This window comes from Williamsia muralis (assembly GCF_051487485.1).
GTDB lineage: Bacteria > Actinomycetota > Actinomycetes > Mycobacteriales > Mycobacteriaceae > Williamsia > Williamsia muralis_B.
Window position 1 is genome coordinate 1 of record NZ_JAHVCV010000002.1, and the last position, 115,343, is coordinate 115,343.

At 65.5% G+C, this 115,343-nt stretch carries 102 protein-coding genes and 1 tRNA gene (1 of these 103 running past the window's edge); 34 read left to right on the plus strand and 69 right to left on the minus strand.

The window, feature by feature from the left end:
• The first annotated feature begins 876 nt into the window (after nt 1-876).
• The gene (gene mftM, locus KXR83_RS03360) at nt 877-1,722 is read left to right on the plus strand and encodes a mycofactocin oligosaccharide methyltransferase MftM (RefSeq protein ID WP_437423606.1); all 846 of its coding nucleotides are present in this window, start codon (nt 877-879) and stop codon (nt 1,720-1,722) included.
• On the opposite strand, the gene KXR83_RS03365 is transcribed toward mftM, so the two are convergent.
• From KXR83_RS03365 to KXR83_RS03400, 8 genes are all read right to left on the minus strand, one after another.
• Nucleotides 1,719-2,387: a MadR family response regulator transcription factor gene (locus tag KXR83_RS03365; RefSeq protein WP_437424422.1), complete on the minus strand. Its 669-nt coding sequence runs from the start codon at nt 2,385-2,387 to the stop codon at nt 1,719-1,721. The two genes, mftM and KXR83_RS03365, sit on opposite strands and share 4 nt — an antisense overlap.
• The gene (locus KXR83_RS03370; protein ID WP_437423607.1) at nt 2,387-3,757 is read right to left on the minus strand and encodes a MadS family sensor histidine kinase; all 1,371 of its coding nucleotides are present in this window, start codon (nt 3,755-3,757) and stop codon (nt 2,387-2,389) included. Before KXR83_RS03370 ends, KXR83_RS03365 begins: the two co-directional genes overlap by 1 nt.
• A complete protein-coding gene (locus tag KXR83_RS03375) occupies nt 3,754-4,920 on the minus strand; it encodes an iron-containing alcohol dehydrogenase (protein ID WP_437423608.1) in 1,167 nt (388 codons plus the stop codon). The genes KXR83_RS03370 and KXR83_RS03375 overlap by 4 nt, the downstream gene beginning before the upstream one ends.
• A 151-nt stretch (nt 4,921-5,071) precedes the next feature.
• Nucleotides 5,072-6,583 carry a MadC family VWA domain-containing protein gene (gene madC / locus KXR83_RS03380; RefSeq protein ID WP_437423609.1) on the minus strand — a complete coding sequence of 504 codons (1,512 nt, stop codon included), beginning with the start codon at nt 6,581-6,583 and terminating at the stop codon, nt 5,072-5,074.
• Nucleotides 6,580-7,635 carry a MadB family AAA-type ATPase gene (locus KXR83_RS03385; RefSeq protein WP_437423610.1) on the minus strand — a complete coding sequence of 352 codons (1,056 nt, stop codon included), beginning with the start codon at nt 7,633-7,635 and terminating at the stop codon, nt 6,580-6,582. Before KXR83_RS03385 ends, madC begins: the two co-directional genes overlap by 4 nt.
• Nucleotides 7,636-7,661: 26 nt before the next feature.
• The gene (mdo, locus tag KXR83_RS03390; protein ID WP_437423611.1) at nt 7,662-8,933 is read right to left on the minus strand and encodes an NDMA-dependent methanol dehydrogenase; all 1,272 of its coding nucleotides are present in this window, start codon (nt 8,931-8,933) and stop codon (nt 7,662-7,664) included.
• Nucleotides 8,934-9,091: 158 nt separating this feature from the next.
• Nucleotides 9,092-10,357, minus strand: coding sequence for a UDP-N-acetylglucosamine 1-carboxyvinyltransferase (gene murA / locus KXR83_RS03395; RefSeq protein ID WP_023957911.1), 1,266 nt, complete (start codon nt 10,355-10,357; stop codon nt 9,092-9,094).
• A 10-nt stretch (nt 10,358-10,367) separates the two neighbouring features.
• Nucleotides 10,368-10,610: a hypothetical protein gene (locus KXR83_RS03400; RefSeq protein ID WP_437423612.1), complete on the minus strand. Its 243-nt coding sequence runs from the start codon at nt 10,608-10,610 to the stop codon at nt 10,368-10,370.
• Here KXR83_RS03400 and KXR83_RS03405 point away from each other — a divergent pair.
• A complete protein-coding gene (locus tag KXR83_RS03405; RefSeq protein ID WP_437423613.1) occupies nt 10,609-11,214 on the plus strand; it encodes a cob(I)yrinic acid a,c-diamide adenosyltransferase in 606 nt (201 codons plus the stop codon). The genes KXR83_RS03400 and KXR83_RS03405 overlap by 2 nt on opposite strands.
• Before the next feature lie 8 nt (nt 11,215-11,222).
• Here the strand turns inward: KXR83_RS03405 and KXR83_RS03410 are convergent, their stop codons facing one another.
• From KXR83_RS03410 to rpmE, 15 genes are all read right to left on the minus strand, one after another.
• Entirely contained in the window at nt 11,223-11,663 is a 441-nt protein-coding gene (locus KXR83_RS03410; protein ID WP_051406508.1) for a DUF2550 domain-containing protein, read from the minus strand.
• Between the two features lie 134 nt (nt 11,664-11,797).
• Nucleotides 11,798-12,184: a F0F1 ATP synthase subunit epsilon gene (locus KXR83_RS03415; protein WP_023957903.1), complete on the minus strand. Its 387-nt coding sequence runs from the start codon at nt 12,182-12,184 to the stop codon at nt 11,798-11,800.
• Nucleotides 12,185-12,193: 9 nt separating this feature from the next.
• Nucleotides 12,194-13,645 (minus strand): F0F1 ATP synthase subunit beta, encoded by a 1,452-nt coding sequence (gene atpD, locus KXR83_RS03420; RefSeq protein WP_099383246.1) that lies wholly within the window; start codon nt 13,643-13,645, stop codon nt 12,194-12,196.
• 63 nt (nt 13,646-13,708) lie between these two features.
• Nucleotides 13,709-14,629 (minus strand): F0F1 ATP synthase subunit gamma, encoded by a 921-nt coding sequence (locus KXR83_RS03425; protein ID WP_062800245.1) that lies wholly within the window; start codon nt 14,627-14,629, stop codon nt 13,709-13,711.
• A 53-nt stretch (nt 14,630-14,682) separates the two neighbouring features.
• Nucleotides 14,683-16,314 (minus strand): F0F1 ATP synthase subunit alpha, encoded by a 1,632-nt coding sequence (atpA, locus tag KXR83_RS03430; RefSeq protein WP_023957897.1) that lies wholly within the window; start codon nt 16,312-16,314, stop codon nt 14,683-14,685.
• A gap of 87 nt (nt 16,315-16,401) precedes the next feature.
• On the minus strand, nt 16,402-17,757 hold the full coding sequence (locus tag KXR83_RS03435; RefSeq protein ID WP_023957894.1) for a F0F1 ATP synthase subunit B/delta: 1,356 nt from the start codon (nt 17,755-17,757) through the stop codon (nt 16,402-16,404).
• A 3-nt stretch (nt 17,758-17,760) separates the two neighbouring features.
• On the minus strand, nt 17,761-18,282 hold the full coding sequence (locus tag KXR83_RS03440; protein ID WP_023957892.1) for a F0F1 ATP synthase subunit B: 522 nt from the start codon (nt 18,280-18,282) through the stop codon (nt 17,761-17,763).
• A 26-nt stretch (nt 18,283-18,308) separates the two neighbouring features.
• Nucleotides 18,309-18,560 (minus strand): F0F1 ATP synthase subunit C, encoded by a 252-nt coding sequence (locus KXR83_RS03445; protein WP_023957890.1) that lies wholly within the window; start codon nt 18,558-18,560, stop codon nt 18,309-18,311.
• A gap of 82 nt (nt 18,561-18,642) precedes the next feature.
• The gene (gene atpB, locus KXR83_RS03450) at nt 18,643-19,398 is read right to left on the minus strand and encodes a F0F1 ATP synthase subunit A (protein WP_023957889.1); all 756 of its coding nucleotides are present in this window, start codon (nt 19,396-19,398) and stop codon (nt 18,643-18,645) included.
• The gene (locus KXR83_RS03455) at nt 19,395-19,808 is read right to left on the minus strand and encodes an ATP synthase subunit I (RefSeq protein ID WP_030174327.1); all 414 of its coding nucleotides are present in this window, start codon (nt 19,806-19,808) and stop codon (nt 19,395-19,397) included. The genes atpB and KXR83_RS03455 overlap by 4 nt, the downstream gene beginning before the upstream one ends.
• 289 nt (nt 19,809-20,097) lie before the next feature.
• Entirely contained in the window at nt 20,098-21,270 is a 1,173-nt protein-coding gene (locus KXR83_RS03460; protein WP_437424423.1) for a glycosyltransferase family 4 protein, read from the minus strand.
• 113 nt (nt 21,271-21,383) lie between these two features.
• Nucleotides 21,384-22,037: an L-threonylcarbamoyladenylate synthase gene (locus KXR83_RS03465; protein ID WP_062800338.1), complete on the minus strand. Its 654-nt coding sequence runs from the start codon at nt 22,035-22,037 to the stop codon at nt 21,384-21,386.
• Between the two features lie 53 nt (nt 22,038-22,090).
• Nucleotides 22,091-22,957 (minus strand): peptide chain release factor N(5)-glutamine methyltransferase, encoded by an 867-nt coding sequence (prmC, locus tag KXR83_RS03470; RefSeq protein ID WP_437423614.1) that lies wholly within the window; start codon nt 22,955-22,957, stop codon nt 22,091-22,093.
• Nucleotides 22,954-24,030 (minus strand): peptide chain release factor 1, encoded by a 1,077-nt coding sequence (gene prfA, locus KXR83_RS03475; protein ID WP_437423615.1) that lies wholly within the window; start codon nt 24,028-24,030, stop codon nt 22,954-22,956. The genes prmC and prfA overlap by 4 nt, the downstream gene beginning before the upstream one ends.
• A gap of 115 nt (nt 24,031-24,145) precedes the next feature.
• Entirely contained in the window at nt 24,146-24,382 is a 237-nt protein-coding gene (gene rpmE, locus KXR83_RS03480) for a 50S ribosomal protein L31 (protein ID WP_062800230.1), read from the minus strand.
• Between the two features lie 323 nt (nt 24,383-24,705).
• Here rpmE and KXR83_RS03485 point away from each other — a divergent pair, with 323 nt between their 5' ends.
• Nucleotides 24,706-25,401: a DUF3105 domain-containing protein gene (locus tag KXR83_RS03485; protein WP_437423616.1), complete on the plus strand. Its 696-nt coding sequence runs from the start codon at nt 24,706-24,708 to the stop codon at nt 25,399-25,401.
• A 97-nt stretch (nt 25,402-25,498) separates the two neighbouring features.
• Here the strand turns inward: KXR83_RS03485 and rho are convergent, their stop codons facing one another.
• The 6 genes from rho to argS form a co-directional block, all read right to left on the minus strand.
• Complete coding sequence (gene rho / locus KXR83_RS03490; RefSeq protein WP_437423617.1) at nt 25,499-27,541, minus strand: transcription termination factor Rho; 2,043 nt, start codon at nt 27,539-27,541, stop codon at nt 25,499-25,501.
• A 309-nt stretch (nt 27,542-27,850) separates the two neighbouring features.
• Entirely contained in the window at nt 27,851-28,807 is a 957-nt protein-coding gene (gene thrB, locus KXR83_RS03495) for a homoserine kinase (RefSeq protein ID WP_437423618.1), read from the minus strand.
• A 93-nt stretch (nt 28,808-28,900) separates the two neighbouring features.
• Nucleotides 28,901-29,980, minus strand: coding sequence for a threonine synthase (gene thrC / locus KXR83_RS03500; protein ID WP_023957868.1), 1,080 nt, complete (start codon nt 29,978-29,980; stop codon nt 28,901-28,903).
• Nucleotides 29,973-31,301, minus strand: coding sequence for a homoserine dehydrogenase (locus KXR83_RS03505; RefSeq protein ID WP_437423619.1), 1,329 nt, complete (start codon nt 31,299-31,301; stop codon nt 29,973-29,975). Before KXR83_RS03505 ends, thrC begins: the two co-directional genes overlap by 8 nt.
• Complete coding sequence (gene lysA / locus KXR83_RS03510; RefSeq protein ID WP_437423620.1) at nt 31,298-32,722, minus strand: diaminopimelate decarboxylase; 1,425 nt, start codon at nt 32,720-32,722, stop codon at nt 31,298-31,300. Before lysA ends, KXR83_RS03505 begins: the two co-directional genes overlap by 4 nt.
• Nucleotides 32,719-34,371 carry an arginine--tRNA ligase gene (gene argS, locus KXR83_RS03515; protein ID WP_437423621.1) on the minus strand — a complete coding sequence of 551 codons (1,653 nt, stop codon included), beginning with the start codon at nt 34,369-34,371 and terminating at the stop codon, nt 32,719-32,721. Before argS ends, lysA begins: the two co-directional genes overlap by 4 nt.
• A gap of 156 nt (nt 34,372-34,527) precedes the next feature.
• Here argS and KXR83_RS03520 point away from each other — a divergent pair, with 156 nt between their 5' ends.
• Together KXR83_RS03520 and KXR83_RS03525 are read left to right on the plus strand one after the other, a co-directional pair.
• Complete coding sequence (locus tag KXR83_RS03520; RefSeq protein WP_437423622.1) at nt 34,528-35,442, plus strand: DUF3105 domain-containing protein; 915 nt, start codon at nt 34,528-34,530, stop codon at nt 35,440-35,442.
• Nucleotides 35,442-36,242, plus strand: coding sequence for a DUF305 domain-containing protein (locus KXR83_RS03525; protein ID WP_437423623.1), 801 nt, complete (start codon nt 35,442-35,444; stop codon nt 36,240-36,242). Before KXR83_RS03520 ends, KXR83_RS03525 begins: the two co-directional genes overlap by 1 nt.
• A 7-nt stretch (nt 36,243-36,249) precedes the next feature.
• On the opposite strand, the gene KXR83_RS03530 is transcribed toward KXR83_RS03525, so the two are convergent.
• Nucleotides 36,250-36,570 carry a hypothetical protein gene (locus KXR83_RS03530; RefSeq protein ID WP_437423624.1) on the minus strand — a complete coding sequence of 107 codons (321 nt, stop codon included), beginning with the start codon at nt 36,568-36,570 and terminating at the stop codon, nt 36,250-36,252.
• Between the two features lie 158 nt (nt 36,571-36,728).
• Here KXR83_RS03530 and KXR83_RS03535 point away from each other — a divergent pair, with 158 nt between their 5' ends.
• The 5 genes from KXR83_RS03535 (at nt 36,729) to KXR83_RS03555 (ending at nt 42,528) form a co-directional block, all read left to right on the plus strand.
• Nucleotides 36,729-37,565 (plus strand): esterase/lipase family protein, encoded by an 837-nt coding sequence (locus KXR83_RS03535; RefSeq protein ID WP_437423625.1) that lies wholly within the window; start codon nt 36,729-36,731, stop codon nt 37,563-37,565.
• Nucleotides 37,562-38,407 carry a lysophospholipid acyltransferase family protein gene (locus KXR83_RS03540; protein ID WP_437423626.1) on the plus strand — a complete coding sequence of 282 codons (846 nt, stop codon included), beginning with the start codon at nt 37,562-37,564 and terminating at the stop codon, nt 38,405-38,407. Before KXR83_RS03535 ends, KXR83_RS03540 begins: the two co-directional genes overlap by 4 nt.
• 52 nt (nt 38,408-38,459) lie before the next feature.
• Complete coding sequence (locus KXR83_RS03545) at nt 38,460-40,055, plus strand: AMP-binding protein (protein WP_437424424.1); 1,596 nt, start codon at nt 38,460-38,462, stop codon at nt 40,053-40,055.
• A 66-nt stretch (nt 40,056-40,121) separates the two neighbouring features.
• Nucleotides 40,122-41,528: a WS/DGAT/MGAT family O-acyltransferase gene (locus KXR83_RS03550; protein WP_437423627.1), complete on the plus strand. Its 1,407-nt coding sequence runs from the start codon at nt 40,122-40,124 to the stop codon at nt 41,526-41,528.
• A 25-nt stretch (nt 41,529-41,553) separates the two neighbouring features.
• Nucleotides 41,554-42,528: an alpha/beta fold hydrolase gene (locus KXR83_RS03555; RefSeq protein ID WP_437423628.1), complete on the plus strand. Its 975-nt coding sequence runs from the start codon at nt 41,554-41,556 to the stop codon at nt 42,526-42,528.
• Between the two features lie 23 nt (nt 42,529-42,551).
• Here the strand turns inward: KXR83_RS03555 and KXR83_RS03560 are convergent.
• The 5 genes from KXR83_RS03560 to KXR83_RS03580 form a co-directional block, all read right to left on the minus strand.
• A tRNA-Arg gene (locus KXR83_RS03560) sits at nt 42,552-42,624 on the minus strand.
• Nucleotides 42,625-42,690: 66 nt separating this feature from the next.
• Nucleotides 42,691-45,285: an AAA family ATPase gene (locus KXR83_RS03565; protein WP_437423629.1), complete on the minus strand. Its 2,595-nt coding sequence runs from the start codon at nt 45,283-45,285 to the stop codon at nt 42,691-42,693.
• Entirely contained in the window at nt 45,282-46,454 is a 1,173-nt protein-coding gene (locus KXR83_RS03570; protein ID WP_437424425.1) for a metallophosphoesterase family protein, read from the minus strand. Before KXR83_RS03570 ends, KXR83_RS03565 begins: the two co-directional genes overlap by 4 nt.
• Before the next feature lie 169 nt (nt 46,455-46,623).
• The gene (locus KXR83_RS03575; protein WP_437423630.1) at nt 46,624-48,255 is read right to left on the minus strand and encodes a hypothetical protein; all 1,632 of its coding nucleotides are present in this window, start codon (nt 48,253-48,255) and stop codon (nt 46,624-46,626) included.
• A gap of 142 nt (nt 48,256-48,397) precedes the next feature.
• On the minus strand, nt 48,398-49,546 hold the full coding sequence (locus KXR83_RS03580; RefSeq protein ID WP_437423631.1) for a hypothetical protein: 1,149 nt from the start codon (nt 49,544-49,546) through the stop codon (nt 48,398-48,400).
• A 95-nt stretch (nt 49,547-49,641) separates the two neighbouring features.
• Here KXR83_RS03580 and KXR83_RS03585 point away from each other — a divergent pair, with 95 nt between their 5' ends.
• Nucleotides 49,642-51,201 (plus strand): molybdopterin-dependent oxidoreductase, encoded by a 1,560-nt coding sequence (locus KXR83_RS03585; protein ID WP_437423632.1) that lies wholly within the window; start codon nt 49,642-49,644, stop codon nt 51,199-51,201.
• 1 nt (nt 51,202) lies between these two features.
• Here the strand turns inward: KXR83_RS03585 and KXR83_RS03590 are convergent, their stop codons facing one another.
• Genes KXR83_RS03590 through KXR83_RS03600 form a run of 3 tightly spaced genes read right to left on the minus strand, consistent with a single transcriptional unit; the run spans nt 51,203 to nt 54,120 of the window.
• The gene (locus tag KXR83_RS03590) at nt 51,203-51,847 is read right to left on the minus strand and encodes a TetR/AcrR family transcriptional regulator (RefSeq protein WP_437423633.1); all 645 of its coding nucleotides are present in this window, start codon (nt 51,845-51,847) and stop codon (nt 51,203-51,205) included.
• Nucleotides 51,848-51,905: 58 nt separating this feature from the next.
• The gene (locus tag KXR83_RS03595; RefSeq protein WP_437423634.1) at nt 51,906-53,492 is read right to left on the minus strand and encodes a DHA2 family efflux MFS transporter permease subunit; all 1,587 of its coding nucleotides are present in this window, start codon (nt 53,490-53,492) and stop codon (nt 51,906-51,908) included.
• Nucleotides 53,485-54,120, minus strand: coding sequence for a PadR family transcriptional regulator (locus KXR83_RS03600; RefSeq protein WP_437423635.1), 636 nt, complete (start codon nt 54,118-54,120; stop codon nt 53,485-53,487). The genes KXR83_RS03595 and KXR83_RS03600 overlap by 8 nt, the downstream gene beginning before the upstream one ends.
• 103 nt (nt 54,121-54,223) lie before the next feature.
• Here KXR83_RS03600 and KXR83_RS03605 point away from each other — a divergent pair, with 103 nt between their 5' ends.
• The 4 genes from KXR83_RS03605 (at nt 54,224) to KXR83_RS03620 (ending at nt 63,909) form a co-directional block, all read left to right on the plus strand.
• A complete protein-coding gene (locus KXR83_RS03605; protein WP_023957829.1) occupies nt 54,224-55,276 on the plus strand; it encodes a glutathione S-transferase family protein in 1,053 nt (350 codons plus the stop codon).
• A 2-nt stretch (nt 55,277-55,278) separates the two neighbouring features.
• Nucleotides 55,279-56,031, plus strand: a complete 753-nt coding sequence (locus KXR83_RS03610; RefSeq protein ID WP_062800204.1) for a hypothetical protein — start codon at nt 55,279-55,281, stop codon at nt 56,029-56,031.
• The gene (locus tag KXR83_RS03615; protein WP_437424426.1) at nt 56,031-59,849 is read left to right on the plus strand and encodes an ABC transporter ATP-binding protein; all 3,819 of its coding nucleotides are present in this window, start codon (nt 56,031-56,033) and stop codon (nt 59,847-59,849) included. The genes KXR83_RS03610 and KXR83_RS03615 overlap by 1 nt, the downstream gene beginning before the upstream one ends.
• Nucleotides 59,850-59,985: 136 nt before the next feature.
• Nucleotides 59,986-63,909 carry a multifunctional oxoglutarate decarboxylase/oxoglutarate dehydrogenase thiamine pyrophosphate-binding subunit/dihydrolipoyllysine-residue succinyltransferase subunit gene (locus tag KXR83_RS03620; RefSeq protein ID WP_437423636.1) on the plus strand — a complete coding sequence of 1,308 codons (3,924 nt, stop codon included), beginning with the start codon at nt 59,986-59,988 and terminating at the stop codon, nt 63,907-63,909.
• Between the two features lie 58 nt (nt 63,910-63,967).
• Here the strand turns inward: KXR83_RS03620 and KXR83_RS03625 are convergent, their stop codons facing one another.
• Nucleotides 63,968-64,579 carry a TetR/AcrR family transcriptional regulator gene (locus KXR83_RS03625; protein ID WP_245969055.1) on the minus strand — a complete coding sequence of 204 codons (612 nt, stop codon included), beginning with the start codon at nt 64,577-64,579 and terminating at the stop codon, nt 63,968-63,970.
• A 92-nt stretch (nt 64,580-64,671) separates the two neighbouring features.
• Between KXR83_RS03625 and KXR83_RS03630 the strand changes: the two genes are divergently transcribed.
• The 3 genes from KXR83_RS03630 to KXR83_RS03640 are packed head-to-tail and all read left to right on the plus strand — an operon-like array spanning nt 64,672 to nt 68,015.
• On the plus strand, nt 64,672-66,201 hold the full coding sequence (locus KXR83_RS03630; protein WP_437423637.1) for a flavin-containing monooxygenase: 1,530 nt from the start codon (nt 64,672-64,674) through the stop codon (nt 66,199-66,201).
• A complete protein-coding gene (locus KXR83_RS03635) occupies nt 66,198-67,061 on the plus strand; it encodes an SDR family NAD(P)-dependent oxidoreductase (RefSeq protein ID WP_437423638.1) in 864 nt (287 codons plus the stop codon). Before KXR83_RS03630 ends, KXR83_RS03635 begins: the two co-directional genes overlap by 4 nt.
• A 12-nt stretch (nt 67,062-67,073) precedes the next feature.
• Nucleotides 67,074-68,015: an alpha/beta hydrolase gene (locus tag KXR83_RS03640; RefSeq protein WP_437423639.1), complete on the plus strand. Its 942-nt coding sequence runs from the start codon at nt 67,074-67,076 to the stop codon at nt 68,013-68,015.
• Here the strand turns inward: KXR83_RS03640 and KXR83_RS03645 are convergent.
• Both KXR83_RS03645 and KXR83_RS03650 read right to left on the minus strand, forming a co-directional pair.
• A complete protein-coding gene (locus KXR83_RS03645) occupies nt 67,971-68,849 on the minus strand; it encodes a glycine betaine ABC transporter substrate-binding protein (protein ID WP_437423640.1) in 879 nt (292 codons plus the stop codon). The genes KXR83_RS03640 and KXR83_RS03645 overlap by 45 nt on opposite strands.
• Nucleotides 68,846-70,027, minus strand: coding sequence for an NAD(P)-dependent malic enzyme (locus KXR83_RS03650; protein ID WP_062800196.1), 1,182 nt, complete (start codon nt 70,025-70,027; stop codon nt 68,846-68,848). Before KXR83_RS03650 ends, KXR83_RS03645 begins: the two co-directional genes overlap by 4 nt.
• A 253-nt stretch (nt 70,028-70,280) precedes the next feature.
• On the opposite strand from KXR83_RS03650, the gene KXR83_RS03655 reads away from it, so the two are divergent.
• On the plus strand, nt 70,281-71,348 hold the full coding sequence (locus KXR83_RS03655; protein ID WP_062800194.1) for a magnesium and cobalt transport protein CorA: 1,068 nt from the start codon (nt 70,281-70,283) through the stop codon (nt 71,346-71,348).
• 20 nt (nt 71,349-71,368) lie between these two features.
• Here KXR83_RS03655 and KXR83_RS03660 read toward each other — a convergent pair whose 3' ends face one another.
• On the minus strand, nt 71,369-72,004 hold the full coding sequence (locus KXR83_RS03660) for a suppressor of fused domain protein (protein WP_437423641.1): 636 nt from the start codon (nt 72,002-72,004) through the stop codon (nt 71,369-71,371).
• A 59-nt stretch (nt 72,005-72,063) separates the two neighbouring features.
• Between KXR83_RS03660 and KXR83_RS03665 the strand changes: the two genes are divergently transcribed.
• Both KXR83_RS03665 and KXR83_RS03670 read left to right on the plus strand, forming a co-directional pair.
• Complete coding sequence (locus KXR83_RS03665) at nt 72,064-72,795, plus strand: metallophosphoesterase family protein (RefSeq protein WP_437423642.1); 732 nt, start codon at nt 72,064-72,066, stop codon at nt 72,793-72,795.
• Nucleotides 72,785-73,648 (plus strand): chromosome partitioning protein ParB, encoded by an 864-nt coding sequence (locus KXR83_RS03670; protein WP_437423643.1) that lies wholly within the window; start codon nt 72,785-72,787, stop codon nt 73,646-73,648. Before KXR83_RS03665 ends, KXR83_RS03670 begins: the two co-directional genes overlap by 11 nt.
• An 84-nt stretch (nt 73,649-73,732) precedes the next feature.
• On the opposite strand, the gene KXR83_RS03675 is transcribed toward KXR83_RS03670, so the two are convergent.
• The 6 genes from KXR83_RS03675 to KXR83_RS03700 all read right to left on the minus strand — a co-directional run bounded on the left by KXR83_RS03675 (nt 73,733) and on the right by KXR83_RS03700 (nt 79,848).
• Nucleotides 73,733-74,905, minus strand: a complete 1,173-nt coding sequence (locus tag KXR83_RS03675) for an ABC transporter ATP-binding protein (protein WP_437423644.1) — start codon at nt 74,903-74,905, stop codon at nt 73,733-73,735.
• A gap of 3 nt (nt 74,906-74,908) precedes the next feature.
• Nucleotides 74,909-75,739, minus strand: a complete 831-nt coding sequence (locus KXR83_RS03680; RefSeq protein ID WP_437423645.1) for a carbohydrate ABC transporter permease — start codon at nt 75,737-75,739, stop codon at nt 74,909-74,911.
• Nucleotides 75,740-75,746: 7 nt separating this feature from the next.
• Complete coding sequence (locus KXR83_RS03685) at nt 75,747-76,688, minus strand: carbohydrate ABC transporter permease (RefSeq protein ID WP_023957798.1); 942 nt, start codon at nt 76,686-76,688, stop codon at nt 75,747-75,749.
• Nucleotides 76,685-78,130 (minus strand): extracellular solute-binding protein, encoded by a 1,446-nt coding sequence (locus KXR83_RS03690; protein WP_437424427.1) that lies wholly within the window; start codon nt 78,128-78,130, stop codon nt 76,685-76,687. The genes KXR83_RS03685 and KXR83_RS03690 overlap by 4 nt, the downstream gene beginning before the upstream one ends.
• Nucleotides 78,131-78,363: 233 nt before the next feature.
• On the minus strand, nt 78,364-78,849 hold the full coding sequence (locus tag KXR83_RS03695; RefSeq protein ID WP_023957794.1) for a general stress protein: 486 nt from the start codon (nt 78,847-78,849) through the stop codon (nt 78,364-78,366).
• 42 nt (nt 78,850-78,891) lie between these two features.
• Nucleotides 78,892-79,848 (minus strand): HpcH/HpaI aldolase/citrate lyase family protein, encoded by a 957-nt coding sequence (locus tag KXR83_RS03700; RefSeq protein WP_437423646.1) that lies wholly within the window; start codon nt 79,846-79,848, stop codon nt 78,892-78,894.
• A 49-nt stretch (nt 79,849-79,897) separates the two neighbouring features.
• Here KXR83_RS03700 and KXR83_RS03705 point away from each other — a divergent pair, with 49 nt between their 5' ends.
• From KXR83_RS03705 to KXR83_RS03720, 4 genes are all read left to right on the plus strand, one after another.
• Complete coding sequence (locus KXR83_RS03705; protein WP_437423647.1) at nt 79,898-81,193, plus strand: magnesium transporter MgtE N-terminal domain-containing protein; 1,296 nt, start codon at nt 79,898-79,900, stop codon at nt 81,191-81,193.
• An 8-nt stretch (nt 81,194-81,201) separates the two neighbouring features.
• Nucleotides 81,202-81,798 carry a DUF1003 domain-containing protein gene (locus tag KXR83_RS03710; protein WP_437424428.1) on the plus strand — a complete coding sequence of 199 codons (597 nt, stop codon included), beginning with the start codon at nt 81,202-81,204 and terminating at the stop codon, nt 81,796-81,798.
• Between the two features lie 139 nt (nt 81,799-81,937).
• On the plus strand, nt 81,938-83,074 hold the full coding sequence (locus KXR83_RS03715; RefSeq protein WP_437423648.1) for a lytic murein transglycosylase: 1,137 nt from the start codon (nt 81,938-81,940) through the stop codon (nt 83,072-83,074).
• Between the two features lie 66 nt (nt 83,075-83,140).
• Entirely contained in the window at nt 83,141-84,286 is a 1,146-nt protein-coding gene (locus tag KXR83_RS03720; RefSeq protein WP_437423649.1) for an Mrp/NBP35 family ATP-binding protein, read from the plus strand.
• A gap of 19 nt (nt 84,287-84,305) precedes the next feature.
• On the opposite strand, the gene KXR83_RS03725 is transcribed toward KXR83_RS03720, so the two are convergent.
• Nucleotides 84,306-85,067: a TetR/AcrR family transcriptional regulator gene (locus KXR83_RS03725; protein ID WP_437423650.1), complete on the minus strand. Its 762-nt coding sequence runs from the start codon at nt 85,065-85,067 to the stop codon at nt 84,306-84,308.
• Between the two features lie 76 nt (nt 85,068-85,143).
• Between KXR83_RS03725 and KXR83_RS03730 the strand changes: the two genes are divergently transcribed.
• The gene (locus tag KXR83_RS03730; protein WP_437423651.1) at nt 85,144-86,166 is read left to right on the plus strand and encodes an ATP-binding cassette domain-containing protein; all 1,023 of its coding nucleotides are present in this window, start codon (nt 85,144-85,146) and stop codon (nt 86,164-86,166) included.
• Nucleotides 86,163-86,987 (plus strand): ABC transporter permease, encoded by an 825-nt coding sequence (locus KXR83_RS03735; protein WP_437423652.1) that lies wholly within the window; start codon nt 86,163-86,165, stop codon nt 86,985-86,987. The genes KXR83_RS03730 and KXR83_RS03735 overlap by 4 nt, the downstream gene beginning before the upstream one ends.
• 15 nt (nt 86,988-87,002) lie before the next feature.
• Here the strand turns inward: KXR83_RS03735 and tatB are convergent, their stop codons facing one another.
• The 4 genes from tatB to sigE form a co-directional block, all read right to left on the minus strand.
• On the minus strand, nt 87,003-87,503 hold the full coding sequence (gene tatB, locus KXR83_RS03740; RefSeq protein WP_437423653.1) for a Sec-independent protein translocase protein TatB: 501 nt from the start codon (nt 87,501-87,503) through the stop codon (nt 87,003-87,005).
• An 86-nt stretch (nt 87,504-87,589) separates the two neighbouring features.
• Nucleotides 87,590-89,113 (minus strand): trypsin-like peptidase domain-containing protein, encoded by a 1,524-nt coding sequence (locus tag KXR83_RS03745; RefSeq protein ID WP_437423654.1) that lies wholly within the window; start codon nt 89,111-89,113, stop codon nt 87,590-87,592.
• A gap of 118 nt (nt 89,114-89,231) precedes the next feature.
• The gene (locus KXR83_RS03750) at nt 89,232-89,729 is read right to left on the minus strand and encodes a zf-HC2 domain-containing protein (protein ID WP_437423655.1); all 498 of its coding nucleotides are present in this window, start codon (nt 89,727-89,729) and stop codon (nt 89,232-89,234) included.
• 169 nt (nt 89,730-89,898) lie between these two features.
• The gene (sigE, locus tag KXR83_RS03755; RefSeq protein ID WP_437423656.1) at nt 89,899-90,615 is read right to left on the minus strand and encodes an RNA polymerase sigma factor SigE; all 717 of its coding nucleotides are present in this window, start codon (nt 90,613-90,615) and stop codon (nt 89,899-89,901) included.
• Between the two features lie 221 nt (nt 90,616-90,836).
• Between sigE and KXR83_RS03760 the strand changes: the two genes are divergently transcribed.
• Nucleotides 90,837-91,544 (plus strand): O-methyltransferase, encoded by a 708-nt coding sequence (locus KXR83_RS03760; RefSeq protein WP_437423657.1) that lies wholly within the window; start codon nt 90,837-90,839, stop codon nt 91,542-91,544.
• Nucleotides 91,545-91,583: 39 nt separating this feature from the next.
• Here the strand turns inward: KXR83_RS03760 and KXR83_RS03765 are convergent, their stop codons facing one another.
• The 4 genes from KXR83_RS03765 to rfbD all read right to left on the minus strand — a co-directional run bounded on the left by KXR83_RS03765 (nt 91,584) and on the right by rfbD (nt 95,341).
• A complete protein-coding gene (locus KXR83_RS03765) occupies nt 91,584-92,372 on the minus strand; it encodes an SGNH/GDSL hydrolase family protein (protein WP_023957767.1) in 789 nt (262 codons plus the stop codon).
• A complete protein-coding gene (locus KXR83_RS03770) occupies nt 92,365-93,474 on the minus strand; it encodes a sugar phosphate nucleotidyltransferase (protein ID WP_437424429.1) in 1,110 nt (369 codons plus the stop codon). The genes KXR83_RS03765 and KXR83_RS03770 overlap by 8 nt, the downstream gene beginning before the upstream one ends.
• 5 nt (nt 93,475-93,479) lie before the next feature.
• Complete coding sequence (locus tag KXR83_RS03775; RefSeq protein ID WP_437423658.1) at nt 93,480-94,397, minus strand: glycosyltransferase family 2 protein; 918 nt, start codon at nt 94,395-94,397, stop codon at nt 93,480-93,482.
• A gap of 65 nt (nt 94,398-94,462) precedes the next feature.
• Nucleotides 94,463-95,341 (minus strand): dTDP-4-dehydrorhamnose reductase, encoded by an 879-nt coding sequence (gene rfbD / locus KXR83_RS03780; RefSeq protein ID WP_437423659.1) that lies wholly within the window; start codon nt 95,339-95,341, stop codon nt 94,463-94,465.
• A gap of 619 nt (nt 95,342-95,960) precedes the next feature.
• Between rfbD and KXR83_RS03785 the strand changes: the two genes are divergently transcribed.
• Both KXR83_RS03785 and KXR83_RS03790 read left to right on the plus strand, forming a co-directional pair.
• Entirely contained in the window at nt 95,961-97,355 is a 1,395-nt protein-coding gene (locus KXR83_RS03785; protein ID WP_437423660.1) for an LCP family protein, read from the plus strand.
• Nucleotides 97,352-98,059: a TIGR03089 family protein gene (locus KXR83_RS03790; protein ID WP_437423661.1), complete on the plus strand. Its 708-nt coding sequence runs from the start codon at nt 97,352-97,354 to the stop codon at nt 98,057-98,059. The genes KXR83_RS03785 and KXR83_RS03790 overlap by 4 nt, the downstream gene beginning before the upstream one ends.
• Nucleotides 98,060-98,117: 58 nt before the next feature.
• Here KXR83_RS03790 and KXR83_RS03795 read toward each other — a convergent pair whose 3' ends face one another.
• The 6 genes from KXR83_RS03795 to KXR83_RS03820 all read right to left on the minus strand — a co-directional run bounded on the left by KXR83_RS03795 (nt 98,118) and on the right by KXR83_RS03820 (nt 105,771).
• Nucleotides 98,118-99,158: an Rv2578c family radical SAM protein gene (locus KXR83_RS03795; RefSeq protein WP_062800171.1), complete on the minus strand. Its 1,041-nt coding sequence runs from the start codon at nt 99,156-99,158 to the stop codon at nt 98,118-98,120.
• Between the two features lie 62 nt (nt 99,159-99,220).
• Nucleotides 99,221-101,674, minus strand: a complete 2,454-nt coding sequence (locus tag KXR83_RS03800) for an FtsX-like permease family protein (protein ID WP_437423662.1) — start codon at nt 101,672-101,674, stop codon at nt 99,221-99,223.
• On the minus strand, nt 101,671-102,429 hold the full coding sequence (locus KXR83_RS03805; RefSeq protein ID WP_317712979.1) for an ABC transporter ATP-binding protein: 759 nt from the start codon (nt 102,427-102,429) through the stop codon (nt 101,671-101,673). The genes KXR83_RS03800 and KXR83_RS03805 overlap by 4 nt, the downstream gene beginning before the upstream one ends.
• 167 nt (nt 102,430-102,596) lie before the next feature.
• A complete protein-coding gene (locus tag KXR83_RS03810; RefSeq protein WP_437423663.1) occupies nt 102,597-103,331 on the minus strand; it encodes a response regulator transcription factor in 735 nt (244 codons plus the stop codon).
• Complete coding sequence (locus tag KXR83_RS03815; protein WP_437423664.1) at nt 103,328-104,545, minus strand: sensor histidine kinase; 1,218 nt, start codon at nt 104,543-104,545, stop codon at nt 103,328-103,330. The genes KXR83_RS03810 and KXR83_RS03815 overlap by 4 nt, the downstream gene beginning before the upstream one ends.
• Nucleotides 104,546-104,610: 65 nt before the next feature.
• Entirely contained in the window at nt 104,611-105,771 is a 1,161-nt protein-coding gene (locus KXR83_RS03820) for an acyl-CoA dehydrogenase (protein WP_437423665.1), read from the minus strand.
• Nucleotides 105,772-105,935: 164 nt separating this feature from the next.
• Between KXR83_RS03820 and KXR83_RS03825 the strand changes: the two genes are divergently transcribed.
• Nucleotides 105,936-106,769 carry a dienelactone hydrolase family protein gene (locus tag KXR83_RS03825; protein ID WP_437423666.1) on the plus strand — a complete coding sequence of 278 codons (834 nt, stop codon included), beginning with the start codon at nt 105,936-105,938 and terminating at the stop codon, nt 106,767-106,769.
• Here the strand turns inward: KXR83_RS03825 and purE are convergent.
• Entirely contained in the window at nt 106,766-107,302 is a 537-nt protein-coding gene (purE, locus tag KXR83_RS03830; RefSeq protein WP_308280546.1) for a 5-(carboxyamino)imidazole ribonucleotide mutase, read from the minus strand. The genes KXR83_RS03825 and purE overlap by 4 nt on opposite strands.
• Nucleotides 107,295-108,503: a 5-(carboxyamino)imidazole ribonucleotide synthase gene (locus KXR83_RS03835; protein WP_437424430.1), complete on the minus strand. Its 1,209-nt coding sequence runs from the start codon at nt 108,501-108,503 to the stop codon at nt 107,295-107,297. Before KXR83_RS03835 ends, purE begins: the two co-directional genes overlap by 8 nt.
• 257 nt (nt 108,504-108,760) lie before the next feature.
• Here KXR83_RS03835 and KXR83_RS03840 point away from each other — a divergent pair, with 257 nt between their 5' ends.
• The gene (locus tag KXR83_RS03840) at nt 108,761-109,345 is read left to right on the plus strand and encodes a GtrA family protein (RefSeq protein ID WP_437424431.1); all 585 of its coding nucleotides are present in this window, start codon (nt 108,761-108,763) and stop codon (nt 109,343-109,345) included.
• Between the two features lie 16 nt (nt 109,346-109,361).
• Here the strand turns inward: KXR83_RS03840 and KXR83_RS03845 are convergent, their stop codons facing one another.
• The 3 genes from KXR83_RS03845 to KXR83_RS03855 all read right to left on the minus strand — a co-directional run bounded on the left by KXR83_RS03845 (nt 109,362) and on the right by KXR83_RS03855 (nt 111,976).
• Nucleotides 109,362-110,654 (minus strand): sensor histidine kinase, encoded by a 1,293-nt coding sequence (locus KXR83_RS03845; protein ID WP_437423667.1) that lies wholly within the window; start codon nt 110,652-110,654, stop codon nt 109,362-109,364.
• Between the two features lie 24 nt (nt 110,655-110,678).
• Nucleotides 110,679-111,356 (minus strand): response regulator transcription factor, encoded by a 678-nt coding sequence (locus KXR83_RS03850; RefSeq protein ID WP_030174102.1) that lies wholly within the window; start codon nt 111,354-111,356, stop codon nt 110,679-110,681.
• 101 nt (nt 111,357-111,457) lie between these two features.
• On the minus strand, nt 111,458-111,976 hold the full coding sequence (locus KXR83_RS03855) for a PH domain-containing protein (protein ID WP_437423668.1): 519 nt from the start codon (nt 111,974-111,976) through the stop codon (nt 111,458-111,460).
• Nucleotides 111,977-112,189: 213 nt separating this feature from the next.
• Here KXR83_RS03855 and KXR83_RS03860 point away from each other — a divergent pair, with 213 nt between their 5' ends.
• Nucleotides 112,190-112,792, plus strand: a complete 603-nt coding sequence (locus tag KXR83_RS03860; protein WP_437423669.1) for a hypothetical protein — start codon at nt 112,190-112,192, stop codon at nt 112,790-112,792.
• Nucleotides 112,793-112,882: 90 nt separating this feature from the next.
• On the opposite strand, the gene KXR83_RS03865 is transcribed toward KXR83_RS03860, so the two are convergent.
• A complete protein-coding gene (locus KXR83_RS03865) occupies nt 112,883-113,716 on the minus strand; it encodes a biotin--[acetyl-CoA-carboxylase] ligase (RefSeq protein ID WP_437423670.1) in 834 nt (277 codons plus the stop codon).
• Nucleotides 113,717-113,862: 146 nt separating this feature from the next.
• Between KXR83_RS03865 and KXR83_RS03870 the strand changes: the two genes are divergently transcribed.
• Nucleotides 113,863-115,343, plus strand: the 5' portion of a protein-coding gene (locus KXR83_RS03870; RefSeq protein WP_023961579.1) for an acyl-CoA carboxylase subunit beta. The gene runs 148 nt beyond the window's last position; 1,481 of the gene's 1,629 nt are visible here — the first part of the coding sequence; the start codon lies at nt 113,863-113,865; its stop codon lies off the right edge, out of view.

Below are 115,343 nucleotides of genomic sequence, written 5' to 3' on the forward strand. Positions count from 1 at the left end.
TGAGCCAGGATCAAACTCTCCATGAAAACCTTCCAAAAGAACACCAAAAGGTGCCTTTCAAAAAAATATGTCCTGAAGAGATTTCATAATCCCAACCAAACAAAAACTGACACCACCACAGGACTCAAAACCTGCGATGGGATCAAAAATATCTAACTAATGCCGGCACCACACCCCACCACCAACCAAACCCCGAACAGGGCTTCGTCACGTGACAGAATGCAGCACCTAAATTGGCACTAACAATCCATCGACACACTATCGAGTTCTCAAAGAACACACCCCATACCGACTTCGACACCGTTATATGTGGCGCCATCCCGGTAAGGATATTGTTGTCTAACTGTTGTTGTCCCCGTCTCCGAGGCAACTCTACCAGCCTACCAGCTCTGTTATCTCGGTGCAACTCCCGGTTTGAGGCCGTTCGTGGCTTCCGAAGGTCACAGGACCTTGGGCCACCCGCGTCGATACGCTCCACTTTTCAGTGGACTCGTTTCGAACCTGGGCGGTCAGCGTTGTTCCTTCAGGAAAACATCCTGTCGGTGTTCTTGGCCGCTCCGGACTCTCGCTCTCCGGCGCCTCACTCGCTGACTTGAAGAAAGTTACGCGGGTCGGCCCTGCAACGTCAAATCGCCTGGACAACAGCTGCTTACGCGTGCATCACTGCAGGTCAGCGCTGCGTCCTCGGCTCCGCATTCCCGGCCTGGGGACCACTTTCGCCAATTCGAGCTGCTGTGATCACCAACACGGGAGGTCGTTGAGCGTGTCGTATTGACACCGAGCCGTCCCGGACGGTTCGTAAGACTGCCCGTTTGTCGAGCTGTCCCCACCATTTGGGCAGTTACCCTCCGTTCCGCTCCCCCATAGCGTCGGAGAATGACCACCGCACTACTGCCACAGACTCGCTTCGTCACCGATTGTGTTGTGGTGCAACAAGGCTCACCGGGCTCGGATGCGCGACGGGTAGGGGGCCTGCAATGGCGGCACGGCCATATGGGTCGCCTGGAGATCGGTCATGACCTCGACCTCGCCACCGTCTCCGACGCCCGCATGGTCGCTGAGCTCGAAGGGCTGGTGCAGTGCGGTGTCCTCGAGGGCCGGCAGCAGTTCGAAGACGCGGCGACCGGCGTGATTCTCACCTGCGCCGATGACGCAGGCGACTGTTGGCGCGCTTTCTACGCCAATTCTCTGCGTGAGTTGTCGACTGGCCGATCACCATTTGCACCCATCCACAGACGAGCGCTCTCGCTGCTCAGAGGATCCAGCGTCTTGGAGGTCGGTTGCTGTTTCGGATTCTTCGCGTTGCAAGCCGCCGCGGGCCACTGCGCCGACGTGTACGCGTGCGACATCTCAGCCGGGGCGGTGCGACTGCTCGACGAGGCCGCGCGTCAGCGCACATCGAATGTGCAGGTCGAGTGCGGTGACGCCCTTGCGCTCCCCTACCCGGATGACTTCGTCGACACGGTCACCCTGATCCACCTGCTCGAACATCTGCCCGGCGGTGCGGACCTCGCCATCGCCGAGGCACTGCGCGTGGCTCGACAGCGGGTCCTGATCGCCGTTCCCTACGAGCAGGTCGCGAGCGCGCACTTCGGCCATCACCACACACTCACCCCGCAGACGCTGGCCCGGTGGGCCGAAACCGCCGGACAGCCGGACGCCCTGACGTTCTCCGACCACGGTGGCTGGCTCGTCCTGGCGGCTGATCACAGCGGTCGCTAGATCAGCCCACGCTTACTGGCCGCGTACACCGCCTCGGTGCGCTTGGAGACTCCTAGTTTCCGAATGATGTTGCGAATGTGGAACTTAACGGTCGACGCAGAGATGAACAGCGTCTCGCCGATGCTCTTGTTGGAGCTGCCGTCGGCGAGCAACCGCAAGACCTGGCGCTCCCGTTCGGTCAAAGTCTCGGAGTTTCCTTGCCCGGTGACCGCGCGAAGCACCACAGCTGCGCTGCGCGAGTCGAAGGCGCTTTCTCCCCTCGACACGGACTTGATAGCCCGCACCAACTCGGTGGTGTCGATGTCTTTCACCACGTAGCCCTTCGCGCCGCTGCGAACGGCGCGGACCACCAGGTCGTCGTCGAGGAACGTGGTCAGCACCAGTGCCGCGACCGCTGGATGCCGCCGGGTCAGCTCGCTGATCAGCCGCAGGCCCTCGTAGTCGGTGCCGGCTGTCAGCTTGAGGTCGACAACCATCACGTCGGGCGCGTATCTGGCTGCGCCTTCGAGCGCCTCGCCGACGGTATCAGCTTCTCCCACAACCGAAATCGAGCTCTCACGTTCCAGGAGAGAGCGCATTCCCTCACGCAGCAGCGCGTGGTCGTCCACCAGCATGGTCCGGATCGGTCGTCTGCCCCCGGCAGGTGCGCGGTCGGTCACGTCCATCATCTGCCCACCCTGTCAGTTGTCGGGATCTCCACCACGATGCGTATGCCGCCGAGCCGGGAGCGGCGGATCCTCAGATCGCCACTCAGCTCCGCGGCTCGGGATCGCATGTTCGCGAGCCCGTGATGTCGTCCGGCCAGGTCACCCACGGTCGCGGCACGCATCACCCGGCGCATGTACTCGGGGTCACCGGAGCCGTCGTCGTCGACGGTCAGACGGACGTCGCTCTCGGAGTAGAGGAGGACAACTCGTGCGTTGGTTGCCTGGGCGTGCACCGCGGTGTTGAACAACGCCTCCCCCGCTATCCGCAGGATCGCGTGCTGGACATCGTGGGCCAGGTCGCGCTGACGGCCGATCACCTTGACGTCGGTCCGGAGATCATCCGGCATGTGCATCGAACAGAGTTCATCCAGGATGGAGGCCAGGCCACCAGCACGATCGGAGGGAGCGTGATTGAGCGTGTAGATGACCGATCGGACCTGGTCCACGGCGTCTCTGGTCAACTTTCCCGCCACGGCGAGACGATCCGCGATCGCCGGGTCGGCATCGATGCGGCACACCTCGATCTGGACGCCGGCCGACAACACCGACTGTGCAACCGAGTCGTGGAGTTCTCGAGCGATACGTGCGCGCTCGGTGTTGAGGACCTCTTGGCGCATGGCCGCCGAGAGTTCGCGCTGAGTGCGTTCGAGTTCGGCGTTGCGCTCTGCCAGGTGCGCGGCGTGACGACGGCTGTCCTCGTACGCCTGCTCGGCGCGCACCAACAGGTGCCGACTCTCCTCGAACAGGGCCGCGTTCAACAGCGCGACGGTGGCCTGACCTGCGAGAATCCGAAGAACCACCACGTCGGTCGGGTCGATGGTGTGCGTCTGCGAGATCCACGCGGACAGTCCTCCGACGACCTCTCCGTTCAACTCGACCGGTACGTGGATGTGGTGGGCTTCGATGACCGGCCGGCCCAATCTTGTCATCTGGCCACGTAGGACGTCGTTGAGCCGGTTGAGCACTTCGTCGGGCAAGCCCACCGGTTTGCCTGCCGACCCTGCGCCTTCGAAGGCGTACACATCACCGTCGGCATCCATCATCAGGTGGCGCGGACCGGTGCGTTCGAGTCGACCATCGCTCAGCGCGAAAAGGACCCATTGGGCCCCGAGATGCTCGCGCGCCGCGTCGAGTACAGACAACACCAGGGTCTCGGGTCCCTCCGCGGTGCGCACGAGCGCCCGCGAGATTCGTTCCAGCGCACCCACCACGCGCGTCAGGCGTTGCTCGACACCCCTGAACTGCGCATAGTGGCTACCCTTGACCGAACGGAGGCCGACCAGTGACTCCAGGTCACTCGGCCCCGGACCCGATGGCCGGCCCGTCACAGCGCCTCCCGATACAGATCGGCGACGGTGGCCGCGTCCGGCTGGCGCGGATTGGTGGTCATGCACGAGTCGGCCAGCGCATGCGCCGAGAGCATCTCGATATCCGTGCTGTTCACCCCGAGTGGCGACAGACTGGCCGGCATTCCGATCCGAAGCGCGAACCTCGAGACCTGATCGGCGAGCCGATCGGCCACACTCATCGGTGTTCCATGCGTGGACAGCCCCACTGCCTCCGCCAGATCGACAAAACCGTCGGCACACACGTGGGCGTTGTAGCGAATGACGTGCGGCAGCAGCACCGAGTTGATGGCTCCATGTGCTGCATCGCAATGCCCGCCGACAGGGTGGCTCATGGCGTGCGCCGCCCCGAGGATCGCATTGGTGAACGCCATGCCCGCTTCGAGTGAAGCGTGGGCCATGGCCACCGACGCCTCCGGATCGGCAGGGTTGTCGACAAGTCGTTCGAGATGACGCCAGGTGGTCGAAAGAGCTTGCAGCGCAAATGTATCCGTCATCCGACTATGGGCGATGGAAACGTAGGCCTCGATGCAATGGGTCAGCACGTCCATTCCGCACTGGGCAGTGACCTCGGGGGGAACCGTGGCCAGCACCCGTGGGTCCACGACGGTGACGTCGGGGACCAGGCCCCGACCGATGATCGTGATCTTCGTATGCCGCGCAGGGTCGTTGACGATGCAGAACTGGGAGACATCCGAGCCACTGCCGGCGGTGGTCGGAATGGCCACCACCGGAGGCAACGGACGCGTCGCCCGGTCGATGCCTTCGTATTCAAGGATGTGGCCGCCGTTCGACGCCAAGATCGCCACGCCCTTGGCCGCGTCGATCACCGACCCGCCCCCGAGCGCGATGATCCCGTCGCCCCCGTGTCGTTTGTACTTCTCGAACGCCGCTGCGACCTCCTGCGCACGAGGATTGGGCGAGATACCGGTGAAACAATCCGAGTGCAATCCGACCGACACGATCCTGCCGGACAACTCGTCGAACCACGGCGTGGCACGGATCTTCTGATCGGAGACCACCAGCGGCCGTCGCATCCCGAGTCGGGAAGCAGCAAGAGCGGCCTCGGCCAGCGCGCCGTCGCCGATGATCATCTCGGGAGCATGGAACTTCACGATCCGTGGGGACGGCATGCTGCGCATCATGACCCGATTCCTGTCCGTGAGTGGCAGCCGGTGACTCGGTCGCGCGCGCCGCACCCACTCTCGACCCTAGTGATCACGTGGCCCGCTCAACACGATTTCTGTCAACTCCTGCCTGTCACCTCATGGTCGCTTCCATGGTCCCGCTTTTCCGTCACGACAATGCCGTACCGATCTCGTCGGCGCGTTCGAGAAGTTCCGCTGCATCGCGCGCCACGACCACGGCATCGCAGTACTCGGCGTACTCGCCCATGCCGCAACCGGTCTGGCTCCAGTATCTGCGTGGCTCAGGAGTGATCCAGGCGAGTCGGTGCGTGCGGCGGCGCACTTCGCCGAGTAGGTCGGCCCGCGCAGCGAACCCGTTGCCGCGGGCATCGCCGACAAACAAAACACTCGTACGAGCGTCGAGCACACCACCGTGTGTTGTCAGCAACCCGTCCAGGAGGCTGCCGTAGTCACTCGTCGCCGCAAGATCGAGGCCAGGCGTGGACAGGATCCGCGCCAGCGCGTCATCTCCGGTGCCGACGAGCAGCGGAGTCGTGACATCGATCGGCTTGTCCACGAAAGCCAGGACCGTACACCGGTCGGCGATGTGATGCAGGGACTGTGCCAGCCGCAGGATGAAGCCGGTGACCGGGCGCACGGACAAGGACACGTCCACGACGATGACCAACCGCACGCGTCCCGCCACCAGCGTGCGCCGATAGAGGTCGACTGGGTCTCCATCGGTACGCAGCGCCGCCCGGAGGGTGTGCCGGATCGCCAGCCGGCCACGGCCCTGAGTCCGTGCGCGAGTACGCGGGGCACCTCGCATGCGTCGGAGGATCCGGTGGCACGCCTGATCGATGTCTGCTCGGGTGATCGTCGGGGTTGTTGCGCCCCCGGGACGGGGTTCGTCGTCGGCGGCGGGTGCGTCCCGGGTGAGCGCCTCGACGAAGGACTCGATCGCGGCCATCAGGTGTTCGAGCTGAGCGGGATCGAGGTCGTCGGCGCCGGCGGTCCCGTAGACGCGCCGTGCGTCATAGTCGTCGAGACGATCCAACACCGCTCGGGCGTCCACGAGCGAGAGGATGCCCGACTGCACTCGCATCGGCGCCGACGCGAGGTCACCGGCTGTGGCCGAGCCGGCGTTGTCCACCTCGATCGTGTACGTGATACCACCCTGCGTCGAACCCGAATCCGGGTCTACCGCAAGAGCTTCCGCGCCGGCCGAAACGGTGAAATCGTTCTCCTCGCGGTGCGCCGACTCGCCATGGCGTTCAGCTCGTTCGGGATCCGAGTCGAAGAGGTCGCCGATCTCTTCGGTGTGCTCGTCGGCCCCGACCATGCGGGCGGCGCCCTGCAGGTCGTCGTCCCATTCGAACTCGTCCGGCAATCCGCCGGCGGTCCCCCGCACGGTCGGCAGGCCGCCAGGGTCGTCGACCGATGGGGGTCCGGTCACGAACAATGCGTCGAACACCGCGTCGAAGGCCGGTCGCTCGTAGTCGTACTTGACGGTGACCGCCTGCAGCGCAGGGCGCAACACCGACAGCTCGGATCCATAGAGGGCCAGGACACGGCGGGCCTCGATCGTCTCGGCCGGCGACACCCGCACCCCGCGGCGCCGCAACATCCGTCCGAGCACGCCGGCAAGCACGTCGAGTACGGCATCGCGACCGACGGTCATCGTCGTCCCGACGCCCGTGCCCGGCCGGCTCCGAAGGCCGCTGCCGTGACCGACCCCCGCGTTCCGCCGCCCTCGACGGCGGGAGTCCCAGCAGTACGGGCGCCGTCTCGGCCATCGTCACCCGACAACTGCGCCTGGACGGTCTCGACGTCTGCGCCGAACTTGACGAGCAAGGACAGCAGCGCCCGGGTGTTCTCACCCGACACCCCGCCGAGCACCGAGGCCGCGCGCGCCGCATCCACCACCTCGGCGATCGATGGACTCTTGCGTAACGGCATCGCCCGGAGCCGCCCGGCGAGCGCCACGACGTCCGCGACCGCAGACTCCTCGACCTCGGGCGCACGCGACGCCACGATCTCGCGCTCCCGTGCAGCATCCGGATAGTCGACCGAGAAGTGAATACACCGGCGCTTGAGTGCCGCCGACAGCTCGCGGGTGTCATTCGAGGTCAGAACGATCCACGGCTGCGAGCGGGCGGCGAAGCTCCCCAGTTCGGGCACGGTCACCTGCTGTTCGGCCAGGACCTCCAGCATCACCGCCTCCATGGCCTCGTCCGTGCGGTCGACCTCGTCGATCAGCAACACAACGGGCTCAGGCGACAGGATCGCCTCCAGCAAGGGCCGGGCCACCAAGAAGTCCTCGGTGAACACCCCGACGTCTTCGCGGGCAAGCGCCGCCGACGCGGCGGCCAGGTCGGCATACCCTGCCAACTCGGTTGTGATGCGGTCCCGGAGCATCTGCACATGCAGGAGTTGGCGTGCGTAGTCCCATTCGTACAGCGCCCGGGAATCGTCGAGACCCTCGTAACACTGCAGGCGGACCAGCCGGCGCCCCGACGCTGCGGCCAGCGACTTGGCGAGTTCGGTCTTGCCGACGCCGGCCGGACCTTCCAGCAACAGCGGCCTGCCGAGCACGGTCGCCAGATGAACCACCACCGAGAGGTCGTGGTCGATGACATAGCCGTTGCCGCGCAACGCATCCGCCAGAGCTGCCGGGCTGTCGAATGATGCTGCGTGCGAGTTGATCTGGGATTCGTACGCCAACTCCGTCATGCTGTCCTCTCGTGCTCGAATCCAGGTCAGTACGAACCGCTGAAAGCGTGTGACACCATCGGGATCAGGGATTCGACCGTCGACTCGCGCGGGTTGCCCGGCGTGCACCAGTCCCCCATCATGTGTTCGGCGATCGCCTGGACCTGCTTGTCCGAGGTGTCCATCTTGTCGCCACGACCTTCGTACTTGCCCGTGTTCATCCGGTTCTTGTCGTAGCTGTCGATACGCAGCTGACCGAAGTTGTCAGGGATGCCCAGATCCTTCGACAATCGGATGGCCTCCTCCACCGCTGCATCCGCTGCCTGAACCGTGGTCATCTTCGACGTGTCGACACCCATCAACTCGGCGATCTCGGCATAACGCTCGAAACGGGAGGGCAGGTTGTATTCCCACACCCGAGGCAATGCGATGGCGTTGTTCAAGCCGTGATGACTGTCGTAGAAGGCGCTGACCGCGTGCGACAGCGAATGCACCAGGCCGAGCCCGCCGGAGTTGAAGGCCTGTGCCGCAATGTACTGCGCGTGCATCATGCCGGTCCGCGCTTCGAGATTCTTCGGATCGTAGACCGCGGTCCGTAGATGGTCGCGAATGAGCTCGATCGAGTACTTGGCATTGCCCAGCGACGGGGCGAAGTCGAGCCGCGACACGTAGGGCTCGCTGGCGTGGGCCAAGACATCGAAGCCGCAGAATGCGGTGAAGTGCTGGGGGCAGGTGTAGTACAGCAGCGGATCATCCATCGCGAGGTCGACGAGGCAGGTGTCGTCGAAGGCCACCCATTTGTGTGGATTCGCCATGTCGGAGGTGTCGGTGATGACGTAAGCCCACGAGGTCTCCGAGCCGGTACCCGCCGTGGTGGACACCGCGATGTGTTTGGGGTTCTCTTTGTTGGTCGCCTTGGAGAATCCCTCGAACTCGTTGATGTTGCGCCCGTCATGGGCGATGACCATCCGGGCACCCTTGGCGGCATCGTGGCTCGAACCGCCACCTACAGAGATGATCCCGTCGCACTTCTCCGACTGATAGAGGGCGGCGGCATCCATGCAGTTGTAGTCCTTGGGATTGGACTCCACCTGATCGAACAGCACCACGTCCACGCCCTGGTACTCGATCTTGCCGGTGAGTTCTTCGATGATGCCCGAGCCGCGGAGTCCGGTTGTCATCAGCAGGACCCGTGACATACCCAGTTCCTTGGCCTCGACACCGATCATGTCGTGAGCACCGACCCCCAGTTTCGCCTTGGGGAACGGGTGAAACTCCTTGATCGGGAATTCCCAGATCTGGTTGAGCTCGATGGCCATGGCGTGTATCTCCTTGTGCTGGGCGGAAACTGTTGCCTCACAAGGATGTTGCCCAGCTCACACCGGAAACAAGGTCACCTGACCCGTGCAGTGGGCCTTCATGTCCATCACGTCAGCGTGGCCACCTGGCCATCAGGACAGGTCCACCGCCTCGGTCACTACTGCGGAAGCGGCTCGACCCGTTCGATCTGTGCGCCGAGGCTCCGCATGATCTCGACAAAATCCGGATAGCCCCGGTCGATGTGGGAGACATCGTGGACCTCCGTGACGCCATCGGCCACCAGGCCGGCCAGGACCAGGCCGGCTCCGGCCCGGATGTCCGAACTCCAGACCGGCGCGCTCGACAGGCGTTCGATACCGCGGATCACTGCGTGATGGCCATCGGTGCGGGCGTCTGCCCCCAGCCGGACCATTTCCTCGACGAAACGAAAGCGTGCTTCGAAAACGTTCTCGGTGATCACCGACATCCCGTCGCTGATCGACGCGAGGGCGATGGCCATCGGCTGCAGGTCGGTCGGAAATCCTGGGAACGGCAGAGTCGAGTAGTTCACGGCAACGGGCCGGCCGGACTGGGCGACCCTGAAGCCATTCTCGTACTGGGTGACCGTCGCGCCTGCCCCAGACAGCTTTGTGAGAACGAGTTGGAGATGTTGAGGGTCGACACCTCTGACCGCGATGTCGCCGCGGGTCATCACCGCCGCGATCGCCCACGTGGCGGCCACGATGCGGTCCCCGATGACCCGGTGGGTGACCGGTTGGAGACGGTCCACCCCCTCCACGGTCAGGGTTGACGTCCCCGCCCCGGAGATCTTGGCGCCCATCTGCTGCAGCATGACGCACAGATCGACGATCTCGGGTTCACGCGCGGCGTTGTCGATCGTCGTCACGCCCTCGGCAAGCACCGCTGCCATGAGGATGTTCTCCGTGGCGCCGACGGAGGGGAACTCGAGTGCGATCGGCGCACCGATCAACGTGTCCGCCTCGGCAACCACACAACCGTGCTCGATGACACTGCGCGCACCGAGAAGGCGTAGCCCGTTCTGGTGCATGTCGAGCGGCCGGGAACCGATCGCGTCGCCGCCCGGCAGCGCAACCACAGCTCGACGGCATCTGGCGATCAGCGGCCCGAGAACACACACCGAGGCGCGAAACTGCTTCACCGCGTCGAAGTCCGCGTGGAACTTGGGCTCGGCCGGGGTGTCGATGACCACGGTGTCGCCCGAATGGCTCACCGACGCCCCGAGACCGCGCAGGACCTCGGCCATCAAAGGGACATCGAGGATCTGGGGGCAGTTGGTGATGGTGGTGGTGCCTTCCGCCAACAGGGCAGCTGCCATCAGCTTCAGCACGCTGTTCTTGGCGCCCACGACCTCGACCTCACCGGTCAGCCGCGCGCCCCCCGTCACCAGAAAACGATCATCCACGACACGTAGCCTAAGCGACCGGTCGCAGCGAGACCCCGACGGCCCGCCACTTGTCCAAGCCCTCCACGAAATAGACACCCGGAAGTATCTCCGTCGAGGCCGAAATCGCGAATTTCGTTGCGCGGTCGTTGTTTTCCCCACTCAGAACACCGAACGATCGTTCCCTCCGCACCAGCAGATACATTCGGACAAAGGTCACCTTGTCCGTTGCCCATGCCGTCATCGCCCGCGCCGACGGGTAGATTTCATCCATGGCTGTACACCTGACCCGCATCTACACCCGAACCGGAGACAGCGGCGAAACCGGGCTGAGCGACTTCTCCCGTGTGTCGAAGAACGACCCGAGGGTGATCGCCTACGCAGACTGTGACGAGGCAAATGCCGCGATCGGCGCAGCGCTGGCTCTCGGCAACCCTGACCCGGAGATCGCGGAGATCCTCACGCGCGTGCAGAACGATCTGTTCGATGCCGGCGCCGACCTCTCGACACCGGTCGTTCCGGATCCGAAGTATCCCCCACTGCGGCTACTACAGAGCTACATCGATGATCTCGAGGTGTGGTGCGACCACTACACCGACAAGCTGGAACCGCTCAATTCGTTCATCCTGCCGGGCGGCAGTCCGCTGAGCGCGTTGTTGCATGTGGCCCGGACCGTCACACGACGGGCGGAAAGGTCTGCATGGGCTGCCGTCGACGCTCACCCCGACGACACGAGCGCGTTGCCGGCCAAATACCTGAACAGGTTGTCCGACTTGCTCTTCATCTTGTCGAGAGTCGCCAACCCGGGCGGAGACGTGCTCTGGCAGCCGGGCGAGCAGCGAACCCGCGCCAAATCTGGAACGGGAAACGACCAGTAGGTCGCCGATCAGCGGCGGCGCTCGCGGCCCGTGCGTTCGGCACGCTGAGACGGGCGGGATTCGAGCCAGGATTGAAAGGCTGTGACGGCGCCGCCGTCGAGCGCAAGCTCAAACGCACCGTCCCGGTCGGCCAGTTCGAGGATCACCATGTCGTCGTCCATCACATCGGCCTCGGACGGCGTCGGCCCGCGGCGTCCTTTGGACACGACAACCTGACGGAGAACCAGACGGTTGGGGCCGGGACGCATGCTGCGGAGGCGAAAGTACTCCATCGCGTTGTCGTCATAACGCACCACGCCATGCCGCCACGCTCGACCGTCATCAGCGGGTAGTTCGCGCAGTAAAGCAGAAGTACCCGCGCCGCGGAGCTGATTGATGCGATAGAACACGTAGAACATCGCCAAGGTGACCAGTACCAACACCGCAAGGGCAATCAGATTCCAGTGCACAACCGACACCTCCTTCTGCCCCCGCTGAAAAAACACCCCGGTCCCCGCAAACTCCTCGAAGTTCGCGGGGACCGGGGAAACGGCTAGCCGTCCAGATGGTCCCCTGCTCACCAGGATGCCATCCGATCGACGATCTACTTCACGTGGCCCAGCTCTTCGACCGCACGCAGCCGAGACTGCGCACGGATGTAACGCTCGCTGCCCTCTTCTTCCGACTCCAGAACGGAACGTTCTGCGTCGGCGTCGACCTCGTCTGCCCACTCGGCAGACTCGGCGAGGACGGTGACGGTCTCACCGGTGACCGACAGGAAACCTCCCTGCACGGCCGCGACTTTGCGTTGACCGCCTTCTTCCTCGATCAACACGAAACCGCCTTCGACCAACTGTCCCAGCAACGGCTCGTGATTGGCGAGGACACCCAGCTCACCTTCGGTGGTCTGAGCGATCACGAAGGTCGCCTCACCCGAGTACAGCCGCGTGTCCGCCGAGACGACCTCGATGTGAAATGCGGTGTCAGCCATGGATTTCGGTCACTTCCCGGAGATTCGTGCGGCAGCAGCCTCGACGTCATCGAGACCACCACAGCTGTTGAACGCCTGCTCGGGCAGGTGATCGAACTCACCCTTGGCAACCCGGTCGAATGCCTCGATCGTGTCGGCAAGCGAGACAACCGAACCCTTCTGACCGGTGAACTTCTCGGCGACCAAGAAGTTCTGACCGAGGAACTTCTGGATACGACGCGCGCGCTGGACGGTGACCTTGTCCTCTTCGGACAGCTCATCCATACCGAGGATCGCGATGATGTCCTGCAGTTCCTTGTACTTTTGGAGGATCCGCTTGACCTCGTTGGCGACGCGGAAGTGCTCGTCTCCGACGATCGAGGCCTCCAGGATCCGCGAGGTCGACGTCAGCGGATCCACCGCCGGGTAGATACCCAGCTGCGAGATCGGACGGGACAACTCGGTGGTGGCGTCGAGGTGCGCGAACGTGGTGGCCGGCGCCGGGTCGGTGTAGTCGTCGGCGGGCACGTAGATCGCCTGCAGCGAGGTGATCGAGTTACCACGCGTCGAGGTGATGCGCTCCTGGAGCTCACCCATCTCGTCGGCCAGGGTCGGCTGGTAACCAACGGCAGACGGCATGCGGCCGAGCAGCGTGGAGACCTCGGAACCGGCCTGCGTGAACCGGAAGATGTTGTCGATGAAGAGCAACACGTCCTGGTTCTTGACGTCGCGGAAGTACTCCGCCATCGTCAGCGCGGACAGGGCCACGCGCATACGCGTGCCCGGCGGCTCGTCCATCTGGCCGAACACCAAGGCGGTGTCCTGGAGAACGCCCATCTCCTCCATCTCGAGGTGGAGGTCGGTGCCCTCACGGGTGCGCTCACCGACGCCGGCGAACACCGAGGTGCCTGAGAACTCGCGAGCGATACGGGTGATCATCTCCTGGATGAGGACGGTCTTGCCGACACCGGCACCACCGAACAGGCCGATCTTTCCACCCTTGACGTACGGGGTGAGAAGGTCGATGACCTTGATGCCCGTTTCCAGGATCTCGGTCTTGCCCTCGAGCTGATCGAAGGCCGGTGGCTTACGGTGAATGCCCCACTGCTCGCCGTCGCGACCGAGCCCCGGCGTGTCGAGGCAGTCGCCGAGAGCGTTGAAGACGTGTCCCTTGACCACGTCACCAACAGGCACCGAGATCGGCTTGGTGGTGTCGGAGACCTCGGTACCGCGGGTCAAGCCGTCGGTCGGCTGCATCGAGATGGTGCGGACAAGGTTGTCACCGAGGTGCTGTGCGACCTCGAGCGTCAACTTCTTGGCCACCGAGGCCAGCGTGATCTCGGCATGAAGGGCATTGAAAAGCTCGGGCACTGCGCCGCGCGGGAACTCCACGTCGACGACAGGTCCGATGACTCGTACGACCCGGCCGGTCACCGAGTCTGCGGTCGAACCCGAGACGGATTCGGTTACAGCTGTGGTCATGTTGTCTCTTCCTCTTTGTCGGTGCGCGGGTGGTGATCCGCGACCGCCTTTGGCTTGTTGCTGCTAGTTCGCGAGCGCGTTTGCGCCGCCGACGATCTCGCTGATTTCCTGGGTGATCTGTGCCTGCCGCAGCTGGTTTGCCTCGCGCGACAGGTTGGTCACCAACTCTTCGGCGTTGTCGGTGGCGGCCTTCATCGCGGTACGACGGGCGGCCGACTCCGATGCCGACGAATCGAGCAGGGCCGCGTACACGCGCGTTGCCACATACTTCGGCAGCAGCGCCGAGAGCAACGTCTCCGCACCGGGTTCGAACGTGTAGTTGCGCGCCGGCGTGGACGACTCGTCGTCGTCGCTCTCCGACACCACAAGCGGTGCGATCCTGCGAACCTCGGGCGACTGGTTGAGCATGCTCACGAACTTGGTGAACACCAGGTGCAGTTCGTCGACGCCTTCGATCTTGCCGCCGTCGAGCCCGTCGATCTCCGTGCCCGAGCCGGCAGCGAACAGGTCCACCAAGTGGTCGGTGGCTTCCGCAGCGTTGTGATACTCAGGCTGCTGCGAGAACCCCGTCCACGATCCGGCGACGTTGACCCCGCGGAAGGAGAAGTAACCGAGGCCCTTCTGTCCGGTGATGAACAACACCGTCTCTTTGCCCTCGTCCTCGAGCAACTCCAGCAGCTGCCGGGTTTCACGCAAGACGTTGGAGTTGTACGCACCGCACATACCGCGGTCACTGGTCACCACCAACACCGCTGCGCGCTTCGGGTTCTCCCGGGCGACGAGCAACGGATGGTCGAGCGTGCCGGCTCCGGAAGCGAGCTCCGAGAGCACCGCGGTCATCTCCTGCGAGTACGGCTTGGCGGCCGCCACCCGCGACTGCGCCTTGACGATGCGCGACGTCGCGATGAGTTCCTGGGCTTTGGTGATCTTCTTTGTCGACTGGACTGACCGGATGCGTGAGCGCAGATCACGAATACTTGCCATGGGCGTGTCTCACACTCCTTTCGGTTTGGTCATGGATTGTCGAATCATCTGCCCTAGGACTTCCGGACCTTGATTTCTTCGTTGTTGACTTCGTCGGCCGCAAGAGCGCCCGGATCTTCTTCGTTGACCGATCCGGGGCCGTCGCTGGCGAGGAACGACTTCTTGTACTTGTCGGCGGCGGCCTTGAGTGCCTCGGCCTGATCGTCGGACAGAGCCTTACCGCCCGCGATCGAGTCGTAGACGCCCTTGGCACCGTGGTGCAGGTGATTGAGGAGCTCGCCCTCGTACCGACGCACATCGTCGACGGCAACCGAGTCGTAGTGGCCCTCACCCGCGAGGTAGATCGAGACGATCTGGTCCTCGACGGACACCGGCGAGTACTGGTCCTGCTTGAGCAGCTCCACCCAGCGAGCACCGCGGGCCAGCTGGGCCTTGGATGCGTCGTCGAGGTCCGAGGCGAAGGCCGAGAAGGCCTCCAGCTCACGGAACTGTGCAAGCTCCAGACGGAGCGAACCCGAGACCTTCTTCAGGCCCTTGGTCTGCGCTGCACCACCGACACGGGACACCGAGGTTCCCACGTTGATGGCCGGGCGGACGCCCTTGTTGAAGAGGTCCGACTCGAGGAAGACCTGACCGTCGGTGATCGAGATGACGTTGGTCGGGATGAACGCCGAGACGTCGTTGGCCTTGGTCTCGATGATCGGCAGACCGGTCATCGATCCGCCACCGAGCTCGTCGGACAGCTTTGCGCAACGCTCGAGCAGACGGGAGTGCAAGTAGAAGACGTCACCCGGGTATGCCTCGCGGCCCGGCGGGCGACGCAGCAGCAGCGAGATGGCGCGGTAGGCCTCGGCCTGCTTGGAGAGGTCATCGAACACGATGAGGACGTGCTTGCCCTGGTACATCCAGTGCTGGCCGATGGCCGAACCGGTGTACGGGGCCAGCCACTTGAATCCGGCCGAGTCAGATGCGGGAGCCGCGACGATGGTGGTGTACTCCATCGCGCCGGCCTCGTCGAGCGCGGACTTGACGCCCGCGATGGTCGAACCCTTCTGCCCGATCGCCACGTAGATGCAACGCACCTGCTTGGTGGGGTCACCGGTTTCCCAGTTCGCCTTCTGGTTCAGGATCGCGTCGATGCAGACCGCGGTCTTGCCGGTCTTGCGGTCGCCGATGATCAGCTGACGCTGGCCGCGGCCGATAGCGGTCATCGCGTCGATGGCCTTGATGCCGGTCGCGAGCGACTCCTCGACGGGCTGACGCTCGAGGACCGATGCCGCCTGGAGCTCCAGCACGCGCTTCTCGTCCGATTCGATCTCGCCCTGGCCGTCGATGGGCTGACCCAGCGGGTTCACCACACGGCCGAGGAAGTTGTCGCCGACCGGGACAGACAGCACGTCGCCGGTGCGGCTGACCTGCTGGCCTTCTTCGATCTCGTCGTATGCACCGAGGATGACAGCACCGACCTCGTCCTCGTCGAGGTTGAGGGCCACGCCCAGAACCCCGCCCGAGAACTCGAGCAGTTCGTTCGCCATCGCGCCCGGCAGGCCGCTCACGTGGGCGATACCGTCCGAGGTGTCGGCGACTACGCCGACTTCTTCGCGCGATGCCTCGGCCTGGAATGACGAGACGTACTGCTCGATCGCTCCTTTGATCTCGTCGGATGAGATCGTCAACTCCGCCATGAGTACTCGTTCCTTGCTTTCGTTTTCGCTTGTGGTCTAAGTGTGCCCGCGCCGGAGTGTGTCCGGTCGGGCGTCGCGCCCGTCGGGCTAACTCGGCAAGGTCTCGCTCGCCTTGGCCAGTCGGCTGGCCACGTCACCCTCGATGACTTCGTCGGCAACGATGACCTTGAAACCGCCGAGCAACTGCTCGTCGATCTCGATCTGCACCGACATGTCGCGTCCGTAGATCCGCCCCAGCACTGTGCTGAGCCGCTCGATCTGCGCATCGGTCGGCAGTGCCGCCGCGATGACGTGTGCAACCGACTCTCCGCGTCGAGCGGCAGCCAATTCGGCGATGCCTGACACGGTGACGTCGATCGGCTGATGTCCGCGCTGCAACTGCACAGCCTGTCGGACCAGCGCTCCGGTCTCGTCCGTGACCTTCCCGCCGATGACCCTGTCGAGCAACTGCAACCGGCCCTCGGCAGGTGCATTCGAGTCGGACAGCAGTCGCGACAGATCAGGTTCTGCCAGCAGCAACCGGCCCAGCCGGAACAGTTCGTCCTCGACCTCGCCGATCTTGCCGCTGCGGTCGGCGACCGTCAGCAGCGCGAGCCGGGCGAGCCGCTCGAGTGCGGTGAGGAAGTCAGCGGTGGCCGACCATTTCGCGTCGACAGCGGACTTGACGATGTCGAGGGTGGTGTCGGACACCTTTCCCGACAGGATCGAATCGACCAGCGAAGCCTTGTGCTGCGCCTCGTCGGTGGACTCGGCCAGGTGCTTGCGAAGAACCGGGTTTGCCGCGAGAAGGATTGCGACCGAACCGAGTTCGTCACCGATCGTTCGTAGCTGCTCGACATCCGCCGAGCCGGTCTTCTCGTCGAACGTGCGTGCCAGGGTGCGTACCGAGTCACGGCTCGCTGCCCGCATCGAGTGGGTGCCGATAGCCTCACCGGTGGATGTGGACTCCGGTGCGACACCGCCTTCGGCGGCCATCTGCTCCAACTCGGCCAGAACCCTGTCGAAGGAATCCTGCTTGGCCTTCGGGTCCTCGAGGTGCTCGCGCACCAGGTTGCCGGCGACGTCGAGTGAGGCCAGCCCCAGTTCGCCACGCAGCTGACGGATCAGCGCCTGGCGGTTGAGGGCGACCTGCGCCTTGCCGTGCTCGGTGATGCGCTTGACCTCGGAGTCGGCCTGATTGCGCATCTGTTCTGCGATCGCCTGAGCGTCACCGCGTGCCTCTTCACGGATCTGGCTCGCCTCTGCCCTGGCCTGCTCGAGTGCTGTGGCGTGAGCGTCTTTCGCCTCGGCGAGCCGGGCCTTGGCCTGCTCGCTCTCGGCGACCTGCGTGGCGATCGTTTCCTTCTGCGCCGCAACGGATTTACGCAGCGGCGGAAGAACGTATCGGATGAAAACGAAGACAACGACGGCAAAGCCGACGAGTTGCCCGATGAAAATATCCACTGGTCAGTTCACCGTCCCGGTCTTTTCGCCCTCGGTCGCGGAGACACGATCGAGGGATGCCGACAACTTCGGGTCCGACGAGACGTCGAATCCGAGTACTCGGCTGGCCAGCCCGGAGGACAGCCTGCCCAGTTCCGCGCGGGCCTCCGCCGCAGCCCGCTGCCCTTCGGCGGCCAGCTGTTCGGAGGTGTCGCGCTGAACCGCGTCCGACTCCTCGGTTGCCCGCCGCCTCATCTCCTCGAGGTTCTCGTTGCCCTTGGCACGAGCCTCGTCGCGGATGCCGGTCGCCTCGACACGGGCGCCCTTCATGGCGGATCGGTATTCCGATTCGGCATCCTCGAAACTCTTGGCCGCGGCCTTGTTGTCCTCGTTGGTCTTCGAGACCAATGCCTCACGTTCTTCGAGGACCTGGCGGATCGGCGGAACGATGAACTTGCCGAGCACCACCAGCACGATGATGAAGATCAAGAGGACAACGAAGAACGTGCCGTTGGGTATGAGGAAATTCTCTGCGGCGAGATCCATGGTGTCGTTTTACCTGTTTCCCGAAATTATTCGGCGCTGATCGGGGTGGCGAAGACGAACAACGCCATGAAGGCCAGGTTGATGAAGTACGCAGCCTCGACCAGACCGACGGTGATGAAGAACGGAGTGAACAGGCGGCTCTGCGCTTCTGGCTGACGCGCGATGCCTGCGATCAGCTGCGCACCGGCCAGACCGTCACCGATACCGGCGCCAATAGCGCCGCCGGCCATGATCAGACCGCCGCCGATCAGTGCGCCCATGCCAATCATTGGATCCATTTACTTTTCCCTTTCGGTGGTACTGACAATCGGATTGCCAGGTCTTATGGCCCCGCCGGCATCGCACCGGCAAGGGGTCGTGCTAGTGGTGCTCGTCCTCCAGCTCCATTGACTGGCTGAAGTACAAGATGGTCAGCAAGGTGAAGATGAACGCCTGGATGAGGCCGACGAAGAGGTCGAACATCTTCCAGATCGAGTTGGGTGCCCACATGATGTAGGCGGGGAAGATCGCGATCAGCGAGACCATCACGCCGCCGGCGAACATGTTGCCGAAAAGACGGAGTGAGAGCGAGACGGGCTTCGCGATCTCTTCGATGATGTTGATCGGGGCCAGGCCGATGGCGTGACCCTTGATCAGGGCCTTGGGATGGCCGAGGAAGCCACGGCGCTTGACGCCTGCGGCGTGGTACGCGACGAAGACGAACAGCGCGAGGGCGTAGACGAAGTTGGCGTCCGAGGCCGGCGGCTTGAGCCACTCCCCGGTGCCTCCCCCCTCCTTGCCGTACTGGACCGGCAGCACCGAGATCCAGTTGGCGACCAGGATGAAGATGAACAGCGTCACGGCCAGTGGCAGCAGGAACGGCGCGACGCGCATGCCGATCGAGCTCTCGACCTGGCCGCGCATCTGAGAGGTGAGGGTTTCGAAGAACAGCTGTACCGGGTTGGGAACACCCGACGTCATTTTGGCCCGCACGTAGAAGGCCAAGCCGAGCACGACCAGGGCCGCAAAAGCGGTCCCGATGATGGTGTCCAGGTTGAAGGTCATCCCGAACAGATCGACGTGGGTGTGGTGCCCGACCTCGATCTCTGCCTCGGCGAGATACGACGTATCTGTCATGACTGGGTACGAAGTCCTTTCATCACTGGAATAACCGTGTTGAGAACCAGGATCACCTGACACAGCGCGAGTCCGAACATCACGCCGAGACCGTCCGGCCTGGCGAGGAACGCCACCACGAGGGCGACGATCGTCAGGAGCGCCAGACGCAGGGCGGAGTTGATCGCGATCGGCCGCTTGCGCGGATTCTCTTCAGCGGTGATTCCTTGCACATACAACTGCACGAGCTTGGCGTTGGCCAGACTCAGGGCCAATCCGACGAACATCCAGATACCGAACATGATGTGGCCGAGGTAAGCGCTGGCGGCCACTGCGACGACGACCAGCAATCCGCTGAGGATCGCAGGACGCACCAAACTCAACGGAACATCCGGGAATACCGGCGCCGAGTCGGAGCTTGACGTCGTCATGCACCTCTCCTCAAGGGTCCAGCGGGTTCGCTAGCTCTGGGGGCAGCCTGGTAGAGCCGTGCCCGTCGATCTGGAACATGATCGGGGCGACAGCTCATCGATCCCTGTGACCATATCAACACCTTCGCGGCCTGCCACCAGGGGGTGCGTTGACCGCGATTGCGGCTCTCACCTTGGTGATTCGGCTACTACAGACGATAGTACTACGTTGCATCGCATACCCGAAATGTCCGGGTTAGGCTGCACTTCGTCTCAGATTACTGGACACGGTTCTATCTGCCGCACCCGGTCAGGCAGATGCACTCTGGCGGTGTCGTCGACGAAGGCGCGGGACGATCGTGGCGACCATCGCCAGGACCAGTCCGGCTGCCAGGACCGGTACCACCACGGACACCGAGAAGAACGTGCTCGCAGCCGCCCCGAAGGCCAGTAGTCCGACCCAGAGGTAGATGAGCAACACCACGCGCCTGTGCGAGTGACCGATCTCCAGCAGCCGGTGGTGCAGGTGCATCTTGTCCGGTGTGTAGAAGCCGACACCCGCCCTGGTCCTGCGCACGACCGCCATCAGCATGTCGAGCATCGGGATGAACATGACGGCCGCCACCAGGATGATCGGTGACAGCAACGTGAACACATCGGCGGGACCGTAGGCATTGGTGGCCACCCTGCCCGATGCGCTGGTCGAGGCCGTGGCGAGCATCAGCCCGATGAGCATCGAGCCGGAATCGCCCATGAAGATGCGGGCGGGCTGGAAGTTGTGCGGCAGGAAACCGAGGCATGCACCCGCGAGAATCGCCGCGATGAGGGCCGGTGGGTAGTAACTGACGTCGCCACCCTGGTCTCGGAGCAGACCCAGCGAGAAGACGCAGATCGCCAACGACGCGATGAGCGCCAGGCCGGCGGCGAGCCCGTCGAGGCCGTCGACGAAGTTCATGGCGTTGACCGTTGCAACGGTGACCGCGATCGTGAGCAATCCCGCCTGGAGTGGGTCCAGCACCACCGTGCCGATGTCGCCGAACGGGACGTACAGCAGGTACCAGCTCACACCCATGATCACGAGGACACCGGCAGCGGTCAGCTGGCCGACGAACTTGGTCAGGGCGTCGATCCCCCAGCGGTCGTCGATGATCCCGACGAGCACGATGACCCCACCGGCGACGACAACGGCGTTCATGTCGTCGGTGTATGCGAAACCCCTTGTCAGAGCCGGCAACTCGCCGGCCAGAGCCATCCCGGCGAGCACGCCGATGTACATGCCGACACCGCCGAGACGCGGCGTGGGGATCGCGTGCACATCCCGGGTCCGCGGAACGGCCACCGCACCAGTGCGCGTGGCGATGACCCGCACGACACCGGTGGCGAGATAGGTGATCACCGCGGCGGCGAGCCCGACGAGCATCAGCTCGCGCAGCGGGACACCTGCACCGCTGCTCGTGAGGCCGGACTGCGCTGCGATCAGCACACCACTGCTCTCAAGGGAACTCGAATAGGCCGCGAACACGGGTCAACGCTACTAGCGCGCGCTCAAAAAGCACGCAAGCGGTCGACCGGACCCGCCATTGGGATCGAGCCGGATCAGCTGCGCAGGCTCTCGACTCCGGTACCCAGCACCTCGGCGATCTGCTCCGCACTGATCGCACCTTCGCGCAGAATCTTGGGACTGACGTCCGTGAGATCGACGATGGTCGACGGCATCGCCTTCTCGGCCGGTCCACCATCGAGGTAGACGGCCACCGACTCCCCCAGTTGCTCCCGGGCCTCGGCAGCTGTGGTCGCCGGCGGTCGACCGGAGATGTTCGCGCTGGAGACGGCCATGGGGCCGACCTCACGAAGGATCTCGATGGCCACCGGGTGCAGCGGCATCCGCAGCATCACCGTGCCCCGCGTGTCACCCAGATCCCAGGCCAGCGAGGGAGCCTGGTGGACCACCAGGCTCAAGCCGCCGGGCCAGAACGCCCGGGTCAGTTCTCTCGCCATCGACGACACGGACAACACCAGGCCGTCGATGGTGCTCCACGAGCCGACCAGTACGGGCACGGGCATGTCCCGGCCCCGCCCTTTGGCGGCCAGCAGGTTGTTGACCGATTCGGAATCGAAAGCGTCGCAACCCAACCCGTACAACGTGTCGGTGGGCAGGACGATCAGGCGGCCACCTTTGGCGGCGCCGACGGCGGCCCTGATACCGGCCGTTCGAGAATGGGGATCGTTGCAGTCGAACGTGGTGCTCACGGGTCCCATCCTTGCATGGCCCCGCTGGCCAACACTCGCGACGTACCCGCCGGTCAGATGCGGCGGGACGTCGTCGTTCTGGTGGCGCTGACAAAACGCGGCCGTCCGGCCAGATCGTGGTTCTGGACGATCGAATCGAACCGGCCATCGGTGGTCAGCACCTCGATCACCGCTTGCCCCGTGCTGTCGTCGTGCTCGATGGCCACTTTGCCACCCGCCCCGAGGAGGTGGGCGACGGTCTCGATCATCGGACCTATGACCGACATCCCGTCCACTCCCCCGAACAGTGCCAGTGGTGGGTCGTGGTCGATCACCTCGACCGGCAATTCGGCTGTCTCGGGAATGTAGGGCGGATTGGCGACCACAACGTCCGCTCTGATCCCGGGCAGAACGGCCGGGTCCCGAACGTCGCCCTGGTGCACCTCGACCCGATCCGCAACCTGATCGGGCATCCGCGAGAGGTTCCGGTGAAGCCATCGGAGTGGCTCGTCGGCGATCTCGACGGCGTGCACCACGGCGTTGCGCCGAGCATCCGCGATGGACAACGCGAGTGCACCGCTTCCGCTGCACAGATCGACCACCACCGGTTCGGCAACGTCGGCAATAGCCTCCAGTGCCCACGACAGCAGCGCTTCGGTTTCCATCCGGGGTATGAACACCCCGGGGCCGACCTCCAGATCGACCATGCCGAACTGGACGTGACCGATGATGTGCTGCAAGGGCTCACGCGCGCGCCGCCGGTCGATCATCGCGCGGTACGCGTCCGCCTGCCCCTGCGTCAGCTCGTCGACCGTGACGAGGCCGCCCACGGATGTGCCGGCCACGTGCGCCAGCAGGAGCGCTGCGTCGACGTCCGGGCTGGGGACACCTGCGGCGGCCAGTTCGGCCGCTGCCGCCCTGCGATGTTCGCGCGCGTTCACTCCGCCTCGAGGCGGGCCTGGCGATCGGCGGCTCTGAGGGCGTCGAGGAGTGCGTCCATGTCGCCTGCGAGAACGGCGTCGAGGTTGCTGGCCTTGTAACCGATCCGGTGGTCGGTGATGCGATTCTCCGGGAAGTTGTAGGTGCGGATCCGCTCAGAACGATCGACTGTCCGCACCTGCGCCGCACGCCCTTCCGACGCCTCCGAGTTGGCTGCCTCCTCCGCCGCAGCCTGCAGGCGCGCAGCGAGGACCTGCATCGCGCGGGCCTTGTTCTGCAATTGCGATCGTTCGTTCTGGCAGGTCACGACGATTCCGGTGGGCAAGTGGGTGATCCGTACCGCGGAGTCGGTGGTGTTCACGCCCTGTCCGCCCTTGCCCGAGCTGCGGTACACGTCGATGCGGAGGTCCGAATCGTCGATCTGCACCTGCTCGACCTCGTCGGGTTCGGGGTAGATGAGCACGCCGGCAGCCGATGTGTGGATACGCCCCTGCGACTCCGTGACCGGCACACGCTGGACACGGTGTACGCCACCTTCGAACTTCAATCGCGCCCACACACCGTCCGGACCGTCGCCTTTCGACTTGATCGAGATGGTGGCGTCTTTGTACCCGCCGAGATCGGACTCGGTGAATCCGAGGGTCTGGGCCTTCCAGCCGTGCCGTTCGCAGTACTTGAGGTACATCCGCGCCAGATCCGAGGCGAACAGGGCGGACTCCTCGCCGCCTGCACCCGATTTGATCTCCAACACCACGTCGTCGCCGTCGTGGGGATCGCGCGGCGACAGCAGGTCGGTGAGGGTGGCGTCGAGATCGGCGGCGGTCTTCTCCAGCTCGGGTATCTCGGCCGCAAATGCCGGGTCGTCCGCGGCGAGTTCACGTGCGGCCTGCAGATCATCCTGTGCTGCTTGGAGTTTGGTGTACGTGGCCATGATCGGCGCGAGCTCGGAGAATCGCTTGCCCACGCGGCGCGCGGCAGCGGGGTCATCGTGCAGGGAAGGGTCGGAGAGCTGCGACTGCAAGCCTGCATGCTCGGCGAGAATGTCGTCGATCGCGGACGGCTCGGGGCTGCTCATGACCTGTTCCTACTCGAGAAAAGTTGTGACCGGCGGCTGATGACACAAACCGGGTGATTCGACGAAAACGGCGCCTGGCCTGCCGCGAGGGCAGACCAGACGCCGGACTTTCAAGCTATTTCTCGGCTGCAGCGTCTTTCTTCGCCGGACGCTTGCCGTAGCGCTTCTCGAAGCGCGCGACGCGGCCACCGGTGTCGAGAATCTTCTGCTTGCCCGTGTAGAACGGGTGGCACTGCGAGCAGACCTCGACGTTGATACGACCGTTGTCCTTGGTGGAGCGGGTCGTGAAGGTGTTCCCGCAGCCGCAGACCACAGTGGTCTCGACGTACTGGGGGTGGATTCCCTGCTTCATTCTGGTGTCCCTTTCAATGGTCGCCGGGTCACCTTCGCGGATCGAAGGTGTGAACCGGAACCGGACTCGACCGTTCAGTATGCCAGAGCAGCGATGCCATCTCCCAATCGCTGAAATCTCGGAGAAGGCGCTGCGCCCATGCTTGGCGGCACGGTCACTGGAACGACGCGACAAGGAGTTTCATTCCTGGGATTTTCATTCCGGGATTTTCCTTCCACGCGAACGGGCATCTACATTCCACCTACGTGGAACTTCATCGACGTCGTCGGGCGTTCCCTCGTCACGACTCCGGGTTTATCGACATAGGGCTGGCAGGCACAGTGATGACCAGGTCAAGAATTATTGCGACGGCGGCGACCATCCTGGTCCTGGGGACAACAGGATGTGTGGCCAAGCGCTCCGGCGATCCCGTCCCCGAATCGGCGGGCTCGGGATCGGTGTCGAGCTTCCGACCATCAGCGGACAATCCTGATCCCACCGACGACATCGAAGGCGTCGAGAAAAGGTACTACCCCGCTGCTCTCCACGTGGTTCCGACCGATCGCGTCCGTTACTCGTTCAGCCCGCCCATCGGCGGCCGACACGACGCGGTCTGGGCCGCCTGTACCGGGGTGGTCTACAACGCGGGCATCCGTTCGGAAAACGCCGTGCATTCACTGGAACACGGAGCGGTCTGGCTCACCTACAACCCGGAAGACCTCGACGCCGACGCCGTGGAATCGCTCGTCGAGCGCGTCGACGGAGTCGACTACACGCTTCTGTCGCCCTACCCCGGATTGGACCGACCGGTGTCGGTGCAGTCGTGGGGACATCAGCTCAAGGTCGACGATGCCGACGACCCACGAATCGATCAATTCATCACCGCGACCAAACAGAACACCCAGAGCGGCATATACCCCGAAGCCCCCGAAGAGACCGGTTACCCCGAACCGGGGGCCACGTGCGCGGCGTCCGGCGCATTCGATCAGCTCGATCCCCCACCGTTCGATCCACGCCCCGGCACCCTGCCGGAGAACTGATCTCTGGCACCACGAACGAACCCACCCATCCCGTTCGGCCCGCCCTTGACGGGTGGGCCCACGGGATCAGGTGGGTTCGGTGGCTGCGAGCCGGCGACTAGTCGTCGCCCATGGCTCCCGGTGCGGTCTTCTGGACCTGCATGAGGAACTCGATGTTGCTCTTGGTCTTCTTCAGCTGACTCACCAGGAGATCGATCGCCTGCTGCGAATCGAGGCCGGCAAGCACGCGCCGCAGCTTGTGCACAATCGAGAACTCTTCGGGCGACAACAGCAACTCGTCCTTACGCGTACTGGACATGTTGACGTCGACCGCCGGGAACACCCTGCGCTCGGAGATCTTGCGGTCCAGTTTGAGCTCGGCGTTGCCGGTTCCCTTGAACTCCTCGAAGATCACCGTGTCGCCGGTGGAACCGGTCTCGACCAGAGCCGAGGCGATGATGGTGAGCGAGCCACCGTTCTCGATGTTGCGGGCAGCACCGAGGAAGCGCTTGGGTGGGTACAGCGCCGTGGAATCGACACCACCGGAGAGGATTCGGCCCGAAGCCGGCGACGCATTGTTGTACGCGCGACCCAGCCGGGTGATCGAATCGAGCAGCACCACAACGTCTTTGCCGTCTTCGACCAGGCGCTTGGCCCGCTCGATGGCCAGCTCGGCCACCGAGGTGTGGTCTGACGGCGGGCGGTCGAAGGTGGAGGCGATGACCTCACCCTTCACCGACCGCTGCATGTCGGTGACTTCCTCGGGACGCTCATCCACCAGCACCACCATGAGGTAGCACTCTGGATTGTTGATCGAGATCGCGTTCGCGATGTTCTGCAGGATGGTCGTCTTACCGGCCTTCGGAGGCGAGACGATCAGCGCACGTTGTCCCTTGCCGATCGGCATGACCAGGTCGATGACGCGGGTGGAGATGCGGTCGCTGGTGGTTTCCAGACGCAGTCGCTGGTTCGGATACAGCGGGGTGAGCTTGTTGAACTCCGGCCGCCGCTTGGCGGTCTCGACGTCAGCACCGTTCACTGAGTCCAGGCGCACCAGGGGGTTGAACTTCTGGCGCTGATTCGACTGTTCACCGTCGCGTGGAACCTTGACCGCACCGGTGATCGCGTCACCGCGACGCAGCCCGTTCTTGCGGATGAGGTTCATCGACACATAGACGTCGTTCGGTCCGGCGAGGTAGCCCGACGTACGAACGAACGCATAGTTGTCCAGCACATCGAGGATTCCCGCGACCGGCTGCAACACGTCGTCGTCCGAGATCTGTGGCTCACGCTCGTTGCCGCCACCGCCGCCTTCGCCGCGGTCACGTCCCCGACGACGCTCACGGAAACGGCGTCCCCGACGACCGCCGCGGCCGTCGCCGTCCTCGTCGTCGTCACGGGGACCGTTGTCGCGGTTGTCACGGGGGCCGCTGTTCTGGCCACTTCCCTGATCGTTGCGGTTACGGTTCCTGTTGCCCTGCTCGGAGCGGTTTCCCTGCTCCGAACGGTTGCCCTGGTCGTCGCGGTTCCGGTTGTCGCGGCCCTGGCCCTCGCGGCTCGAGCCGTTGCCCTGGTTGTCGCGGCCCTGACCCTCGCGGTTGTCCCGACCTGCGGCCTGACCGTCGCGACCACGACGACGCTGTCGCCGCTGGTCGTTGCCGTCGGCCTGGTCACCGTCTTGGGAAGACTCGTCGGTCTTCGGTGCGGCCTTCTCCTCGGCAGGCGCCGTGGTGGCCGCCTGCTCGGGTTCGGCCTTTGTGGTTTCGGTGGTCTTCGTCGCTGCTGCGGCGGCGGGTTCCGCAGGGGCGGAGGCGCCCTTGACCTGCGGCTTCTCGGCAGTGGCGGTCGGCGCGTCCTCCGACGGCGCCGGTCCTGACGAGGTCTTGTCTGCGGGCGCCTTGTTCGAGGCGGCCTTGCTCTTGGTGGCAGGTGCACTGGACGCCCCGCCGCTCTGGCGTTCCTTGATGGCCGCGATCAGGTCGCTCTTGCGCATCCCCGACGTGCCCTTGATGCCCAGCTCTCCCGCCAGGCCACGAAGTTCAGTCAGAACCATTCCCGAGAGCCCGGTCCCACGACGACGTTCGGCTTTCGGAGTGTCAACTCCACCGAGGTCGAGCGTGTTCTCCGAGCCCGGTGCAGTGATCAGGTCCGTATCCGTCAACGGATATCCTTTCCTTCCCCCGCCGGTAGATTCGCGAGGGCCAAAGTTCTCGCACCCGGAGCCCAGGTGAGAGGTGCCGCTAGTTTTTCAGCGGTCTTATGAGGCGTGTGTCGTTTGCCGCGCTTTATATTTCACGGACTGGCGCCCGCGGGCTGTGATTCGAATTCGACATCCGATGAGAAGCACGCTCGGGTGAAACCATCCGCGGCTGGACGGGTACATGCTAACCACGATCAGTAGTTCGGGCAACACCCACAGAATGCGGCGTGTTCACAAACTGCGAATCAATCAAAGTTGCACCCGTCGTCGTCAGTGTACGACTACTCCGGGCGCAATCTCTACTTCCTGCAGAACAAATCCCAGCTCAGCTGCCTTGTCGCGGGTCTGAGGCGGTAGATCCGACGCCGTCAGCGCCAGCACGGTGGGCCCGGCGCCCGACACGGTGGCCGGTACCCGCCGCTCGCGCAACCATCGCACCAGGGCTGCCGTCGCAGGCATCACCGGCGCCCTGTAGTCCTGGTGCAGTCGATCCTCGGTCGCAGCCATCAGCAACTGGGGTTCGGCCGTCAACGCCACCACGGCCAGGGCCGCGCGGCTGACATTGAACACCGCGTCCGCCCGGGACACCGCGTCCGGCAACAACCCACGGGTGACCGCGGTCGACGACTCGACCTGCGGAATCATGGCGTAGGCGCGGATATCTGGATGCAGCTCCAGCGACCTTGCGAAGTAATTGAGGGCCGGTGAATCCCCCGCGACGTCCGAGGTGTGGACACCCGCGGTGGGTTCGGACCAGGAGACCACGGCCGAACCGAGCACACTCGCCGAAGCATTGTCCGGATGGCCTTCGAACTCCGACGACAGCTGGATCAACGCCTCGGTGGACAGTTGTGTTCCCAGGCCGGCGGCGCGGACCAGGCCGGCGGCGACCGCCAGCCCGCCGACAACTGCGGAGGCCGACGACCCCAGACCACGGGCATGGGGAATGCTGTTGCGGCACTTGACGTCCAGGCCCGGGGCCGTGACGCCGGCCGCCGCCAGCCCCCGATTGATCGCCCGGACCACCAGGTGTCGCTCGTCGAGCGGTACTCCCTCGGCACCTTCGCCGCTGACGGTGATGCGCAGTGCATCGCCACCGACGGTGACGGAGATGTCGTCGTAGATGCCCAGAGCGATACCCAGAGAATCAAACCCGGGACCCAGATTGGCACTCGACGCGGGAACGCGCGCTTGCGCCTGGACCCCCGCAGGCAGAACGGGATTCACGTCCACACCTTCGCGACCGAGCCCAGCCACGTGCGAGTCATCGCCAGAGGGTTCATCAGTCCGCGTTGCCCACACCGTCATGATCGGTTCCCATCAGCCCACATTCAGCGCGCGTGCGACAGCCACCGGATCAACCGGGATGGCCTCCACCGGCGGGATGCCGGCCAGCGCGGTGTCGGGGTCCTTGAGGCCGTTGCCGGTGACGGTGCAGACGACGAGCTCGCCTGCAGACACCCAGCCCTCTTCACGGGCAGCAAGAAGTCCGGCGACACTGGCCGCCGACGCCGGCTCCACGAATACACCTTCGTGGCCTGCGATCAGCCGGTAGGCCTCGAGCAGTTTCTCGTCGGTGGCAGCCCGGAATTGACCACCCGATTCGTCCTTGGCGGCCACTGCCTGGTTCCAGCTGGCGGGTGAGCCGATCCGGATGGCGGTGGCGATCGTCTCGGGATCCTTGACCGGTTTGCCGGTGACCAGAGGGGCCGCGCCGGCCGCCTGCACGCCGAGCATGCGAGGGGTCGACCCGACAACGCCGTCGCGGTGGTACTCGGTGTAGCCCTTCCAGTACGCGGTGATGTTGCCCGCGTTCCCCACCGGCAACGCATGCACGTCAGGAGCCCTGCCGAGCACATCCATGATCTCGAATGCGGCGGTTTTCTGACCTTCGATGCGGGCGGGATTCACCGAATTGACCAGCTCGATCTCGGTCCACTCGGCGGTGGCCTTGCGAGCCAGTTCGAGGCAGTCGTCGAAGTTGCCCTGCACCTGGATGATCTTCGCGCCGTGCATCACGGCCTGGGCGAGTTTGCCCATTGCGATCTTGCCCTCGGGGATGAGGACTGCGCACGTGATGCCCGCGCGGGTTGCGTACGCGGCGGCCGAGGCCGAAGTGTTCCCGGTGGAAGCACACAGCACCGCGGTCTTCCCGTTGTTGACGGCGTTGCTCACGGCCATCGTCATCCCGCGGTCCTTGAACGAGCCGGTCGGGTTGAGGCCCTCCACCTTGAGGTACACCTCGCACCCGGTGATCTCGGACAGGTGCGGTGCGGCGATCAACGGCGTGCCACCCTCGAGCAGGGTGACGACCTTCCAGTCGTCCTTGACAGGCAATCGGTCGCGGTACGCCTCGATCAATCCCGGCCATGCGCGGTGCACGGCTACAGACTCACTCATTGGTTCCCTCCAGTCGGAGAACGCTGGACACGCTCAGGACGGCCTCCAGTTTCTCCAGTGCCGCAACGGTTTCGGACAATGCCGCATCAGGTGCGCGATGGGTGACCACCACGAGCCGGGCGTCGTCGCCGGCGCCTTCCTGGCGAACGGTCGAGATGCTGATGCCCCGGGAGGAGAACTCTCCGGCGACTGTTGCGAGCACCCCGGCGCGGTCGGCCACCCGCATCGACACGTAGTACCGGGTCCGCACGTCACCCATGGGGGCGATGGGCAGCGACGCGTACGTCGACTCCAGTGGGCCACGACCACCGTGCACCTTGTTGCGCGCAGCCATCACCAGGTCTCCCAACACCGCCGATGCGGTGGGTGCGCCACCGGCACCCTGTCCGTAGAACATCAGCCGGCCGGCGTTCTCGGCTTCGACGACCACCGCGTTGAAAGCGCCGTTGACTGACGCCAGAGGATGTTCGAGGGGTACCAGCGCCGGATACACGCGGGCCGAAATGCGTTGCTGCCCATCCTCACCGACGATCCGCTCGCAAATCGACAGCAGCTTCACCGTGCAGTCGAGAGCCTGCGCCGAGACGAGGTCGGCAGCGGTGATCTTGGAGATGCCCTCGCGGTAGACGTTGAGCGCGGTGACCCTCGAGTGGAAGGAGATCGACGCCAGGATCGCTGCTTTCGCCGCCGCGTCGTAACCCTCGACATCGGCCGTCGGGTCGGCCTCGGCGTAGCCGAGTCGGCCTGCCTCGGCGAGCGTCTCCTCGTAGTCACTGCCGTCGGCGTCCATCGCGGACAGGATGAAGTTGGTTGTGCCGTTGACGATTCCGGCGACACGGTTGACGGTGTCACCGGCCAGCGACTGCATCAGCGGGCGGATCACCGGGATGGCGCCGGCCACAGCCGCCTCGAAGTACAGATCGACCTTTGCCCCGGCTGCGGCAGTCGCGAGTTCGCCGGTGTAATCGGCGAGCAGCGCCTTGTTGGCGGTGACCACGGACTTGCCGCTCTGCAGCGATTCGCGGATCAGCATCCGCGGCGGGTCGATGCCGCCGATGAGTTCGACAACGATGTCGACGTCGTCGCGGGCAACGAGGTCTTCGGGTTTGTCGGTGAGCAGGGCCGGATCCACCCCGTCACGAGGAACATTCAGGTTCCGGACGGCGACGCCGCGCAGTTCCAATGGGGCGCCGACCCGTGCCTGCAGATCAGCGGCGTTGTCGGTGAGGATGCGAACCACCTCGGTACCGACATTTCCCATTCCGAGTACCGCAACGCCGATGGCGCGGGCCCCGTTGTCGTTGATTCGGCTGTCCGTCACTCGTTCACCTCCAAGCTCAGTAGATCTTCGACAGTTTCACGACGCAGGATCACTCGCGCGTCGCCTCCCCGCGTGGCGACCACGGCGGGTCGGGTGACCATGTTGTAGCGACTCGACATCGAGTAGCAGTAGGCGCCGGTGGCACCCACCATCAGCACGTCCCCGGGGCCGACATCGTCGGGAAGCCAGCAGTCGCGGATGACAATGTCGCCGCTCTCGCAATGCTTTCCGACCACTCGACTGACCACCGCGCGCGCTGTGGAGACCCGCGACGCCAGCCGGACGTCGTACTCGGCCTGGTACAGAGAGGTACGGATGTTGTCGCTCATGCCTCCGTCGACGGACACGTAACGGCGATGAGCACCGCCGGGCCCGAGCTGGACGTCTTTGACCGTGCCGACGGTGTACAGCGTGACCCCGGCCGGACCGGCGATCGCGCGGCCCGGTTCCACCGCGATGGTCGGGGTGGGTAGGCCCAATGCGGCCGATTCACGTTCGACGATGGCGGCGAGTTTGTCGGCGACTTCCTGCACCGGAGGTGGGTCGTCGGACGGCAGGTATGAGATACCAAGTCCCCCACCGAGATCCAGGATCGAGAGTTGGGCGGTCTTGTCCACGCCGAACTCCGAGACCACGTCCCGCAGCAAGGACAGGACCCGGTGGGCGGCCAGCTCGAAACCGCCCACGTCGAAGATCTGCGAACCGATGTGGCTGTGTAGACCCACAAGTCGCACGTTGTCGGTGGCGAAGACGCGTCGGACCGCGTCCATCGCCGTGCCACCGGCCAGGGAGAAGCCGAACTTCTGGTCTTCGTGTGCGGTGGAGATGAACTCGTGGGTGTGCGCCTCCACACCCACGGTGATGCGGATGAGGACGTCCTGGACCACCCCGAGCCGGCCGGCGATCTCATCGAGACGTTCGATCTCGATCATGGAGTCGAGCACCACGTGCTCGACGCCCGAGGTGACCGCCAGTTCGAGCTCGTGCGGCGATTTGTTGTTGCCGTGCAGGGCGATCCGATCGGCCGGGAAACCCGCACGCAACGCCACCGTCAGCTCGCCGGCCGAACACACATCGAGAGAGAGACCCTCTGAGTGCACCCAACGCGCGACCTCGGTGGACAGGAACGCCTTCGACGCATAGTGAACGTGCTGCGCCGATCCGAACGCCTTCGCCATCTCGGCGCATCGCGCCCGGAAGTCCTCTTCGTTGATGACAAACAGTGGGGTGCCGTATTTCTCGGCCAGCTCGGTGACCGCGATGCCGCCGATCTGCGCGACACCGTTCTCATCGCGACCGGTGCCCTGCGGGTAGATCGCCTCCGGCAACTGCGCGAGTTCCTCTGGAGAATTGGGCCTTTCGGCCAGATGCGGTGCCGCCACGACCTCCGCGTGCCGTGGTCCGGCGGGGTGTGCGTTCACATTCGCTCCGGTGCGCTCACGCCGACCATCGCCAAACCGTTGGCGATGACCTGCTGGGTGGCGCCGCACAGAGCCAACCGTGCGGCGTGGAGATCGGTGGGTTCCTCGTCGCCCTGAGGCAGGACCCGGCACCGGTCATAGAACTTGTGATACGTGCTCGCCAAAGCCTCGAGATACCGGCAGACACGGTGCGGCTCACGCAATTGCGCGGCTGCAGCGACCACTGCGGGGAAGTCTCCCAACGTACGGATCAGGTCGCCCTCGGCCCGATCCACCAGCATCTCGAGGTGGTCGGTGGACGCGGCGAGACCCAGGGCCTCGGCATTGCGGCCGATCGCCGCGAGGCGGGCGTGCGCGTATTGCACGTAGTAGACCGGGTTTTCGTTCGACTGGCTGACGAGGAGGTCGAGGTCGATGTCGATGTTCACGTCCACGGACGACCGGATGAGCGAGTAGCGGGCGGCGTCGACACCGACAGCATCCACCAGATCGTCGAGGGTGATGACCGTGCCCGCTCGCTTGCTCATCCGCACCGGCTGCCCGTCGCGGACAAGATTGACCATCTGCCCGATCAGTACCTCCAAGCGGTCGGGGTCGTCCCCGAGCGCCGCGGCCGCAGCCTTGAGCCGGACGACGTAACCGTGATGGTCGGCGCCGAGCATGTAGATACAGAGATCGAACCCGCGGTCACGCTTGTCCTTGAAGTACGCGATGTCGCCTGCGATGTACGCCGCCTCGCCGTCACTCTTGATGACCACGCGGTCTTTGTCGTCACCGAACGCGGTGGACCGCAGCCACCAGGCGCCGTCGTTCTCGTACAGGTTGCCGTTTGCCTTCAGTTCGGCGATGGCCTTGTCGACCTGGCCGCTCTCGAACATCTTGTTCTCGTGCGTATAGACGTCGAAGTCGGTGCCGAACTCGTGCAGGTTCGCCTTGATCTGCGCGAACATGAGGTCGACGCCGCGGGCGCGGAATGTCTCGAGCCGCTCTGCCTCCGGGAGGTCCAGAGCACCGGGCGCGGTGTCGAGCACCTGCGCCGCGATCTCACCGATGTAGGCGCCGGCATACCCGTCCTCAGGAGTGGGTTCACCGAGTGCAGCGGCAACCAGCGACCGCGCGAACCGGTCGATCTGTGCGCCGTGGTCGTTGAAGTAGTACTCGCGGGTGACCGCGGCACCTTCGGCCGAGAGAACCCGGCCCAGCGCGTCGCCCACGGCAGCCCACCGCGTGCCACCGAGGTGGATCGGACCGGTCGGGTTGGCCGAGACGAACTCGAGGTTCACCCGGAGCCCGTCGAGAGTCGTACCGGTCCCGTAGGCCGCACCACGTTCGATCACTCCGGCGACGACCACGTTCTGCGCGTCGGCGGCGAGTCGGATGTTCACGAATCCGGGTCCGGCGATCTCGGCGGTGGCGATGCCCTGACGGCTGGAGAGCTCGGCAGCAAGCCATCCGGCCAGCTCACGCGGGTTGACGCCGACCTTTTTACCGAGTTGCAGCGCGATGTTGGTGGCGTAGTCGCCGTGCTCGGGATTGCGCGGCCGTTCCACGACAACACTCTCCGGCAGCGCGGACGGGTCGAGTCCGTGGTCGGTGAGGACGGTTGAGGTGGCGGCATGCAGCAGCACCGCGAGGTCGGCGGGGGTCACGATGCACCATCCTATTGGCCCGCACCTCATCATTGACAATCGCCGTCTCCCTGCACAGCGATTGCCGTCGACGAGCACAAGTACACTGTCGGTCGCCGGTTCACATGCCGGCACGCACTCGTTCGCTCACCCCAGTTTTTGCACCGAAAGAGATCCATGGCCGACGCCGATAAAAAGGGCAACAAGATTCCCAAGAAACCGTCCACCACAGGTAGGTCCGGCAAGAAGAAGGCCGGGCAGGTCCCCGTGGTGAAGGCGGGGGGCGTCGGACGGCAGATCCCGTGGATGACCATCGGCGCAGTGGTGGTGATCATCGCACTCGTCGGCGGACTGGCCGCGTACCTCGTGCCCAAGTATCTCGATCAGCGCGAAGTCGCGAAGTTCACACCTTCGGCGTCCAATCCCGACCCTTCGGACAAGATCGACGGTGTCACCAAGATCTATTACCCGGCCGGTCAGCACGTGCAACCGACGCAGCGCGTGGCCTACGACCAGTCGCCTCCGTTCGGTGGACCTCACGACGCGGTCTGGGCCGCGTGTACCGGCATCGTCTACCCGAATCAGTTGCGGACCGAGAACGCCGTCCACGCGCTGGAACACGGTGCGGTGTGGATCGCCTACAACCCGGACACCATCGCTCCCGGCGACCTCGACATCCTGCAGGACAAGGTCGAAGGCGAGCCGTACATGCTGATGTCGCCGTACCCGGGCCTGGACACGCCGATCTCGCTGCAGTCGTGGGGCCATCAGCTCAAGCTCGACTCCGCAGGCGACGAACGCGTCGACCAGTTCATCGAGGCACTGCGGCAGAACTCGAACAGCGGCGTGTACCCCGGTCAGCCCGACGCCACCGCGTATCCCGAGATCGGGGCATCCTGCGCGGCGACGCCCGGCGCGTTCGACCCGAACAGCCCGCCGCCGGCGGACGTCGGCCCGATCCCCGCTGACGCCATCCCCATGGACGGCACCGGCACCACCCCCGCCACCGAGGAGGGACTGGTCGCACCGGAACAGCCGATGACCACCGCTCCCGCCCCGGCGCAGCCCGTCCCGGCCACACCTGCGGGCTGATGGACGACTCGGAGTCCGGCACCGACTCGAACACCCCCCAACAGGCCGAGACCGGCTCGGGCACCGGAACCGGACCGACTGAGGCCGAGCAAACCCCCGCTTCTGGCGCACAACGCCGACAGTTACCGGCGATGCTGGTGCTCGGCGCTGTCGCCATGCTGCTGCTCGGTGTGGTTGTCGGCCTGTTGCTCCGCATCAGTTTCGAAGGCGACGACAACAACAGGCCCGCCGAGGACTCGGCTGCGGTGGGCTTCGCGCAGGACATGATCCGTCACCACCAGCAGGCTGTGGAGATGGCGACCATCGAGTTGTACGGCGGAAGCGACCCCCAGGTGCAGTCGCTCGCCTACGACATCCTCACCTCGCAGACCAACCAGATCGGTCAGATGCAGTCGTGGCTGACCCGCTGGGACTATCCGCTCGACAATCCCGACGAGGCGATGGCCTGGATGCAGGGTCACAGTGACGGGCACGGTCACGGGGGCAGCACTGGGTCGAGCATGTCGATGGGGCCGAGGGCGCCCGGTTCACCCCCGATGCCGGGGATGGCGACCACCGAGGAGATGACAAAGCTGCGCACGCTGCAGGGCGCCGAATTGGACACCTACTTCCTACAGTTGATGTTGCGACATCATCAGGGCGGGACCGAGATGATGGAGTTCGCCACCGAGCGCGATCACGTCCAGGAAGAGTTCGTCCGGCAACTCGCGCAGCAGATGGTCAATGTCCAGCAATCGGAGTCGGACACGATGACAAAGATGCTCGAACCCCGCGGGGCGCAACCTCTTCCGATGAATTAGTCGCCGGTCACCGGGCGGGCGGCAAGTCCTCGAAGATCGATCGCCAGTACTCCTCGGGAACGGTCTGGCCGGACTTGAGGATCAGCGCCAGGCCGGTCGCCATGAAGATGCCGAGGATGCCCAGCCACAGGCCGAACACCCCGATGGCAATCCAGGCCGCGGTGACCAGTGGAGGCCACGGATCGAGCACCACCAACAGCGGGGCGAAAAGGAACCCGAGTCCGATGTACCAGGACGAGCCTGCCCGATCCATGATCAGGACCGCCCGTAACCAGCGCGGCGCCCCGGGCAAAGTGGTTGTGACTGTGTTCTGTCGATCGATATCCATACCTTCAGGGTCGCCGCATCGGTGGTTGAAAACGATTACGCCGGAGGTAAGAAAAGCGCCCCCGCCTGCGTAGTCCGACCGCTGCCCGGCGATATGGCAACGCAAAATGAGAACACGTTCTAGTATGGGACCATCCACACACGGCTCGGGGATGGTGCATGTACGACTTCGAAGAACGACGTGACGATGGCTCCACCCTGTCATCAGAGCGGTTTCCCAAACCGCCTCTCGCGCTGACCGCGCTCGAACTGGCTCGCGTGATGGTCGAGTACCCCACCTCGGCGGTGGTGGACGCCATCCTCCCGAGCCATGGTGTGGGCGAGGGACGTCCGGTGCTGGTGATCCCCGGTTTCTACGCAACCGACGGCCTCACCAGCAGGATGCGTTCCCATCTGCGCGGTCTCGGCTACCGAGCCCACGGATGGCACCTCGGCCGTAACTTCGGATTGACCGACCACATCGTCGAGGGGCTACCCGACCGACTGGACCGACTTCACCAACGTTATGGCGTGCCGGTCAGTGTTGTCGGCTGGAGTTTCGGCGGCCTGCTCGCCAGGTGGCTGGGCCACGAACGTCCCGACGCGGTACGGCAGGTCATTTGTCTGGGGTCCCCGTGGCGGCCTGAGGGTGAGGTGACCAGGACGACGGCGATGTTCGAGCACGCCGCACGGAAGTACGGTCTGGTCGACAACGCGCGAGAGATCGTCGACACTCTCCGAGGACCGCTCCCCGTCCGGTGTACGGCAATCTATTCCAAGACCGACGGCATACTCAACTGGCGCAGTTGTGCACTCGACGAGGACGACAATGGCGAGAACATCGCCGTTCTCAGCAGCCACATCGGGCTGGTCTCCAATCCGTTGGCCCTGAGCGTGCTCGCCGATCGACTGGCCCAAAACCCTCTTGCGCCAGAACCTTTCGATTGGGCGCGGTGTGTTCGTCATACCCTCCTCGGTCCATCGGTGAGCGCCCCGACCTTGAGAAAGAGCGCATGAGCACCGACAAGACGCCCGGCGAGCCCGGCGACGAGCCCACGGGCGCAGAGTCGGGCGAAGCACTGTGGGAGTTGCGCGACGGAGCGTGGGTGACCCGGTTGATCCCGATCCTGCGATTGGCGGTCAAGGGCTGGTTCCGGTCCGAGGTGAAGGGCATGGCGAACGTGCCCGACGGCGGAGCGCTGCTGGTCTCCAATCACTCCGGAGGCCTCCTCGCGATGGACGTGCCGGTGATCGCGGTGGAGTTCTTCGATCACTTCGGCAGCGAGCGCCCGCTGTACGTGCTGGCGCACGACATGTTGTTCATCGGCCAGGGCAAACAGCTGTTCGCTCGCGCCGGTTTCGTTCCGGCCAATCGCCGCAACGCCGACCAGCTCCTCCGCAGCGGCGGTGTCACCATCGTCTTCCCCGGTGGCGACTACGACGTGTTCCGGCCGTCCACCTCGGCCAATCGCATCGACTTCAACGGCCGTACCGGGTACGTGCGCACCGCGCTCGAAGCCGGGGTGCCCATCGTCCCGGTGGTGAGCATCGGCGGGCACGAGGCGCAGATCTTCCTCAGCCGCGGTGAGGATCTGGCCAAGCTGTTGCGTCTCGACAAACTCATGCGGACCAAGCTCGCCCCGCTGTCCTTCGGTTTCCCGTTCGGGTTGTCGCTGCAGTTCCCTCCGAACCTGCCGATGCCCACCAAGATCGAGACTCGGGTGCTCGAACCGATCGACATCGTCGCGGAGTTCGGACCCGACCCCGACATCGCTGAAGTCGATCGTGTTGTCCGCGACCGTATGCAGTCCACGTTGGATGAGATGGCCCGTGCACGCCGCTTCCCGGTGCTCGGATGATTACAGGATCAGGAGCCACGTCGTGACCGAGTTGATTGGCCGAATTCGCCGGATGCTGTGGACCATCGGGGTACTCGTCCGCAGTGGCATGCTCGCCGCACTGCGCCCGGACAAGTACGTGCGGATGGGACTCGTGATCTGGCGTCAGGGCACCACACCGATGACCGGCCTCGGGTTGGCAGCAGCGCGGCGGCCGAACGCGACTGCCCTCGTCGACGAACTGGGCAGCCTGACGTGGGCGCAGCTCGACACCCGTAGCGACGCTCTCGCCACAGCGTTGCGCGACCTGCGGCGAGAGCCGGACCAGACTGTCGGCATCCTCTGCCGAAACCACCGCGGCCTCGTCGAAAGCCTTTTGGCATCAACAAAACTCGGTGCCGACTCGCTCCTGTTGAACACCGGGTTCTCCGGACCTCAGCTCACGGAGGTACTCCTTCGCGAGCACACCGGCGTCCTCATCTACGACGAGGAGTTCGCCGACCTCGTGGCCCACGCCCGTTCGCACGTCGAGGACCTCGCCGAGGTGATTGCGTGGACCGACAGCAGCACCGACGCTCCCACCGTCGAAGGGCTCATCAACAAGCATCGTGGCGCCAGACGTCCGGGACGTCCGGATTCGCCGGGACGTATCGTCCTGCTGACCTCCGGCACCACCGGGACCCCCAAAGGCGCACGCCGCTCCGGTGGCGGGGGCGCCGGAGCGCTCGCGGCAATGTTCGACCGCATCCCCTGGAAGGCCGAAGAGAAGATCGTCGTCGCGGCCCCCATGTTTCATGCCTGGGGTTTCGGACAGCTCGCCGTGGCCGGGACGATGACCTGCACCGTGGTGATGCGCCGCAAGTTCGATCCGGAGGCAACGCTGAAGTTGGTCGCCGAGCACCGGGCCACCGGTCTCGCGCTCGTGCCGGTGATGCTCGAACGCATCATGGATCTGCCACCCGAGGTCCTCGACCGCTACCAGCTGAGCTCACTGCGTTTCGCCACGGTCAGCGGATCGCGAATGAGGGCCGACGCCGTCATCGGTTTCATGGACCGGTTCGGCGATGTGGTCTACAACAGCTACAACGCCACCGAGGCGGGCCTGATCAGCACGGCGACACCTGCCGACCTGCGCGCAGCGACAGACACTGCCGGCCGGCCTGCAGCGGGCACCGAGGTACGGATCCTCGACGACAACCTCGACGAGCTACCTCTCGGTGAAGTGGGAAAGATAGCCGTCTTCAGCAACTCTCACTTCGAGGGGTACACGTCTGGTGACTCCAAGGACTTCCACGGCGACTTCATGTTGTCGGGCGACGTGGGCCGCCTGGACGAGAACGGCCGGTTGTTCGTGGTCGGCCGCGACGACGACATGATCGTCTCCGGTGGCGAGAACGTCTACCCATTGGAGGTCGAGGAGACGCTCAACGCCCATCCCTCGGTCCTCGAAGCTGCAGTGCTCGGCGTCGACGACGACAAGTACGGACAACGGCTGGCGGCCTACGTGGTGCTCAAGCCCGGCGAAGATGCCTCCTGCGACGATCTCAAGGCACACGTCAAGTCCCAATTGGCCGGCTTCAAGGTGCCCCGCGACGTCGAGTTCCTCGACGCTCTCCCCCGCAACGCCACCGGCAAGGTGGTCAAACGCGAGCTCACCGGACCCGCGTGATGACAAACGCGGAACAGTTTGGGTAAGTCGCCGATGACGCGCCCCGCACCCCTCCATACTTCCGGAATGGAGCGAATGGAAGGGGTTGATGCCGGCTATCTGTACATGGAAACGCCAACCATGCACATGCACACGCTGAAGATAGCCATCATCGAGCCGCGAGAGGGTTTCACATTCGAGCGTTTCCAGGAGCAGATGCTGGCCAGGCTCGGCCAGCTTCCCCCGCTGCAACGACGGGCGCTGCCCGTACCGCTCTCGCTCAATCACCCGTTGTGGATCAGTGACCAGCCGATCGAGCCCGAGCGGCACCTTTTTCTGCACGACCTGCCGGCCCCCGGAGGTATGGCGGAGCTCGAGGCGGTCACCGGCGAGATCGCGGGAACCCCGCTCGACAGGTCGATTCCGCTGTGGGAGATGCATGTGTGCCAGGGCATGGCCGACGGGCGAATCGCGGTGATAGGCAAGATGCACCACGCGCTCGCGGACGGCGTCGCGGCCAACGCGTTGCTGGGCAACATCACCGACCAGAGTGACGATCCCGAGCAGAACCCTGCGCCACAAGAGGATTCGAGGTCTGACAGCTGGGATCTCGAACCGACGCCCACCAAGGCCGAGCAGACCCGGCTGGCCCTGTCCGATGCCATCCGCCAGATGGGCACGGTGCACGGCCTCCTGTCGCGTACGGCCGCCGGAGTCAGTGCGGTGGTGCGGCATCGTCGGGGTGAATCGGTGTCGGTACCCCGACCGGTCCTCGACGCGCCCCGGGCATCGTTCAACGGCGCTCTCGGTGCCTCGCGCATCTTCGCCACGTGCACGCTCCCCCTCGACGACATCAAGCAGGTGCGAAAAGCCAACGGCGTCACCGTGAATGATGTGGTGCTGGCGATCGTCGCGGGAGCGCTGCGCGACTGGACCAGGTCGCGCGGTGAGGACCTGTCCGGATCACTTCTGGCCGGGGTGCCGGTATCCACCGACGACCCCGAGGGTCCCGCGCGTCTCGGCGGCAACCGGGTGTCGAATCTGTTCACCACTCTCGCGACCGACGTGGACGATCCACGTGAACGGTTGCTCGCCATCTCACGGACAACCGCCGCCTCGAAGAAGGTGCAACAGCACCTGGGTCCTCACATGCTCACCGACTGGGTACAGTTCACTCCGCCGGCACCCTTCAGTGCGGCCCTCAAGCTCTATTCGAAATACAACATGGCGGCCAGACACTCGCCGCCGTTCAACGTCATCGTGTCCAACGTCAAGGGTCCGGCGCAGGACGTGACAATCGCCGGTTCGAAGCTGAGTGATCTCTTCAGCGTCGGACCACTCATCGAAGGTATCGGCCTCAACGTGACCGCGTGGTCCTACGCCGGCCGGCTCAACGTCTCGATTCTGAGCTGCCCAGACCTGGTGGACGATCTCGGTCCGCTCGTGGCACGTATGCGTCCGGCTCTCTATGAATTGGCGAACATGCCCGACTGAGCAGTTCGAGCGAGAGGACGACCAAATGACAGTGCAGCTGGCCGGAAAGGCCCTGAACCGGGTCGCGAGTACCAGTGCCGACGCCCTACGTAGCGGGGTGGGGGCAGGACTGAAGCAGATCATGCCGTCCGCACCTGCAGTCGACGCCGTGCCCGAGGGACGGATCGTCGAGCTCCCCGGGCGTGGCCGGACGTTTGTTGTCGACGTGCCCGGCCCCTCACCCACCGCCCCCACGATCGTGTTGCTGCACGCGCTGGGATGCACCTCTTATCTGAGCTGGGTGGCCACCTTCAGCGAGCTGTCGCAGCACTACCGGGTTGTCACGTTCGACCAGCGATGGCATGGGCGGGGTATCCGGTCGTCGCGTTTCCGGTTCGTCGACTGTGCCGACGATGTGGCGGCCGTGATGGACGCCCTGGGCATCGAGCAAGCAGTCGTGGCCGGTTACTCCATGGGCGGCGCAGTGGCCCAGTTGACGTGGCAGCGGCACCGGACGCGTGTCTCAGGTCTGGTGCTGTGCTCCACCGCGAGAAACTTCCGTGGAAAGAAGGGCGAGCGACTGTTCTTCCCTCTGATGACCGCCGCGATGCACCCGTTGGCCAGCTTCGCGCTGTCGCATGTCGACCGGCTGGCACAGACCCTCCCCGAGCTGCCGTCGGTGGAAGTGGCGAACCCGACCGCGTGGAGCAAGGTCGAGTTCCGCAGTACCAGCGCATGGTCGCTACCCGAAGCGCTCGGTGAGCTCGGCCGTTTCGACTCTGCGTCCTGGATCGGTGGGGTCGACGTACCGACTGCCGTGGTGGTCACCGGAAAGGACCACATCATCCCCTCACGCCGCCAGCGCAAGCTGGCCGACTCGATACCCGACGCCCAGGTCTTCACCGCGCGGGGCGGGCACGCAGCCATCGTGTTGGGGGCTACAGGGTGGGTTCCGGTGTTCCTCGAGGCGGTCCAGAACGTGACCGACCGTGTGACACCCGGTACCAGAGCAGCGATCTGAGCCGGAGATGTTGCCTGAATCTGTGCCCCCGGCAGGATTCGAACCTGCGGCCTTCCGCTCCGGAGGCGGACGCTCTATCCCCTGAGCTACGGGGGCTCATTGGGCGAGAGTCAGCCTAGCGCATCGGGTGTGGGCATCCCAAAACGGATGGGCCGGGCGCGTTCACACGGCCACGAGGTGAGCCCCGCCCACACCCTGATAGCGCTGCGGTGTGCACGTGAGCACGATGACCTGGGTGTTCCGTCCGGCGTGTCCCAGGACCGCTCCCATGCTGGCCAGGCGCTCGGGGTCGGTGTAACCCAGGGCGTCATCGATGATGACCGGAACGCCGTCTGCGGGGTCGACGAGCATGGCGCACGCCAGCCGGCTGATGATGCCCAGCTGTTCTTTCGCGCCGCCGGACAGGGCATCGTGGTCGACGGTGACCCCGTCGAGCGTCCGGGTGGTGATGCGCAACTCCTCATCGATCCCGACACCCAGGCTCGACCCGAACACAACCTTGCCCAGCCGGAGTACCTGGTCGGTGAACGGCTGGACATAGCGGCGCCGGGTGTTGTCGCGGTGACGCTGCAGCGTGTGGAGCAGCAGTTCTGCCGCCTGCGCACGGACCCTCACCCGCTCCAGGACGCCCTGTGCGGCTTCCAATTCGGTTGCTGCGGCATGCAACTGGTCCAGCTGGCCATCGTCGCGACGGATCTCGATGCGCGTACGCAATTCGGCGATCTCGGTCCCGAGACCGGCCAGGCGCGGCTCTGCATGCTCCACCAGCGCGGAGACGTTGGCGTAGTGCAGTTCCAGTGTCTCCGGGTCTGCCTCGTCGATGTCGCGGGCGGCACGTGCCATCGCCTTCTCCGCTTGTGCGATGTGCTCGACGATCGCCACCCGCCGCTCCTCCAGCGCCTCGTCGGTACGACCGTCGCACAATTGATGATGCTGGTCTCGGAGATCATCACGGTCGGCGCGCAGCTGGACGAGACGCTCGTCGAGGATCCGGTGCTCGTTGTCCAGACTGCGCAGCTCGCTCTGGACCTCTGCTCGTTGCTGGGTGACTCCGGCGAGCCGAACCGAGGCGGCACCTGCACGCCGTTCGGCCTCCTCGACGTCGACGGTGCCTGTGGTCGTCGGCTGGGCGTCGATCCGAGATGTCAACTCGGCCAATTCGGCTCGCAGTGTGTCCTCGTCATGGTCGCCCAGAACCGCGGCCAGCTGCGACCGAACGCTGTCGACAGCGTCTGAGGCCCGCTCGCGACGGCGCACCTGAGCCCGCAATTCGGCGACGTCCGCGACGCCGCGCTCGTCGAGGAATCCCGCAAGCGCCCGCTCCGCACCGGCCAGCCGGCCGGCCAGTGTTGCCGACTCGGCGCCTGGCGCCACGGCCACCCGCACCACACCGTCCACCTCCACCACCGTGCCCTCGGTGAGTGCGAACTCGGTGGTCGCCGTGTCGACACCGTCGACGGTGATCGCGTGGCCCCCGAGTTTCATGACCGAGACAATTGCTGCCGCAGAACGCGATTCGGCGCGTGCGACGGTGACTCGGTGGGCGAGGTCTTCGGCGATGTCGAGGTCGTCGTGGTCACTGATGACAGCAGCGACCTCGCGCCGGACGGCCGTCAGCTGTTCGCGCAGCGACCCGACGCGCTCCAGCAGTGCGGTGATCTCGTCGCGGCGCGTGCGCAGTGCACTGTTCTTCGCCGCAGCCCTGGCGGCGGCGACCTCCTCGGCCGCCCGGGCCTCTGCCAGCCGCGCATCCTCCATGTCGCGGTCGAGGCGTGTCAGCTCGACCCGGCGCGTGTCCGCGACACCTCTGACGTGTTCGACCGCCCGGGTGGTCACGTCGATGGTGTGCTCGCAGTCGCTGACCCGCTTGCAGGCTGCGGCGCGCTGGGCCTTCTCGCGGTCGAGAAACTGCAATTCGTTCTGGAGAGAACGCATTTCGGTTCGGGCCTGGTCATGCCGCCGTTGCAGCCCCACCGCCTGCTCTCGCTGCTCGGTGAGTGAGGCCAATTCCACCTTTGCCATCTCCAGGGAGTTCGCCAGTTCCCGACGCGTGGTGGTGAGCGTCTCCAGGCGCGCGGCGTCGGCGGTCACCTGGTCCATCGCAGCGGCCAGCTCGGTGTGACGAGCCTGGGCACGTTCCACGTCGGCTGTGGCCGTGGCCAGTTCACGAGCGGGACGTCCTTGTGCCGCAGTGAAGTAGCGTTCGTACTCCGCACGTACCGCGTCGAGCAACGCCGAGTCATCCGATCCGGGGTCGGTTTGGGACGACGTCGTGCCTGCTGCGGTGTCGAGTGCACGAGACAACGCTGCGCTCGCCGACAGTTCGCCGACCACCGGGTCTCCCGCCTGCAGCAAGCGCAACGCCTTGAACAGGCCCGCGTCGACACGTTCATCGAGGATGGCACACACGCGCTCATGGGCCGCGCGGCCACTGAGCTGCTCTTTCACCGGCTCATCGATGACCAGTTCAGTACGGGCACCCCGGTTGTACTGCTTGGTGTAGGTGAATCGGTAGGGGCCACAGCTGATGTCGGCCTCCACCACCGACCCGACGTCGAGACCGGATGGGGCGACGGCACGTACCTTGCCGCTCTTGCTGTCCGAGCGCACCTCCAGCAGCAGATCGAGAGCCTCGATCATCGATGACTTGCCGGCCTCGTTGGCGCCCTCCACCACGGTGACCCCGACCTCGGGAAAGATGATCTCCCGCTCGGTGATCCCGCGAAAGTGGCTCAGCCTCAGTCGATGCAGCTTCACCGGCTACCACCGGCGAGCCGGAAGAGCAGGGCGAGGGCCTCCTGCGCCGCGACTGCCTGCGAGTCGGTGGCGCGTGCCATCTCCGACAGTTCGGTGACGGCGTCGCCGATGAAACCTGTCAGTGCCATCTCGGCGAAGTCCTCGTCATCGGGTCTGATCACCAGGTCGTGACGCAGATCCCAAAACGTCAGTGCGGCAAATCGATCCGAGAACTCCTCGAGCATCGCATCGAGTTCTGATCGTTCGGTGATGGTCACAGACCCACGCAGCGCCAATTGCACCACGGTGTTCGCCTTGTGGTCGAAGGCGTCGAGGCGCCGCCGCAATCCGGAGATGTCGTCGGTGCTGTTGATGTCGTGCTCGACGGTACGAAAGGCCCACTGCCCCACGGGTTCAGCAGTGACATGCACGGTGTTCTCATGCTGCGCAGGGATGACGTCCGGCATGTACTGGCCGCGGGTGAGGGTGACCACCAGTGCACGGCCCGGATCCTCTTCGCGGTGATCGTAGTTGGTGACCTCCTGCGCTCCGGAATACCAGATCCGTCCGGTGTCACCGATGTCGGTGACCGAATGCCTGTCTCCCAGAGCCACGTAGTCGATCAACCCGTCCGCGATGGCGCGTTCGAGTTCGGCGACCTGGATGAGTGTCGGGTCGTCGGAGTCGGGCGCGAGCGTGTCGACCCGTCCATGACCGGCAACGATCCGGATGTCCTCGCTCGGCCCGAGCGAGGAGACCTGCTGAGCGATCGTGTCGGCCAGCGGCACCTTGCTGGTCCACGGCGCTGCGATCAGCTGCACACCGGGGCGCACATGAAACGCACCGACCGTTCCCAGAACGTGGACGTGGTCGGGTTTGTGGTCGGCGAACACGCGCGAGTTGTAGATGCTCGCGGCGTCGAGCGGGTCGTGATTGCCCGGGAGGAGGTACACCGGGCAGCCGATCTGCTGCATGTGGTCGAGGCTTCGACGGATGACCCGCGAGGACACCTGCCGGTCCTCGAACACGTCCCCGCACACCAGCACGAACTCGGCGTTGTGCGTAGCGGCCAGCTGACCGATGCGTCCGATGGCCTCCTGACGCGCTGCTGTGTACCGCGCCTGGGCATCACCCTTGAGGAAGTGCCTGGTCATGCCGAGCTGCCAGTCCGCGGTGTGGATGAAGGTCACCTCTTGCGCAGGCAGCGACAACGGCAGGGCTGCACTCATGGGTGACCTCCTCTCGTGGCCCGGATCGAACACAGTGACGACTGGTCCGATCCTACGAGCGGTGTCCGACAGAGCGTTGGACCTTCAGCGGTGGGTCACGTATCGCTTATCGAGGCGCACACACCGTCTTTCAGTATCGCTCGCTCTCGATCACCACCGGTCCGGCCACCGCGACCACGATCAGCCGTGTGTCGTCGGCGATCTCGTAGCCGAACTGGTATCCCGTGTCGACGTCGTAGCGCGAATCGCGATCCTGTCGACGCCCGGTTCCATCGACCACGATGATCTCGCACAATCCCGGTTGGGTGTCGGCGCTGCACGAGTAGTCGACCAGCTCCGGCGATGGCTGCGGGTCGACCACCGACACCCCGGCGTAGATCTCGGGGCTCACGGCCTCGACATCGACGGTGACCTCGTCTCCGGAACCGATCGTGGCCGCGGGTTCTCGCGCAGCCAGCCCCGAGAAGTCCAATCCGACAACGGCTTTCAGGGGATCGGTGTCGACCCGTGAGATGGCCCGCTGAGCGACGGCGATCCAGTCGAAATAGGTTGCCACCGGACTGATCTTCCAACCGCCGTCGGCCGGTACCGCGACCACATGACCGAAGGCACCGTACAGACGCTCGGCAAAAGGGCCGCCGTCGGAGATGCAGCCCTGGTCGTCCTCCCCGACCGTGCGTATGCAGTCACCGTCGAAGACGACTGTTGCCTCGGTACCCTCGGAACGAAGTGTGGCCTCGAACTTGTCGATCCGGACGCGCGCCTGGTCGTTGTCCCCCCTGGTGACCTCGACGTCGAGATCGTCGATCGTCACCGGCGACTCGATTCCGAAGTCGAAGTCGAACTCGGAGTCCGCCTCCAGCTCAGCATTGATGCCAGGGGCGTATGTCTTGAGCAGTCGCGCCTCGACCCCGCCCATCGCGTCCGCGACATGAGTGATGTCAGCGGTCTGAAGGGTCTCGACCAGACCCTCGACGAATCCGGCCAGGGCGCGTTCGGGCGAGTCATAACCGGCCTCGGACGGGCCGGGATCAGCTGTCTGCCAGCCCATTTCCTCTGCGGTGTACTGGGCCGCGGTGAATGTGGGACTGACGAACCAGCCACCGTCGCGCCGCACCGACATCAGGAAAGGCGCCTGCTCGCGGTCACCGACCACCACGGTCTCGGTGCCGGTATCGACGTCGTCGGCTGTGGTGGTCTTGTAGGTGACCTCGGGTCCGGCGATCGAGACCTCGATCTCGACGGCACCGACAGCCGCCGGATCAACGTCGGGGACGAGGTCGGCCAGCGACTCGATTGTTCTGGCATCGATTGTCAGGATGATGGTGGCGCGTTCGATCGAGACCTTCGTCAGATCGGCTGCCACCGACTCGGACGTCAGACGCAGATCCGAGATCTCCACCGAGACGCCTTCGAATTGATCGATGGGTGACTGCCCGGTGGATCCCAGCTTGCTCTGCAGGTCTCCGATGTCACCGATGAGTCCGGCCAGTTGGTCGGTCTCATCCGGCGGCAACAGTAGTCCGAGCCTTGTCCAGTCCTCGTCCTCGAGGGCGCCCAAGAAGTCCTTCACCGAGTTCGTGGCGCTCGACGCCCCGTTGACCTGGGTGAGGACCAGCCGGTTCACCGCGAATCCGCCCGTTGCCACCAGGACTATCGCAGCCACGATCGCAATGGCCTTGAGAAAACTGCGGTTACGCAGTGGAGCGGGCGGTCCGGGTTGCGGCGCAACTGGGCCGGGATTCGACGCCGGGTAGGTCATCGGATCACACCACTTCGGGCCAGGGACGGCGCCAATGCCTCACGCCAGACGATGAACGCCGGCACGACGAACCCGACAAGCCAGAGTGCCAAGGGCGCCGGTTGGTTCCAGTTCACCCGCACACTCATCACCACCAGGACCGCTATCGCGGTGATGACAAGCCCGATCGCAAAGCCGAACAGCGCTTTGTGCTGGTCCCCGGCCCACTCGACATCCTGTCGCGCACGAGTGTGGCCCCCGCCAGGGCAAGCGTGAAGAACACCAGCGCTGCGAGCACGGCGGACGTTGCCGAGTACAGGGTGAGCCCGGCGACCGACAACGCCACCCAGAGCAACGACACCGCCATCACCAAACCCAGCGGCGCACTGTAGTACTCGTGCTGCGTCATCGCGACCCGGCGCGGTAGCCCAGGCGACAACGCAGCAGCCCCGATCCCACCGAGGACGGCGATACCGAGGTAGCCCGTTGTCACCGAATCAACCGATTCGTATGGCACTCCCGGCAACGACACCATCAGAGCCCACCCTGCAACAGCCCATCCCAGAAGCGAAAGCGACAGGGACGAACCAGTTTTACCGGTGGCCGCCGTCAAGATCAGGCGGCCGACCACGATCAGCCAGGCCACGGCTGCGGCCGCGGAGACCAGCGGATCGAGGACGCTCACGCGCAGGCCTGCGACGGCATCGAGGTTCTCCACGAAACGCACCACATCGATCACCACGGCGGACACCGTCATCACCGCGAACAGCCCGCCGACGACAAGAAGAAGAGCCCGCGACTGCCGACCCGCGACGCCGAAGCCGTCGTGGCCCCAGACATCGAAGAGATCGGCCTCACGCGGCTGCCCCGCGAGAATCGCTCCCGCCAGTCCGATCCATACCGCCGGACCGAAACCCGTACCGCCGTAGTCCCATTCGGTCCAGCGACACGAGATATCCCAGCCAAGGCAGACCATGACCACTGCGAGATAAGGGGCCACACAGATCAGTTTGAGCGCACGCAGCTTTCCCGGCGTCCACGTCTGCCCGAACATTCCCCGCCGACTCGCGGCCGGCAACAACAGCGACAGCAGCGAGAGGCCCGTGACGATCGCGACGTCGACGCGGAACAACGCGAGGGTGTCGGCGTCCCAGTCCAGGCCCAGCGAGACCAGCAGCGCCACGGCCGCCAGCAAGTCCCGGACCCGGTCTGCTCTCGTGGGTGTCCACGGTGCGCCACCGACAAGCGAGGCCGAAGGCGGACGTTGCAACACATCCGAGGGTTGCGATGGGGGCACCGTTCCTGGTTGCAAAGTGCGCTCCTCCCGTTGGGCACCAATGCAGGTCACATCGTAGGTCAGGGTGAAGCAAAATCCTGTCATCCATTCGGCGCAGGGATACTGGGCAGATGAACCCCTCCCCCCGCAGTCAGCCGGTGTTGTCTGCCGCTGCCGGAACATCCAGCGTGGCGCTGGGACTCGGCGTCGGCTACCTGCTGGCACCTGCCGTCGATCGGAGTTCGTCGCCTCTGCAGGCCGTCGGGTCCGAGGTGATCGACCGCATGCCCGAGGGCCTGAGGGAATCGGCCATCGATGCGTTCGGCACCGCCGACAAGACAGTGCTGCTGGTGACCATCGCGGCAATCATGGCGGTGCTCGCCGCATGCGCCGGAGTGGCCGAATACCGGCGTCCCCCGGCCGGGCTCGTCATGGTGGCCCTGGTCGGAGCACTCGGGGCCGCAGCGGCGGTGGCGCGACCGAACGCGTCGCTCACGTGGGCACTACCCACGATCGCTGGGGTGGTGGTCGCCATGGTTGTACTGCACTGGCTGATACGGGCACTGCGCCCACGGGTCGGCGAACCCGCGGGCCACACCGATGCCCACGGCGACCGGTCTGCCACTGCCACCGACCGACGCCGGTTCCTGGTCCGAGCCGGCGCAGTCGGGGGCGGGGCGGTCCTGGCCGGACTCGGCGGTGTGACCGTCCGACGGGTCAGTGGCGGGGTGGGAGCCGACCGTGCCGCCTTCGCCGTGCCCGATGCAAGTAATCCGGTCACCACGCAAGCGCCGTCCATTGCTCAGGTCAGCTCGTTCATCACCCCCAACGACGACTTCTATCGCATCGACACCGCGCTCGTGGTGCCACAGGTCAAGAGCACAAGCTGGTCGCTGCGCATCCACGGGATGGTCGATCGAGAGATCAGGCTCGATCTCGAACAGTTACAACAAGACAACAACGCTTTCGACGCCGTCATCACACTGACCTGTGTGTCCAACAAGGTCGGCGGCGACCTCGTCGGCAACGCGACCTGGACCGGCTACCGCCTGAAGGATCTCCTGGCCGCGGCCGGTCCGTCCGCGGACGCCGACATGGTGTTGTCGACCAGTGCCGACGGATGGACCGCCGGTACTCCGCTGGCCGCCTTGACCGACGGCCGCGACGCCATGCTGGCGGTGGGGATGAACGGTGAACCGTTGCCGCTCGAACACGGCTACCCGGTCAGGATGGTCGTCCCGGGCCTGTACGGATACGTCTCGGCGACCAAGTGGGTGGTGTCGCTCGAGGTCACCAGATTCGATCGCGCGGAGGCGTACTGGACCACGCTCGGATGGGCCGAGAAGGGGCCGATCAAGACCAGCTCGCGCATCGACGTGCCGAGGACCGGTTCCTCTCTCACCAGCGGCCCGGTCACCGTCGGAGGCGTGGCGTGGGCACAACACCGCGGCATCAACGGCGTGCAGGTGCAGGTCGACGACGGGCCGTGGAACGACGCAGAACTGTTGGATCCCAACGTGATCGACGCATGGCGACTGTGGAGGTGGCAGTGGGATGCCCCATCCGGTGAGCACCGCCTGAGGGTTCGGGCCATCGACGGCGAAGGCGTAGCGCAGATCGAATCGGAGACACCGTCGGTGCCGGACGGAGCGACCGGACTGCATTCGGTCGAGGTGCAGGTCCGGCCCTGAGCTATCGTGGCTCGGCGCAGTCGGCCATCCATCCGGCAAGCAAGGCCAGCGACCTTCGCGCCGCGGCATCATCGCGGTCGACGAGCCACCACTGCACGGTGCCGAACAGCATCTGCAATGCCGACCGCACCAATTCACGTTCGGACACTTCCCATCGCATCCCGCAGCGATCGCCGATCTCGGAAAGATAGGTGTGCCCGTACTTCTCGGCGATGGTGTGCTGCAGCAGCGCCTGGCCGGCCGACGCCGATTCCGTCGGCTGCCGCAACGAGAACAGCATGGACTCGATCATGAGCAGCCAACGATTCGGGAATTCGGCCGCGCGTGCCCAGACCGCAGTGACCGCCTCCTGGATGGAGATCCGGAGCGCATCCCTGCCGGTACCGAGGTTCTCGGTCGGCACCGAAGCGAGAAGCGCCTCGAGTTGCTCGGCGATCACCTTCTCGATCATCGCGGCGACAAGTTGTTCCTTGTCGTCGAAGCAGTAATGCACCACGCCGAGGGAGACCTTGGCTTCCTCGGCGACACCACGCACGGTCACCGCGCTCATGCCGCCGCGGTCGGCAAGCGTCAGAGCGCAGTTCACCAATTGTGTGCGGCGGTCCTCCACCGACAACCGGCGCGAACCTGGAACGTCACTGCGCATGGCGCACAGTACATCCCGAGACGAGCACCGACGTCAACCACGGTGGACACACGGCTGGTCAGTCCCCCGCGCCCGATGGCGCCACGGCGTTCGCAGTGCTGTTCGCCTGCGGCACCCCGGCTGCGCCCTCGGTCCCGACAGGGCCATCGCCTGGTTTCGCCCCGCCCGCGGGCACCACCGCTTCCATCATGTGCCGCGGCCTGGCAAAGGCTGCAGCAGCGACGACGCCGATCAGCAGGGCCGCAGCCGGGAGCAGGAGCGACTGCCCCATCGCTGCGGAGAAGCCGTCCCGAACTGACTCCGGTAGCCGTCCGGCCTGATCCGTCGACGATGACCCGAACCCGGGAACCTCTGCAGCGAGGCGGGTCTGCATCAGGGCACCCACCGCAGCGCTACCGAGCACCGAGCCGATGAGACGCGTGGTGTTGTACACGCCGGCGCCGGCGCCGGCACTGGTCATCGGAAGGTTCCGCGTCGCTGTGGCAGCCAACGGCGCCCAGATACCCGAACTCGCCGCGCCCATGAGCGCCACGGGCAGCAGAAGCTGCCAGATCGGGGTGGTCGGCGTGGCGATCATCGCGAGCCAGCCGATGGCCACCGCGTTGAGCAGCAGGGCCGTGGCGACGATGTATCGAGGGTGGACCCGGTCGACCTGCCGGCCGACAATCGGCGCGAGCACGCCGGTGAGAACTGCCATCGGCACGGTCACCACCGCCGACTCCGTCGGGGTGAGACCCGCGACCAGCTGCAAGTAGTACATCAGCGGGACCATCATCCCGGCCGTCGCAAAACCCATCGTCGTGATGCCGATACTCGCCAGTGAGAAGTTCCGGTCGCGGAACAGGCGCAGGGGCACAAGCGGTTCAGCCGATCGCCGCACCGTCAAGATCTTGTGCTGCCAGTAGACGAACAACACCATCACCACCAGGCCGAAGCCGATGAGGCCCCAGATCCAGGCCGCCCAGTCGTATTTCTCGCCGTCCTGGATACCGAAGACCAGACAGGTCAGACCGATGCCGCTGAGCGCCATGCCGACGAGGTCGAAGTGGCGTTTACTCGTGGACACCTGCGGCACCAGCTTCCATGCCAGCGCCAGACCGACGATGCCGACGGGGACGTTGACGAAGAAGATCCACTCCCAGCCCAGACCGTCGACGAGCCCGCCACCCGCGAGCGGGCCGATCAGCGTCGCGACACCCGCGACGGTGCCCCAGACACCCATCGCCGCGCCACGCTTGTTCTCGGGGAAGATCCGCGTGATCAGTGCCATCGTCTGCGGCGTGATCAGCGCCGCACCCACCCCCTGCAGACCGCGCGCGAGGATGAGCATCTCGATCGAACCCGCGAACCCGCACCACACGCTCGCCACCGTGAACACCACGAGGCCTACGAGATACACGTTCTTCGGTCCGTACCGGTCACCCAGACGTCCGGCGATGAGCATGGGCACCGCGTAGGTGAGCAGATAAGCGCTCGAGACCCAGATGACCCCGTTCACATCGGTGTCCAGCGCCCGCTGGATGGCGGGCTGGGCAACCGAGACGATGGTCATGTCCACGAGGATCATGAAGAACCCGATGCACAGCGCGCCCAGCGCGAGCCAAGGTCTGGTGGTGATGGCCGGGGTGGGGCTGGGGCTACTCACTGTCTTCCTCTGTTCTGTTCGATGGGGTCGTGCTCGCCAACCACTCCTCGATCCACAGGAGGTCGCCGTTCTCCAGCCGATCACGCAGGCTCTCGGTCCAGGCGATCTCAGCCTGCATCACCGCCTGCCGGCAACCGGCATCCAGCAAAAACATCTCGGGGATGCCGCCTTCCGAGGCCTCTGCCACCGACCGGTTGACCGATTCGAGTTCGCAGCGCATCGCACCGAGCCGCTCGGTGAGAAGCCCGACGACCTCGTGCCGGCCCAGCGAGTGCGCCTCGGCAAGGGCCAGGTAGAAGCTCGGGTACTCGACCGCGGGGGTGCGGAGCATTGCCGTGAGGGAGCGACGCAGAGCGCTGGTGCCCGTCTCGGTGATGGCGTAGACGGTGCGTTCGGGCCGATTGCCGGAACGCTGAATACTGTTGACCTGCAACAGATCCTGGGCGTGCAGCCGGTCGACTGTGTGGTAGAGCGATCCGGGCCGGGTCTTGGCGAATCGGTCCTCATTGCGTTCGAGCAACGTCTGGACCATTTCATACGGATGCATCGGCCGTTCCGCCGCGAGACCGAGGACAAGAACAGCCAACGGGGTCAGTTCGACATCGGCAGCAGCACTGCGTTGCGTCATCGTCCTCCCCCGCCCGGCCTTCGGTCCGCCCGAATAGTCCACGTGGAATATACCGCGCCGAAGTCCGTCTGCCCAGCCCTGATCAACGGCTACCCTGGAAACGATGAGCACCGAGTCGACACACTCAGCGCACGACACCCCGGGCACCTACGTGACCACCGGTGAGGAGTTCGTGCGGGACACCCGATACATCGACAACCGCATCACGCGTGACGGCGTCGGACCCGCGGGCGAGACATTCAAGGTCGAGCCGGGCCGGTACCGGCTGATCGTCGCCCGCGCATGCCCCTGGGCGAACCGGGCGATCATCGTCCGCCGGCTGCTGGGTCTGGAGTCGGTGCTGTCGATGGGCCTGTGTGGTCCGACCCATGACTCGGACAGCTGGACCTTCGACCTCGACCCCGACGGTCTCGACCCTGTCCTGAAGATCCCGCGCCTGAAAGACGCCTACCTGACGCGGTACCCGGACTACCCGCGGGGAATCACCGTCCCGGCCATCGTCGACATCCCCACCGGCGCCGTGGTCACCAACGAGTTCCGCCAGATGACCCTCGACTTCTCCACCGAGTGGGTCGACCACCACCGCGATGGGGCTCCTGACCTCTACCCCGAACATCTGCGCGGCGAGATCGACGAGGTCATCGACGTCGTCTTCAAGGACGTCAACAACGGCGTGTACCGGTGCGGGTTCGCCGGCAGTCAGGACGCCTACGAAACCGCCTACGATCGGCTGTTCACCCGTCTCGACCAGCTTTCCGACCGGCTACGCGAGCAGCGCTATCTGGTGGGCGACACCATCACCGAAGCGGACGTGCGCCTGTTCACCACCCTGGTCAGATTCGACCCTGTCTACCACGGACACTTCAAGTGCAACCGGTCCAAACTGAGTGAGATGCCCGTGCTCTGGGCGTACGCACGCGACCTGTTCCAGACCCCCGGATTCGGGGACACCGTCGACTTCACCCAGATCAAACAGCACTACTACATCGTTCACGAGGACATCAATCCCACGAAGATCGTGCCCAAGGGACCGGATCTGTCCGGCTGGCGCACCGCCCATCACCGTGAAGAACTCGGCGGTCGACCGTTCGGCGACGGCACCCCGCCACCGCCGCCCATCGACGGCGAAGTGGTTCCCGCCGGACAAGGAGCCTGACCATGGCCAAGAAGCAGCTGTCCTCTATCGGTGATGGACAGATCGTGGGAGCCGGACGCAAACCCGAGGGCATCCTGGACGCCCTGGTCGGTCAGGCGCAGCACCTACAGGCACCCGCCGTCGCCAAGTACGTCAACCATCTGCGCCAGGAACACCCCTACGAGTCACCGGCACAGATCATCGCCCGGCTCGAACAGCGGTTCCTGATGGCTGTCACCGGGTCTGGCGGAGCGGTCGGCGCCGCGGCCGCGTTCCCGGGTGTGGGCACCGTGATGTCCCTGGCATCCCTGGGCGCCGAGACCGCGTTCTTCATCGAGGCGTCGGCACTTCTGTCGCTGGCCATCGCCGATGTGCACGGCATCCCGATCGACGACCGCGAGCGCCGCAAAGCCCTCGTGTTGACCGTGGCACTCGGCGAGTCGGGGTTGGCGGTGGTGCGTGACTCCCTCGGCGCGAAGTCCGGCGGAACGATGGGCCGTGCGCTCGGCGGCGTCATACCGGCACCGGTCATGCGAACGCTCAATCAGCGGTTGGTCAAGCGCTACCTGCGCAAGTACACCCTCCAGAAGTTGCCGCTGGCGGCCGGCAAACTCCTGCCCGCCGGCCTCGGGGCGATCATCGGAGGCGTGGGCAACCGCACCCTCGGCAAGATCATCATCAACAACTCGCGCAAGGTCTTCGGCCCTGCTCCCAGGGAATGGCCGTCGAATCGTCCCCACATCATCGCGCCCTACGACGGGCCGTCATCTAGTTGATCGCTCCGCCAGAAGACGTTCGACCCGGGTGGATCCGGCGGCTGACCCGGGAGTGTCTGCGTCACCGCAGACTGGTTGTCATCGTCCTCGGTGTCACCGGCCTCGCGCTGCTGATCGACCTCGCGATCCCACTGCTGACCAAGGCCGCGATCGATGAAGCCACCGGGACCGCCGAGCACGGGTACTCGATCACAGCTATCGCCGGGGTCATGGTGGCGCTGGCCTTTGTCCGATTCGGATGCCAATACGGTCGCCGGCTGACTGCTGGACGACTATCGCTCAACGTGCAGAATTCGCTGCGGTTGTCGATCCTGAACAGCGTGCTCCGCCTCGACGGTGCGGCTCAGGACCAGATCCGCACCGGCCAGGTGGTGTCGCGCAGCATCACCGATCTGCAGTTGGTGCAGGGCCTCCTCGCGATGGTGCCCCTCTCGCTCGGCGCGATGGTGCAGGTGGTTCTCGCCATCGGGGTGATGTTCTACCTGTCCCCGTTGCTCACAGTGGTTGCCCTGCTGGTCATCCCGGCCGTGTCGGCCATCGCGTTCAACAGTCGCAAACGCCTGTTCGCCGCCACCTGGTCCGCGCAACAATCGGCCGCCGACCTCGCCCAGCACGTGGAGGAGACGGTGACCGGCGTCCGCGTCGTCAAGGGCTTCGGTCAGGAGGATCGGGCGGTCGACGAGCTTGTGGGGCTTGGTCGTCGGCTGTACTCCATGCGCCTGCGGTCGGCGAAGATCAACGCACGCTTCGCGCCGTCGCTCGCTGCCGTGCCGCAGCTGGGGATGGTCGCGATCATCGCCCTGGGCGGGTACCTGACGATGCAGGGCTCGATCACCGTCGGCACCTTTCTCGCGTTCGCCACCTACGTCACCACGATGACCGGGCTCGCCCGGCTCCTCACCTCGCTGCTGGTGTCGGCGCAACTCGCGCGGGCTGCCGTCGAGCGCGTGTACCAGGTGATCGACGAACCACCCGATCCCGCGCTGTCTGCACGCGGCACCCTTCCCGGTGATGCCCTGGGACTGGCGCTGAACAATGTCACCTTCACCTACCCGGGAGCCCGAACACCCGTGCTGAACGGGGTCGACCTCCACATCGCTCCCGGTGAGGTCGTCGCCGTCGTCGGTCCGCCCGGCTCGGGCAAATCGACCCTCGCCCTACTCGCCGACCGCTTCTATCGGCCCCAGGCCGGCACGATCGAATTGTCCAACAGCCACGGCACTTTCGACATCTCCACGGTGGAGACACAGGAACTCCGGTCGACGGTCGGCGTGGTGTTCGACGAGGCCTTCCTCTACTCGGACACCGTCGCCGCCAACATCGCCCCGAACGCCCACGTCGGGAAGTTCGACAGCACCACCGACGAGAAGCCACCGCTGCCGCCGGGCATCATCTCGGCGGCCGAACGTGCCGGCGCACACGGTTTCGTGACCGCACTCGAACACGGATACCGGACCATCGTCGGGGAACGAGGACTGACCCTGTCGGGCGGACAACGCCAGCGCATCGCACTGGCCCGCGCACTCTATGCAGACCCCCGCGTACTGATCCTCGACGACGCGACCTCTGCGGTCGATGCGCGCACCGAGGCCGACATCTTCACCCACCTGCGCACCTCCACGCGGACGATGCTGATCCTGGCCCACCGCCGGTCCACCCTGACCCTTGCCGACCGTGTCGCCGTTCTAGACGGGGGCCGCATCATCGACGTCGGTACCGAGGCCGAACTCAACGCTCGCTGTCCCCTCTTCCGCTCACTGATGAGCACGGATGTCCGCGATGACGACCTCGACGAGGACATCGCCGCCGATCAGCCGGTGGCGGTCGATGCGCTCTGGCCGAACGAAGCACCCGAACCCGAGCCGCGGCTGCGCAAGGTCGCGGCACCGGCGACGATGGGTCCTCGCGGCGGCGGTGGGATGGCCGGCGCGCTCGGCGCGATGGCTCCGACCCCGAAACTCCTCGAAGCGGTGCAGGCGCTCCCCCCGGCCGACGAGTCACCGGACGTCGACGACAACAACATCCGCACCGATCGGCCCGACTTCTCGCTTCGTCAGTTGCTGCGCCCGGTTCGCTGGCTGCTGGCCTTGGTCGTGCTGTGCATATCCATCGACACCCTGGTGGGTCTGGCCTTCCCCACGATCGCCCGCTACGGCATCGACGGCGCCACGTCCGACCGGTCGAGCCATCTGTGGTTCGCGGCCGGCGTAGGTCTGGCCGCCGTTGCGATCGGATTCGTCGCTACCGCCGTGATGACCGTGATCACCTCCCGCGCCGGCGAACGCGTCCTCTATGCACTGCGCGTGCGGAGTTACGCGCACCTGCAGCGACTCGGCCTGGACTACTACGAGCGCGAACTGTCCGGGCGAATCATGACGCGCATGACCACCGACGTCGATGCGCTGTCGACGTTCCTGCAGACGGGTCTGTCGACCGCGATCGTCAGCACCCTCGCGGTGGTCGGTGTGGCTGTTGCCCTCATCATCACCGATGCCTCACTCGGACTGCTGATGCTGGTGGTGTTCCCGCCGATCATCGTGGCGACGATCGTGTTCCGCCGGATCTCGTCGCGCGCCTACACCCGCTCGAGGGAATTGGTCAGCGAGGTCAACGCCGACTTCCAGGAGAACGTCGGCGGCGTGCGCACCACTCAGGCCTATTCGCACGACGGCTTTGCCATGGCGCAGTTCTCGGCAAGGGCTGCGGCGTACGTTCGAGCCCGCATGGTGTCCCAGCAGGCGATCTCCATCTTCTTCCCGTTCATCACCTTGATGTCCGACCTCGCGACCGCGGGGGTGATCGCCTTCGGCGCCCACCAGGTTGCCGGAGGCAGCACCAGTGCAGGCACCCTCGTCGCCTTCGTCCTGTATCTGGGCATGCTGTTCGGTCCGGTCCAGCAGCTGTCGCAGGTCTTCGACGGGTACCAGCAAGCTCTGGTCGGCCTCCGGCGGATCTCCGATCTGCTCGCCACCCGCAGTAGCGTGCGCTGTCCCGACGGTGTGCCCGAACTCGCCGTGGCAACACCGGAGAACGGATTCACCGGGCACGCCGAACTGAGAGAGGTCGGGTTCCGCTATCCCGGGTCGACAACCGATGCCCTCGCCGGCGTGGACCTCGATCTACCCCCCGGCACCTCACTGGCCCTGGTGGGTGAGACCGGCGCGGGCAAGTCGACCATCGTCAAGCTCCTCGCCCGGTTCTACGACCCGACAAGCGGATCGGTGCGGATGGACGGCACCGACATCCGGGGCTTCCGGTTGTCGTACTACCGCTCGCGACTCGGTGTGGTCCCTCAGGAACCCCACCTGTTCACCGGCACCGTCGCCGACAACATCGCCTATGGCAGACCGGGCGCCGACCACGAGCAGATCGTCGCGGCGGCTCGCGCGGTGGGAGCGTTGTCGATGATCTCGGCGCTGCCGGGCGCGATGAACCATCCGATCGGTGAGCGGGGGCAAGGACTGTCCTCCGGTCAGCGACAGCTGATCGCGCTCGCCCGTGCCGAATTGGTGGACCCCGATCTACTGCTGCTCGACGAGGCGACCGCCACGCTCGATCAGGCCACCGAACGACGGGTGATGGCGGCCGGCCGGCACCTCACGGGATCACGGAGCTCGGTGATCGTCGCGCATCGACTGGCGACCGCGGCGCGAGCCGACCGCATCGCCGTGGTCGCCGGCGGGCAGATCGTGGAGCTCGGAACACATGACGAGCTCTTGGCGTTGGACGGAAGGTATCGCGCCCTGTGGACGGCGGGTATCACACCAGACGAGGCAAGCGAACCGACAGCCGGACACGGCGGCAACCGACCGGCATAGCTTCGGCGGCACTCGGGGACTAACCTTTAGACCTGGATACTTCGAACGGAGTTCCGGGCGGCGTGATAGCGGCGGAGACGGCCCTGGCGCGGGACTCGACATGGATACGTAAAGGGAATTGAGGCGAGATACTGCCGTGAGCAGCAGTTCGATTTCAGACTTCGGACAGAACGAGTGGCTGGTTGAGGAAATGTACCAGCGCTTCAAAGAAGACCCGAGCTCGGTGGACCCGAGTTGGCATGACTTCCTGAAGAGTTATGGCGCAGAGGGTAATGGGTCCGAGGAGGCGAAATCCCCGCCGAAGGCGGCTGCTGAGTCACAGCCGAAGGCGGCTGCTGAGTCACAGTCGAAGGCGGCTGCTGGATCACAGTCCAAGTCGGCGCCGAAGGCCGGTGCCTCATCGAATGGCTCTGCTGCCCCCAAGTCCTCCGCCAACGGATCCGCGGCCAAGCCCGCTGTCGACCCGACTCCCGCGAGCAAGGCCGCTGCCGGCCAGTCCGAGCACAGCAGGGACGCCTCGTCCTCGACCACCACCTCGGCCGAGTCGACCACCGACAAGTCCGCGGAGTCGGTGAGCAAAGACGCCGCACCGGCGGCCAAGAAGTCCGCGCCTGCTCCCCGCAAGGACGCCCCCACCAAGAAGGACGCCCCGGCGAAGAAGTCTGCGCCGGCAGCGGGCGATGCACCGACCGAGGCCAGCAACAAGGTTCTGCGTGGTGCGGCTGCCGCGGTTGCCAAGAACATGGCGGCCTCGCTGCAGATTCCGACGGCCACCAGCGTTCGCGCGGTGCCCGCCAAACTGATGATCGACAACCGGGTGGTCATCAACAATCACCTCGCCCGCACCCGCGGCGGCAAGGTGTCGTTCACTCACATCCTCGGGTACGCGATCGTCCAGGCGATCAAGTCGTTCCCGAACTTGAACCGCCACTTCGAAGAGGTCGACGGCAAGCCGAACGTGGTGACCCCGGCGCACACCAACCTCGGCCTGGCGATCGATCTGCCGGGCAAGGACGGTTCGCGCACGCTTGTGGTCGCGGCGATCAAGCGTTGCGAGACCATGAACTTCGCGCAGTTCCACGCGGCTTACGAAGACATCGTGCGTCGGGCTCGCGAGGGCAAGCTGACCGCAGAAGACTTTGCGGGCGTGACGATTTCGCTCACCAACCCCGGAACCATCGGTACGGTCCACTCGGTGCCGCGGTTGATGAAGGGCCAGGGCGCGATCGTGGGCGCGGGCGCGATGGAGTACCCGGCCGAGTTCCAGGGCGCCTCCGACGAGCAGATCTCAGCGCTCGGCGTCGGAAAACTGATGACGCTGACGTCCACCTATGACCACCGCATCATCCAGGGCGCGGAGTCGGGCGACTTCCTGCGCACGATCCATCAGTTGCTGCTGTCGGACGAGTTCTTCGACCAGATCTTCACCACGCTCCACATCCCGTACGAGCCGATCCGCTGGCGTCGTGACATCCCCGAGGGCGCCGTCGACAAGAACGCCCGCGTGCTGGAACTGATTGCGGCATACCGTAATCGGGGCCATCTGATGGCCGACATCGACCCTCTGATGATCGATTCGGACGCACGGTCGGCTCACCCCGACCTCAATGTGCTGACCTACGATCTGACGCTCTGGGACCTCGATCGCAGCTTCAACGTCGGTGGTTTCCACGGCGAGAACAAGATGAAGTTGCGCGACGTCCTGTCGATCCTGCGCGACTCCTACTGCCGGCACGTCGGTGTGGAGTACACACACATCCTCGAGCCCGAGCAGCAGCAGTGGCTGCAGGAACGGGTGGAGATCAAGCACGTCAAGCCGCCCGTCGCGGAGCAGAAGTACATCCTCTCCAAGCTCAACGCCGCCGAGGCATTCGAGACGTTCCTGCAGACCAAGTACGTCGGCCAGAAACGCTTCTCGCTCGAGGGTGCCGAAGCTGTCATCCCGATGATGGACGGCGTGATCGATCAGAGCGCCGAATACGGCCTCGACGAAGTGGTTGTGGGCATGCCCCACCGCGGCCGGCTCAATGTGCTCGCGAACATCGTCGGCAAGCCGTACTCGAAGATCTTCACCGAGTTCGAGGGCAACCTGAACCCGTCGCAGGCGCACGGCTCGGGCGACGTCAAGTACCACCTCGGCGCCGAGGGCAAGTACTACCAGATGTTCGGCGACAACGAGATCAACGTCTCCCTCACCGCCAACCCGTCTCACCTCGAGGCCGTCGACCCGGTCCTCGAAGGCCTGGTGCGGGCCAAGCAGGACCTGCACGACAAGGGCGACGGCGCGTTCACCGTGCTGCCGCTGATGTTGCACGGTGACGCCGCGTTCGCAGGCCAGGGTGTGGTCGCCGAGACGCTAAACCTCGCGATGCTGCGGGGTTACCGCACCGGCGGCACCATCCACATCGTGGTGAACAACCAGGTCGGTTTCACCACCGCCCCGGAGGCATCGCGGTCGTCGGAATACTGCACCGATGTCGCGAAGATGATCGGTGCGCCGATCTTCCACGTGAACGGCGACGATCCCGAGGCATGTGTGTGGGTGGCCAAGCTGGCCGTCGACTACCGGCAGGCGTTCAACAAGGACGTTGTCATCGACCTGGTCTGCTACCGCCGTCGCGGCCACAACGAGGGTGACGATCCCTCGATGACCCAGCCGGCGATGTACGACGTGATCGACACCAAGCGGTCGGTGCGTAAGAGCTACACCGAAGCGCTCATCGGCCGCGGTGACATCTCCACCAAGGAAGCCGAAGACGCCCTGCGCGACTACCAGGGTCAGCTCGAACGGGTCTTCAACGAAGTCCGTGAGTTGGAGAAGTACCAGGCTGCACCGAGCCCGTCGGTCGAGGCCGATCAGCAGGCACCGGTGAAGCTGGACACTGCCATCAGCAAAGAGACGATGGAACGGATCGGCGACGCGTTCATCAACGTGCCCGAGGGTTTCACCGTGCACCAGCGTGTCCAGCCCGTGCTCAAGAAGCGCTACGAGATGTCGCGTAACGGCGATGTCGACTGGGCGTTCGGTGAGCTACTCGCATTCGGTTCACTGGTCGAAGAGGGCCGCACCGTGCGACTGTCCGGTCAGGACTCCCGCCGAGGCACCTTCACCCAGCGTCACTCGGTCCTGATCGACCGGGAGACGGGCGAGGAGTACACACCGCTGCGTACGGTCGCCGAGACCAACCCGGACAAGCCGGGCCGGTTCCTCGCCTACGACTCCGCACTCAGCGAATATGCGGTGGTCGGTTTCGAGTACGGATACTCGGTGGGCCATCCCGATGCCCTCGTGCTCTGGGAAGCCCAGTTCGGTGACTTCGTGAACGGCGCTCAATCGATCATCGACGAGTTCATCTCGTCGGGTGAGGCCAAGTGGGGCCAGACCTCCGACGTGGTGCTGCTGCTGCCGCACGGTCACGAAGGTCAGGGTCCCGACCACACGTCCGGACGTATCGAGCGGTTCCTGCAGTTGTGCGCAGAGGGCTCGATGACCGTGGCGCTGCCGTCGACTCCTGCGAGCTACTTCCACCTGCTGCGTCGCCATGTGCTCGATGGCATCAGCCGACCGCTCGTCGTCTTCACCCCGAAGTCCATGCTGCGGAACAAGGCTGCGGTGTCGCCGGTGTCTGAGTTCACCGAGGGTCGTTTCCAGTCGGTCATCGACGATCCGGCCTTCACCTCCGATGCCGAACGCGAGAAGGTCCGGCGGGTGCTGCTGGTGTCGGGCAAGTTGTACTACGAACTGGCCGCCCGCAAGGCGAAGGACAAGCGTGACGATGTCGCGATCGTCCGTATCGAGCAGCTCTACCCGGTGCCGCACAAGCGCCTGCGCTCTGCGCTGAGCCGGTACACGAGCATGGAAGAGATCTTCTGGGTCCAGGAAGAGCCGGCCAACCAGGGTCCGTGGCCCTTCTTCGGTCTGGCACTCCCGGAGATGCTGCCCGAGTTCTTCAACGGTCTGCGCCGGGTCTCGCGGCGGGCGATGTCGGCCCCGTCGTCGGGTTCGTCGAAGGTGCACGCCGTCGAGCAGCAGGAGATCATCGACACCGCCTTCGGCTGACCGATCTTGGTGGGTTTTGGTGAACGTTTCCGCAGGTCGCGTTCACCGAAACCCACCACTATCGGGGGTCGGGGGTGGCTGCTGCCAGTGTCGCGATGAGCGGCAGCGCGCGCGTGATCAGTTCGACGAGGGCGTCGCGGTCCACGCCCGCGGAGTCCTGCAGCCAGCGCACGGTCACCTGCTCAGTGAAGGTGACCCAACCGTGTACGGCCAGTTCGATCAGCGGTGTGCGCGTCAGATCCAGCAACTCGGCGAGCGACAACACCCGTTCGGCCATCACGGTCCGGGTGTGCTCGGCGACCTCACGCATAGCCGGATCCGAGGCGCCGCTCCCCTGCAAGATCGCGAGATACGCAGAACGGTTCGCCGACACGTAGTCGATGTACTGGGCCAGCGATGCCCGGGCGATCTCGATCGGATCGCCGAGACTCAGATCGGGTTCGGTTCGCGCGAGCATCCGCCTGCTCTGCTCCGTGGTCAGTGCGACCAGGAAGTCCTGCTTTGACTCGAAATAGTGGAAGAGCAGGGCCCGCGACACGCCGGCCGCCTCGGCGACCTCTTCGACGGACACCTGGTCGAGCGCACGGTTGTCGAGCATCCGCAGGCCGTGGCTGATCAGCTGATCACGCCGTGCCTGCGGGCTCATCCGGGTTCGCCGAGCGGTCGTCACGCGTCCGATAGTACTGACTCTCCGTCAATAGTCCGGGTCCCGCTCGCCGTTCCGCTATTGACAGCTCGTCAATAGGCGGTATGTTCGTACCCATGAACGTTGTAAAGATCGCCATCATCGGCGCAGGCTTTTCCGGATTGGGTGCTGCCGTCAAGCTGCAGCAGAACGGTTTCGACGACTTCGTCATCCTCGACCGCGGCAGCAATTTCGGTGGTACCTGGCGCGACAACACCTATCCCGGTGCGGCATGCGACGTCCCCTCGCACCTGTACTCCTACTCATTTGCGCTCAACCCCTCGTGGAGCCGCTCCTTCTCGCAGCAGCCCGAGATCCACAAGTACATCAACGGCGTCGCCGACAAGTACGACCTGGGGTCGCGGACCCAGTGGAACACCGAGGTCATCAACACCGCGTGGGACGAGAAGGCCGGCCACTGGGTGATCGACACCGACAAGGGTCAGTGGCAGGCCGAGTTCCTCATCGGCGGGATCGGCCCCCTGTGCGAGCCCAAGCTCCCCGACGTCACCGGCATCGAGAGCTTCACCGGCGAGATCTTCCACTCGGCGCGGTGGAACCACGACTACGACCTGACCGGTAAGCGCGTGGCAGTGATCGGGACCGGCGCCTCGGCCATCCAGATCGTCCCCGAATTGGCCAAGAAGGTCGGGCGACTCGACGTCTACCAGCGCACTGCCCCCTGGGTCCTGCCGCGTGCCGACCGGCCCTACTCCGCCAAGGAGAACTGGGCGTTCAAGAACATCCCCGGATTCCAGCGTGCGGTGCGCGCGAGCATCTACGCCTCGCATGAGCTGGTCTCGTTCGGCCTCACCCACCAGCCCAACGTTCTGGCGCCTGCCAAGATCATCGGCAAGCAGAACATCGCTCGCGGTATCTCCGACCCGGCACTCCGGGCGAAGGTCACCCCGAACTGGAAGGTCGGCTGCAAGCGGATCCTGTTGTCGAACACCTACTACCCGGCGCTGAACCAGTCCAACGTCGAGTTGGTCACCGACCCGATCAAGGAAGTCACCACCGGCGGCATCATCACTGCCGACGGCGTGAGCCGCGAGGTCGACGCCATCGTCATCGCGACCGGCTTCCACGTGACCGACTCCCCCACGTTCGAGCACATCATCGGCAAGGACGGGCGCAGCCTCGCCCAGGTCTGGGAGGCCGAGGGGATGAATGCCTACAAGGGTTCGACCGTCAACGGCTTCCCCAACATGTTCCTGATGGTGGGACCGTCCACCGGGCTGGGCCACACCTCGATGGTCTACATGATCGAGTCCCAGCTCAACTATCTCGTGGACTACTTCAAGCTGTCCCGCCAGTACGGCATCTCCCGGGTGGAGGTGCGGGCCGACGCACAGCACGATTACAACGTCACCATCCAGAAGAATCTCAAGACAAGTGTCTGGGAAACCGGTGGCTGCGCGAGCTGGTACAAGGACAAGTTCGGCAACATCACGACGCTGTGGCCCGGATTCACGTTCAACTACCGGCGGTTGACCCGTAAGTTCGACCTGGCTGCGTACGACACCTCGACCGCGGCCGCGATCGCTCCCGCGGCCGGCGACGGCGACGGCACGACCAACACACTGAAAGAAGCGGTGACGTCATGAAGGACTTCAAGGGCAAAGTGGCCGTGGTGACCGGCGCGGGTTCGGGCATGGGCCGCGACCTGGCTCTCCAGCTCGCAGCCAAGGGCGCCAAAGTCGCCATCTCGGACGTCAATCCCGCCGGTCTCGACGAGACCGAGCGCATGCTCAAAGAGCAAGGGGCCGAAGTACATTCGCAGCTGCTCAATGTCGCCGAACGCGAAGCCGTCCTCACCTACGCGGACGATGTCGCCCAGCATTTCGGCAAGGTCAACCTCATCATCAACAACGCAGGCATCGCGCATCACGGTGAAGTCGAACTTACCGAGTTCAAGCAGTACGAGCGCGTGATGGACGTGGACTACTGGGGTGTGGTGAACGGGACAAAAGCGTTCCTGCCGTACCTGATCGCATCGGGCGACGGACATGTCGTGAACACCTCGTCGTTGTTCGGCATCCTGGCCATGCCGGGTCAGAGTGCCTACAACGCAGCAAAGTTCGCGGTTCGCGGCTTCACCGAATCGCTGTATCAAGAGATGCGGATCGCCGGACATCCGGTGAACGTCACCTGCGTCCATCCCGGTGGCATCAAGACCGCGATCGCCCGCAACGCCACCGTGTCCGAAGGGCACGACCAGAAGAACACCGCCGAGTTGTTCGACAAGAAGCTGGCCCGCACCACGTCGGCACGGGCCGCGGAGATCATCATCAAGGCGATCGAGCGCAACCGCCCACGGGTTCTCGTCGGCGCCGACGCCAAGGTGCTCGATCTGCTGGTTCGCGCCGGTGGGTCCATGTACGAGATCGTCAACAGCAAGTTGGCGGTCAGGTTGCTGCCGAAGGCGGACCCCTCGCCCGTGACCTCCACGTCTCCGCTCCTCTGACCCCTGGTGATCATGGAACTGAAACCCTTCCTGTCGGTCCCGGCCGGCGAGCTCATCTTCCGGCCGCTGTTCGCACTCACCCTCAATTCGCGGTGGTCGCCGCAGACCCAGCGCAAGCTGCTGGAGATGAGTACGTTGCTGCTGCCGAGGGTGCCTCACTCGGTGATCCGGTCGGTGACCCTGGGTGATCGGTCCGCCGAGCGGGTCAGCGTCGGGGCCACCGAACACGGTCGTGCAGTGCTGTATCTGCACGGCGGTGCCTACATCGTCGGGTCCCCGACCACCCACCGGGCGCTGACCACCACGCTCGCGCGGGCCGCCGCAGCCGAGGTCTATGCCCTCGACTACCGGCTTGCGCCCGAACATCCGATGCCCGCCGCGGTTGATGACTCGGTTGCCGCCTACCTCGCCCTGCTCGAACGCGGATACAGTCCCGAATCCGTGGCGATCGCAGGCGATTCGGCAGGGGGCGGGCTCAGCGTGGCCACGGCGCGAGTGTTGATCGACGAGCACGGGGTCACCCCCGCAGCGCTCGGTCTGATCTCACCATGGGTGAACCCTGCCGGGGTGGCAGAGGATCCCGGCACCGACATCGTGGTGAACCTCGAGTGGTCGCGTCAGGGCGCAGCCGCCTACCTCGGAGACGGCGATCCCACCGATCCCCGGTACGCGCCGGCCGTCGGACCTCTGGACGGGCTGCCGCCCACCCTGGTCCAGATCGGTCAGCGTGAACTGTTGCTCGATCAGGTCACCGAGTTCGTCGCGTCCCTGCGTGAGGCAGGGGTCGACGTCACCGCATCCGATCTCGGTCCGCTGTGGCACGTGGCGCACACAGCGGCACCGCTGGTGACCGAGGCTGCTGCCGCAGTCGACGACCTGGGTCGATTCCTCAGTGATCGGCTGCAGTACTCACAGGCTGTGCTCGCCGAGCCAGCGGGTCGCAACGCCGGATAGCTCCGCACCACCGTCGACCTCGGCCGCCATGGTGGTCAGGTCGGCGGTGGTCAGCTCGCCCGCAACCTTGTTCATCGCGCGGAACAACGTGCGGCTGAGGGCAGCGGTGCGGAAGATCGGCACCAAATCCTGCGCCCGCATCGCGTCGTTGCCGTCGTCGAGACCCTGGAGTCCGGCGTCGTCGGCCACCACGCCCAAGGCCGAGAACAACCCTGCGGCGCGGCCTGCCGCCACCTCCGCGACGGCCGCCTGCGCGTCCATCACCCGAGCGGGACCGAAGGCGCATCCCGCCCCGGCCAGCTCGCTGACCGTCTGCGGCGCCGGTTCAACCACGGTGACCAGTGGCAGCCCTGCCGGGAGTGCGGCGCACTCTGCGAGTTCGTCGACGTCGGCCGTGGCCGCGAGGTCACTGGACACGAACACCAGCGGCTTGTTCTGCACGGTGGTGGCATCGCCTGCCGAGACACCCTGCGGTAGTGCCTGATTGAGCTGGTTGTAGACGTCCTCCGACGTGCGCCCGGATGCCCCCGGATCGAGCTGTGCCAGCAAATCCCCGGACCACGCCGGGAACAGATCGACTGTGCGGTTGTCCATCTGGTCGAGCAGGCCACCGTAGTCGGCCACCGGATGTTCGTCCGAGACCGCCGCCCCTGCCCCACGGAGAGCTCCCGCATAGATGGCTGTGGCAACTCGACTCGGCGTATCGGCCGTCGACCCCATCACCAGTTCCTGCGGCGCGGGTCCCGGGTCCGAACAACCGGCGACCATCAGCGCGCAGGCCACCACCAGGACCGGCAGACCTCGTCGAATGTGTTGCAGTAGAGCGGAATTCACTCTTGCTTGGCCACCCTGGCAACAGCGTCGGCGACCGCGGGTGCCACTCGGGGGTCCAGCGGGCTCGGCACGATCATCTCTGCGGACAGGTCATCGCCGAGGACTTCGACGATCGCGTCGGCCGCGGCCAACTTCATCTCTTCGGTGATGCGTCGTGCGCCCGCGTCGAGCGCTCCACGGAACACTCCCGGGAAGGCCAGCACATTGTTGATCTGGTTCGGGAAGTCACTGCGACCCGTGGCGACCACTGCCGCGTACTTGCGTGCGACATCGGGATGGACCTCGGGATCAGGGTTGGACAAGGCGAAGATGATCGCGTCGGAGTTCATCGTCGCGAGGGCCTCCTCGGGCACCTTGCCTGCGCTCACCCCCAGGAACACATCGGCATCCACAAGGGCGTCCGACAACGATCCGGTCCTGCCGTCGGGGTTGGTGCGCCCGGCCATGTCGACCTTGACGTCGTGCAGGTTGTCGCGGCCACTGTGCACGATGCCCTTGCTGTCGATCACCGTGACGTCGGCGATGCCGTCGGCGAGCAGGATGTTCGCGCAGGCCACGCCGGCAGCGCCGCACCCCGAGATGACGATCTTGAGGGCACTGCGGTCCTTCTTCAGCAGCTTGGTCGCCGCCTTCAGCGCGGCGAGCACCACGATGGCGGTGCCGTGCTGATCGTCGTGCATGACCGGACAGTCAAGAGCTTCGATCACCCGCTTCTCGATCTCGAAACACCGCGGTGCCGAGATGTCCTCGAGGTTCACCGCACCGAAGGAGTGCCGCAGGCGGATCAGCGTCTCGACGATCTCGTCGGGGTCCTTGGTGCTGAGCACCAGGGGGATCGAGTCGAGCCCGGCGAAGTTCTTGAACAGCGCCGACTTGCCCTCCATGACGGGCAGTGAGGCGCTCGGACCGATGTCACCGAGCCCCAGCACGGCACTGCCGTCGCTGACCACCGCGACGAGACGATTGGTCCAGGTGTAGCGCCGGGCCAGTTCGGGGTCGGCGGCGATGGCCCGGGACACCTCGGCGACGCCGGGTGTGTAGGCGATCGACAGAGCACGCTTGGTGTCGAGCGGCGAGGTGATACTCACAGACAATTTGCCACCCTCATGGCCGGCGAAGATCTCGTCGCGGGTGATTGTCGATGCGTCGGCGTCGGGGGCGGGCAGTTCACTGCCCATCAGGTCAGTCACGCCGATCACGCTACTTCAACCCAAAAGCTCTCACGGCCATACCTGGTAGTCGTGAGGTTGTCTCGAGTGGTCGTGACGTGTTCGCAGCCCGCACTCCACCGATTCGACATCAACCAGCACCGATGATCCAGGCGCAATCCCGCTGCCGGGGCCGGGCGCAGCCGCCGGAATCGGCGGGCGCCACGGTTCCGGGCGTAGCATCCCCCGTGGACTTTCGCCACGCACAGACAAGGGAGGTGCCATGCCGCCACGGCCGCATCTGCGTACCAGCACACCAGGCAAACCCTCCTCCAGGGTGCCCATCCCGCCGTCACGTGCAGTCGTCGACTGTGCGGTGTACGTCGACGGCAAACGGCTCCCGGGGCTGCGAACGTTCAGTCACGCCCTCGACGAGGTGCGCTCCACCGGCCGGGGCTATGTGTGGGTGGGTCTGCACTCCCCCGACAGCCGGCAGATGGAAGGGGTGGCCAACACGTTCGGCCTGCACGAACTGATGGTCGAAGACGCTGTGCAAGCCCATCAGCGACCGAAACTCGAGCAATACGACAACACGTTGTTCCTGGTACTGAAAACCGTCAAGTACGTTGCCCACGAATCTCTACAGGTGGCGAACGAGGTCGTCGAGACCGGCGAGATCATGGTGATGGCAGGCAACGAGTTCGTGATCACGGTGCGCCACGGTGACCACACAGGGCTCTCGGGGGTTCGCAAGCAACTCGAGGAACTCCCCGAGCGCCTGGCTCTGGGGCCCACCGCGGTGATGCATGCCGTGGCCGACCATGTGGTCGACACCTATGTCGACGTCACCACCGCGGTCGAGTTCGACGTCGATGCGCTCGAAGAGAACGTCTTCTCGCCCGGCCGCCGGATCGAGATCGAACCCGTCTACCTCCTCAAGCGTGAGGTCATGGAGCTGAGACGGGCCGTCGACCCACTCGACGCGGCGCTGCGCCGGCTCACCTCGTCCGAGGACAAGCTGATCCCGAAAGAGGTACGGCGCTATTTCCGCGACGTCCAGGACCACCACACCAGCGTCAACGAGCGGATCGCGAGTTATGACGAGGTCCTGACATCGCTGATCGACGCCGCATTGGCCAAGGTCGGTATCCAGCAGAACACCGACATGCGCAAGATCTCGGCATGGGTGGCGATCGCGTCGGTGCCCACGATGATCGCGGGTATCTACGGGATGAACTTCGACAACATCCCGGAACTGCACTGGAAGTACGGCTACTTCGTGGTGCTGACGTTGCTGGCCACGATCTGCGTGGGACTCTGGCGGACGTTCCGGCGTAATCACTGGCTGTGACGATGCGCCGCGGTCGGCGGTCAACCGATGGTTGCGCCTGCCCTGACCGGGTCGTTCACGTCGATCCCCGCTTCGGTCCACGCTGCGCGGAGTGCGTCCACACCTTTGAGCCGGACCCACGCCGCCTCGTTTGCCGTGACAGGGATTGCCCGGAAGAAGTGCACGTCCTCGAGGTCACCGGGGATCTCGCAGGGCGCCATCTCGTCGTCCTCGAGGACGACGGCCGTGAACGTCGCCCCTTCCCACAGGGGTTCCCCGAGGTCGATCAGCGCGTCGGCGGTCAGGACCAACCCTTCCACCGCCGGCGCCGCAGCCAGCATCGCGACCGTGCGGTGCAGCCCGCGCAGCTGTGTGGATCGCGCTGAGGCATCGGACAGATGCATGCGGACCAATACCTCCGCCCGGGGTCCCGCGGTCGGGTCGACGATCAGCTGGTCCGGTTCCCCCATCGGATGCCGGCTGCAGCCGAGCGACACGTACGCCACGCTGCTGGGCACGATCGAAAAACGAAGGACGTCAATCGATTCGAGCCCGAGGAAGGTGACCGACGCCCGCTGGGGTTCGACGTCGTCGAACATCTCACGCAGGTGCGCCGCCACCCGATCGATCACCGACGACTCCGACTCGCTCACACGCCCCAGGGTAATGCCCCTCATCTGGCCGGTAATCGCGGTCTTCGGCGCGTCATCACCCAGCCGCGTCTAGGGTCGAACACGTGGTGCGTGTGCTTTCGGTATCGGACGAGGTCGTCGACAGCCTCTACTACGGGGTTGCCGAGGAGTTGGCGCCCGACCTGATCGTCGCTGCCGGCGACCTGCCCTTCGATTATCTCGAGAAGCTCATGGCCCATTTCGGTGTTCCGTGCGTCTTTGTACCCGGCAACCACGACCGGGACCTGTCCGGCTTCAAGAAGACCCGGGCGGGCTGGACCGAGGCCGGGTTGCCGGTCCGCGATCCGGGGCCCGAAGGCGCGGTGAACGCAGACGGCCGCATCGTCACGGTGGCCGGTGTGCGCATCGCCGGACTGGGTGGCTGCATCCGCTACAACGACGGCCCCAATCAGTACCGGGAAGCGACCCAGCGTCAACGGGCCAATCGACTGGCCTTGCGCCGCTTCGCGTATCGGATGATGCCCGGGAAGTCGGCTGTCGACATCCTGCTCACGCACAGTCCGGCGCGCGGCATCGGGGACGCCGAAGACGGCCCGCATCGCGGATTCCGCTGTTTCCTCCCGCTGGTCTACCGGCTGCGTCCACAACTCCTGCTCCATGGCCACATCCATCCCCACGGCCAGACCCCGATGGACCACACCATCCTGCTCAAGACGATGCCGGGCAAGACCCTGCGCCGCAGCACACTCTCGCTGAACACCGTCGGCTACTGCCTGTTCGACATCGAGCCCGGAGGAACCGGGATCCGGATACACCGGAGACGCCATGGCGCGTGACACCGGATTCCCCAGCGCCGACGCCGAGAACGACTTCAGCAGGCAACGCAGACGAGCCGAGCTGGCGCGTCTGTCGGCCTGGCTCACCCGCCAACCCGCGGACGTCAACACGATCTTGCCGTTCGACGAAGTCGTTGCGGCCCTGGGCAAGACGGGCGAGACCTTCCTCGGGCTCACCGTTGTAGAGGTGTCCACGATCGTCGGCAGCGTGGACCGCACCCGCGACTTCGACCGCTACTTCCGGCCCACGTCGGCCCGTGTACGCGAACGCTGGCAGCGCCTTGCCACCGCCCAGCGGCGCGGTGAATCCGTACCGCCGGTGCAGCTCTACCGCATCGGCGACATGCACTTCGTCATCGACGGGCACCACCGCGTCTCGATTGCGATCTCACGACATTTCACGACCATCGACGCGTACGTGACCGTCATCCACACCCGCATCTCCCCCGAGGGCATCACCGCTCGATCCGATCTTGTCCTCAAGGACCACCGGCGTCTGTTTTTGTCGCGGGTGCCGCTGGAAGGCAAACAACGCGAGGCCATTTCGTTCGAGGACCCCTTCGACTACGCCGAATGCGCCGAGAACGTGGAGGCGTGGGGGTTTCGGCTCAGCCAGGAGACCGGCACGTTCCTGAGCCGGGTCGAGGTCGCCCGGCGGTGGTTCGGCGAGGAGTTCCTGCCGGTGGTGCGGATGGCTCGGCGCGCCGAGATACTCCCCGAGGTGACGAGCGACGCCGAGCTCTATCTGTGGCTGGCCTCGGAACGATACCGCTTGGTACGCAAGCACATCTGGGACGAAGCGATCATCGACGAGCTGCGTGAACACTCCCGCCGCAGGCGTAAGCCGACCTGATCGCACGCGTGGCCCACGCGCCCTATCCACAACGCAGCGAGCCCGGCGGGATGACCCGCCGGGCTCGACTGTCGATCGGAACTTCTACAGGCTGAGGTTGTGACCGCTCGCCTGATCGAACACCGACACCTTGGAGGTGTCGTAGAACAGCTCGGCCTGCTGCCCCTTGCCGATGTTGGACTCCGGTGAGAGGCGGGCGATCAGCTGGCCGCTACCCATCTGCGCACCGGCATCCGCCGCGATCTCCGCCAGCGCCTTGGCGGACGACTGGCCGCCCTCGACGGTGAAGTGCGCGTAGTTGTCCGAGCCCATCGACTCGAGCACGCTGATCTGCACGGTGAAGGTGGCTCCCTTGGACCGGGCCAGCGGGTCCACCAGACGAGCATCTTCGAAGTGTTCCGGCCGGATGCCGATGAGCACCTCACCATTGCTGCGAGCATGTTTGGCGTTCTCCACCACTCGCCGCATGTCGCTGACCGCCACCTCACCGATCGCGGTCTCGATGCCGTTCTGGGTGAGGCGCCCGGGCAGGAAGTTCATGGCCGGCGAGCCGATGAACCCGGCGACGAACAGGTTCGACGGCCGGTTGTAGAGCTCTTGCGGAGAACCGATCTGCTGTACCAGGCCGGCGCGCAGGACCACAACCCGGTCGCCGAGGGTCATGGCCTCGGTCTGGTCGTGGGTGACGTAGACCGTGGTGGTGCCGAGACGCTGCTGCAGCTGGGCGATCTCGGTGCGGGTCTGCACACGCAGCTTCGCATCGAGGTTCGACAGCGGCTCGTCCATCAGGAACGCCTTGGGAGAACGCACGATCGCGCGGCCCATGGCCACCCGCTGTCGCTGACCACCGGAGAGGTTGGCCGGTTTGCGGTCGAGGTACTGCCCGAGGTCGAGGATGCGTGCTGCCTCGTCGACCTTCTGCGCGATCTCGGCCTTCGGCATCTTCGCCAGGGTCAGCGGGAACGCGATGTTGTCGCGCACCGTCATGTGCGGGTACAGCGCGTAGGACTGGAACACCATCGCGATGTCGCGGTCTTTCGGTGCCTTCTCGTTGACCCGTTCTCCGGCGATGCGCAGTTCACCGGAGGAGATGTCCTCCAGACCGGCGATCATGTTGAGGGTGGTGGACTTTCCACAACCCGACGGTCCCACCAGGATGATGAACTCGCCATCGGCGATGGTGATGTCGACGTCGTTGACGGCCACAGAACCGTCCGGGTATTTCTTGCTCACCTTGTCCAGCACGATTTCGGCCATTGGCTATCCCTTCACGGCGCCGGAGGTCAAACCGGCAACGATACGACGTTGGAACAAGAGGACAAAGATGATGATCGGGATCGTGATGACCACGGCCGCAGCCGCGATGGATCCCGTGGGTTCTTCGAACTGGCTGCTGCCGGTGAAGTTCGCGATCGCCACCGGGGCAGTGATCGAACGCTCCGTCGACGTCAGTGAGATCGCGAGCAACAGGTCGTTCCAGGCGAAGATGAACACCAGGATGGCGGCGGTCACGATGCCCGGTGCGGCCAGTGGCGCGATCACCTTGCGGAAGGCCTGAGCCGGGGTGGCGCCGTCCATCTTCGCGGCTTTCTCCAGCTCCCAAGGGATCTCACGGAAGAACGCGGACAACGTGTAGATCGCCAGCGGCAGCGCGAAGGTGATGTACGGGATGATCAGGCCGGCCCAGGTGTCGAAGAGCCCGAGACGCCGCTCGATGTTGAACAACGGTGTCACCAGCGAGATCTGCGGGAACATCGCGATCAGCAGGGCAGCGCCGATCAGCGCCTTCTTGCCCGGGAAGTCAAGCCGCGCAACAGCGTAGGCGGCCATCGTGCCCAGGGTCACCGCGATCACCGTGGTGATCAGCCCGATTCCGATCGAGTTGATCAGCGCCGAGGTGAACGCACTGGTGTCGAAGATGCTGGTGTAGTTGTCCCAGGTCCAGGACGTCGGGATGAACTTGCCGTCCTTGACACTGCCGGGTGGCTTGAACGACAGGCTGATGATCCACAGCACCGGGATCAGTGCGTAGAGGACAACCAGCAGGTTGATGACGGTCCAGCCGACACGTCGGCCCATCACAGTGTTCATGGCTCAGTCACCGTCCTTCTGCGTCGGAGCCGGGTGCCGAGGCACCGAACAGCTTGATGAAGACGAAGGCGATGATCGCCACGCACAGGAAGATGAGCACACTGATCGCTGATCCAACTCCTAGGTTGAACGCCTTGAAGAGGTTGTCGTAGCCCAACATCGACACCGAATAGGTGTTGTTGCTACCTCGGGTGAGGATGTAGATGTTGTCGAACACCCGGAACGCGTCCAGGGTGCGGAACAGGAGTGCGACGAGGATCGCCGGCTTCATCAGCGGCAGGATGATCTTCGTCAGGCGTGTCCACGCTCCGGCGCCGTCCATCTGTGCGGCCTTGAGCAGGTCGTCGGGCACCAGCGCCAGGCCGGCCAGGAGGAGCAACGCCATGAACGGCGTGGTCTTCCAGACCTCGGCCAACACGATCACCGCCAACGACGGCCACTGCTCTGTCAACGGCGCTGTGCCGTCGGGCAGCAGGTTGGCCAGGTAGCCGGTGTCCGGCGTCCACGCGTAGTACCACGAGAACGCGGCGACCACGGTGACGATGCCGTAAGGGATCAGCACCAGGGTGCGAATCGCCCCCTTGCCGAACAAGGTTCGGTGCATCACCAGCGCGATGGCCATGCCCAGCACCAACTCGATCACCACCGAGACGACGGTGATGCCCAGCGTGACGCTGAAGGCCGTCCACCAGTAGCTGTCGCTCAGCACGGTCGCGTAGTTCGAGAACCCGATGAACTCGTCCTGTCCGGGTGCCGAGAGGCTTGCCTTCTGCAGACTGAGCCAGAAGGCGTACACGATCGGGTACCCGGTCACCAGGATCATCAGGACCACGGCGGGTGCGATGAGCAGCAACCCCAGCCGGCGTTCGGCGCGCTTTCCCTCGCTCAGCGCCGGCTTCTTCTTTCCGGTGCTCTGCGGCGCGTTCTGCGTCTCGATGGTCGCGGTCATGGGATCAGCCCCTCACCCTTGATGGCTTTGTCGACCTGATCGGCGAGCTGGTCGACCAGGGTCTCCGGATCCCAGGCGCCGACCGGGCTGAGCTTGGCCACCAGCAACGTCGAAATTGCTTGATAGACGGGCGATGCCGGCCGCAACGCGGCGTTCTCGCTCTCGAGCTGCGTCTTGATCTGTTGCCCCATCGGGTACGCGGCCTGGAAGTCCGGGTCGTCGTAGATCGCCGCCAACGTGGGCGGGGTACCACCACTGATGGAGTACAGCTTCTGCGACTCCTCGTTGGTCATGCACTCGGCAGCCTTGAACGCGAGATCCTTCTGCTCCGAGGTGTCGGCGACCGCGATGTTCACGCCGCCGAGGGTCACCTTGGACGGAACCTCGGGGAGCACACCCGGGTACCTCGCGAAGTCGAACTTGGTGCGTACCACGTCGTTCACAGGTGCGAGTTCGTTGTCCGGCGGCGGGTTGTCGGGGTCGGCGAACAAGGGCCCGAACTCCTGCTTCACCTCAGGCAAGAACGCCACATCACCGGCTCCGGCGTTGGACCGCATCGAGGGAAACACGAACGGCCAGTTGACCTCGAAGGTCGCCTTGCCCGATTCCATGCCCAGGCGGGCCGAGGACTCATCACTGTTGGTGATGGACGGGTCGGCGCCGGGCGCTGTCGCGACCGACTTCAGGGTCTGCAGTGCCTTCACCGTGGCCGCGCGATGTTCCGGGGTGTCGTTGAGCGTCTGCTTGTTCGGATCATTCGGGTCGACGACCTGGCCCCCGGCACTGGAGAGCACCGAGTTGAACCAGACCATCAAACCCTCGTATTGCTTGCCCTGGACCATGATGTAGCTCGGTCCACCGGCCTTGCGGATGATCTCGTTGTCCGCCAGCATCTCGTCCCAGGTGACCGGCGGCGTGTCCTTGTTGAGGAACTGCTGCAGCACATCGGGGCGGTACCAGAGGAGCTGGGTGTTGGTCCACGTGGGAATGGCGTAGAGGCGTTTGGCCTCGTCGTCGTCGGTCTTCCAGACAGCGGTTTCGTATGGCCCGCCCAGTGTGTCGGCCTTGATGCGTGCGGCCAACTCGTCAGGAACCGGCTCGATCCAGCCCGCATCGGCGAACTCGGCGGTCCACACCACGTCCATGCCCATCAGGTCGAGGCCGTGGTCGTTGCCCGCGAGCCGCCGTGCCAATTGCAGACGCTGATCGTCGGCTGATTTGGGCAGCGCGAACGTGTTGATCTTGTACTCGCCTTTGGAATTCGCCGCGCAGGTCTCGGCGGCCTGCTTGATGAACGATGCACCGTCGGCGGGTGCGTACACGTTGAGCGTGCCCGGCGTGGAACCCGAACTGCACGCGCTGAGCACCGGCAGTGCCACAGCCACTGCAGCACAGGATATTCCGAGCTTTTTCCAGGCGGCGACCTTCTTGGGCCCACCGATTGTCTTGGCTCTTGCGGATTTGTCGTCCACCGCGGGTGGATCACCGTTGCACTGCACGCAGCCTCCTCGATGAGTCGCCGGTGCGCGCAGGGATCTCGGCGCACACCATTGATTGCCTGCGACGTACGTTATAGGCGTTAAATAGTGACACGCAACACAATCGGCATGATCGTGCCAACTCGAGACCAAATCGTTGACTGCTGAAAGGCCCTGACCTGCGCCGGGTGGGGCGGCTACGGCTGCAGGCGACTCAACATGTCGCGGGCGCGTTCGGCGCTGCGCGGATCACACAACACGTCGTACCGCCCGGCGACCAGTTGCATCGTCGAGGAGAAGTCACGCTGTCCGCGCGTGGCCGCATAGGGAATAGAGGTGGACACCACGCCGAAGACGATGCCGCCGACAAGCCCGAACAGCAGCGGCACCAATGGATTGGTGTCCACCACGATGCCGACGAGCAGTCCGAAGAACAGTCCCAGCCAGGCCCCGGACACCACACCTCCGCCGATCACCTTGCCCCATGTCAATCGGCCGAGCACGCGCTCGACCTGCATCAGGTCCACACCCACGATGGTGACGTCCTGAACGGCGAAGTTCTCGTCGGAGAGGTAGTCGACAGCGCGCTGCGCCTCGGCATAGGTGGTGTAGGACCCGATCGGCCAGCCCTTGGGCGGCGTGGGCAGGCCGGGCCCCGGCGCGGGTTTCATCGGATTGCTCATGTCTTCACTCCTTGTTCGAACGCTCGATTCGATTCGCGGCCGTCAGACGTCCACAGGCGACGGTGAGCGGGACATGCCCGCCGCGCGGCCCTTGCCGGCAATCACCTCGGCCATCTTCCGGCTCGCCTCATCGATCATCTCACCGCGGAACCGGACGGCGCCGCGTTCGCCACCTTCGGCGGTCGCCGCGTGTGCATAGGCGTCGAGCAATTCCTCGGCGTCGTCGTAGTCGGCCTGCCGCGGGCGGAACACCTCGTTTGCCACATCGATCTGGCTGGGGTGCACCACCCACTTGCCGTCGTAGCCGAGCGCCGCCGAGGACTCGGCGACTGTCCTAAAACCCGCTGCGTCATCGATTTTCAGGTAGGGGCCGTCGATCGCCTGCAGACCGTGAGTGCGTGCGGCAACGAGGATGGTCATCAACACGTGGTGATGCGCATCGCCTTTCAGGTAGCCCTGGGGTTGTTCACCAACGGCCAGCGACCGCATGCCGAGGCTGGCCATCATGTCGGCGGGTCCCAGGACCAACGAGCGCAACCGCGGACTGGCCGAAGCGATCTCGTTGATGGAAGTCAGTCCGGCGGCGTTCTCGATCTGGGCCTGAATCCCGATCTTCCTCGCCGGCAGACCACAGCCCGACTCCAGTTGGCCCAGCATCAGGTCGAGTGCGGTGACCTGCGCAGCCGAGGTGACCTTGGGCAGCAGGATGGAATCGAGGTGGGCGCCGGCACCCTTGACCACGGTGACCACGTCGTCGACGGTCCACGGTGTGGTCCAGTCGTTGACCCGGACCACCCGCTGCTGCCCGGACCAGTCTGCCGCCCCCAGCGCGGCGATGACCGACGCCCGTGCGGCTTCTTTCACCGAGGGCGCCACCGCGTCCTCCAGATCGAGGAAGACCTCGTCTGCGGCCAGCCCGCGCGCCTTGGTCAGCATCTTCGGACTGCTGGCGGGTACGGCCAGCACCGACCGTCGGATCGCGGTGTCAGAGGCTGGCATGGGACTCCTTTGTCGTCGACCGGGGCTCGCGACCACTACCCTTACAGCCATGGCAGCGGTGAGCAAGGCGTTCGTGGCCAGGCTGGCCGGTCTGGCGGTACTCGGCCCCGATGGTGAATCCATCGGCCGTGTCCGAGATGTGGTGGTGTCGATCCGATTCGGAACCGGCCAACCCCGGGTTCTGGGCTTGGCGGTCGAACTGACCACCCGTCGGCGCATCTTCGTTCCGATGTTGCGCGTCACGGCAATCGAGCCGACATCTGTGACGCTCAACACGGGAACGGTCAGCCTGCGGCGGCTCATCCTGCGTCCCGGCGAAGCACTGGTTCTCGGCCAGATCGTGGAATCGCGTGTGCAGGTGGATGATCCGGACCTCGAGCACCTTCGCGGTCATGACCTCACGGTGGTCGATCTGGCGATTGAACGTCGCCGCACCCGCGACTGGGTGATCTCCCGGGTCGCGGTCCGCGGTGCGCGGTCGCGGCTCGGTCGACGCGGGGAAACCCATGTCGTGGAATGGAATCACGTACTCGGACTCACCCAGAGCGCGTTGTCGCTGCCCGGTCAGGGGGTGACCCAGATCCTGTCGCAGTTCGACGGCATGCGGGCTGCAGACGTCGCCCACGCACTCCGCGAACTGCCGTCGAAACGTCGCCAGGAAATCGCGTCGGCCTTCGACGACGAACGGTTGGCCGACGTGGTGCAGGAGTTGCCCACCGACGACCAGACTGACCTGCTCGGGCACATGGAGGTCGAACGGGCCGCCGACGTACTCGAGGCGATGGACCCCGACGATGCCGCCGACCTGCTCGGTGAACTCCCGGATTCCGAAGCCGAGGCGTTGTTGCAGTTGATGGATCCCCAGGAATCCGAGCCGGTTCGTCGACTCATGCTGCATTCACCCGACACCGCCGGTGGTCTGATGACCACAGAGCCGTTGGTGGTCACCGCCTCCACCACCATCGCCGAAGCCCTCGCCCGGGCACGCAATCCAGATCTCACCCCGGCGTCGGCCTCGCTCACCTTCGTGGTGCGACCACCGACCGCCACCCCGACAGGAAAGTACCTCGGCTGCGTGCACATCCAGGCCCTGCTTCGCGAACCGCCGGCCAACCTCGTCGGCGGCATCATCGACGACAGATTGCCGCATCTGGGCTCCGAGGACTCTCTCGAGAAGGTCACCCGGTATTTCGCCACCTACAACCTCGTCTGCGGTCCCGTCATCGACGACGACGGCCATCTGCTGGGCGCGGTGACGGTCGACGACCTCCTCGACCACCTGCTGCCCGAGGACTGGCGGGAAACCGAGGGTGAGGACGAAATGACCACGGAGGGGCCGCGATGACGGGGCCCATGGACCGCGACCGCGCCGCGTCCGGCCGGGCCGAGCGCCACACGTCGCGGTCGGCCCGCCGGCTCGACACCCCCACCGAGACCCGCCGGTGGATGCCCAAACTGAACCTCGACAGCGACCTCGTCGGGGTCTACAGCGAACGCATCGCCCGCTTCCTCGGCACCGGCCGGTACCTCGCCATCCAGACCGCGCTGGTGATCGTGTGGATCTTCCTCAACCTCGTCGTGATCAGCCTGCAGTGGGACCCCTACCCGTTCATCCTGCTCAATCTGGCGTTCTCGACCCAGGCCGCCTACGCCGCGCCCCTGATCCTGCTGGCCCAGAATCGGCAGGAGAACCGGGACAAGGTCTCGCTCGAAGAGGACCGGATGCGTGCCGAACAGACCAAGGCGGACACCGAGTTCCTGGCGCGGGAGCTGGCCGCAGTACGCCTGGCCGTCGGCGACACCGTCTCCCGCGACTACCTGCGGCGCGAGCTCGACGACCTGCTGACCGAACTCACCGAGCGAATCCTCGGCGACCAACGCAAACGTGACGAGCCGAAGAAGGGCGACGACCGCAAACGCGGAGACAAGAAGCGCGACGACGGGAACTGACCCCTTCCCCTGTCGGGTCCACTCGTCTGACGGTCGACCATGCCGACCCCTCCCGACCACACCCGAGCCGCCGGCGAACGCACGCCGATCCGGCCAATAAGTATGGTTCGCCCGCGGGCATCGATAACGAATATGTATCGTGGGTCACAATCAGTTCGTGATGTTCGGGGTCGGGGAGTCAACAGGAGTGCCGAAAGTGCGCTGGGGTCGTTTGGGCAAGGGCGGGAGCCAAAGAACAGAGCCGTCGAAGCATGCTTTCGACCTCTCCTCTGTGCGGTGGGGTCGCGTTCAGCTGCTCACCGGGTGTGCTGTCATCGGTGTCGGGTTGATGGCGGCGGTCTCGTCGAGCGCGCACATCGGACCCGCGCCCACCCTCACCGTTGTATCGGCGGATCAGACGGTCGCGGCGGCCGCCCCGGAGATCCTTCCCATCCCGGCTCGGCCCGAACTCGAGTTCCGTCCCCCGGCGGTCAGTCCGGCGCTTCCCGCGATGCCGGATCCGTTGGCAGCTCCCCGGATGAGGGCGGCCGCACTCCCCGACGGACCTCTCGGTATCCCCGGCATCGTCTTGCAGGCCTACAAGCTGGCCGAACAGCGGGTCGGCGCCGAATCACCCCAGTGCAAACTGCCCTGGTTCCTGCTCGCAGGCATCGGCCGCATCGAGTCGGGGCACGCCGGTAACGGCAATGTCGACAGCTCGGGAACCACGTTGACCCCGATCGCAGGGCCTGTCCTGAACGGCACCCTCGCCGGTAACGAGGTGATCGTCGACTCCGACGGAGGACGTCTCGACGGCGACGCCGGCCACGACCGTGCCATGGGACCGATGCAGTTCATCCCTTCCACCTGGGCGTCGTGGGGCAGCGACGCAAACGGTGACGGCAAGTCCGACCCGAACAACATCTTCGACGCCACCTACTCGGCAGGGCGTTACCTCTGCGCCGGAGTCAGCGACATCATGGCCGAGAAGACCAAGGTCGGCGCGGTCATGCGCTACAACCACTCCGCCGAATACGCGGCCAACGTGCTGGCGTGGGCGGCCGGTTACGCAACGGGCGTCACCCCCACCGACACCGGTCCCCTGCCCGCGCCGACGTCGGGTTCGTCGACCCCGCCGAGCACGTCGGCGTCCAGTTCGCCGAGCAGCAGCGCTCCGCCGAGTGAGAGCCCGTCGTCGTCCAAACCCTCCACCACGACGCCCACACCGTGCCCGATCATCTGCCTGCCGTCGATCGTGCTGCCCACGCTCCCACCACCACCGCCGCCGGCGAGATAGCACGCCCGCGCTCGCAGTGGCGGCCCGCGAGGGCGCGAGGTTGATGCGCGCGTAAACTCGGGGCCGATGACACAAGCAACGTTGCCGACCGAATCATCGATTCGCGCCGCGCTGGCCAAGGTGAACGACCCCGAGATCGGTAAACCGATCACCGAACTCGGCATGGTCAAATCCATCACCGTCGCCGACGACTCCAGTGTGGGTATCGGTATCTACCTCACCACCTCGGGTTGCCCACTGCGCACCGAGATCACCGAACGGGTCACCGCGGCGGCCGCCGACGTGCCAGGGGTCGGGTCGGTGTCGGTGGAACTCGACGTGATGAACGACGAGCAACGCACCGAACTCCGCAAGAGTTTGCGCGGTGATCGCGCCGAACCCGTGATCCCGTTCGCCCAGCCGAGCTCGCTCACCCGGGTCTACGCCGTCGCCTCGGGCAAAGGCGGTGTCGGCAAGTCCAGCGTCACAGTGAATCTTGCTGCCGCCCTTGCTGATCGAGGCCTCAAGGTGGGCGTGCTCGACGCTGACATCTACGGCCATTCGGTGCCACGGATGCTCGGCAACGACGCAAAACCCACCCAGGTCGAGAAGATGATCATGCCGCCGATGAGTCATGGCGTGAAGTTCATCTCGATCGCCCAGTTCACCAGTGGCAACACCCCCGTCGTCTGGCGCGGACCCATGTTGCACCGCGCTCTCCAACAGTTCCTCGCCGACGTCTTCTGGGGCGATCTGGACATCCTGCTCCTCGACCTGCCGCCCGGCACCGGCGATGTGGCCATCTCGGTGGCGCAGCTCATCCCCGGCGCCGAGATCCTGGTGGTCACCACCCCGCAGCAGGCCGCAGCCGAGGTGGCCGAACGCGCCGGCGCCATCGCATTGCAGACCCGCCAGAAGATCATGGGCGTCGTGGAGAACATGTCGTGGATGGAACTCCCCGACGGTAGCCGGATCGAGCCCTTCGGTTCCGGCGGTGGAGCCCGGGTGTCCGAGCGTCTGACCATCGCCGTCGGCGCGGAGGTACCCCTCCTCGGCCAGATCCCGCTCGACCCGGCTCTACGCGAGGGTGGAGACGCGGGAGTCCCGTTGGTCCTCTCGTCGCCTGATTCCGCCGCCGGCGCAGCACTGCGTCAAGTGGCCGATCGCCTGGCCGTCCGCAAGCGTGGATTGGCCGGGATGAACCTCGGCATCGATACCACTCGGCGCAACTGACGCACGTCGCAGCGGGCCTTCAGCGGTCCAGCAATGCCTCGACGCCGTCGAAGATCCGGGCGAGCCCGAACTCGAACGACCGCTCCGGACTACCGATGGACTGGTATTCCGCGCCCACTGCCGTACCGACCCGGCCGGACACCGGGTAGGCGTCTCCGTCCATCAATCGGGCGAGCACGGGCGCGTTGATCTCCCACCACTGTTCGTCGGACATCCCGGACTCGGTACGCGCCCGGGCAGCTTCGATCGACGAGCGGGCAGCGCTCTCGGTGAAGCCTGCGATGACCGCGAGCGTGGCATCCATTTCCAGGTCGTCCAGACCGATCCCTTCGATGGCCGCGAGCTGCCATTCGTATCGCGCCGATGCGTGGGGTCCGATCCAGGGGCGGCTCTTCTGCACGTGCAGCAACCACGGGTGCCGGTGATACTCGTCCCATAGCTGGCGTGCGATGGTGGTCATCCGGTCGCGCAGGTCACCGCGGTGCGGCGGATAGTCGACCTCTCCGGCCACCTCGTCCACCATCAGCCCGATGAGCTCGGACTTGCCCGGCACGTACGTGTACACCGACATCACTCCGAGGCCGAGGCGCTCGGCCACCTTGCGCATGGAGAACGCGGCCAACCCTTCCTCGTCCGCGGTCGCGATCCCGGCGGCGACCACCTCGTCGACACTGACCCTTTGCCGAGGGCCGCGCGTCCCCTGCGGCTCCCCCACCTTCGACCGCCACAGCAGAGTCAGGGTCCGGTCGACGTTCGGTGGTTGTTCGGCTGCGTCTTCCATCCGCCCACACTATCCCCGTGTGGTGTACGGTGAACTTTCGCACTCAACCTCGTACACCATACGAAGTAAGGATCCGATGACGTCACGTTCCTCGATTTCAGCGATCGGCCTCCACAAGCGCTACGGCGACACCCGCGCCCTCGACGGCTTCGACCTCACGGTGGAGGCCGGCACCATCCACGGCCTGCTCGGTCCCAACGGGGCCGGCAAGAGCACGGCCGTGCGGGCCCTGGCCACTCTCATCGACCTGGACGCCGGAGTCGCCACGGTGGCCGGCCACGACGTCGGTGGCGGGGCCCGTTCGGTCAGACGCGCAATCGGCCTGGTCGGGCAGAACGCGGCCGTCGACGAACTGCTCACCGGACGCCAGAACCTGGTGATGTTCGGCCGCCTCTTCGGGCTCACCAAGAACAGGGCGGGCGCGCGGGCCGACGAGTTGCTCGAGGGCTTCGGTCTGACCGATGCCGCAGGACGGTCGGTCTCCAGCTACTCCGGCGGGATGCGGCGACGCCTCGACATCGCGGCCGGACTCGTCCTGACGCCTGCTGTCCTGTTTCTCGACGAACCGACCACCGGTCTCGACCCTCGCGGGCGAAATGACGTGTGGCGCACCGTCCGTGAGGTCGCCGCAGCAGGGACCACGGTGCTGCTCACCACCCAGTATCTCGACGAGGCCGACCAATTGGCCGCCCGTATCTCGGTGATGAATCACGGACGCGTGATCGCCGAGGGCTCCCCTGACGAACTCAAGCGCCGCATCGGCGGCGACCGGGTCACCGTGACCGTGAACGCCGACGTGTCGCTCGACCGGCTCACCTCAAGCCTGGCCGACGCCGTCGGAAGCCCGGCGACCTCGGTGGACACGCACACACACTCGGCGACCTTCGAAATCGACTCCGCGGTCATCGGTTTGGCCACGGTGGTACATGCGCTCGAGGCCGCGAACATCGCGCCCATCGATCTGACACTGCGCCGACCCACACTCGACGAGGTGTTCCTGCATCTCACCGGCAGCGGCACGGAAGAGGAGAACCAGAGCGCTGCGGAACCACCCCAAAGGCCCACGGAAGCAACGGATCTCACCGGAGGCGGCAAATGACATCGACGCAGCCCATCGCCACCACGCCGGCAGTGTTCACCCACGCCTGGGTCATCACCCGACGCAACCTCGCCCACTGGGTGAAAGATCCTTGGACCCCGATCTTCGGCCTGATGTTCTCGATCATGCTGTTGCTGATCTTCGGGTTCCTGTTCGGCGGCGCGATCGAGATCCCGGGAACCGGCGGGTCCGACCGCGGTGACTACATCGACTTCCTGCTGCCCGGCATGCTGACCATGACGATGATGTTCGGTGTCGAGTCCACCACCTCGGCCATGTCCGCGGATGCCAGGAAAGGGATCACGGACAGGTTCCGATCGATGCCGATCAGTAGTTCCGCGGTCTCGCTCGGGCGCGTCGGCGCCGACATGATCAACTCGGTCGTCGAACTCGCCGTCCTCATCGTCGGAGGTCTGCTCATCGGGTGGACGATCGGCGCCGGAGTCGGATCTGCTCTGGCAGCCATCGCATTGCTGTTACTCCTGCGTTTCGCGCTGCTGTGGGTGGGCATCTTCCTCGGCCTCACCTTTCACGGCAGCGCTGCGACGTCTGCCGTTCAGGTCCTGGTCTGGCCGGTGGGATTCTTGTCGACCGCAGTGGTGTCCGCGGAGACGATGCCGGGCTGGCTGGGAACGATCGCGGCGTGGAACCCCATCTCTGCCACCGCCACCGCGGTTCGGGACCTGTGCGGCAATCCGACCGGAGTCACCCAGGGGCCGTTGACCGAGTGGGCCATTCCGCTCGCTGTGGGTTGGCCACTGCTGATCAGTGCGGTGTTCATCGCCCTGTCGGCGCGGTCGTACCGGCGCCTGCGTACCTGACCGGGACGAGCTGACTCAGGTGGCGTCCCAGCGCTCGACGCCCGAGGGCGCCGGGGCCACCTTGTCGGCATCGGCAGCCACAGGTGATGTCGTGGAAGTGCCGGCGCCCAGTGCCTCGGGCTTGGACGGCTCGGTACCCGCTTTGTTCAGCGAGATCACCTGAGAGTTCTCGTCTGTGGTCGGCAATGGCTGGGAGACCGGCTTGATCTTGGCGTCGCCGGAATCGAACTTTCCGGTGAAGAAGGAATCATCGCCGTCGAGAAGATGTTTGGTGATCACCGATCGAGGGGTCATACCGCGCAGCTCGTTCAGGTCGGACAGCGGTTTGCGCAGATCGTCGAACTCGGGGCCGAGGTCTTCCTTGAGCTGCGCGGTGGCCCCGGTGGCGTAGTCACGAACCTGGCGTACCGACTTCATTGCCCAGGTCACCGCACCCGGGAGACGCTCGGGCCCGAGGATCACCAAGCCGGCGATCATCAAGATCGCGATCTCACCCCAACCAACACTGCTGAACACCGTTCCAGGTTACTGGCCTCGGCGGCTCTGTCGAATCGAACGGGCTGCCAAGTCGCTGTGGGTGGTCGGCAGCAGCTGAGCCGGGTCTAGTCCGCGGCGGGTGTGATGGTGCCGTCGAAGGTGCGTCCGTCGCGCCAGTACTGGAACGGCACCGGTGTGCCGATCTCCGACGTACGGACGGCCACGGTCAGCTCGTCGGCGTCCTCGATGACCCGATCGCCGAACTTCGTGATGACGTCCCCCTCGCGGATACCGGCCGCCGCAGCAGGTGATGCCTCCACGACGTTGCGCACCTGCGCTCCGAGAACCCTGTCATTACGAACCGAACTGGCGTTGACACCGATCTGCGCGTGCACCACTCGGCCGTCCTTGATCAGGGACTGCGCGACGGGGAGGAACTCGTTGACCGGAATGGCGAAGCCCAGACCGATGGATCCGCCACCCGGGGCCAGACCAGCAGTGTTGATGCCGATCACCCGGCCCTGGTCGTCGACCAACGGCCCGCCCGAGTTACCCGGGTTGATCGCGGCATCGGTCTGGATGGCATCGATGACCGCGTCGGTGTCGGAGGTCTCGTCGGGTCGCAGGGGTACCGCCCGGTTGGTGGCGCTGATGATCCCGCTGGTGACCGTGCGATCGAGTCCCAGCGGCGCGCCGAACGCCACCACCTCTTCGCCGATCTGGAGTTTGTCCGAGTCGCCCAGTTTGGCAACGGTCAAGTTGTCGACCCCGTCGACCTTGAGCACGGCGAGGTCGGTGCGGATGTCGCGTCCCACGATGCGGGCAGGAACGCGGGTGCGGTCGGAGAACACCACCTCGAGCTTCGCGCTGCGGTCGTTCGCCGCCATGGAGATCACGTGGTTGTTCGTGACGATGTAGCCGGCCTTGTCGATCACCACGCCCGACCCGGTGCCGCCACCGTTCGGCAACCGGACATCAACCATCACCACCGCTTTTTCCACTGCTTCGGCGACGCGGGCGACCTGACTGCGTGGTTCGTCTTCGTTGTCGTCATCGCTGCCCGAGAGACTGACGGTATTCGAATGAAGGGGTTCGGTGACCTCCGCGGTGACCCGGCCGACCACACCACCGATCACCCCGACCACCAGTGCGATCACGGCGAGTACGGACAGGGCCCGCCAGCTGACCTTGCGGTCGAAGAGCACTTCGCGGACCCCGAGTTTGCGTCCGGGCACCGTGGGCTCGGCGGGCGGCGGGGTGTCCACCGCAGGCGAACTCAGTTGCGCCGGAGCGTCCGGGTCCCGCCAGGGGTCGGGTGTGGACTCGGGTTCCTCTGATTCCCCGAAGCGGGAATCCGGATCGCGTTGCAGGGTGCCGGCACCTTCGGGCCGAGAGAAGGCCTCGCGCAACACCGGGTCCGGGTTGGCGACCACAGGCTGCTGGGGACGACTCCGGGCATACTCCGGGGCGGCAAAGGCCCCTGTGACCCCCTCGGGCCTACCGAAGACGGCGGCCGTTCGCTCGGGAACAGCTGGATGATCGTTGGGCCGGGGCGCGAGTCGAGGTGCCTGACCGGCTGTGCCGGTGGCAGGCGGAGCCGTGTAGGGATTCGATGATGGCGTGGAGCCGTGCTTGTCGGTCTCGGTCATCGGCCCGCCCGTGTCACCGGTGTCATGAAGAACTCGAACCCCTCGCTTGCGGCTGATCGCTGGAGGATCACTCCGGCGGCGCCGGTGAGATCCTCACCGAGGCTACCTGGCACAGTCGCTAACGATCGCGTCGCCGCTGACCGCGGTGAACGGGGAATCCGGGTGCGTCGAGGTGGGAATCGGCCTTGGCCTGCGTACCGGTGTCGCCTGCCGCGCGGAGGTCGATCTCCCGGGTCGGGATCTGATTGAGTTCGCCGAGCAGGCGCGCGGGCATCGGGATCTCGCCCGATCGCCGGAGCGCCGACCGTGCGGCGCTCTGCGCATCGACCTCGGCACGGCACTGGGCGCACATCTCGAGATGCTGAGACGCTCGCATGTAGGCGTTCATCCGCAATTCGCCGTCGACGTAAGCAGCGACAGCCTCGGTCGCGAGGTGTTCGGTCGACAGGAACTTGCGACCGCCCTGCGTGCCGGGGGCCCGATAGTTCTTGTTGGTGGTGACCATCGCCGAGGTCGGCAACCACCCCAGGACGCGGCGCCGATTGCGCATGCCCCTGGACTCGTCTCGCGCGTCGACCGTCTCGTCGGCGGAGTCGTCGGGTGTGTGGTCGCTCATCACGATCGCCCCTTCCGCTGCCGTCTACTCGATGCCCGAACTCGACTGTACGGACTGCGGCCATTCCACGCCGCACGAAACCCATCGAAACGGACGGATTTCCTGGATGAAGAACGGTCAGCGCGGCGGAGGAGTTCCCATCAGCGGGACCGATGTCCGGCGACAGCGCTCAGAAATCGTGAGCGAGCACCGAGCGACCGGAGTGGTGACCGCTGGCCGCGAGGTTGTCTCGGATTGCTTGGCGACCTCGGTGGATCCGGCTGCGGACAGTTCCGAGCTTGACTCCGAGCGTCGCGGCGATCTCCTCGTACGACAATCCTTCGATGTCGCAGAGGACCACCGCTGCACGGAACTCCGGCGCCAACGAATCGAGGGCGGTCTGGAGGTCGGGGTCGAGGTTCGCGTCGTGGAAGATCTGCTCGGGATTGGGGTCGTTGCCCGGCACGCGCTCGTAGTCCTCGGGCAATGCCTCCATGCGGATCTTGTTGCGGCGACGCACCATGTCCAGGAACAGGTTGGTGGTGATGCGGTGCAGCCAGCCCTCGAACGTCCCGGCCCGGTAACTCGACAGCGATCGGAACACCCGGATGAACGTCTCCTGGGTGAGGTCTTCGGCGTCGTGCTGATTACCGGAGAGCCGGTAGGCGAGGCGGTACACGCGGTCGGCATGTTCACGAACCAGGTCGTCCCACGCGGGCATCAGAGCCGTGTCACCGGTGGCATCGAACCGCGCCGTCCCGGACTCGGGCACCACCGCGTCAACCGCGTCTTCCCGGGCGAGATCGAACTCGCCCACGACTGCGTCGGTCCCGGTGTTCTCAGCGTCTCGGTTGACATCAGCCACGGTCAGCTCCACTTTCTCCGCGGACCGTCGGTGAACGGTCATTGGTTCGCACCCTTTTAGCTGATTCGCTGAAGTATTCATACCCAGTTCGGTCAACATCAAAGCCTGCCTCGTTGTTCCCCTATGACCTTGTCCGACGGGGGTGTGCGCGCACTATGAGCGGGCTGAGTGTTACCTGAGAGTGTGGCGGCCCTCGCTGCGGGAGAATTGCTGCTCAGCGCGCCTGCGACCCTATCTCGGACCCCGGCGTTAACCTCGACCCTGTGTCCGACCACAGCTCCCCCGCCGATCCAGATGCGACTGCCCCGTCCGGGGCGTCCGGTCCCGCCATCGACCCGGCCGTGCTGAGCCGCTACGCCGAAGCCGCAATCGTCGAAGACGAGGCGCTACGCCTCGCTCGTGAGCGTTCCGACGAGTTGGGTGCGCCGGCGATCACCCCCGCGGTTGGGGCAACCCTGTCGCTGCTGGCGCGATTGGTCGACGCGAAAGCGGTTGTCGAGGTGGGTACCGGCGCAGGTATCAGCGGGCTGTGGTTGCTGAACGGCATGCGGACCGACGGCGTCCTGACCACCATCGACGCCGAAGCCGAGTACCACCGGGCCGCGAGACTTGCCTTCACCACCGCCGGCATCAGCCCATCGCGGACCCGATTGATCAACGGTCGGGCAGCCGAGGTGCTCCCGCGCCTCGCCGACGCGAGCTACGACCTGGTGTTCGTCGACGGCGCGGTGACCGATCAACCCCGCTATGTCGCCGAGGGCCTGCGTCTGCTGCGCGGCGGAGGCATTCTCATCGTGCACAACGCGTCGGCCGACGGCACGGTCGCAGATCCTGCCAGCACCGACCCCGCGGCCCAGGCCGCGCGTGAAGGCGCCTTGCTGATCGCCGATGACGACACACTGCTCCCGGTGGTGATCCCGCTCGGCCGGGGCCTGCTCGCAGCGGCCAAGGCACGCACCGACCTCGGCTGAGCGGTCTGCCGCACTGCCGAGGGTTTGCGAGAGCCCGACTCAGTCGGCGCTGGGCGCCATCGCGGTCAACTCGGGATACTTCGGGGCGATCGTGTCGCCGGTGGAGACCCCACGTAGTCGACGACCGACCCACGGGATGGCGTACTCGACCGTCCATTGACGACCCTCGCGGCGCCGCTGGGTCGGCGAGACCAGTTGCGCCGGACCGAAATCCACCGGAACAAGATCGTGCTCGATGCCGAGCGCCCGCAGCACCTCGATCGCCATGTAGACATGGCCGGCCGACGACATGTGCATCCGGTCGAACTCCCACATCCGACGCTCGCGGAAGATCCGCATCCGCCAGAAGTCGACGAGCACGAGGTTGCGTTCCTCCACGACTTCGCGCAGCAATTCGTTGAAGACGGCGAACCGGCCGCGCAGTGCGCCGAAGACGGATTTACCGCCGGTGTCGTACGCGGTGAAAGCGATCACGGTGGCGCCTGCGTCCTGGAGCCGGCCGACCGCCGCGTCGTACGACTCGATCAACGCGTCGATGTCGACGCTGGGACGGAGCAGATCATTGGCCCCTGCGCAGATGGTCGCCAGGTCCGGTTTCATCGCCAGGGCGGGCTCGAGTTGTTCACCGAGTACCGCGGGCAGCAGTCGTCCGCGGATCGCCAGATTCGCGTACCGGAACTCAGGGTCCTCCCTGGCCATCACCTCCGCGACCCGATCGGCCCAGCCGCGCACCCCGTTCGGGCAGCGGGGTTCGACGTCTCCCACGCCCTCGGCGAACGAATCTCCTATGGCGACAAAGCGTTTGAAGCTGGGAGACGTCTCAGACATCGGTCGAGAACCTCAGGCCACCGTCGGGGATGGTCACACCAGGCCACACACGCGCGCCACGGAGCAACTCACAGCGCGCTCCGATGTCGGCGCCGTCACCGATCACACCGTCGCGGACGAGGGCGCGGGGTCCGATGCGCGCGCCGAAGCCGATGATGCTGCGTTCGATCACCGCTCCGGCCTCCACCACCGCTCCGTCAAAGATCACGGCGCCGTCGAGGCGGGCGCCCGCTCCGATCTCCGCGCCGCGCCCGACCACCGTGCCGCCGATCAGAAGCGCACCCGGTCCCACACCGGCGCCTTCGTGCACCAACGATTCGCCGCGCGGACCGGTCAGTGCCGGCGAAGGCGCAATCCCCCGGACGAGGTCGGCCGAGCCGCGCACGAAGTCCTCGGGAGTACCCATGTCGCGCCAGTAACCGGAGTCGACGTGGCCTTGGACATGGTGGTCGTCGGCGAGTAGTTGAGGAAACACCTCGCGCTCCACCGACACCGGCCGATCGTCCGGGATGGACTCGATGACCGACCGTTTGAAGACGTAACAGCCCGCGTTGATCTGGTCCGTCGGGGGATCCTGGGTCTTCTCCAGGAAGGCGGTCACCCGGCCATTGTCGTCGGTCGGCACACACCCGAAGGCACGTGGGTCACCCACCCGGACCAGATGTAGGGTCACCTCCGCCCCGGAGGTCTGGTGGGTGTCGAGGACCGCTCGGACGTCGGTGCCGCACAACACATCTCCGTTGAACACGAGGATGTTCTCCGCAGTCAGCTCGGACAGCACGTTCCGGATGCCGCCGCCGGTACCGAGGGGCTCGGACTCGTGGACGTACGTGATGGACAACCCCATCTTGGATCCGTCACCGAAATACTGTTCGAACACTTGGGATTTGAACGAGGTGCCGAGCACGATCTTGGTGATCCCCGCAGCGCTGATCCGCGCGAGGAGGTGGGTGAGGAACGGCAGTCCCGCGGTCGGGAGCATCGGCTTGGGAGCAGACAGGGTGAGTGGTCGCAGGCGGGTTCCCTTGCCGCCCACCAAGATCACCGCCTGGACGTCGCTGTGCCGCGCCGGGTCCTCGTTGGTCGTCTGAGCGGTGTCGATGGTGGTCACGGAGTACCTTTCGCCGATCCGGATGGGGACTTCTCACGTCGTTGAGCTCGTTTGGCCGCTGCCACGACAACCGCCGAGCGCGCACCGAGACCGGCACGCAGTGCGAGCCGCAGAGGCGCTTGCCACCAATGCGGGTGACGGTCGGCCTGGAATCGGTAGGCACTGCGATGGTGCGCGGGGAGCATCAGCTCGGGATTGCGGCCCGCGGCGTGCCCCTTGGCATGCAGGACCTCCGCGTCTGGCACGTAGACATTGAGCCAGCCGGCGCGGCCGAGGCGGTCGCCGAGGTCCACGTCCTCCATGTACATGAAGTAGCGCGAGTCGAAGCCGTCGATGGCATCGAAGGCGCGACGACGGAGCAGCAGACATGACCCGGAAAGCCACCCGACCGGCCGTTCGGAGATGTCCTCGTCTGCCTGCCGGTAGGCGGCAGTCCAGGGGTTGGACTTCCAGACCGTTCCGAGGATGGCGTGCCCTGTCCCCGACACGATGTCGGGCACCCGGCGGGCCGACGGGTAGATGCTGCCGTCGGGCTCGTGGATCAGCGGGCCCAGGGCCCCGGCCTGCGGCCATCGCTCTGCTGCCTCGAGGAGTTGATCGATGGAACCGGGACCCCACTCGACATCGGGGTTGGCAACCACGACGAACTCGATGGAGGGGTCGACCTCGGCCACCGCACGGTTGACCGCGCCCCCATATCCGATGTTTCCCCCTGTGTGCAGCAGCGACACGTGGTCGTACTTCTCTGCGGCCGCTTCAGGGGCGCCGTCGTCGGAACCGTTGTCGGCGAGGATCACCGTCGGAAGGGTGGTCGATGCGTGTTCGAGCGTCTGGATGAAACGGGACAGATACTCGCCTGACGAGTACGTCACCGTCACCACTGCGAATCGCTCCGGAACCGGCTCAGTCGTCACCGGCTCAGCGTAACCGGAGACCACTGGGCCGCCGGGCACCCCGTGGGACAGTCCGTCGTCCGAGCTCACCGGACGTGCAGCGCCGCAGACAACGCCGAGCGCCACTCTCGCAGCGGGGTGAGACCGGCCTCCTGCCACGCCCGTCCCGACAACACCGAGTACGCGGGGCGGGGCGCGGGGCGAGGAAAATCGGCCGAGGTGGTGGGCAGGACCCGGGCCGGATCGGCGCCGATCTCCGCGAACACGGCCTGGGCCAGATCGAACCAGCTACAGCTGCCGGCGTTCGACGCGTGCAGGGTCGCTCCCCGGGCCCCCGGGTCGCCGTGGACCACCTGTTCGGAGAGTTCGAGCAGCCCGTCGGCCAGATCGGCCGAATAGGTCGGGGAGCCGACCTGATCGGTGACCACCGAGACGGTGTCACGTTGCGATTCCAGTCGGCGCATCGTGCTGACAAAGTCCGAGGAGTCGGGCATTCCCGTGTACACCCAAGCGGTGCGCACAATCGTGGCGTCGGCATCCGCCGACCGCACCGCCTTCTCCCCCGCGAGTTTGCTGATGCCGTAGACCGAGGCCGGGCCGGTGGGGTCGTCCGGTTCCAACGGACCCGACGCAACCCCCGTGAAGACGTAGTCGGTCGAGATGTGGACGAGGTGGGCACCCGTACGGGCGGTGAGCCGGGCAATGTGGCCGGGCCCGTTGCCGTTGACCGCCATCGCGGTCTCCCGGTCGTCTTCGGCGGCATCGACAGCGGTGTAGGCCGCGCAGTTGATCACCACGTCTTCCGGCCCGATGTCACCGAGTACCGACTGCACCGACTCCTCGTCGGTGATGTCCAGATCCGCCGACGTCAACCCGCGCACCGCACCTGCGGCGCGCGTAGTCAACTGCTTGCCCAATTGCCCCCCGGCGCCGGTCACGATGACAGAGCGCACACCTGTACCCATGGGGTCCATCATGTCCGGTTGCGTGGGTGCTCTGCCATTCGCACGGCGAGATTCACACTCGCTCCGCGTCGCGACGGTCCGGTACACGCCGCTTCCCGCATCCCAGAGCGCAGACGGATTCGCACGTAACATAGCCAATACTTCAACAGGTGCACTCTCCCGGTGATGCGGCGTGCTCCATCCGATGCCATCCGTCCACTACCCGTTAGGAGCGCTCACCGCCGTGGACCGTCCATCTTCGGATCGACCGTCAGGCGGGCGACGCCTCAACTCCACCGGCGGCCGTCATCAGCGGCCCCTTCCCGGTGAGAGTCCCACCGGCGGACGGCGACGTCCCCGCGCCGGGGAATCGGACGTTCCCCGTAGACCCCGAGCCGATGAGACCTCACGGCGACGGGTGCCACGTGATCCCCTGCCCCCCGACGCACCCCGCCCCAGGCGTGGAGACGGCACCGCCCCGCCAACTGCCCGGGCCGCACGGTCAGATCGCCGGGATCAACCGGGCCGGGCGCCGAGGTCCCGCGCCGACGCGGGCGGGCGGCCGCCGCGTGAACCAGCGCCGACCTCGCCCACACCGGCACACTCGGGACGACCGCTGACGCGCATCATCGCGGCGGGCGTGTCGGTGCTGGTGCTGATCGCCACCGGATATGCGTGGAACCAGATGACCGACCTGGAGAACAGCATCACCAAGCTGGGTGGTCTGAGCCTGGGCAGCGGCAAGGACGGAGCCGTCGACATCCTCATGGTCGGCACCGACTCGCGTACCGACGCCCAGGGCAACCCGCTGTCGGAAAAAGAACTGGCCCAATTGCATTCGGCTGACGAGGTGGCGACCAACACCGACACCATCTTGTTGATCCGCATCCCGAACGACGGGTCCTCCGCGACGGCCATGTCGATCCCCCGCGACTCCTACGTCGAGGTGCCCGGCATCGGGAAGACCAAGATCAACTCGGCGTACGGCTCATCCAAAGAAGCCCGGCGCGAGGCCCTGGTCAACGACGGTATGGATCTCGAGCAGGCCGACAAGAAGTCCGTCCAGGCGGGTCGCGATGCACTCATCACCACGGTCGCCGACCTGACGGGTGTGGAGGTCGACCACTATGCCGAGGTGGGGCTACTCGGCTTCGTCCTGCTCACCGACGCGGTGGGCGGTGTGGACGTGTGCCTCAAGGCGCCGGTCTCCGAACCGTTTTCCGGTGCGGACTTCCCCGCCGGCCGCCAGACACTCGACGGACCAGAGGCACTGAGTTTTGTCCGGCAACGCCACGATCTGCCCCGCGGCGACCTCGACCGCATCGTGCGGCAGCAGGTCTTCATGGCATCGCTGGCCCAGAAGGTGTTGTCGGCAGGCACGTTGTCCAACCCCGGCAAACTCGGCGATCTCGAGAACGCGGTGTCGCGTTCGGTGGTGATCGACCAGGACTGGGACATCATCAAGTTCGTGGAGCAGCTCAAGGATCTGTCCGGCGGACGAGTGCAGTTCGCGACGATCCCGGTTGTCACCGAGCAGGGCTGGAGCGATGACGGCACCCAGAGCGTGGTCGAGGTGGACCCGGCGGCCGTCAAGGCATTCACCGACGGGTTGCTCGGAGAGAAGAACGGTACAGGCGAGAAGAAGTTCGTGCCCAGCCAGTACACGGTGGACGTGATCAACTCGGGCACAGTCGACGGTCTGGCCACCAACGTGTCGAAGATCGTGGCATCCAAGGGGTTCCGGACCGGCGAGACCGGCAACGCCACCAACCCGTCCCCCGACAGCACCGTGCTTGCCGCTGCGACCGACGACGCCGGGGCGAAAGCCGTTGCGGGCCAACTCGGCGGACTACCCGTGAAAGAGGACAAGACATTGGCACCGAACACGGTTCGGGTGATTCTCACCGACACCTACAGCGGTCCGGGCTCGATCGTCGACGACGGTCAGCAGGACAGCCAGAGCACCGAGGCGACAACGCCCCCACCGGCTCCGGCGATCACCGCCGGCGGCACCGGACCGGAGTGCGTGAATTGACCACTCTCACCGATGCCGCGCTGAACCCGGCGTTGTCCAGCGACGGCTCGCAGCCTCTGATCACCTACTACGACGACGCGACCGGCGAGCGCACCGAACTCTCTGCCATCACCGCGGCGAACTGGGCAGCCAAGACGGCCAACCTCGTGCGCGACGAGTTCGGGCTGATGCCGGGCGACGTGGTGGCGGTCGACCTGCCCGCGCACTGGCAGAGTGCCGCGGTTCTGCTCGGCGCCTGGTGGGCCGGTCTGCATGTACGGGTGGGCTACTCCGACGATGCAGCACTTGCGTTCTGCTCGATGGCGTCGCTCGAGCGGGTGGAAGGTGCGCCGGAGATCGCCGTCGTCTCACTCGATCCGTTCGGGATGCCATTGCGTGACCTGCCGATCGGACTCACCGACTACTCGGCCTCGGTGCGCGTGCACGGGGACCAGTTCCGGCCGGGCGGACCCGGCGATCTCGCTCTCGACGACCGCACGGTCGACGACGTGATCGCCGAAGCAACCACCTTCGCCGCCGAGGCGGGCATCGTCGCCGGATCGCGCATCATGTCGAGCCGACACTGGGACAACGCCGACAACCTCGTGGTCAACCTGCTCGCCACCCTGGTGGCCGGCGGTTCCCTTGTGCAGGTTGCCAATCCGGATCTGGAAAAGATGGCCGCCCGGGCAAGCAGTGAGAAGGTCACCGCGACGTTGTCGTGAGCCGACACAGCCTCCGAGGTCCGCTCCGACGCCGCGGGATCGTCCGGACCGAACCCGTTCAGAAGAGAGTCGGCTGCGGGGTCTCGACTGCAGCTGCCTCGCGTACCGCCTCGCGCAGTCCGGACTGCCGGTCGCCGCTGAGACCGTGGTGCTCGAGCATCGGATCAACCCTGTCGCGCAACCACGTTCGGTATTCCGGGGCCACGTAGGCGCCGTGACCGTAGAGCCGGCGATACTTGCCGACCAGGGCAGGATGGTGCTCGGCGAGCCACGACATGTACCAGCCACGGGTGGATCCGCGTAGGTGTAGTGGAAACGCCGTGACCGACGTTGCACCCACCTGTGCCAGATGTGCGAACAGGTTGTCGAGGTCGGCTCGCGAATCGCTGAGCATGGGCAGGATGGGTGAGGCCATCACATGGCAGTCCAGGCCGGACTCACGGACAGCCTCGATCAGATCGAGGCGTGCACGGGCCGACGGCGTGCCGGGTTCGACTTGCTTGCACAAGGTTTCGTCGAGCAGAGCCAGGGAGACGCCCACCGACACCGGCACCGATTTGGCTGCTGCCGCAAGGAGTTTGAGGTCGCGACGCAGCAGCGTGCCCTTGGTGAGAATCGACATCGGCGTACCCGAATCGGCGAGTGCGCGAATGATGCCGGGCATCAGCCGGTACCTGCCCTCAGCCCGATGGTAGGGGTCGGTGTTGGTTCCCAGAGCCACGGGCTCACGCTTCCAACTCTTGCGCATCAACTCTTTTCGCAGCACTGCCGCGACGTTCACCTTGACCACGATCTGGGTGTCGAAGTCACGGCCGGCATCGAGATCGAGGTATTCGTGGGTGGTACGCGCGAAACAGTAGACACATTGATGGAGGCAGCCCCTGGTGGGGTTGATGGTCCAGCGGAACGGCACCTGCGAACTCTCCGGAACCTTGTTCAGCGCGCTCTTGCACAACACCTCGTGGAACGTGACCCCGTCGAAGTCGGGGGTGCGCACCGACCGGACCAGCCCGGCGCGACTCAGGCCGGGCAGCGCCGGAGACGGATCGCTCGCCTCTTTCTCGTCTCCGGCGTCCAGCAACTGCCCTTCCCACCGCATGTCCAGATTCGAACACGCGTTCTATTTCTTGTCAAGCGGGCCCGCCCTGCCCGGGCCGTGTCCTACAGCGCGGCTGCGGGATCGGCGCGCAATGCGCGCCTGGCAGGCAGGGCTGCGCTGAGCAGCCCAGCCAGGCCCCCGACCACCACGATCACCACCATCTCGATCCACGGAAGATCGGGTATGGACACTCGGTCAGCGCCCACGATCGCGGCCGCGCCCGCCACCCCGTAGGTGGTGCCGAGAGCCACTCCCGCGACCGAAGCCACCGCAGCGATGATCGTGGCCTCGCCCAGGAGCATCGCGCGCACCCCCCGGCTGCTCAGGCCGATCACCCGCAACAGCGCATTCTCACGTCGGCGGTCGATCACCGACAGCGCCATGGTGTTTCCCACACCGATGAGAGCCACCACCACGGCGACCCCGAGCAGCGCCAACACGATTCGCAACAGCAGGGTGAGGATGTCGTCGAGCTGCTGCTGGGTTTCCACGCCGCCGGAGAAGGCCGCGTCGGGCGACGAGGCGGCGACGAGATCACGCAGGGTGGTGACCGTGTCCGCGCTGCCCGTCCCGAAGGACGACAGACGCACGGCCATCCCGGTCGGCACCGGCGCCCCGCCCACCGATGCGCGATCCGCAAACGAACCGGCTTCGCCTTCGACCACTGTCATCGTCTTCGTGATCCCTCCGGCCAGAACTGTCACCCGCTCACCGTCCTGCACGCCCGCGAGCGATTGATCTTCTGGTGCCAGCGCGATCTCGTCGGCAGTGGGGGCACTGCCCGATCTCATCACCGCCGGCAACGACGAACTGTCCACGGCGGCGATGTTCAACGCAACCCCGTTCACATCGATCTTCGTACGTGTCAACGGAACTGCTGCAGCTACGCCCTCCGTGGTCCGGATCGACTCGACCAGTGGAGCCGGAAGCGGCGAACCGGACGACACGATCAGATCGACCGGGTGCATGTCGGAGATCAACGTGCTCACGCTCGACCGCACCACCTGCGCGCCCACCACCATCATCGTCGTCAAGGTGATGCCGATGATGAGGGCCGACGCCGTTGCGGCAGTGCGCCGTGGAGCCCGCCCGGCGTTTGCGCCCGTCAGTTCGGCGACCGGTCCCGCGGCCGTGCGCCGGAACACCAGTGCGGCAGCCGATCCCGCTGCCCGGACAACCGGCGGCACGAGAACCACACCGGACAGCATGATAGCGAGGAACGTCGCACCGCCGCCCAATGCTGCTGCGGGAACCGATTTCTGTCCGATCCCCCAGACCATCACAATGGCGCCGAAGAAGACCAGAACCGTGGCGGCAGTGATCCGGATGATGTTACGACCGCGCGGCTCCGACGAGGCGACAGTGGTGAAGGCCGCCAACGGCGAGACCCTTGTCGCCAGTCGCGCCGGGACGGTGGCCGCGAGCAGCGTCATCACCACACCGAGGACAACGGGCACGAGCACGGCGGTGAACGGGATCGCCAAGTGGGTCAACGGCAACTCGGCACCGGTCGTCTGGGTCACCCAGGTGGCCAGCGCGACACCTCCGATCCCGAGGATCACACCTGTCACCGAGGCCACGACACCGAGGACCAGTGCCTCCATCCGAACGCCGGACCGCACCTGGGATGCGTCTGCCCCGATGCACCGCAGCAGCGCGAGTTCCCGGGTTCGTGAGGTGATCAGTACGGCAAAGGTGTTGGCGATCACCAGACACGACACCATGGCGGTGATCGCGGCGAACACGAGCAGCACCGAGGCCAGGATCACCGATCCTCCGGTGAACTGTTGGACCACCCGGTCGGCGGCAGCCTCACCCGACATGGCCTCGGCCCCTGGGACGGTCGAGGCCACGTCGGTCACCGCGGCCATGACCGACGCCGGGTCGGCTTCCCCCGCGAACGCGAGCCTGATCACCACATCATCTCGATCATCGCTCCGTCCGGAGTCCACCGCGGACACGGCGGCGCCGGGGGCGAACAACTGCGGTACGCCTGACGTGGCGTCACCACGCTCGACCAGACCCACCACGGTGATCTCCACAGCGGTCCGGTCGGTGGCGGTGTCGACGTCCGGGCGCACGAAAAGTCGTTGTCCGACTGCGAAGTTCGATCCTGCGTAGGCCAGCGCCTGACGGTCGCCCTGTGGGAACACGCCGACCGTCAGTTTCTGCCATCGCAACTGCTCGTCGCCCGCCAGTGCGGTCAGCTCCACCTGCGAGTACGTCTTCGCGCCACTGGTCACGCTGACCAAACGGTTACGGTCGACCGCAACCGCTTGTACGCCGGGCACACTCGCGAGTTGCTCTCCCGTCTGATCCGCGAACTCGGACGGTACCGATACCGCCGCGTCGGTTGTCGAGAACTGTGCTGCCACCGACGCACGCACCGATTCGGTGGACGTCGCGGTCAGTGTGAGTGTCGCGGCGACAAATGCCACACCGATGGCCACAGCCAGGACCGACGCCACATAGCGTCCCTTGTGTGCCCGCAATTGGGCCAGTGCCACTCCCCTCATCGTGGGTCACCCACAGAGACCTGATCGGAGCCGTGACCACGCATCGCTGCCAACACGGAATCTGCTGTGGGTGCGAGGATTCGGTCCACCATCCGTCCGTCGGCCATCACCAGCACCTGATCGCAATAGCTCGCAGCCACAGGGTCGTGGGTCACCATCACGATGGTCTGGCCGATGCGGCGGCTACTGCTCTGCAGCAGCGACAGCACCTGCGCGCCCGACCTGCTGTCGAGGTTGCCGGTCGGCTCGTCGGCGAGGATGAGTCGTGGCCTGCCGAGCAACGCCCGGGCGATCGCGACGCGTTGCTGCTGCCCGCCGGACAATTCGCCCGGCTTGTGGTCCAGACGATCCCCGATTCCCAGCACCGCCACCAGTTCGTCGAACCACAGCTCGTCGGGAGATCTCCGATCCAGGGTGAGCGGGAGCAGGATGTTGGCCCGCGCCGTCAGCACCGGCAACAGGTTGAACGATTGGAAGACAAAGCCCAGCTCTCGGCGCCGCAACCGGGTCCGCTGAGAATCGTTGCATCGCGACAGATCGGTGTCCCCGATCAACACCGTTCCGGCCGTTGCGGTATCCAGGCCCGCGAGACAGTGCATCAGTGTCGACTTGCCGGACCCCGACGGCCCCATGATGGCCGTGAACTTGCCGACAGGGATGTCCACGCTCACATCACGCAGCGCGTGAACCGCCGCATCACCGTGCCCGTACGTCTTCTGTAAAGCAATGGTCCGTGCTGCGTATGGATCTGACATTGGCCCCACCTCTCGTGTCACACGCCGACTTGCGTTGTGGCACAAACCTATTTCGGACCACGTGGTCGACACATCGACGTGCGGGCGGACATCTGCAGATCGTCGGGTCAGCCCGCGGGATGACCATCGGTACCCGGCGTCGTCCTCCAGGACGAGAACGAGGAAACCTACCGGTGGAGGGTGAGGATGTCGTCGATCCCGATCATCCCGGTACGGAAGGCGAACAACACCACCTGCACACGGTCGCGTGACCCTGTCTTGGTGAGTACCCGGCCGACATGCGTCTTGACCGTGGCGAGGGACAGATGAAAGTCCGCGGCGATCTCGCCATTGGTCATCCCGACAGCGATGGCCCGCAACACCTCTGTCTCCCGGGGGGTCAGCGGATCGACGAGGTCGGGCACCACGGTGGCGTGCCCGGCAGGTGCGGGCGGCGTCGGCATCGCAGCGGTTCCCGCCACGTGGGTCAGCAGGCGTCGGGTGGACCGCGGCGCGATCACGGCGTCACCGGCATGGACCGTTCGGATCGCGGCCAGGAGCTCTTCCGGTTGCGCGTCTTTGAGCAAGAATCCGCTGGCACCAGCGGAGATCGCGGCCAGCAGGTACTCGTCGGTGTCGAACGTGGTCAGCACCAAAACTTTCGGGACACGCTGGTGCCCTGGCCCACCCGGTTCTTGCTCGGCGAGCAGTTGCCTGGTGGCCGCGATGCCGTCGACGCCTGGCATCTGGACATCCATGAGCACCACGTCGGCGGGGGTTCGGCGCAGAGCCTCCACGGCCGCGGCACCATCGGATGCCTCGAGCACCACCGTCATGTCGGCCTGCGAATCGATGACCATCCCGAAACCCGCACGTACCAGCGCCTGGTCATCGACGAGCGCTACCCGGATCACCTCGGTCATCGAACCTCCCCGGTGGGCAGCGACGCGCGAATACGGTATCCCGGTCCGTCGTCACGGGGGCCGGCCTGCAGCGTCCCACCATGTAGTTCGGCGCGTTCGCGCATACCCAGCAACCCCTTGCCGCCGGCCGGACGCAGCTCGCCATCACCGATGGTAGGGGCAACGCCTCGACCGTCATCGGTGACGACGATCGTCAATTCGTCACTCTGCCAATGCAACCCGACGTCCGCGGAGGCTCCGAGCCCCGCGTGTTTGAGGATGTTGGTGAGCGATTCCTGCACGATTCGATATGCGATCAGTCCACATCCCACCGAAACGTCGCGAGCGGAACCAGAAGAGTCCAGTCGAACCGGTAAACCCCCGGCCCGCACGGACTCCACGAGTTCGGGGATGTCGGCGATGCCTGGCACCGCCCGAATCTCGCGTGGCCCGTCATCTCGCAGCACCCCCAGCAGCGACCGCATGTCCGCGAGGGCCTGGCGCCCGTTGTCGGCGATGGTGGCCAGCGCCTTGACGGCCTGCGCCGGATCCTGCTGCGCCGCATACCGACCGCCATCCGCCTGCGCGATCACCACCGTCAGTGTGTGGGCGATGATGTCGTGCATCTCGCGCGCAATCCGGGTGCGCTCGCCGATGGCGGCGATCTCGGCTTCCTGTGCCCGTTCGAGTTCCAGCAGTCGGGCCCGCTCGCGTAGTCCCTGCACTTCCCGAAGTCGCGTGCGCCGCAACATCCCGGTGGCCCAGATACCGACGGCGATGACACCCAGACTTACCGCCCCAGGCGCGGTGAACTCATACGCGGCCGTGTCGTCGGCTGCGGAGTACAGGCGTCCCGACGACAGCACACAACCGACGAGGCCAAGGACCAATGCGGCTTGGGTGCCTCGTGTCGAACCGTAGGCGGCCATCGAATAAATGCTGATCACCGCGGTCACCATCACCGCTGGACTGAGTCTTTCGTCGACCGCCAGATGTGCGAAGGCCGCGGCAGCGATGACCAGACCGGAGACGTCGGGGCGGGTCCGGCGGAACGCGACGGCGACACAGACGATGGTGCCGACCGCGATACGCCACACGAGCGGGGTCCCCATGTGTTCCCAGAGCTCGGGAACGACGCTGAGCAACGCCAGTGCCGCGGCCAGCAGCGAGTCGAGGAGCAGCCGACGCGGTTCGGCGAAGCGGTTCCAGCGCTGCAAGATCCGCTGGAAGTCCATGTTCGTCAATCTAGCGCCCGGGCGGGTGCCCGGGCATCAGACCGCGGGAGGATATTCGAGGTGGGTCAGCGCAGTAGTGCGCGTGACATCACCACACGCTGGATCTGGTTGGTGCCCTCATAAATCTGCGTGATCTTGGCATCACGCATCATCCGCTCGACCGGGAAATCGCGGGTATACCCGTAGCCACCGAACAACTGCACCGCATCAGTGGTCACCTCCATCGCCACATCAGAAGCAAAACACTTCGACGCCGCCGAAATGAAGCCGAGGTTCTTCTCCCCACGCTCAGCACGCGCCGCCGAGGTGTACACCATCAAACGAGCAGCCTCGATCTTCATCGCCATATCCGCCAGCATGAACTCCACACCCTGAAACGAACTGATCGACTTACCGAACTGCTTACGCTCCTTCACATACGCAATCGTCTGATCCAAAGCACCCTGCGCAATACCCAACGCCTGCGCACCGATCGTCGGACGCGTGTGATCCAACGTTTCGAGCGCGGTTTTGAAACCGGTGCCCGGCGCCCCGATGATCCGATCCCCAGGAATGGTGCAGTTCTCGAAATACAACTCCGCCGTCGGTGAACCCTTGATACCCAGCTTCTTCTCCAACGGACCGACGGTGAACCCCGGATCATCCTTGTGGACCATGAACGAGGAAATACCGTTGGCACCCTTCTCCGGATCGGTCACCGCCATCACCGTGTACCAGGTGGACTTCCCGCCGTTGGTGATCCAACACTTGGAACCGTTGAGCACCCAGTTGTCGCCCTCTTCCCGGGCCCGGGTCTTCATCGCCGCCGCATCCGAACCGGCCTCACGCTCGGACAACGCATACGAGGCCATCGCCTCGCCCGACGCGATCGACGGCAACACCTGCCGCTTGAGCTCTTCTGAGCCCTTCAAGATCAAGCCCATCGTGCCCAACTTGTTGACCGCCGGGATCAACGACGCCGACGCGTCGACCCGCGCGACCTCTTCGATCACGATGCACGCAGCCACCGAGTCACCACCCTGACCGTCGTACTCCTCGGGCACATGAATCGCGTTGAACCCTGACGCCGTCAACGCAGCCAACGCCTCCTCGGGAAAGCGAGAGTTCTCATCCACATCGGCAGCGTGGGGCTCGATCTCCTTCTCGGAAAGAGCCCGGATCGCCGCACGTAGCTCGTCGTGCTCTTCGCCAAGCTTGAACAGACCAAAATCGGGGTTGCCGGCCATCAGAACACTCCTCGTATACGCCAGAAAAACTCGGTTCTTCCCGTCGATCCTAATACTTGCGCGCCCAGAGTTACTCACGGGTAACTGAAAAGACAGGGCCGTGCCCGACCGCGGCAGACGCTAGCCTGACGATGAGTCGCACCCGCCGTGCCAGTGAGGAAGCCATGACCCCGAAGCAGTCGCCCGAAGCAGAACTCGCCGACTTCGACCGCGCCGAGTTCACCCATTCCGGCAAGACGCGCACGATCTACCGGCGAGGCGAGGGGCCGGCCGTGGTTGTCATCGCGGAGATGCCGGGAATCACGCCGAAGGTGCTGAACTTCGCTCGCAAGGTATCCGACATCGGGTGCACTGTTGTGGTCCCCAGCCTGTTCGGAGTCGACGGCCTCGACCCCATGCCGGACAACCTGGGGTACCTCAAATCCGTCGGGGTCCTGACGTCGGTTCTGGTCCCGACCTGCATCAGCCGCGAGTTCACCGTCCTCGCCACGGGGAAGTCCTCACCCGTGGTGACATGGCTACGGGCACTGGCCGCCGACGAGCACGAGCGGTGCGGTGGCCCGGGAGTCGGCGCCATCGGGATGTGTTTCACCGGCGGATTCGCCCTCGCGATGGCGGCGGACGACCGACTCCTGGCCCCCGTGCTCGCGCAACCTTCCATGCCGTTTCGGCCGGTCGGCGCAGCGAACATCGACATCTCGCCCGACGACCTCGCGGTTGTCAAAGGGCGGTGCGCCGCAGGTCTGGAAGTGATGGGGGTCCGGTTCAGGAAAGACAAGCTCTCCCCCGCTGCCCGGTTCGACTACCTGCGCAGAGAATTGGGCGACGCCTTCGTGGCCATCGAGATAGACGATGCCGACGCGGGCCCGTCTCCGATGCCGCCGCACTCGCCACTCACCGAGCACCTCATCGACGAACCAGGCCAGCCCACCAGAGCCGCTCTCGACGAGGTCCTCGACCTCTTCCGGCGCAAACTGCTGGTCGAAGCCGACAGCTAGCCTCCGAGAAGTTTTTGCTTCAAGGCCTGATCTTTCGCCAGAACCATGTCCGACAGGTCGGCCTGGAAGCGTTCCATCTGCGCGCGCAGTCCCGGGTCGGCCGCCGCGAGGATGCGCACCGCCAGCAGACCAGCGTTGCGTGCCCCACCCACCGACACAGTCGCCACCGGCACCCCGGCGGGCATCTGCACGATCGACAGAAGCGAATCCATGCCGTCGAGGTACTTGAGCGGCACCGGAACACCGATCACCGGCAGTGGCGTGGCCGAGGCCACCATGCCCGGTAGGTGAGCCGCACCGCCTGCACCCGCGATGATGACCGAAAGGCCGCGCCCGGCAGCCTCTTTCGCGTAGTCGAGCATGCGCTGAGGAGTTCGGTGCGCGGAGACGACACCCACTTCGAATCGGACCCCGAACTCGGCGAGGGCCTCCGCAGCGGCCTCCATCGTCGGCCAGTCCGAGTCGCTGCCCATGATCAGGCCGACCCGCGGACCCTGTGGCCGGTTGCCCGAACCTTCGCCGTTCTCACTCACCGTGCACATCCCATCCGTCGGTCCACTCCGCGTGCGACATCCAGTGTGCCGCCCGCTCCGCGATCTCCCGCACGTGCGCCACGTGCTCGGGGTCGTCCACGTTGCCGGCCGCCGATCCCAGCACGTTCACGTGTCCGATCTTGCGGTCGGGGCGTTCTCCCTTGCCGTACAGATGCACCTTTGCCTGCGGGATACGCGCAAACAGATGGTGCAGTCGCTCGTCCATCGACATCGCCGGAGCCTGCTCCGCGCCGAGGATGTTGGCCATCACGGTGACCGGGGCCCGCGTTCCGGTGTCGCCCAGCGGGTAGTCGAGGACAGCACGCAGGTGCTGTTCGAACTGGCCGGTGACGCTGCCGTCCATCGACCAGTGGCCACTGTTGTGCGGTCGCATCGCCAGCTCGTTCACCAGGAGCGAGCCATCGGTGGTCTCGAACAGCTCGACCGCCATCACCCCGACCACACCCAGCTCGCCGGCCAGCGACAACGCGAGACGCTGCGCCGAGGTGGCGGTCTCTTCCGACAAGTTCGGTGCCGGCGCGATCACCACCGCGCACTGCCCTTTGCGTTGCACCGTCTCCACCACCGGCCACACCGCGCCCTGGCCGAACGGCGAGCGTCCCACCATGGCCGAGAGCTCCCGACGCAGCGCGATCCTCTGCTCGACCATCAGGGACGAACCCGCTGGTGCCGCCGCAAGCGCCTCGAGTGCCTCCTCGCGACTATCGACCAGCCACACCCCGCGCCCGTCATAGCCGCCGCGGATGGTTTTGAGGACCACCTGCCAGTGATGTTGCTCACCGAACGCGATGAGCGTCTCCATAGGGTTGTCCTGCGGCAGTTCGGCGTACGCGGGAATGGGCGCCCCGAACTCGGCGAGGCGCCGCCGCATGGCGAGCTTGTCCTGGGCGAAGATCAGCGCGCTCGGCGGAGGAAGCACACTGACACCTTCGCCGACCAGCACCTCGAGGTGCTCGATCGGCACGTGCTCGTGGTCGAAGGTCAGCGCGTGGCTGCCACGCGCCGCAGCGCGGAGGTCGTCGAGGCTGTTGTGGCTGCCGAACACCACATCGGGGCTGACCTGGGCGGCCGGCTCGTCGGAGGACGCCGCCAGGACACGCAGACGCTGCCCCAGTGCGATGGCGGCCTGATGGGTCATGCGCGCCAGCTGACCACCGCCGATCATGGTGACCACGGGCATCCCCGGGGCAGCTGCGTCACGACTGGCCTCCGGCGACGCCGGTGCAGGTGGGACTGCTGAATCGGGGGCCGTGGGAACAGCGGGCACGGGTGCCGTCGAGGCAGGGGTCGGATCACTCGTCACGGCTATCCATCGTGTCACGGGAGGCGCCGATCGGACGACACGGGAGGCGCCTGGACGTGCCGGGATTGGTTTCTGGACGAACTTGTTTCGTAGACTCCATCCTTGTGTCACTCACCGATGGGCTCTTGGCCCGTATGCCTGCGCCGCTGAGGGCTCAGGTAATGCGTCACCATGAGCTCATCAAGTTCGCCATCATCGGCGGTTCGATGATGATCCTGGACATGGCGATCTTCTACTCGCTGAGCCTGACGATCCTCGAGACCAAACCCGTCATCGCCAAGGTCATCTCCGGTGTGCTCGCGACGATCGTCAGCTACATCCTCAACCGCGAGTGGGCGTTCAAGAACCGCGGCGGCCGAGAAACCCACCACGAGGCGTTCCTCTTCTTCGCGATCAGCGGGGTCGGAGTGGTTCTCCAGGCCGCGCCGTTGTTCGTGGCCAACAACCTGTTCGACATCCGCAGTTCGGTCGACGTCACCAAGCTGGTGATCATCGACTTCATCCTCGGTTACATCATCGGCAATCTGCTCCAGATGGCGTTCCGGTTCTGGGCTCTGCGGCGTTTCGCCTTCCCCGAATCCGATCTCGCGGCTGCGGTCGACGCGTCGGTACTGCGTCCGGACGACGGCCGCGAGGGTGTCGCAGGGCCGAAAGACGGACGGACACAGGAAGCACGGACGCAGGACGAACTCGCCGACGAGGAGCTCGGTCACACCTGACCGGCGCCGCGGATCATCAACGGGGCTCGCTGGTGCCGGTCCTGCTCGATCGGTCCGGATCGTCCGCGTCGTGTCGCGGAACGACGATCGCAAAGGTCGCCGGGCGCCGCTGCAGCAGATCCAGCCGGCCGCCGTCGGCTTCGATGAGTGCGCGCGCAAGCGGCAGACCCACCCCACTCGACCCACCCTCGGAGTAGCCGCGCTGGAACACGTGGGGCGCACTCTTGTCGCTGATCCCCTGACCCTCGTCGGACACCGACACCCGAATCATGCGGCTACCGGGCAACTCTCGCGTGTCCACCCAGCAATCCCCGGCCCCGTGGTGCAGCGCGTTGTCGACGAGCACGCTCAACGCCTCCCGCAGCCGGGTGGGGGTGACCCGGGCCGCGCACTGCCCGACCCCTCCGGCCCGTAGATGACGGCCCTGCACCTCAAACGCCGATTCGTAGTCGGCGACCACCTGAGAGACCTGCTCGGGCACGGAGACGGGGTCGAGCATCGCGACCTGTTCACCCCTGGCGGCGGTGATCAACTCATCGAGTTCGCTGGTCAGCCGTTCCACCTGCGCCAAACCTGCCTCGGCCTCGGTCACCACGTCGGGATCGGGATGGATCGAGAGCTCATCGAGCCGCAACCGGATCGCGGTCAGCCTGCTGCGCAGCTGATGGGAGACCTCTCCGACGATCCGTCCCTCGCGTTCGAGCCGGATGGTGATCTCCCGGTTGGCGGCATCGAGCGCAGAGGACACCCGGTCGAGTTCTTCGATGTCGTAGTGCCGGCCTTCGGTGCCGAAGTCGCCTTTGGCCATCCGGGCGGCGCGTGCGGCGACGTCCTCGAGCGGGTCGGCGAGGCGGCCGGCCGTCACCGCGGCCACCACCAGACCCAGGATCACCGAGGTCACCACCACCAGCGAGACCACACCCACAGCTCCCCACTGCCGACTGCGGACCTGAGCGTGCGGCACAGAGAGGGTGAGAGACCCGGCCTCGCCGAGGGTGAGCGATTCGGTGACCGCTTCCTCGTCGATCGGGGCTCCGACCTCGAGCCGCCCGCGTTCCATCCCCTGGGGCCCGCTGATCGGGAAGTAGATCTCCAGCCGGCCGTTCTCGGGTACGAGCAACCGGAACTTGTCCCGGTCGACGGTGCCGCTGATCGACCCGTCGGGTCCTTCTTGGCTGAGCAGTTCGGTGGACACTCGTTTGAGGCGGTCATCGAGGTCTTGATGTGCGGTGTCGTCGACCCACCACCAGGCGGTGAACATCAACGGCACGCCTAAGAGCAGGCCGATGCCCATCACCATGGCCATCATCGACCGAAGGATCCGGCGGCGCATCTAGTCGGGGTCGAACCGGAAGCCGACACCGCGAACGGTGACGATGCGCTTCTTCCGTCCGGGCTGATCGTCACCGATCTTGCGGCGCAGCCAGGAGATGTGCATGTCGAGCGTCTTGGACGACAGGAGATCCGGGGTACCCCAGACCTCGGTCAAAATCTCTTCGCGGCTGACCACTTCCCCGCCCCGCTCCATCAGGTACCGCAGCAGGTCGAACTCGCGGTTGGCGAGCGTGGTGTCCTGACCGCCGACCAGCACACGCCGCCCGCGCGCGTCGAGGTGGATGTCGCCGGCTTCGATGACCACATCCACACTCTGCTTGCGGCGCAGCAGCGCGCGTACCCGGGCCAGCAGTTCGGCGAGGCGGAACGGCTTGCCCACGTAGTCGTCGGCCCCGGCGTCGAGGCCGACGACGAAGTCGACCTCGTCGGTCCGGGCGGTCAGCATGAGCACGGCCAGATTGGGACGAACCGCCCGGATACGGCGGCAGACCTCGAGGCCGTCCATCTCGGGCAGTCCCAGATCGAGGACCAGCAGTTCGAACCGACCGCTCCTGGCCTGCTCCAGCGCAGCGGTGCCGGTGGTGACGACCTCGCAGCCGTACCCTTCACGGCTCAGGGCGCGGGCCAGCGGAGCGGCGATCGCGTCATCGTCTTCGGCGAGCAGAACTTCGGTCACCAGACCAATTTAGGCGCATGCGGCACGGATACCCGGATTCGATCGGATTCCCGCGCGGCCACAGGCCAATTCGTGACCAGTTCGCGGCCGCCGGGTGAGGGTCAGCGCCGGAAGCTGTTGCCGTCCGGGGCATCGAACACCTCGTGATAGAGCAGTGAGTGCACGCGTTCCACGTTCGGGATGTCGTTGAACTCGAGGGGGTCTTCGGACGCCGACTCGATGATCAGGGTGCCCGTTCGGAGCATCCGGTCGATCAGTCCGTGCCGGAACTCCACCGAGTTGATGCGCTGGACCGGGATGTCGATACCCGAACGGGTGATGATGCCGTTGCGGTAGGTCACCCGCCGATCGGTGAGCACGAAGTGGGTGGTGCGCCAGCTGATCAGTGGCCGCACGAAGAACCAGAGGACGATGAGAAGCCACAGCGCGGCGATGACGATACCCACGATCAGCTTGGCCGAGGAGTCGAGGTCGGCACTGGACAGATAGCCCCCCGCCACACCTGCGACCGCGGTCCCGACAACAAAGATGAGCGCGGGGGCCAGCAGGCACTTCCAGTGCGGATGGTGATGCACGACCACCCGTTCGCCCTGCGCAAGGATGTTCTCCGGATACCCCATCGACAAATCCTCCCGTTGATGACCGCGGCGTACGGCGACTCGCCCGGTCGGTGCCGTAATCAAACCAGAATCGGGCCTGTCCGAACCACATGCGGCGCCGTGACCTCCACCGGTAGGGGATGCAGCCGACTCCCGGGGCGCTACGGTGGACATCTGATCGTTCTCAGGCCGCAGCAGCGCTGGTCGGTAAACTCGCGCGCAGGGAGGTGCACGATGTACCCGAATGACCCGTACGACCCGAACAAGCCGCGAACAGCCCGGTTCGACCGTGGCTACGAACCCGAGTCACAGGCTTACAGCCAGGGGTACGACCAGGGGGCTCCGCCTCCGGACCCGTACTACGCCGCTGCGCCACCACCGGCCACGCCGCCGCGACGGCGCCCCGCCACCAACCGGCCGCAGGTCAACCCCACGATGTTCATCGGCGGAGTCCTGGCCACCGCCATCGTTACCGGACTGGCCGCCTGGCTCGTCGCGTGGATCATTCGGCTGGTCATCGAGCGCATAAATGAGACCGGAAAGCTCGGCGTGTGGAACCCGATGGCAAACGACGAGTACTGGTTCGCCATCGTCGCGTTCCTGTGCGCGCTGTTCGCAGGAGCGCTCTGGTACGTCCTGCAGCTCACCACGCCATCGCCGAACCAGTTCTTCTCCTGGATCGTCGGACTTCTGATCCTGGCAGCCATCCTGATCCCGCTGCTGCTGTCGCGCGATTGGACGACCGGGATCTCGACCGCGATCATGCACGCGGTGATCGGTATCCCGATCCTCCTGCTGGTCCCGGCGATGGGCACCAAGAGTTACGAACGTCGCTGACGGAACGGCCGGCGGTAGGGCGACAGGCCGGGCGTCGGCTCAGTTGGTCCCGTTCGACTCGGTTGGTTCCGTTCGACTCAGTGGGTCAGCTCAGTCGGTGACCCTCAGGTGAGTGACGTCGCCGGCCGCGACCGGCACGTTCTGACCGCCAGCCACCTCGACGACCACTCGGCCGATGCTGTCAATCGCCGTCGCCAGTCCCTCGATCTCTTCACCCGCGGGCATCTGCACCCGCACGCGATGTCCGAGGGTCGCGCAGGCAGCCCGGTAATCGTCGGCCACCGCGCCGAGATCGCCCGGCCATTGGTCCAGTCGTCGAGACAGTGCTCGCAGAACCGCGCCGGCGAGCTGGGTCCGGTCGACGGAGGCCCCCGCCAACTCCAGTGAGATGGCGGTCGGGACCGGCAGTTCGGCCTCGGTGAGGCTCACGTTGATCCCGAGTCCGATCACCACCACGGGCCCGCTCGGTCCGTGGGTCAGTTCAGCAAGGATCCCGGCGACCTTGCGTCCGCCGTAACCGTCGTCGGTGGCGGTGTCGTCGCCGAAGAGCAACACGTCATTGGGCCATTTGAGCCTGGGACTGAGGTCGGTGGTCTCGGCGATACCCTCGACCACCGCAAGACCCGTCAGGAGCGGCAGCCATCCGAGTGCCTGAGGTTGATCCGACGTGTTCGCCGGCGCGGCGACCGACAACGCCACCTGCGCTCGGGGCGGACTCTCCCACTGCCGGGAATGTCTGCCACGCCCAGCGGTCTGGTGCTCGGCGATGAGCACAGACCCGGCACAATCGGTCGACCCGGCAAGACTCACCAGATCCGCGTTCGTTGACCCGGTCTCCTCGACCACGCGAACCGACCGCCATCGGGTGCCGGTCACCGCTTGTCGAAGGGCCTCGTGGTCAAGGGGCGCTCGCTCATCGGTCATGAGGTCTGAGCGTAGAGCGCGAGCGACGCGATCCGCCACGAAACAGAGGGAAGTACATGTGTCGCTCGGTACCGAACCAAACGTGAGAGAAGCCTCAGGTTAGCCCGCTCACACCAGCGAAAACGGGTGTGGATAGCATCATGGCCATGACGAGTGCCCCCCAGGACGTGCCATCGACGCCGGATATCCACACGACTGCAGGAAAGCTCATCGACCTGCACAATCGTCTCGCCGAAGCGAAGCATCCAGTCGGAGAGGCGGCGGTCGAGAAGACCCATGCCAAGGGAAAGCTGACCGCGCGCGAGCGCATCACCCACCTGCTCGACGAAGGTTCGTTTGTCGAGCTCGACGCTCTCGCCCGTCACCGCAGCACCAACTTCGGACTCGCCGAGCGCCGTCCGCTCGGCGACGGTGTGGTGACCGGTTACGGAACCATCGACGGACGTGAGGTCTGCGTCTTCAGCCAGGACGTCACGGTCTTCGGCGGCAGCCTCGGCGAGGTCTACGGCGAGAAGATCGTCAAGGTGATGGACCTGGCGATCAAGACCGGCCGTCCCCTCGTCGGCATCAACGAGGGTGCCGGTGCCCGCATCCAGGAAGGTGTGGTCTCCCTGGGTCTCTACGGCGAGATCTTCCACCGCAACGTCCGGGCCTCGGGTGTCATCCCGCAGATCTCCCTCATCATGGGTGCCGCGGCCGGTGGCCACGTGTACTCGCCCGCCCTCACCGACTTCGTGGTGATGGTCGACGGCACCAGCCAGATGTTCGTCACCGGACCCGACGTCATCAAGACGGTCACCGGTGAAGACGTCACGATGGAAGACCTCGGTGGCGCACACACCCACATGGCAAAGTCCGGTGTCGCGCATTACGTCGCCAGCGACGAAGAGGATGCGCTCGACTACGTGAAGGAATTGCTCAGCTACCTGCCGAGCAACAACCGGGCCGAGGCTCCGCGCTTCCCCGTGGCACAGCCGGCCGCGGGATCGATCGAGGACACCCTCACCGACGAGGATCTCGAACTCGACACCCTCATCCCCGACTCCCCGAACCAGCCGTACGACATGCACGAGGTCATCCGCCGCATCCTCGACGATGACGAGTTCCTCGAGGTGCAGGCCGGCCGCGCGGCGAACATCATCGTCGGCTTCGGCCGCGTCGACGGCCGCAGCGTCGGCATCGTCGCGAACCAGCCGACCCAGTTCGCCGGCTGCCTCGACATCGACGCCTCAGAGAAGGCCGCGCGCTTCGTCCGCACCTGCGACGCCTTCAACGTCCCGATCATCACCCTGGTGGACGTCCCGGGATTCCTGCCGGGCACCGACCAGGAGTACAACGGCATCATCCGTCGCGGTGCGAAATTGCTCTACGCATACGGCGAGGCAACCGTCGGCAAGATCACCGTCATCACCCGTAAGGCCTACGGCGGCGCATACGACGTCATGGGTTCCAAGCACATGGGTGCCGATGTGAACCTGGCGTGGCCGACGGCCCAGATCGCCGTCATGGGTGCTTCGGGCGCAGTCGGATTCGTCTACCGCGGCAAGCTCAAAGAAGCTGCGGCCAACGGAGAAGACGTGGATGCGCTGCGCTTGCAGCTGCAGCAGGAGTACGAGGACACCCTGGT

What these genes read in the sequence shown, in the direction of transcription:
- KXR83_RS03400 (WP_437423612.1), bottom strand. Translation starts at nt 10,610, where the DNA reads ATGGATGAAATCTACCCGTCGGCGCGGGCGATGACGGCATGGGCAACG.
- KXR83_RS03705 (WP_437423647.1), top strand. Translation starts at nt 79,898, where the DNA reads ATGGCAGCGGTGAGCAAGGCGTTCGTGGCCAGGCTGGCCGGTCTGGCG.
- KXR83_RS03440 (WP_023957892.1), bottom strand. Translation starts at nt 18,282, where the DNA reads ATGGATCTCGCCGCAGAGAATTTCCTCATACCCAACGGCACGTTCTTC.
- KXR83_RS03750 (WP_437423655.1), bottom strand. Translation starts at nt 89,729, where the DNA reads ATGAGCGACCACACACCCGACGACTCCGCCGACGAGACGGTCGACGCG.
- KXR83_RS03545 (WP_437424424.1), top strand. Translation starts at nt 38,460, where the DNA reads ATGCTGTGGACCATCGGGGTACTCGTCCGCAGTGGCATGCTCGCCGCA.
- KXR83_RS03385 (WP_437423610.1), bottom strand. Translation starts at nt 7,635, where the DNA reads ATGACGGAGTTGGCGTACGAATCCCAGATCAACTCGCACGCAGCATCA.
- KXR83_RS03520 (WP_437423622.1), top strand. Translation starts at nt 34,528, where the DNA reads ATGGCCGACGCCGATAAAAAGGGCAACAAGATTCCCAAGAAACCGTCC.
- KXR83_RS03535 (WP_437423625.1), top strand. Translation starts at nt 36,729, where the DNA reads ATGTACGACTTCGAAGAACGACGTGACGATGGCTCCACCCTGTCATCA.
- prfA (WP_437423615.1), bottom strand. Translation starts at nt 24,030, where the DNA reads ATGAGCAGCCCCGAGCCGTCCGCGATCGACGACATTCTCGCCGAGCAT.
- KXR83_RS03865 (WP_437423670.1), bottom strand. Translation starts at nt 113,716, where the DNA reads ATGACCGATGAGCGAGCGCCCCTTGACCACGAGGCCCTTCGACAAGCG.
- KXR83_RS03745 (WP_437423654.1), bottom strand. Translation starts at nt 89,113, where the DNA reads ATGACCGAGACCGACAAGCACGGCTCCACGCCATCATCGAATCCCTAC.
- KXR83_RS03600 (WP_437423635.1), bottom strand. Translation starts at nt 54,120, where the DNA reads ATGACGCAACGCAGTGCTGCTGCCGATGTCGAACTGACCCCGTTGGCT.
- KXR83_RS03485 (WP_437423616.1), top strand. Translation starts at nt 24,706, where the DNA reads ATGACCAGGTCAAGAATTATTGCGACGGCGGCGACCATCCTGGTCCTG.
- KXR83_RS03840 (WP_437424431.1), top strand. Translation starts at nt 108,761, where the DNA reads ATGCCTGCGCCGCTGAGGGCTCAGGTAATGCGTCACCATGAGCTCATC.
- KXR83_RS03825 (WP_437423666.1), top strand. Translation starts at nt 105,936, where the DNA reads ATGACCCCGAAGCAGTCGCCCGAAGCAGAACTCGCCGACTTCGACCGC.
- mftM (WP_437423606.1), top strand. Translation starts at nt 877, where the DNA reads ATGACCACCGCACTACTGCCACAGACTCGCTTCGTCACCGATTGTGTT.
- KXR83_RS03575 (WP_437423630.1), bottom strand. Translation starts at nt 48,255, where the DNA reads ATGACCTACCCGGCGTCGAATCCCGGCCCAGTTGCGCCGCAACCCGGA.
- KXR83_RS03800 (WP_437423662.1), bottom strand. Translation starts at nt 101,674, where the DNA reads ATGAGGGGAGTGGCACTGGCCCAATTGCGGGCACACAAGGGACGCTAT.
- KXR83_RS03415 (WP_023957903.1), bottom strand. Translation starts at nt 12,184, where the DNA reads ATGGCTGACACCGCATTTCACATCGAGGTCGTCTCGGCGGACACGCGG.
- atpB (WP_023957889.1), bottom strand. Translation starts at nt 19,398, where the DNA reads ATGACAGATACGTCGTATCTCGCCGAGGCAGAGATCGAGGTCGGGCAC.
- KXR83_RS03700 (WP_437423646.1), bottom strand. Translation starts at nt 79,848, where the DNA reads ATGCCAGCCTCTGACACCGCGATCCGACGGTCGGTGCTGGCCGTACCC.
- KXR83_RS03725 (WP_437423650.1), bottom strand. Translation starts at nt 85,067, where the DNA reads ATGGAAGACGCAGCCGAACAACCACCGAACGTCGACCGGACCCTGACT.
- KXR83_RS03860 (WP_437423669.1), top strand. Translation starts at nt 112,190, where the DNA reads ATGTACCCGAATGACCCGTACGACCCGAACAAGCCGCGAACAGCCCGG.
- KXR83_RS03695 (WP_023957794.1), bottom strand. Translation starts at nt 78,849, where the DNA reads ATGAGCAATCCGATGAAACCCGCGCCGGGGCCCGGCCTGCCCACGCCG.
- KXR83_RS03525 (WP_437423623.1), top strand. Translation starts at nt 35,442, where the DNA reads ATGGACGACTCGGAGTCCGGCACCGACTCGAACACCCCCCAACAGGCC.
- KXR83_RS03730 (WP_437423651.1), top strand. Translation starts at nt 85,144, where the DNA reads ATGACGTCACGTTCCTCGATTTCAGCGATCGGCCTCCACAAGCGCTAC.
- KXR83_RS03805 (WP_317712979.1), bottom strand. Translation starts at nt 102,429, where the DNA reads ATGTCAGATCCATACGCAGCACGGACCATTGCTTTACAGAAGACGTAC.
- KXR83_RS03855 (WP_437423668.1), bottom strand. Translation starts at nt 111,976, where the DNA reads ATGGGGTATCCGGAGAACATCCTTGCGCAGGGCGAACGGGTGGTCGTG.
- KXR83_RS03765 (WP_023957767.1), bottom strand. Translation starts at nt 92,372, where the DNA reads ATGTCTGAGACGTCTCCCAGCTTCAAACGCTTTGTCGCCATAGGAGAT.
- KXR83_RS03810 (WP_437423663.1), bottom strand. Translation starts at nt 103,331, where the DNA reads ATGACCGAGGTGATCCGGGTAGCGCTCGTCGATGACCAGGCGCTGGTA.
- KXR83_RS03630 (WP_437423637.1), top strand. Translation starts at nt 64,672, where the DNA reads ATGAACGTTGTAAAGATCGCCATCATCGGCGCAGGCTTTTCCGGATTG.
- KXR83_RS03635 (WP_437423638.1), top strand. Translation starts at nt 66,198, where the DNA reads ATGAAGGACTTCAAGGGCAAAGTGGCCGTGGTGACCGGCGCGGGTTCG.
- KXR83_RS03585 (WP_437423632.1), top strand. Translation starts at nt 49,642, where the DNA reads ATGAACCCCTCCCCCCGCAGTCAGCCGGTGTTGTCTGCCGCTGCCGGA.
- thrC (WP_023957868.1), bottom strand. Translation starts at nt 29,980, where the DNA reads ATGAGTGAGTCTGTAGCCGTGCACCGCGCATGGCCGGGATTGATCGAG.
- KXR83_RS03610 (WP_062800204.1), top strand. Translation starts at nt 55,279, where the DNA reads ATGGCCAAGAAGCAGCTGTCCTCTATCGGTGATGGACAGATCGTGGGA.
- atpA (WP_023957897.1), bottom strand. Translation starts at nt 16,314, where the DNA reads ATGGCGGAGTTGACGATCTCATCCGACGAGATCAAAGGAGCGATCGAG.
- KXR83_RS03680 (WP_437423645.1), bottom strand. Translation starts at nt 75,739, where the DNA reads ATGAACACTGTGATGGGCCGACGTGTCGGCTGGACCGTCATCAACCTG.
- KXR83_RS03540 (WP_437423626.1), top strand. Translation starts at nt 37,562, where the DNA reads ATGAGCACCGACAAGACGCCCGGCGAGCCCGGCGACGAGCCCACGGGC.
- KXR83_RS03590 (WP_437423633.1), bottom strand. Translation starts at nt 51,847, where the DNA reads ATGCGCAGTGACGTTCCAGGTTCGCGCCGGTTGTCGGTGGAGGACCGC.
- KXR83_RS03710 (WP_437424428.1), top strand. Translation starts at nt 81,202, where the DNA reads ATGGACCGCGACCGCGCCGCGTCCGGCCGGGCCGAGCGCCACACGTCG.
- atpD (WP_099383246.1), bottom strand. Translation starts at nt 13,645, where the DNA reads ATGACCACAGCTGTAACCGAATCCGTCTCGGGTTCGACCGCAGACTCG.
- KXR83_RS03655 (WP_062800194.1), top strand. Translation starts at nt 70,281, where the DNA reads ATGCCGCCACGGCCGCATCTGCGTACCAGCACACCAGGCAAACCCTCC.
- KXR83_RS03820 (WP_437423665.1), bottom strand. Translation starts at nt 105,771, where the DNA reads ATGGCCGGCAACCCCGATTTTGGTCTGTTCAAGCTTGGCGAAGAGCAC.
- KXR83_RS03675 (WP_437423644.1), bottom strand. Translation starts at nt 74,905, where the DNA reads ATGGCCGAAATCGTGCTGGACAAGGTGAGCAAGAAATACCCGGACGGT.
- KXR83_RS03670 (WP_437423643.1), top strand. Translation starts at nt 72,785, where the DNA reads ATGGCGCGTGACACCGGATTCCCCAGCGCCGACGCCGAGAACGACTTC.
- KXR83_RS03555 (WP_437423628.1), top strand. Translation starts at nt 41,554, where the DNA reads ATGACAGTGCAGCTGGCCGGAAAGGCCCTGAACCGGGTCGCGAGTACC.
- KXR83_RS03375 (WP_437423608.1), bottom strand. Translation starts at nt 4,920, where the DNA reads ATGATGCGCAGCATGCCGTCCCCACGGATCGTGAAGTTCCATGCTCCC.
- KXR83_RS03845 (WP_437423667.1), bottom strand. Translation starts at nt 110,654, where the DNA reads ATGATGGCCATGGTGATGGGCATCGGCCTGCTCTTAGGCGTGCCGTTG.
- KXR83_RS03425 (WP_062800245.1), bottom strand. Translation starts at nt 14,629, where the DNA reads ATGGCAAGTATTCGTGATCTGCGCTCACGCATCCGGTCAGTCCAGTCG.
- KXR83_RS03455 (WP_030174327.1), bottom strand. Translation starts at nt 19,808, where the DNA reads ATGACGACGTCAAGCTCCGACTCGGCGCCGGTATTCCCGGATGTTCCG.
- sigE (WP_437423656.1), bottom strand. Translation starts at nt 90,615, where the DNA reads ATGACCGTTCACCGACGGTCCGCGGAGAAAGTGGAGCTGACCGTGGCT.
- rfbD (WP_437423659.1), bottom strand. Translation starts at nt 95,341, where the DNA reads ATGGGTACAGGTGTGCGCTCTGTCATCGTGACCGGCGCCGGGGGGCAA.
- KXR83_RS03660 (WP_437423641.1), bottom strand. Translation starts at nt 72,004, where the DNA reads ATGAGGGGCATTACCCTGGGGCGTGTGAGCGAGTCGGAGTCGTCGGTG.
- rpmE (WP_062800230.1), bottom strand. Translation starts at nt 24,382, where the DNA reads ATGAAGCAGGGAATCCACCCCCAGTACGTCGAGACCACTGTGGTCTGC.
- KXR83_RS03605 (WP_023957829.1), top strand. Translation starts at nt 54,224, where the DNA reads ATGAGCACCGAGTCGACACACTCAGCGCACGACACCCCGGGCACCTAC.
- KXR83_RS03640 (WP_437423639.1), top strand. Translation starts at nt 67,074, where the DNA reads ATGGAACTGAAACCCTTCCTGTCGGTCCCGGCCGGCGAGCTCATCTTC.
- KXR83_RS03795 (WP_062800171.1), bottom strand. Translation starts at nt 99,158, where the DNA reads ATGCGGTGGGAAGGGCAGTTGCTGGACGCCGGAGACGAGAAAGAGGCG.
- KXR83_RS03835 (WP_437424430.1), bottom strand. Translation starts at nt 108,503, where the DNA reads ATGCCCGTGGTCACCATGATCGGCGGTGGTCAGCTGGCGCGCATGACC.
- KXR83_RS03815 (WP_437423664.1), bottom strand. Translation starts at nt 104,545, where the DNA reads ATGGACTTCCAGCGGATCTTGCAGCGCTGGAACCGCTTCGCCGAACCG.
- KXR83_RS03735 (WP_437423652.1), top strand. Translation starts at nt 86,163, where the DNA reads ATGACATCGACGCAGCCCATCGCCACCACGCCGGCAGTGTTCACCCAC.
- KXR83_RS03650 (WP_062800196.1), bottom strand. Translation starts at nt 70,027, where the DNA reads ATGGGCAGTGAACTGCCCGCCCCCGACGCCGACGCATCGACAATCACC.
- KXR83_RS03365 (WP_437424422.1), bottom strand. Translation starts at nt 2,387, where the DNA reads ATGGACGTGACCGACCGCGCACCTGCCGGGGGCAGACGACCGATCCGG.
- KXR83_RS03685 (WP_023957798.1), bottom strand. Translation starts at nt 76,688, where the DNA reads ATGACCGCGACCATCGAGACGCAGAACGCGCCGCAGAGCACCGGAAAG.
- KXR83_RS03550 (WP_437423627.1), top strand. Translation starts at nt 40,122, where the DNA reads ATGGAGCGAATGGAAGGGGTTGATGCCGGCTATCTGTACATGGAAACG.
- mdo (WP_437423611.1), bottom strand. Translation starts at nt 8,933, where the DNA reads ATGGCCATCGAGCTCAACCAGATCTGGGAATTCCCGATCAAGGAGTTT.
- madC (WP_437423609.1), bottom strand. Translation starts at nt 6,583, where the DNA reads ATGACCGTCGGTCGCGATGCCGTACTCGACGTGCTTGCCGGCGTGCTC.
- KXR83_RS03720 (WP_437423649.1), top strand. Translation starts at nt 83,141, where the DNA reads ATGACACAAGCAACGTTGCCGACCGAATCATCGATTCGCGCCGCGCTG.
- KXR83_RS03445 (WP_023957890.1), bottom strand. Translation starts at nt 18,560, where the DNA reads ATGGATCCAATGATTGGCATGGGCGCACTGATCGGCGGCGGTCTGATC.
- KXR83_RS03530 (WP_437423624.1), bottom strand. Translation starts at nt 36,570, where the DNA reads ATGGATATCGATCGACAGAACACAGTCACAACCACTTTGCCCGGGGCG.
- KXR83_RS03405 (WP_437423613.1), top strand. Translation starts at nt 10,609, where the DNA reads ATGGCTGTACACCTGACCCGCATCTACACCCGAACCGGAGACAGCGGC.